This window comes from Flavobacterium sp. DSR3-2, from assembly GCF_049896525.1.
GTDB lineage: Bacteria > Bacteroidota > Bacteroidia > Flavobacteriales > Flavobacteriaceae > Flavobacterium.
The window spans coordinates 1-115,343 of the sequence record NZ_JAFCUM010000006.1 but is presented as its reverse complement, the minus strand read 5'-3'; the positions used below and the strand labels follow the sequence as shown (position 1 = coordinate 115,343).

Annotated in this window: 102 protein-coding genes (1 of these 102 running past the window's edge); 50 read left to right on the top strand and 52 right to left on the bottom strand. The window is 33.8% G+C overall.

All coding sequences use genetic code 11. The features are described from left to right. On the top strand, positions 1-589 hold the 3' portion of the coding sequence (locus tag ACP7AV_RS09425; protein ID WP_426063203.1) for an NlpC/P60 family protein. Its footprint begins 173 nt before the window's first position; 589 of the gene's 762 nt are visible here — the last part of the coding sequence; its start codon lies beyond the left edge, outside the window; the stop codon is at positions 587-589. A gap of 52 nt (positions 590-641) precedes the next feature. Here ACP7AV_RS09425 and ACP7AV_RS09420 read toward each other — a convergent pair whose 3' ends face one another. Then, the gene (locus tag ACP7AV_RS09420) at positions 642-1,910 is read right to left on the bottom strand and encodes a tetratricopeptide repeat protein (protein WP_426091740.1); all 1,269 of its coding nucleotides are present in this window, start codon (positions 1,908-1,910) and stop codon (positions 642-644) included. A gap of 46 nt (positions 1,911-1,956) precedes the next feature. Further along, positions 1,957-4,605 (bottom strand): DNA gyrase subunit A, encoded by a 2,649-nt coding sequence (gene gyrA, locus ACP7AV_RS09415; protein WP_426091739.1) that lies wholly within the window; start codon positions 4,603-4,605, stop codon positions 1,957-1,959. A gap of 256 nt (positions 4,606-4,861) precedes the next feature. On the opposite strand from gyrA, the gene ACP7AV_RS09410 reads away from it, so the two are divergent. From ACP7AV_RS09410 to ACP7AV_RS09395, 4 genes are all read left to right on the top strand, one after another. Continuing rightward, positions 4,862-7,408, top strand: coding sequence for an ATP-dependent Clp protease ATP-binding subunit (locus ACP7AV_RS09410; protein WP_426063206.1), 2,547 nt, complete (start codon positions 4,862-4,864; stop codon positions 7,406-7,408). Positions 7,409-7,545: 137 nt separating this feature from the next. Continuing rightward, entirely contained in the window at positions 7,546-8,928 is a 1,383-nt protein-coding gene (gene rimK, locus ACP7AV_RS09405; protein ID WP_426063207.1) for a 30S ribosomal protein S6--L-glutamate ligase, read from the top strand. Between the two features lie 84 nt (positions 8,929-9,012). Next, complete coding sequence (locus tag ACP7AV_RS09400) at positions 9,013-9,528, top strand: DUF421 domain-containing protein (RefSeq protein ID WP_426063208.1); 516 nt, start codon at positions 9,013-9,015, stop codon at positions 9,526-9,528. A 43-nt stretch (positions 9,529-9,571) separates the two neighbouring features. Beyond that, entirely contained in the window at positions 9,572-9,853 is a 282-nt protein-coding gene (locus tag ACP7AV_RS09395; RefSeq protein ID WP_426063209.1) for a GNAT family N-acetyltransferase, read from the top strand. A gap of 69 nt (positions 9,854-9,922) precedes the next feature. On the opposite strand, the gene ACP7AV_RS09390 is transcribed toward ACP7AV_RS09395, so the two are convergent. Genes ACP7AV_RS09390 through hutH form a run of 3 tightly spaced genes read right to left on the bottom strand, consistent with a single transcriptional unit; the run spans position 9,923 to position 13,445 of the window. Next, positions 9,923-11,206, bottom strand: coding sequence for an anion permease (locus ACP7AV_RS09390; protein ID WP_426091738.1), 1,284 nt, complete (start codon positions 11,204-11,206; stop codon positions 9,923-9,925). Positions 11,207-11,236: 30 nt separating this feature from the next. Further along, positions 11,237-11,881 (bottom strand): DUF47 domain-containing protein, encoded by a 645-nt coding sequence (locus ACP7AV_RS09385; protein ID WP_426063211.1) that lies wholly within the window; start codon positions 11,879-11,881, stop codon positions 11,237-11,239. Positions 11,882-11,930: 49 nt separating this feature from the next. Next, positions 11,931-13,445, bottom strand: a complete 1,515-nt coding sequence (hutH, locus tag ACP7AV_RS09380) for a histidine ammonia-lyase (RefSeq protein WP_426091737.1) — start codon at positions 13,443-13,445, stop codon at positions 11,931-11,933. Between the two features lie 727 nt (positions 13,446-14,172). On the opposite strand from hutH, the gene thrA reads away from it, so the two are divergent. The 4 genes from thrA to ACP7AV_RS09360 all read left to right on the top strand — a co-directional run bounded on the left by thrA (position 14,173) and on the right by ACP7AV_RS09360 (position 20,947). Continuing rightward, positions 14,173-16,620 carry a bifunctional aspartate kinase/homoserine dehydrogenase I gene (gene thrA / locus ACP7AV_RS09375; protein WP_426091736.1) on the top strand — a complete coding sequence of 816 codons (2,448 nt, stop codon included), beginning with the start codon at positions 14,173-14,175 and terminating at the stop codon, positions 16,618-16,620. A gap of 107 nt (positions 16,621-16,727) precedes the next feature. Beyond that, complete coding sequence (locus ACP7AV_RS09370) at positions 16,728-17,654, top strand: homoserine kinase (RefSeq protein WP_426091735.1); 927 nt, start codon at positions 16,728-16,730, stop codon at positions 17,652-17,654. 128 nt (positions 17,655-17,782) lie between these two features. Next, positions 17,783-19,072, top strand: coding sequence for a threonine synthase (thrC, locus tag ACP7AV_RS09365; RefSeq protein ID WP_426091734.1), 1,290 nt, complete (start codon positions 17,783-17,785; stop codon positions 19,070-19,072). 465 nt (positions 19,073-19,537) lie between these two features. Further along, entirely contained in the window at positions 19,538-20,947 is a 1,410-nt protein-coding gene (locus tag ACP7AV_RS09360) for a hypothetical protein (protein WP_426091733.1), read from the top strand. A 110-nt stretch (positions 20,948-21,057) separates the two neighbouring features. Here ACP7AV_RS09360 and ACP7AV_RS09355 read toward each other — a convergent pair whose 3' ends face one another. Further along, positions 21,058-21,966: an SH3 domain-containing protein gene (locus ACP7AV_RS09355; RefSeq protein WP_426091732.1), complete on the bottom strand. Its 909-nt coding sequence runs from the start codon at positions 21,964-21,966 to the stop codon at positions 21,058-21,060. Positions 21,967-22,433: 467 nt separating this feature from the next. Here ACP7AV_RS09355 and ACP7AV_RS09350 point away from each other — a divergent pair, with 467 nt between their 5' ends. From ACP7AV_RS09350 to ACP7AV_RS09340, 3 genes are all read left to right on the top strand, one after another. Next, the gene (locus ACP7AV_RS09350) at positions 22,434-23,111 is read left to right on the top strand and encodes a potassium channel family protein (RefSeq protein WP_426091731.1); all 678 of its coding nucleotides are present in this window, start codon (positions 22,434-22,436) and stop codon (positions 23,109-23,111) included. A 207-nt stretch (positions 23,112-23,318) separates the two neighbouring features. Continuing rightward, positions 23,319-23,723, top strand: coding sequence for a hypothetical protein (locus ACP7AV_RS09345; RefSeq protein ID WP_426091730.1), 405 nt, complete (start codon positions 23,319-23,321; stop codon positions 23,721-23,723). A 167-nt stretch (positions 23,724-23,890) separates the two neighbouring features. Then, positions 23,891-24,376, top strand: a complete 486-nt coding sequence (locus tag ACP7AV_RS09340) for a hypothetical protein (RefSeq protein ID WP_426091729.1) — start codon at positions 23,891-23,893, stop codon at positions 24,374-24,376. Between the two features lie 58 nt (positions 24,377-24,434). Here the strand turns inward: ACP7AV_RS09340 and ACP7AV_RS09335 are convergent, their stop codons facing one another. Beyond that, entirely contained in the window at positions 24,435-24,974 is a 540-nt protein-coding gene (locus ACP7AV_RS09335) for a YSC84-related protein (protein ID WP_426091728.1), read from the bottom strand. A gap of 223 nt (positions 24,975-25,197) precedes the next feature. Between ACP7AV_RS09335 and ACP7AV_RS09330 the strand changes: the two genes are divergently transcribed. From ACP7AV_RS09330 to ACP7AV_RS09320, 3 genes are all read left to right on the top strand, one after another. Then, positions 25,198-25,707, top strand: coding sequence for a GNAT family N-acetyltransferase (locus ACP7AV_RS09330; RefSeq protein WP_426091727.1), 510 nt, complete (start codon positions 25,198-25,200; stop codon positions 25,705-25,707). A 1,205-nt stretch (positions 25,708-26,912) separates the two neighbouring features. Next, positions 26,913-27,800 carry a carbon-nitrogen hydrolase gene (locus tag ACP7AV_RS09325; RefSeq protein WP_426091726.1) on the top strand — a complete coding sequence of 296 codons (888 nt, stop codon included), beginning with the start codon at positions 26,913-26,915 and terminating at the stop codon, positions 27,798-27,800. Next, complete coding sequence (locus ACP7AV_RS09320) at positions 27,800-28,846, top strand: agmatine deiminase family protein (protein ID WP_426091725.1); 1,047 nt, start codon at positions 27,800-27,802, stop codon at positions 28,844-28,846. The genes ACP7AV_RS09325 and ACP7AV_RS09320 overlap by 1 nt, the downstream gene beginning before the upstream one ends. 77 nt (positions 28,847-28,923) lie before the next feature. Here ACP7AV_RS09320 and ACP7AV_RS09315 read toward each other — a convergent pair whose 3' ends face one another. Beyond that, positions 28,924-31,191: a M1 family metallopeptidase gene (locus tag ACP7AV_RS09315; protein WP_426091724.1), complete on the bottom strand. Its 2,268-nt coding sequence runs from the start codon at positions 31,189-31,191 to the stop codon at positions 28,924-28,926. 171 nt (positions 31,192-31,362) lie between these two features. Between ACP7AV_RS09315 and ACP7AV_RS09310 the strand changes: the two genes are divergently transcribed. From ACP7AV_RS09310 to ACP7AV_RS09300, 3 genes are all read left to right on the top strand, one after another. Then, positions 31,363-32,214, top strand: coding sequence for an aldose 1-epimerase family protein (locus ACP7AV_RS09310; protein ID WP_426091723.1), 852 nt, complete (start codon positions 31,363-31,365; stop codon positions 32,212-32,214). A gap of 10 nt (positions 32,215-32,224) precedes the next feature. Then, positions 32,225-32,773, top strand: coding sequence for a GNAT family N-acetyltransferase (locus ACP7AV_RS09305; protein WP_426091722.1), 549 nt, complete (start codon positions 32,225-32,227; stop codon positions 32,771-32,773). A 133-nt stretch (positions 32,774-32,906) separates the two neighbouring features. Further along, entirely contained in the window at positions 32,907-33,455 is a 549-nt protein-coding gene (locus ACP7AV_RS09300; RefSeq protein ID WP_426091721.1) for a DUF3575 domain-containing protein, read from the top strand. A gap of 7 nt (positions 33,456-33,462) precedes the next feature. On the opposite strand, the gene ACP7AV_RS09295 is transcribed toward ACP7AV_RS09300, so the two are convergent. Beyond that, positions 33,463-33,693, bottom strand: coding sequence for a VF530 family DNA-binding protein (locus tag ACP7AV_RS09295; protein WP_426091720.1), 231 nt, complete (start codon positions 33,691-33,693; stop codon positions 33,463-33,465). 49 nt (positions 33,694-33,742) lie between these two features. Here ACP7AV_RS09295 and ACP7AV_RS09290 point away from each other — a divergent pair, with 49 nt between their 5' ends. Next, positions 33,743-34,228 (top strand): SixA phosphatase family protein, encoded by a 486-nt coding sequence (locus ACP7AV_RS09290; protein WP_426091719.1) that lies wholly within the window; start codon positions 33,743-33,745, stop codon positions 34,226-34,228. A gap of 105 nt (positions 34,229-34,333) precedes the next feature. On the opposite strand, the gene ACP7AV_RS09285 is transcribed toward ACP7AV_RS09290, so the two are convergent. After that, positions 34,334-34,879, bottom strand: coding sequence for an OmpW/AlkL family protein (locus ACP7AV_RS09285; RefSeq protein ID WP_426091718.1), 546 nt, complete (start codon positions 34,877-34,879; stop codon positions 34,334-34,336). 275 nt (positions 34,880-35,154) lie between these two features. On the opposite strand from ACP7AV_RS09285, the gene smpB reads away from it, so the two are divergent. Further along, positions 35,155-35,607, top strand: a complete 453-nt coding sequence (gene smpB, locus ACP7AV_RS09280; protein ID WP_426091717.1) for an SsrA-binding protein SmpB — start codon at positions 35,155-35,157, stop codon at positions 35,605-35,607. 81 nt (positions 35,608-35,688) lie between these two features. Next, positions 35,689-36,738, top strand: a complete 1,050-nt coding sequence (locus ACP7AV_RS09275) for a Fic family protein (RefSeq protein ID WP_426091716.1) — start codon at positions 35,689-35,691, stop codon at positions 36,736-36,738. 39 nt (positions 36,739-36,777) lie between these two features. On the opposite strand, the gene ACP7AV_RS09270 is transcribed toward ACP7AV_RS09275, so the two are convergent. Beyond that, positions 36,778-37,419: a protein-L-isoaspartate(D-aspartate) O-methyltransferase gene (locus ACP7AV_RS09270; RefSeq protein WP_426091715.1), complete on the bottom strand. Its 642-nt coding sequence runs from the start codon at positions 37,417-37,419 to the stop codon at positions 36,778-36,780. A gap of 144 nt (positions 37,420-37,563) precedes the next feature. Between ACP7AV_RS09270 and ACP7AV_RS09265 the strand changes: the two genes are divergently transcribed. The 7 genes from ACP7AV_RS09265 to ACP7AV_RS09235 all read left to right on the top strand — a co-directional run bounded on the left by ACP7AV_RS09265 (position 37,564) and on the right by ACP7AV_RS09235 (position 44,655). Continuing rightward, a complete protein-coding gene (locus ACP7AV_RS09265) occupies positions 37,564-38,529 on the top strand; it encodes a Gfo/Idh/MocA family protein (RefSeq protein WP_426091714.1) in 966 nt (321 codons plus the stop codon). 42 nt (positions 38,530-38,571) lie between these two features. Beyond that, entirely contained in the window at positions 38,572-39,459 is an 888-nt protein-coding gene (locus ACP7AV_RS09260) for a 3-hydroxyacyl-CoA dehydrogenase family protein (RefSeq protein WP_426091713.1), read from the top strand. Between the two features lie 78 nt (positions 39,460-39,537). Then, the gene (locus ACP7AV_RS09255) at positions 39,538-40,758 is read left to right on the top strand and encodes a DUF1015 domain-containing protein (protein ID WP_426091712.1); all 1,221 of its coding nucleotides are present in this window, start codon (positions 39,538-39,540) and stop codon (positions 40,756-40,758) included. A gap of 33 nt (positions 40,759-40,791) precedes the next feature. Beyond that, positions 40,792-41,445 (top strand): YggS family pyridoxal phosphate-dependent enzyme, encoded by a 654-nt coding sequence (locus ACP7AV_RS09250; RefSeq protein ID WP_426091711.1) that lies wholly within the window; start codon positions 40,792-40,794, stop codon positions 41,443-41,445. Positions 41,446-41,563: 118 nt separating this feature from the next. Then, positions 41,564-42,925, top strand: a complete 1,362-nt coding sequence (locus ACP7AV_RS09245) for an exonuclease domain-containing protein (RefSeq protein ID WP_426091710.1) — start codon at positions 41,564-41,566, stop codon at positions 42,923-42,925. A 26-nt stretch (positions 42,926-42,951) separates the two neighbouring features. Further along, a complete protein-coding gene (gene miaA, locus ACP7AV_RS09240; RefSeq protein WP_426091709.1) occupies positions 42,952-43,869 on the top strand; it encodes a tRNA (adenosine(37)-N6)-dimethylallyltransferase MiaA in 918 nt (305 codons plus the stop codon). Positions 43,870-43,914: 45 nt separating this feature from the next. Continuing rightward, positions 43,915-44,655, top strand: coding sequence for an acyl-[acyl-carrier-protein] thioesterase (locus ACP7AV_RS09235; RefSeq protein WP_426091708.1), 741 nt, complete (start codon positions 43,915-43,917; stop codon positions 44,653-44,655). A gap of 54 nt (positions 44,656-44,709) precedes the next feature. Here ACP7AV_RS09235 and ACP7AV_RS09230 read toward each other — a convergent pair whose 3' ends face one another. The 12 genes from ACP7AV_RS09230 to ACP7AV_RS09175 all read right to left on the bottom strand — a co-directional run bounded on the left by ACP7AV_RS09230 (position 44,710) and on the right by ACP7AV_RS09175 (position 56,656). Beyond that, a complete protein-coding gene (locus ACP7AV_RS09230; RefSeq protein ID WP_091204557.1) occupies positions 44,710-45,426 on the bottom strand; it encodes a response regulator transcription factor in 717 nt (238 codons plus the stop codon). 3 nt (positions 45,427-45,429) lie between these two features. Next, complete coding sequence (locus ACP7AV_RS09225) at positions 45,430-47,013, bottom strand: sensor histidine kinase (protein WP_426091707.1); 1,584 nt, start codon at positions 47,011-47,013, stop codon at positions 45,430-45,432. A 59-nt stretch (positions 47,014-47,072) separates the two neighbouring features. Then, on the bottom strand, positions 47,073-47,669 hold the full coding sequence (gene coaE, locus ACP7AV_RS09220) for a dephospho-CoA kinase (RefSeq protein WP_426091706.1): 597 nt from the start codon (positions 47,667-47,669) through the stop codon (positions 47,073-47,075). A gap of 1 nt (position 47,670) precedes the next feature. Continuing rightward, positions 47,671-48,672, bottom strand: a complete 1,002-nt coding sequence (locus ACP7AV_RS09215) for a glycosyltransferase (protein ID WP_426091705.1) — start codon at positions 48,670-48,672, stop codon at positions 47,671-47,673. A gap of 114 nt (positions 48,673-48,786) precedes the next feature. Further along, positions 48,787-49,977 carry an enoyl-ACP reductase FabV gene (fabV, locus tag ACP7AV_RS09210; protein ID WP_426091704.1) on the bottom strand — a complete coding sequence of 397 codons (1,191 nt, stop codon included), beginning with the start codon at positions 49,975-49,977 and terminating at the stop codon, positions 48,787-48,789. 89 nt (positions 49,978-50,066) lie between these two features. Then, positions 50,067-51,719: a DNA repair protein RecN gene (gene recN / locus ACP7AV_RS09205; RefSeq protein ID WP_426091703.1), complete on the bottom strand. Its 1,653-nt coding sequence runs from the start codon at positions 51,717-51,719 to the stop codon at positions 50,067-50,069. A gap of 52 nt (positions 51,720-51,771) precedes the next feature. Further along, complete coding sequence (locus tag ACP7AV_RS09200; protein ID WP_426091702.1) at positions 51,772-52,656, bottom strand: DUF4835 family protein; 885 nt, start codon at positions 52,654-52,656, stop codon at positions 51,772-51,774. 66 nt (positions 52,657-52,722) lie between these two features. Further along, the gene (gene coaBC / locus ACP7AV_RS09195) at positions 52,723-53,940 is read right to left on the bottom strand and encodes a bifunctional phosphopantothenoylcysteine decarboxylase/phosphopantothenate--cysteine ligase CoaBC (RefSeq protein WP_426091701.1); all 1,218 of its coding nucleotides are present in this window, start codon (positions 53,938-53,940) and stop codon (positions 52,723-52,725) included. A gap of 7 nt (positions 53,941-53,947) precedes the next feature. Then, the gene (locus ACP7AV_RS09190; protein ID WP_035671643.1) at positions 53,948-54,265 is read right to left on the bottom strand and encodes a DNA-directed RNA polymerase subunit omega; all 318 of its coding nucleotides are present in this window, start codon (positions 54,263-54,265) and stop codon (positions 53,948-53,950) included. A gap of 8 nt (positions 54,266-54,273) precedes the next feature. Beyond that, positions 54,274-55,074: an outer membrane protein assembly factor BamD gene (locus ACP7AV_RS09185; protein ID WP_426091700.1), complete on the bottom strand. Its 801-nt coding sequence runs from the start codon at positions 55,072-55,074 to the stop codon at positions 54,274-54,276. A gap of 168 nt (positions 55,075-55,242) precedes the next feature. Then, on the bottom strand, positions 55,243-56,130 hold the full coding sequence (gene dapA / locus ACP7AV_RS09180; RefSeq protein WP_426091699.1) for a 4-hydroxy-tetrahydrodipicolinate synthase: 888 nt from the start codon (positions 56,128-56,130) through the stop codon (positions 55,243-55,245). A gap of 7 nt (positions 56,131-56,137) precedes the next feature. Then, positions 56,138-56,656 (bottom strand): DUF6913 domain-containing protein, encoded by a 519-nt coding sequence (locus ACP7AV_RS09175; protein ID WP_426091698.1) that lies wholly within the window; start codon positions 56,654-56,656, stop codon positions 56,138-56,140. A 47-nt stretch (positions 56,657-56,703) separates the two neighbouring features. On the opposite strand from ACP7AV_RS09175, the gene ACP7AV_RS09170 reads away from it, so the two are divergent. Together ACP7AV_RS09170 and ACP7AV_RS09165 are read left to right on the top strand one after the other, a co-directional pair. Further along, positions 56,704-57,480 carry a 5'-nucleotidase C-terminal domain-containing protein gene (locus tag ACP7AV_RS09170; RefSeq protein WP_426091697.1) on the top strand — a complete coding sequence of 259 codons (777 nt, stop codon included), beginning with the start codon at positions 56,704-56,706 and terminating at the stop codon, positions 57,478-57,480. Between the two features lie 152 nt (positions 57,481-57,632). Next, positions 57,633-58,544, top strand: a complete 912-nt coding sequence (locus tag ACP7AV_RS09165; RefSeq protein ID WP_426091696.1) for a bifunctional metallophosphatase/5'-nucleotidase — start codon at positions 57,633-57,635, stop codon at positions 58,542-58,544. A gap of 15 nt (positions 58,545-58,559) precedes the next feature. Here ACP7AV_RS09165 and ACP7AV_RS09160 read toward each other — a convergent pair whose 3' ends face one another. The 6 genes from ACP7AV_RS09160 to rpsF all read right to left on the bottom strand — a co-directional run bounded on the left by ACP7AV_RS09160 (position 58,560) and on the right by rpsF (position 63,140). After that, a complete protein-coding gene (locus tag ACP7AV_RS09160; protein WP_426091695.1) occupies positions 58,560-59,300 on the bottom strand; it encodes a hypothetical protein in 741 nt (246 codons plus the stop codon). Next, positions 59,275-61,302 carry an NAD-dependent DNA ligase LigA gene (gene ligA, locus ACP7AV_RS09155; RefSeq protein WP_426091694.1) on the bottom strand — a complete coding sequence of 676 codons (2,028 nt, stop codon included), beginning with the start codon at positions 61,300-61,302 and terminating at the stop codon, positions 59,275-59,277. The genes ACP7AV_RS09160 and ligA overlap by 26 nt, the downstream gene beginning before the upstream one ends. A 75-nt stretch (positions 61,303-61,377) precedes the next feature. Further along, positions 61,378-61,851, bottom strand: a complete 474-nt coding sequence (locus ACP7AV_RS09150; RefSeq protein WP_426063259.1) for a DUF6495 family protein — start codon at positions 61,849-61,851, stop codon at positions 61,378-61,380. A gap of 136 nt (positions 61,852-61,987) precedes the next feature. Further along, on the bottom strand, positions 61,988-62,431 hold the full coding sequence (rplI, locus tag ACP7AV_RS09145) for a 50S ribosomal protein L9 (protein ID WP_091204520.1): 444 nt from the start codon (positions 62,429-62,431) through the stop codon (positions 61,988-61,990). A 65-nt stretch (positions 62,432-62,496) separates the two neighbouring features. Beyond that, positions 62,497-62,793, bottom strand: a complete 297-nt coding sequence (gene rpsR / locus ACP7AV_RS09140) for a 30S ribosomal protein S18 (protein ID WP_086454224.1) — start codon at positions 62,791-62,793, stop codon at positions 62,497-62,499. Positions 62,794-62,798: 5 nt separating this feature from the next. Beyond that, the gene (gene rpsF, locus ACP7AV_RS09135) at positions 62,799-63,140 is read right to left on the bottom strand and encodes a 30S ribosomal protein S6 (protein WP_035671622.1); all 342 of its coding nucleotides are present in this window, start codon (positions 63,138-63,140) and stop codon (positions 62,799-62,801) included. A 164-nt stretch (positions 63,141-63,304) separates the two neighbouring features. On the opposite strand from rpsF, the gene ACP7AV_RS09130 reads away from it, so the two are divergent. Continuing rightward, the gene (locus ACP7AV_RS09130) at positions 63,305-64,000 is read left to right on the top strand and encodes a LytR/AlgR family response regulator transcription factor (protein WP_426091693.1); all 696 of its coding nucleotides are present in this window, start codon (positions 63,305-63,307) and stop codon (positions 63,998-64,000) included. 10 nt (positions 64,001-64,010) lie between these two features. Here ACP7AV_RS09130 and priA read toward each other — a convergent pair whose 3' ends face one another. The 4 genes from priA to nadC all read right to left on the bottom strand — a co-directional run bounded on the left by priA (position 64,011) and on the right by nadC (position 68,866). Continuing rightward, entirely contained in the window at positions 64,011-66,476 is a 2,466-nt protein-coding gene (priA, locus tag ACP7AV_RS09125; RefSeq protein ID WP_426091692.1) for a replication restart helicase PriA, read from the bottom strand. Positions 66,477-66,552: 76 nt separating this feature from the next. Further along, complete coding sequence (locus tag ACP7AV_RS09120) at positions 66,553-66,981, bottom strand: DUF2147 domain-containing protein (RefSeq protein WP_426091691.1); 429 nt, start codon at positions 66,979-66,981, stop codon at positions 66,553-66,555. Between the two features lie 122 nt (positions 66,982-67,103). Then, positions 67,104-68,012 carry a YihY/virulence factor BrkB family protein gene (locus ACP7AV_RS09115; protein ID WP_426091690.1) on the bottom strand — a complete coding sequence of 303 codons (909 nt, stop codon included), beginning with the start codon at positions 68,010-68,012 and terminating at the stop codon, positions 67,104-67,106. Continuing rightward, positions 68,009-68,866 (bottom strand): carboxylating nicotinate-nucleotide diphosphorylase, encoded by an 858-nt coding sequence (gene nadC / locus ACP7AV_RS09110; RefSeq protein ID WP_426091689.1) that lies wholly within the window; start codon positions 68,864-68,866, stop codon positions 68,009-68,011. Before nadC ends, ACP7AV_RS09115 begins: the two co-directional genes overlap by 4 nt. Positions 68,867-69,225: 359 nt before the next feature. Here nadC and ACP7AV_RS09105 point away from each other — a divergent pair, with 359 nt between their 5' ends. From ACP7AV_RS09105 to rlmH, 3 genes are all read left to right on the top strand, one after another. Further along, positions 69,226-69,660 carry a hypothetical protein gene (locus tag ACP7AV_RS09105; RefSeq protein ID WP_426091688.1) on the top strand — a complete coding sequence of 145 codons (435 nt, stop codon included), beginning with the start codon at positions 69,226-69,228 and terminating at the stop codon, positions 69,658-69,660. A 109-nt stretch (positions 69,661-69,769) separates the two neighbouring features. Next, on the top strand, positions 69,770-70,261 hold the full coding sequence (locus ACP7AV_RS09100; RefSeq protein ID WP_426091687.1) for a CIA30 family protein: 492 nt from the start codon (positions 69,770-69,772) through the stop codon (positions 70,259-70,261). 116 nt (positions 70,262-70,377) lie between these two features. Continuing rightward, a complete protein-coding gene (gene rlmH / locus ACP7AV_RS09095) occupies positions 70,378-70,851 on the top strand; it encodes a 23S rRNA (pseudouridine(1915)-N(3))-methyltransferase RlmH (RefSeq protein ID WP_426091686.1) in 474 nt (157 codons plus the stop codon). A 43-nt stretch (positions 70,852-70,894) separates the two neighbouring features. Here rlmH and ACP7AV_RS09090 read toward each other — a convergent pair whose 3' ends face one another. Both ACP7AV_RS09090 and folP read right to left on the bottom strand, forming a co-directional pair. Continuing rightward, entirely contained in the window at positions 70,895-71,527 is a 633-nt protein-coding gene (locus ACP7AV_RS09090) for a hypothetical protein (RefSeq protein WP_426091685.1), read from the bottom strand. Between the two features lie 2 nt (positions 71,528-71,529). Beyond that, on the bottom strand, positions 71,530-72,354 hold the full coding sequence (gene folP, locus ACP7AV_RS09085; protein WP_426091684.1) for a dihydropteroate synthase: 825 nt from the start codon (positions 72,352-72,354) through the stop codon (positions 71,530-71,532). 88 nt (positions 72,355-72,442) lie between these two features. Between folP and ACP7AV_RS09080 the strand changes: the two genes are divergently transcribed. The 4 genes from ACP7AV_RS09080 to tpiA all read left to right on the top strand — a co-directional run bounded on the left by ACP7AV_RS09080 (position 72,443) and on the right by tpiA (position 75,623). Continuing rightward, entirely contained in the window at positions 72,443-72,988 is a 546-nt protein-coding gene (locus ACP7AV_RS09080; RefSeq protein ID WP_426091683.1) for a DUF1599 domain-containing protein, read from the top strand. 19 nt (positions 72,989-73,007) lie between these two features. Beyond that, positions 73,008-74,108 carry a BT_3928 family protein gene (locus tag ACP7AV_RS09075; RefSeq protein ID WP_426091682.1) on the top strand — a complete coding sequence of 367 codons (1,101 nt, stop codon included), beginning with the start codon at positions 73,008-73,010 and terminating at the stop codon, positions 74,106-74,108. A 199-nt stretch (positions 74,109-74,307) separates the two neighbouring features. Beyond that, positions 74,308-74,805, top strand: coding sequence for a TlpA family protein disulfide reductase (locus ACP7AV_RS09070; protein ID WP_426091681.1), 498 nt, complete (start codon positions 74,308-74,310; stop codon positions 74,803-74,805). Positions 74,806-74,870: 65 nt separating this feature from the next. Further along, positions 74,871-75,623, top strand: a complete 753-nt coding sequence (gene tpiA, locus ACP7AV_RS09065; protein ID WP_426091680.1) for a triose-phosphate isomerase — start codon at positions 74,871-74,873, stop codon at positions 75,621-75,623. 53 nt (positions 75,624-75,676) lie between these two features. Here tpiA and ACP7AV_RS09060 read toward each other — a convergent pair whose 3' ends face one another. Then, a complete protein-coding gene (locus ACP7AV_RS09060) occupies positions 75,677-76,900 on the bottom strand; it encodes a porin (RefSeq protein ID WP_426091679.1) in 1,224 nt (407 codons plus the stop codon). A gap of 95 nt (positions 76,901-76,995) precedes the next feature. Here ACP7AV_RS09060 and prmA point away from each other — a divergent pair, with 95 nt between their 5' ends. From prmA to ACP7AV_RS09040, 4 genes are all read left to right on the top strand, one after another. Further along, a complete protein-coding gene (gene prmA / locus ACP7AV_RS09055) occupies positions 76,996-77,829 on the top strand; it encodes a 50S ribosomal protein L11 methyltransferase (protein ID WP_426091678.1) in 834 nt (277 codons plus the stop codon). Positions 77,830-77,874: 45 nt separating this feature from the next. Beyond that, positions 77,875-78,150 (top strand): ATP-dependent Clp protease adaptor ClpS, encoded by a 276-nt coding sequence (locus ACP7AV_RS09050; RefSeq protein ID WP_426063275.1) that lies wholly within the window; start codon positions 77,875-77,877, stop codon positions 78,148-78,150. Between the two features lie 94 nt (positions 78,151-78,244). Further along, positions 78,245-79,516, top strand: a complete 1,272-nt coding sequence (locus tag ACP7AV_RS09045; protein WP_426091677.1) for a sterol desaturase family protein — start codon at positions 78,245-78,247, stop codon at positions 79,514-79,516. Positions 79,517-79,525: 9 nt separating this feature from the next. After that, positions 79,526-80,197, top strand: a complete 672-nt coding sequence (locus ACP7AV_RS09040; RefSeq protein WP_426091676.1) for a lysoplasmalogenase — start codon at positions 79,526-79,528, stop codon at positions 80,195-80,197. Positions 80,198-80,241: 44 nt separating this feature from the next. On the opposite strand, the gene ACP7AV_RS09035 is transcribed toward ACP7AV_RS09040, so the two are convergent. Then, positions 80,242-80,658 (bottom strand): DUF6691 family protein, encoded by a 417-nt coding sequence (locus ACP7AV_RS09035; protein WP_426091675.1) that lies wholly within the window; start codon positions 80,656-80,658, stop codon positions 80,242-80,244. A gap of 44 nt (positions 80,659-80,702) precedes the next feature. Beyond that, on the bottom strand, positions 80,703-81,263 hold the full coding sequence (locus ACP7AV_RS09030; protein WP_426091794.1) for a YeeE/YedE family protein: 561 nt from the start codon (positions 81,261-81,263) through the stop codon (positions 80,703-80,705). Positions 81,264-81,457: 194 nt separating this feature from the next. On the opposite strand from ACP7AV_RS09030, the gene ACP7AV_RS09025 reads away from it, so the two are divergent. The 4 genes from ACP7AV_RS09025 (at position 81,458) to ACP7AV_RS09010 (ending at position 85,093) form a co-directional block, all read left to right on the top strand. Next, positions 81,458-81,907, top strand: coding sequence for a 2-dehydro-3-deoxyphosphooctonate aldolase (locus ACP7AV_RS09025; RefSeq protein ID WP_426091674.1), 450 nt, complete (start codon positions 81,458-81,460; stop codon positions 81,905-81,907). A 200-nt stretch (positions 81,908-82,107) separates the two neighbouring features. Beyond that, positions 82,108-82,926, top strand: a complete 819-nt coding sequence (kdsA, locus tag ACP7AV_RS09020; RefSeq protein ID WP_426091673.1) for a 3-deoxy-8-phosphooctulonate synthase — start codon at positions 82,108-82,110, stop codon at positions 82,924-82,926. 18 nt (positions 82,927-82,944) lie between these two features. Further along, entirely contained in the window at positions 82,945-83,790 is an 846-nt protein-coding gene (locus tag ACP7AV_RS09015; protein ID WP_426091672.1) for a hypothetical protein, read from the top strand. A 208-nt stretch (positions 83,791-83,998) separates the two neighbouring features. Next, the gene (locus tag ACP7AV_RS09010; RefSeq protein ID WP_426091671.1) at positions 83,999-85,093 is read left to right on the top strand and encodes a PAS domain-containing sensor histidine kinase; all 1,095 of its coding nucleotides are present in this window, start codon (positions 83,999-84,001) and stop codon (positions 85,091-85,093) included. A 42-nt stretch (positions 85,094-85,135) separates the two neighbouring features. Here ACP7AV_RS09010 and ACP7AV_RS09005 read toward each other — a convergent pair whose 3' ends face one another. The 12 genes from ACP7AV_RS09005 to corA form a co-directional block, all read right to left on the bottom strand. Then, a complete protein-coding gene (locus tag ACP7AV_RS09005) occupies positions 85,136-86,515 on the bottom strand; it encodes a M28 family peptidase (protein WP_426091670.1) in 1,380 nt (459 codons plus the stop codon). A 140-nt stretch (positions 86,516-86,655) separates the two neighbouring features. Next, positions 86,656-88,752, bottom strand: coding sequence for a glycoside hydrolase family 97 protein (locus tag ACP7AV_RS09000; protein WP_426063284.1), 2,097 nt, complete (start codon positions 88,750-88,752; stop codon positions 86,656-86,658). Between the two features lie 142 nt (positions 88,753-88,894). Continuing rightward, on the bottom strand, positions 88,895-91,195 hold the full coding sequence (gene bglX / locus ACP7AV_RS08995; RefSeq protein WP_426091669.1) for a beta-glucosidase BglX: 2,301 nt from the start codon (positions 91,193-91,195) through the stop codon (positions 88,895-88,897). A gap of 244 nt (positions 91,196-91,439) precedes the next feature. Then, the gene (locus ACP7AV_RS08990) at positions 91,440-92,144 is read right to left on the bottom strand and encodes a prolyl oligopeptidase family serine peptidase (RefSeq protein WP_426091668.1); all 705 of its coding nucleotides are present in this window, start codon (positions 92,142-92,144) and stop codon (positions 91,440-91,442) included. Between the two features lie 6 nt (positions 92,145-92,150). Beyond that, positions 92,151-93,539 (bottom strand): glucoamylase family protein, encoded by a 1,389-nt coding sequence (locus ACP7AV_RS08985; protein WP_426091667.1) that lies wholly within the window; start codon positions 93,537-93,539, stop codon positions 92,151-92,153. 74 nt (positions 93,540-93,613) lie between these two features. Next, positions 93,614-94,591 (bottom strand): LamG-like jellyroll fold domain-containing protein, encoded by a 978-nt coding sequence (locus ACP7AV_RS08980; RefSeq protein WP_426091666.1) that lies wholly within the window; start codon positions 94,589-94,591, stop codon positions 93,614-93,616. Positions 94,592-94,608: 17 nt separating this feature from the next. Then, complete coding sequence (locus tag ACP7AV_RS08975; protein WP_426091665.1) at positions 94,609-96,069, bottom strand: RagB/SusD family nutrient uptake outer membrane protein; 1,461 nt, start codon at positions 96,067-96,069, stop codon at positions 94,609-94,611. A 4-nt stretch (positions 96,070-96,073) separates the two neighbouring features. Beyond that, positions 96,074-99,082 (bottom strand): SusC/RagA family TonB-linked outer membrane protein, encoded by a 3,009-nt coding sequence (locus tag ACP7AV_RS08970; RefSeq protein ID WP_426091664.1) that lies wholly within the window; start codon positions 99,080-99,082, stop codon positions 96,074-96,076. A gap of 242 nt (positions 99,083-99,324) precedes the next feature. Next, positions 99,325-102,069: a histidine kinase gene (locus ACP7AV_RS08965; RefSeq protein ID WP_426091663.1), complete on the bottom strand. Its 2,745-nt coding sequence runs from the start codon at positions 102,067-102,069 to the stop codon at positions 99,325-99,327. Positions 102,070-102,167: 98 nt separating this feature from the next. Continuing rightward, positions 102,168-103,367 (bottom strand): acetate/propionate family kinase, encoded by a 1,200-nt coding sequence (locus ACP7AV_RS08960; protein WP_426091662.1) that lies wholly within the window; start codon positions 103,365-103,367, stop codon positions 102,168-102,170. A gap of 1 nt (position 103,368) precedes the next feature. After that, a complete protein-coding gene (gene pta / locus ACP7AV_RS08955) occupies positions 103,369-105,462 on the bottom strand; it encodes a phosphate acetyltransferase (protein ID WP_426091661.1) in 2,094 nt (697 codons plus the stop codon). 52 nt (positions 105,463-105,514) lie between these two features. Continuing rightward, on the bottom strand, positions 105,515-106,585 hold the full coding sequence (gene corA / locus ACP7AV_RS08950; RefSeq protein ID WP_426091660.1) for a magnesium/cobalt transporter CorA: 1,071 nt from the start codon (positions 106,583-106,585) through the stop codon (positions 105,515-105,517). A gap of 341 nt (positions 106,586-106,926) precedes the next feature. Between corA and ACP7AV_RS08945 the strand changes: the two genes are divergently transcribed. Beyond that, positions 106,927-109,488: a zinc-dependent metalloprotease gene (locus ACP7AV_RS08945; RefSeq protein WP_426091659.1), complete on the top strand. Its 2,562-nt coding sequence runs from the start codon at positions 106,927-106,929 to the stop codon at positions 109,486-109,488. 263 nt (positions 109,489-109,751) lie between these two features. Here ACP7AV_RS08945 and ACP7AV_RS08940 read toward each other — a convergent pair whose 3' ends face one another. Then, positions 109,752-110,477, bottom strand: a complete 726-nt coding sequence (locus tag ACP7AV_RS08940; protein ID WP_426091658.1) for a bacteriorhodopsin-like — start codon at positions 110,475-110,477, stop codon at positions 109,752-109,754. A 111-nt stretch (positions 110,478-110,588) separates the two neighbouring features. Here ACP7AV_RS08940 and ACP7AV_RS08935 point away from each other — a divergent pair, with 111 nt between their 5' ends. Further along, a complete protein-coding gene (locus ACP7AV_RS08935) occupies positions 110,589-111,491 on the top strand; it encodes a Brp/Blh family beta-carotene 15,15'-dioxygenase (RefSeq protein WP_426091657.1) in 903 nt (300 codons plus the stop codon). A gap of 87 nt (positions 111,492-111,578) precedes the next feature. On the opposite strand, the gene dnaK is transcribed toward ACP7AV_RS08935, so the two are convergent. Next, positions 111,579-113,468 (bottom strand): molecular chaperone DnaK, encoded by a 1,890-nt coding sequence (gene dnaK / locus ACP7AV_RS08930; RefSeq protein ID WP_426063298.1) that lies wholly within the window; start codon positions 113,466-113,468, stop codon positions 111,579-111,581. Positions 113,469-114,471: 1,003 nt separating this feature from the next. Between dnaK and ACP7AV_RS08925 the strand changes: the two genes are divergently transcribed. After that, positions 114,472-114,756, top strand: a complete 285-nt coding sequence (locus ACP7AV_RS08925) for a hypothetical protein (RefSeq protein ID WP_426091656.1) — start codon at positions 114,472-114,474, stop codon at positions 114,754-114,756. A gap of 2 nt (positions 114,757-114,758) precedes the next feature. After that, positions 114,759-115,178 (top strand): hypothetical protein, encoded by a 420-nt coding sequence (locus tag ACP7AV_RS08920; protein WP_426091655.1) that lies wholly within the window; start codon positions 114,759-114,761, stop codon positions 115,176-115,178. Positions 115,179-115,343 lie beyond the last annotated feature (165 nt).

Below are 115,343 nucleotides of genomic sequence, written 5' to 3'. Positions count from 1 at the left end.
ACAATTACAACTGATTTCCGAAGCCAATTTTAATCAATTATCGAACGAGGCCATAATTTTAAATGCCGATTTAATAGAATATATCACGACACCAAATAGTTTGTTGATACCGATTCCGCTTGGTTCTTCGATATCGTTTATAAATCACAATGAGATAAATATTTCAAATTTTGACTTTGAAGGAACTAAAACCAGCGGCGAGAAAACTAAAGAAAGCCTACTAAATACAGCCTTTATGTATTTGAATGCTCCTTATCTTTGGGGAGGAAAAACTCCTTTTGGTATAGATTGTTCCGGATTTACTCAAATGGTATACAAACTCAATGGCTACAAATTGCTGAGAGATGCTTCGCAACAATCAACGCAAGGAGAAGCCTTAAGTTTTATTGAAGAGAGCGAACCTGGAGATTTAGCTTTTTTTGATAATGAAGAAGGCAACATCATTCATGTTGGAATTATAATGGCCGACAATTATATCATTCACGCCAGTGGAAAAGTTCGGATAGACCGCTTGGATCATTTAGGAATATTTAATGCTGAAACAAACAAGCATACACACAAATTGAGAGTCATTAAAAAAATAGTATAAAAAAACCTGTCTAAATATAGACAGGTTTTTTTGTACATTTCAAAAGCAAATTTTACATTTTTGCTTTTAATGCTTTGTATTGCGCAGTCATTTCTAACGCGCTGTAAACGCCTAAAAGAGTTTTAGAAACATCTACGTTTTTAGGATCTAATTCAACCGCTTTTTCAAGATAAGGAATTGTTGCTTTAAAAAGCTCTTCTCTTTTCTTTTTCAATTCATCGTAACGTTTCATATCCTTTGCAGAAGTCCCCAATTTGTTCATTTCGTCAATAATTGCTTTTTCATTCTCTAACTTCATTGCAGCAAGATTGATGTAACCATTGATATATTTTGGATTAATTTCAATAACTCTTTTGTAATATTTTTCAGCATCTGCTACATTTTTTGCATTTGCACTTAATACTCCCAAGTTAAAAATCAAATCCGCATCATTTGGATTTTTTTGCAAAACTTCAGCGATTAATTTTTTATACATTTCATAATCTTTCGTTTCTAAATAAAGATTAGCTTCTGTCAAAGTCAAAGATGTGTCTTCCGGATTTGCCAATCTCGCTTCAGAGATTGCTTTTTTAGCTTCCTCCGTTTTACCTTTTTCAACTAAAATTAAAGCCATATTTTTATAAATTTCTCCTCTTTTAGATGGCACAACTTCAGTTCTTGGCTTTTCATGCGTTCCAAGTTTCACCATTCTGTCTCTTTCTTGAGCAGTAGTAAAAAAATCTTCTTGAGTAGTTAATTTATTAACAGCAAAATAACTCGTCCCTTTGCCGGAATAGTTCAGCGTTTTTAAATTATCATACAATTCAAGCGCTTTGTCATATTCTTTTGCATTAACATAAGTAGAAGCTGCGTAATACAAATTGATTGTGTCTTTCTTATCTAGCAAATAAGCGTCAGATAATTTTTTAGCACTATCTGAATGCTTGTCCAATTTTGAATCAGCAATTGCACCGTTAATCAATTTAAATTTAATATCAGTAATTGAAGCAGCTGCCTGTGTTGAAAATTTAGCTTTTCCAGAAGTTTTTTCGGCAGCAATTAAATCTTGATAAGCTTTTGCTGCAAGCGAAAGATTCGTGTTTGCATCAACATTTTTGTTTGCCAAATCTAATAAGGCATTTCCTTTTAAAAAGAAAAATTGAGCTTTCTCAGCATCTGTCGCATTAGATAGTAACGACTCTGCTTCCATCAAGATGGTTGCTGCTTCCTGCGATTTACCTCCTTTTAATAATTTTTCAGCAGCTTTTATTTGATCTTTTTGAGCAAAAGTAGCTACTGATATCAATAACGCTGATGCTAGTAATACATATTTACTTTTCATAATATTCTAAGTTTGTTTTATAATTATTCTTGTTATCTATTTTTATTTATGCTTGATCATCTTCGTCGTCACCTTCAGCCTCGTCATCAACTTCCTCTTGTTCAGAATCATCTTCTTCATCATCTTCATCTGCACCTTCATCTTCAAGAACTTCTAAAATAGGCTTCACTCTTTCGATAGCTTCTGTTTCTATGACATTACCTTCTTCGTCAACGACCACTTCTGCAACATCGTCTTTCATTACTTTAGTTACTGCAGCAATCGAATCTTTACCTTTTAGATTTATCAATTTAACTCCTTGGGTTGCTCGTCCCATTACACGCAAATCTTCAATAGCCATTCTGATTGTTAATCCAGATTTATTGATAATCATCAAATCATCAGCATCAGTAACTGCATTAATCGAAATAAGTTTTCCGGTTTTTTCTGTAATGTTAAGTGTTTTCACACCCTTTCCTCCTCGATTAGTAATTCTATAAACATCTTCACCATCTTCATCGACTAATTTGGTACGTTTACCATATCCATTTTCAGTTACAACTAAAATTTGTGAATCGTTAATATTTTCCTTATCAACAGTAACCATGCCAATAACTTCGTCTGTTTCATCTTTAAGAGTAATTCCACGTACTCCAGAAGCTGTTCTTCCCATAGGACGGGTTTTTGTTTCTTCAAAACGAACTAATTTCCCAGATTTAAGTGCCAAGATAATTTGACTTTCACCATTAGTTAATTTCGCTTCCAATAATTCATCGCCTTCTTTTATAGTAATTGCAGCAACACCATTAACTCTCGGTTTAGAATATTTCTCTAAAGAAGTTTTCTTAACCTGACCTTTTTTAGTTACCATAATAAGGTTGTGACTTTTGATGTAATCTTGATCTTTTAAATCTTGGGTACAAATAAATGCTTTTACTTTATCGTCGCTTTCAATATTAACTAAGTTCTGAATCGCTCTACCTTTAGCCGTTTTACTTCCTTCTGGTATTTCATAAACGCGCATCCAGAAACATTTTCCTTTTTGGGTAAAGAACATCATGTATTGGTGATTCGTTGCCACAAACATGTGCTCCAAGAAATCCTGATCTCTTGTACCAGCGCTTTTTTGTCCAACTCCTCCTCTATTCTGAGTTTTGTACTCTGTAAGGTTCGTACGCTTAATATATCCTGCATGAGAAATCGTGATAACTACATTTTCATCGGCAATTAAATCTTCAATACTTACATCTCCTCCTGAATATTCAATAACAGAACGACGTTCATCGCCATATTTATCACGAATTTCCGTTAGTTCTTCTTTAATCAAGGCTATTCTTAAGTTTACATCTGCTAATAAAGCTTTTAAATGCTCGATTAACTTCATGATTTCCTCGTATTCTGTTCTTAACTTATCTTGTTCAAGACCTGTTAATTGACGCAAACGCATTTCAACAATTGCACGAGATTGAATATCGGATAAATTGAACCTTTCGATTAATTTTTCTCTTGCTTCTTCGGTACTTTTTGAAGCTTTGATTAAAGCAATTACTTCGTCAATATTATCCGAAGCGATAATCAAACCTTCTAATATATGTGCTCTAGCTTCCGCTTTTTTCAATTCAAATTGCGTTCTGCGAGTCACCACATCATGACGGTGCTCTATAAAATAATGAATCAGATCTTTCAGATTCAACATTTGCGGACGCCCTTTTACAATTGCAATATTGTTTACACTGAAAGAAGACTGTAATTGTGTAAATTTATAAAGTGTATTTAAAACTACGTTTGGCGTAGCATCACGTTTTAAAATATAAACGATACGCATCCCGTTTCTATCCGATTCATCTCGGATATTCGCAATTCCATCAATTTTTTTATCATTAACCAAATCAGCCGTACGCTTAATCATATCGGCCTTATTAACTTGATAAGGAATTTCGGTAACAATAATACATTCTCTTCCGTCCACTTCTTCAAAACCTACTTTGGCACGCATTACAATACGTCCTCTACCTGTTTTGAATGCTTCACGAACGCCTTCATATCCATATATAATACCACCTGTAGGAAAATCGGGGGCTTTGATATGCGTCATCAACTCATCAATCTCAATATCATTATTATCCATGAAGGCTAACGTACCGTTGATTACCTCGGTTAAGTTGTGAGGAGGCATATTTGTAGCCATACCCACTGCAATTCCTGTTGCCCCATTTATTAATAAGGTAGGAACACGCGTTGGCATAACTGTTGGCTCTTCTAAAGTATCATCAAAATTTAATTTAAAATCAACAGTTTCTTTATCTATATCCGCCAAGATTTCTTCCGAAATTTTACGCATTCTAGCCTCCGTATAACGCATTGCTGCAGGACTATCCCCATCCACGGAACCAAAATTACCTTGACCGTCAATCAATAAATAACGCATACTCCATTCTTGTGCCATACGAACCATGGCATCATAAACAGAGGTATCACCGTGTGGGTGATATTTTCCAAGAACTTCCCCGACAATTCTTGCGGACTTTTTATGGGCAGATCTGGAGTTTACTCCTAAATCATGCATTCCATAAAGTACTCTTCGATGTACTGGTTTCAAGCCATCTCTGACATCTGGAAGTGCTCTTGATACAATTACTGACATCGAATAATCAATGTAAGCTGTTTTCATTTCATCTTCAATGTTAATAGGAATTAACTTTTCTCCTTCAGACATAGGTTGTTATATTAAATAATTATATTAGTTTCAAAACGTGCCAATATACGCTTTTTTGAAATTTTTAAACTAATTTTAAAATACTTATTTCAATGATTTATTAACAAATTAAACTTCGTTTTTAGTTAATAATTTAAGGGAAAATTAACTATTATATTATGATTATTTTTGTCTCTTAGCTGACATGACTTCTTATGGGAATGGTTTTTGTTCCTCTATCATTAATTCACTAAATTTACGATATCAAATATATATTATGGATGATAATTTTTCACCAAGAGTAAAAGACGTTATTACTTACAGCAAAGAAGAAGCCTTGCGATTAGGGCATGACTTTATAGGCACGGAACACTTAATGTTAGGCATTTTAAGAGACGGAAACGGAAAAGCAATTCAAATATTGAACAACCTGGATGTTGATTTAGATTACTTACGTCGAAAAGTGGAAATCCTGAGCCCAGCGAGTCCAAGCTTGGAAGTAAATGTTGAAAAGAAAAACTTACACTTAACACGACAAGCAGAACGAGCATTGAAAACCACTTTCCTAGAAGCTAAAGTATTTCAAAGTTCGTCCATTAGCACCGCGCATTTATTATTGTGCATATTAAGAAACGAAAACGATCCAACAACCAAGCTACTGAATAAACTGAAAATCGATTATGACGTTGCTAAAGAACAATATTTAAACATGACTCCAAACGAAGAAAATTTTATAGAAAATTTGCCCCGAAACGAATCATACAATGACGATTCAGGACAAGATGACAGTCTAAAAGAAGGAACTTTCAATAATCCAGCCAATAAATCCAATAAAAAATCGAAGACTCCTGTTTTAGATAATTTTGGAAGAGATTTAACAGAAATGGCCGAAGAAGGAAAACTTGACCCTGTAGTAGGACGCGAGAAAGAAATTGAACGTGTTTCTCAAATTTTGAGCCGTCGAAAAAAGAACAATCCATTACTTATTGGGGAACCAGGAGTGGGGAAATCAGCTATCGCCGAAGGTTTAGCCTTACGTATAATCCAGAAAAAGGTATCACGTACTTTATTTAATAAACGTGTGGTTACTTTAGATTTAGCCAGTCTTGTTGCAGGTACTAAATACCGTGGACAGTTTGAAGAGCGCATGAAAGCGGTGATGAACGAATTGGAAAAAAATGACGATATCATTCTTTTCATAGATGAAATTCACACGATTGTGGGTGCCGGTGGCGCAACAGGCTCACTTGATGCTTCTAATATGTTTAAACCTGCGTTAGCTCGCGGAGAGATTCAATGTATTGGTGCCACAACATTAGATGAATACAGACAATACATAGAAAAAGATGGTGCATTAGAAAGACGTTTTCAAAAGATAATTGTGGAACCTACATCAGTTTCCGAAACAATAACTATTTTGAACAACATCAAAAACAAATACGAAGACCATCACAATGTTACCTACTCACAAGAAGCAATAGAGGCTTGTGTTAAACTAACGGACAGATATATGTCTGAACGTTTCTTGCCAGACAAAGCGATTGATGCATTAGACGAAGCAGGTTCTAGAGTTCACATTACCAATATTGAAGTTCCAAAACAAATTTTAGATCTCGAACGTCAATTAGAAGACGTACGTGAATTGAAGAATGTTGTGGTGAAAAAACAAAAATACGAAGAGGCCGCAAAACTTCGTGACGATGAAAAACGCATTGAAAAAGATTTAGCTGTTGCTCAGGAACAATGGGAAGAAGATGCTAAAAATAATCGAATAGAAGTTACAGAAGACAATGTAGCCGATGTAGTTTCTATGATGAGCGGGATTCCCGTAAATCGTATTGCTCAAACAGAAAGTAACAAACTAGCTAAACTTCCAGAACTAATTGAAGGGAAGGTTATTGGACAAAAAGAAGCAGTAATGAAAATTGCTCGTTCGATACAAAGAAATCGTGCGGGATTAAAAGATCCGAATCGTCCAATTGGTTCTTTCATCTTCTTGGGACAAACCGGTGTTGGTAAAACCCAATTAGCAAAAGTTCTGGCGAAGGAATTATTTGATTCTGAAGACGCCTTAATTCGTATTGACATGAGTGAATACATGGAAAAATTTGCAATTTCTCGTTTAGTTGGAGCGCCTCCAGGATATGTAGGATATGAAGAAGGTGGACAGCTAACGGAAAAAGTTCGCAGAAAACCATATTGCGTTGTATTGTTAGATGAGATAGAAAAAGCGCATCCTGATGTTTTCAACATGTTGTTGCAAGTTTTGGATGATGGTTATTTAACAGACAGTTTAGGTAGAAAAATTGATTTCAAAAACACTATAATTATCATGACTTCAAATGTTGGAGCCAGACAATTAAAAGACTTTGGACAAGGTGTTGGTTTTGGCACTGCTGCCAAAGTGGCTCAGGCAGATGATAATTCAAAAAGTATCATTGAAAATGCATTGAAAAAAACTTTTGCGCCAGAATTCTTAAATAGAATTGACGATGTAATTGTGTTCAATGCTTTAGAAAAACATGATATTGATTTGATTATTGAAATTGAATTGAAAAAACTATATGCTCGAGTAGCAGAATTAGGCTATCAATTGAATCTTTCTGACAAAGCCAAAGCTTTTATTGCGGATAAAGGTTTCGATAGGCAATTTGGCGCAAGGCCATTAAAAAGAGCCATTCAGAAATATGTTGAAGACACGCTGGCTGAGGAAATTATTACTTCAAAAATTACAATTGGAGATGAGATTTTCATGGATATAGAAGATGGTGCACAAGAATTAACAGTTAAGGTTCACAAAGCCGGAGAGCCTACCAACCTTTAAATTCTGGTAGGAATATATAATGTAAACCCGTTACGTTTTTATAACATAGCGGGTTTATTCTTTACGATTAACACACTTTTTTTGAAAACAAATATTTACATTTGGTCTTTATAAAAAAGGTTAATTAAAATTGTTTTATGTCAGATAATAAAGTTATTCTAGGTAGTGAAGAATGGTGTTCTTTTCCTGAATTAGGAATTCCCACGATAAAAGCCCGAGTGGATTCGGGTGCAAAAACATCAGCTTTACACGCTATCAACATCGCTCCATTTATAAAAAATGAGAGCAACTGGGTAAAATTTGACATTAATCCGATACAAAATAATCAAAAAACGGTAATTCATTGTGAAGCAGCTTTAATTGATAAACGTATTGTGAAAAGTTCCAGTGGTTTTAGAGAGCAACGCTATGTTATTCAAACAAATCTACAAATTGGAAATTCACAGTGGCCAATAGAAATGACACTGACTAATCGAGATTCTATGGGTTTCAGAATGCTTTTGGGTCGTGAAGCAATGAGTGGAAGAGTTTTAGTGGATCCGGAACAAAAATATCTTTTAGGACAACCTACAACAGATACTTTAAAAGAATTATATAAAAATTCTGAAAAAGCGACATCCGGTTTACGCATAGGGCTTCTAGCCAGTAATCCTGAATTGTACAGCAACAAGCGAATCATGGAAGCTGGAGAAATGCGAGGCCATGAAATGCATTTCTTAAACATCAAGGAATGTTATATGAAACTGGATGCAAAAACACCTGAAATCCATTATCGTGGAGGTAAGATATTAAATCAATTTGACGCCATCATTCCTAGAATCAGACCAAGTATTACCTTTTACGGTTGCGCTTTGACGAGACAATTTGAAGCCTTAAAAGTATATTGTTTAAATTCATCGAACGCCATTACGCAATCACGCGATAAATTATATTCTTTGCAATTACTGCTAAATCACGGTGTAGAAATTCCTACGACTGGTTTTGCTAATTCGCCTTTGGATACCGATGATTTAATAAAAATGGTAGGTGGTTCTCCTTTAATCGTAAAATTATTGGAAGGAACTCAAGGAAAGGGTGTCGTTTTAGCCGAAACAAAAAAAGCCGCAGAAAGCGTTATCAATGCTTTCAAAAGTTTAAATGCCAATATATTAGTTCAGGAATTCATCAAGGAAGCCAACGGAAAAGATATTCGTTGTTTTGTAATTGACGGAAAAGTAGTGGCTGCCATTCAGCGCGAAGCGATGCCAGGCGAATTTAGAGCCAACATCCATCTTGGAGGAACGGCATCTGTCATAAAAGTTACTGCAGAGGAAAAACGGATTGCGATCAAAGCAACGAAAGCAATGGACTTGAAAGTAGCTGGCGTTGATATTATTCGTTCCGCTAAAGGACCATTATTGCTGGAAGTAAATTCATCACCGGGATTAGAAGGAATTGAAGGAGCTACAAATAAAGACATAGCCGGAGAAATGATCAAAGCAATTGAAAAAAATTTCAAACAAAAAACTGAGTTGAAATAACCAATAATTCTGCATCACTATAAATACAATATATTGAATTATTGTCCTTGTAGTACTTTTTAAAAATATATTAAACCTAAAAAAATGAACGAGTATTTAGTGATAATTCTCCGTAGTAGTGCCGTTTATTTTTTTATGGTTATTGCATTACGTCTTTTTGGCAAGAAAGAATTGTCACAGCTGAACACCGCTGATGTAATATTGATTCTGCTCATCAGCAACGCCGTTCAAAATGCAATGGTTGGAAACAACACCAGTTTATGGGGAGGTTTGGCCGCAGCTTCAGTCCTATTTATCACTAATTTTATTTTAAAGAAATTGATGTTTAAGTACCCCAAATTCAGTGATTTCATGCAAGAAAAACCAGAAATCTTAATCCATGACGGAAATTTGGATTTTAAAACATTAAGTAAATTAAACATTTCTTCTGATGAATTGAAAGAAGCCATGCGCGAACATGGAATCGAATATTTTAAAGATGTAAAACTCGCAATGCTTGAAATAGATGGCAACATCAGCATTATCTCCGGCAATCAAAATTTAAAACAAACCTATCACAAACGAAAACACATTCACAAAAGTTTAAGTGGAATAAATTAATCATACCTCCCTTTGAAATAGTAACAAATTAAATTATAAATTTATGACAATTGAACATTTAAACGAAACTAAAAATGGCCATTTTAAAGCGGTTGTCAATCAAGTAGAAGTCGGAAGAATGACATATACTTGGTCGGGAACCGATAAATTTATCATTGACCACACCGAAGTAAATCCTGATTTTTCGGGACAAAATGTGGGCAAAAAACTGGTATTACAAGCCGCACAATACGCTCGAGAAAACAATTTTAAAATTGTGCCCACATGTTCATTTGCGAAAAGCATATTTGATAAAACAAAAGAAATTCAAGATCTCCAGTTTTAGCCAACTTAATTTTAGTGCATAAAAAAACCATTCCTGAAGAATGGTTTTTTTATGGATGGTATTCACATATTAAATAAAAATACTGAAAGTATAATAAATGATTGCAGCTAATATTGCTGAAATTGGAATGGTCAAAACCCATGCCCACAATAAGCTTACCGTCATTCCCCAGCGTACTGCAGAAACTCTTTTAGTAAGTCCTACTCCAATGATAGATCCGGTAATCGTATGTGTTGTACTTACAGGCACTTTAAAATGCTCCGTAAAATATAAGGTCAGTGCGCCGGCAGTTTCTGCGGCAACACCTTCAAAAGAAGTTACTTTTGTGATTTTTGAACCCATCGTCTTTACGATTTTCCAGCCACCACTTAATGTTCCAGCTGCAATTGCAGAATAACACGCTAGCGGAATCCAAGTCGGCATTTTGAAGGCACCTTCATCATTTGGCAACACCACATCTAACCAACTAGGCAATGCTTCTTGGGCAACACCACTTGTATTAATATAAACAGCAACCGCTGCGGCGATGATACCCATCACTTTTTGGGAGTCATTTCCACCGTGTCCTAAACTAAAAGCTGCAGAAGATAGCAATTGCATTTTTTTCAGCCATGCCGTTGCTTGATTTAAATTTAAACTACTAAATATCAAACAGAATGTGCTGATGGAAAGAACAATAAATGCAACTAAAAACCATTTTATATTATGTGCTTCTAACGCGACACTCCAAAAATGGGAGTCGAAACGTGGTTTTGTGATTTGATCGTAATATATCATCTGGCTTTCTACAAACCAGATTGTCAAAATCATTAAAGAAGCTGTGAAAATCTTTGGATAAATGCTCTTTTTAGAAGCATTAAGCAACCAAATCGAGATTAAATAAGAAATTAAAGCTCCTAACAAGGGTGCTAAAATAATAAAAGCAACAATGATTAAAACTCCTGAAGGCATGCCACCATCTTTTCCTTCTTTGTACCAAGAAACAACACCAAAACCTGCATGAGCAATTGCTGCTCCGGCAAATCCGCCTATTAAAGTATGGGACGAACTTGAAGGAATTCCCTGCCACCAAGTAAATAAATTCCAAATAATTGCAGCAATAACACCTGCTAGAATCACAACTAAATTGATATCCATCGTGTTAGCTGTTTTCGCAACAGTATCCGCTACTCCAAAACCGAAAACCCAATAAGCCAAAAAATTAAAAAAAGCTGCCCACACAACTGCCTGAAAAGGACTTAATACTTTTGTGGCAACGACCGTTGCTATAGCATTGGCAGCATCATGAAAACCATTAATGTAATCAAAGATCAATGCCAGAACTATAATAACTATAAGTAGAGTAAATTCCATAATTATAATTTCAGAAGAAAAGTGATTGAATTAAGAATGTTTTACAGAAATTGATTCTAAAACACTCGCTACACTTTTACATTTATCCGTTGCAGTTTCTAAAACTGACAATACTTCTTTGTATTTGATAATGTTTTTAGCATCAGTTTCATTTTCGAATAAATCAAGAACTGCTTTATCATAAACGTTATCTGATTTATTTTCCAACTTATTAATTCGAAGACAAGCATCAGTGATGTTCTTCATTTTTTTCAAATCTCTCAATTCTCTTATCGCGACATCAATGTTCTGACAAGCTTCAAGATTAATTTCGGTCAGTTTTCTGATAGATTTTGTAATTTTATCCACTTGGTACAATCGCATTCTACTGGCTGCACCATGAAGATTACCGGCAACGTTGTCTATCGAACTTATTAATGAGTAAATATCTTCTCTGTCAAATGGAGTAATAAAATTTCTACTCAACTCAAGGTTGGTTTGACGCGTTATATCCTCCCCTTTTTGCTCTAAAACATCAATTTTCTGAAAAAGAACTTCACGTTCTTTTAAAGGAAGGTTTACAGCTTCATGCAAATTTGTAGCAATTTCAATTAAATTACTTGACGCTTCTTCAAAAAGTGGAAAGAACTTTTTGTCTTTAGGAACCAAAAATTGGAAAAAATTATTTATGTTCATTTCATTAAAATTTAGTTTTGCAAAATTACTTCATTATTACCTGCTAATGTTAAGCTATTGTTAACAAATTATTTTCTATTTGAAAAGTGTTCAAAAAAGAAACTGTCTTTTCGATATCATAATGCAAAATTCGGTCTTCTTTAATCAAAGGTACTTCTTCGCGATACGCTTGTAAAAACATTTCAATAAAATCACTTGATAGCAATGGTCTTCGATATTCAATGGCTTGCGAAGCATTCATTAACTCGATCGCTAAAATGCGTTCCAGATTATCCAAAACACGTAATGCTTTCGTAGCGGCATTTGCGCCCATACTGACGTGATCTTCCTGTCCGTTGCTGGAAACAATGCTATCGACACTGGCGGGAGTTGCCAGTTGCTTGTTTTGGCTGGCAATGCTGGCGGCAGTGTATTGTGGAATCATCAAACCAGAATTCAAACCGGGATTATCCACCAAAAATGCCGGAAGATTTCGATTTCCTGAAATCAATTGATAGGTTCTTCGCTCAGAAATACTTCCTAATTCGGCCAAAGCGATTGCCATAAAATCTAAAGCCAAAGCCAATGGTTGCCCATGAAAATTCCCTCCGGAAATAATTTGGTCGCTTTCTGTAAAAATATTAGGATTATCTGTTACTGAATTGATTTCTGTTTTGAATACTTTTTTGACATAATCAATCGCATCTTTAGAAGCGCCATGAACTTGCGGCATGCATCGGAACGAATACGGATCCTGCACATGATTTTTGGGCTGTTCAATAATTTGACTTCCTTCCAAAAATCCTTTTATGCGATTGGCTGTTACAATTTGTCCTTTGTGAGGTCTGATAAAATGAATCAATTCGTTGTAAGGTTCAATTCTCCCATCAAAACCTTCAAGTGAAATTGTTCCTATCAAATCAGCCAAATAAGAAAATTTGCTCACTTTCATCAAAATATGCACGCCATAAGCAGTCATAAATTGCGTTCCATTCAACAAAGCCAATCCTTCTTTTGACTGCAAAACAATCGGTTCCCAATCAAAATGTTTCAAAACTTCGCTGGAATGGACTTTTTTCCCTCCAAAATAAACATCGCCTTCTCCCAATAACGGTAGTGATAAATGTGCTAAAGGCGCTAAATCTCCCGAAGCTCCCAATGAACCTTGTGTATAAATTACCGGCAGAATATTATTATTATAAAATGCAATCAATCGCTCGACCGTTTGCAATTGAATTCCCGAATGTCCATAACTCAGCGACTGGATTTTGAGCAACAACATCAATTTTACAATTTCGGTTGGCACTTCCTCCCCCGTTCCGCAAGAATGTGATTTTACTAAATTTTCCTGTAGTTTTGATAAATTCTCCTTGGATATTTTCACATTACAAAGCGATCCAAAACCTGTATTGATCCCATAAATAGGATCCGAATGCGAAGCCATTTTTTTGTCTAAATAATCGCGACATTTTTGAATATTTATTTTCGCCTCATCTGACAAAGCCAGTAATTTATGATGCGAAACAATTTCAGTCAATGTTTCCAGGCTAAGCAATTGATTACTAATATAATGCGTATTGTCCATTTTGAAGGTGTTTGAAAGGTAAAATTGAATAAATCTTTATAATTACACAACATTTATTGCCAATAATTTAAACTTACAGTTAAACAAAACCAAAAATTTGATTTTATGCAAATATTTTTATGCGACTTACAATGCAGCATTTTATAATTGTCACATAATCCTCCCTTTATGACGAAAAGTGAACTTTTTTTCAACAAGAGAAAAGTAAATTTGATCACTTTAAAAAAACAAGGGCCGATTTGCATTCATAATCTCTAATAAAATTATGCGGTAACCGTGAACATTATTCGAAAAATCTGAAGATTTATACGAATAACTCCATTACCGCCTTCGCAAATCATACAATATTTAACAATCCTCGAATAGCATCTATTATTTTCAAATATTCGCAAAAACATGATTGAATGATTTGTCTTTTATAAAAATTCGTATTTTTGAAATATCAAAATGGTAAACAACAAAGCTACATATCACTCCTCTATAACAACTCAAATCTGGGTTAGCGCTAATGTTACGTTTACTACAACAACTACAATCACCCCTTTGGGGTAAACATTTTACATATAATCCTATTTTATTATATTTTTTTTCGAAAGAAAGGCAGTCTTTGGATGTATAATAAGCATTACCTTTTTCATAAAAAATAACACACACCAATACATCGCCCACATTCTATTAATCACGAAAATGGCGATTCACAGGTGCATAAAAAATAAATAACTTCGTTATGAAAGTATTAAAATTTGGCGGAACTTCGGTTGCCAATGCACAAAATATAAAACTGGTTTTAACCCTTGTTAGTAATAAAGCTAGAGAGGAAAAATTAATCGTTGTGGTTTCTGCTTTTAGCAAAGTTACTGATTTGCTTCAACTTGCTTCCCAAAACGCGGCTGCAGGTGACGAAAGCTTCAAAAATATTCTTGCCGATATTGAGAAAAAACATCTAGATGCTCTAAAAGAACTTATTCCCGTTAGCGAACAAAGCAGTCTTTTGAGCCACATCAAAAGAATCATCAATCATCTGGAAACCTTACTGGACGGATGTTACCTTTTAGGCGAATTATCTCCCAGAACTTCAGATACTATTTTGAGTTTTGGCGAATTATTGTCTTCTTACATTGTAGCAGAAGCTTTAAAACAAAATCTAAAAAATAGCGGTTATAAAGACAGTCGCGAATTGATAAAAACCGATAATCATTTCGGAAAAGCAACCGTAAATTTTGAAGTTTCGAACCAATTAATTGCTGATTTCTTTGCTTCGAATGAAAATCAGGTGGTAGTTATTCCGGGATTTATAGCCGCTTCACTTGACGGCATAAACACTACTTTAGGTCGCGGAGGATCGGATTATACAGCTGCTATTCTTGCCGGAGCTCTCGATGCAAATGACTTAGAAATCTGGACTGATGTAAACGGAATGTACACTGCAAATCCAAAAATTGTAAAACAAGCACAATCTATTGCTTTCATTTCTTATCAGGAAGCAATGGAGTTGTCGCATTTTGGTGCCAAAGTTTTATACCCGCCAACCATTCAACCGGTATTAAGAAAGAATATTCCAATTCTCATTAAAAATACTTTCGAACCGGAAGCCGAAGGAACTTATATTTCAAATCAGGAAATGGCTCACACTAACCCTGTAAAAGGAATTAGTCATATCGATAATATAACTTTGATTACACTTGAAGGATCAGGAATGATTGGTGTTACAGGTTCATCTAAAAGACTTTTTGAAGTATTATCACATAAAAATATTAATGTTATTTTTATTACTCAGGCTTCATCGGAACATTCAATTTGCATTGGAATTTTAAATTCGGATGCTGATGTGGCTGAAGATGCCATCAACAAAGCTTTCGAAGTAGAGATTTTACAAAATAAAATTGATCCCTGTATTGTTGAAAAAAACCTGTGCATCATTGCTTTGGTTGGCGAAAACATGAAAAATCATCAAGGTTTAAGCGGAAGAATGTTTAGCACTTTGGGTAAAAATAACGTCAACATCAGAGCGATTGCTCAAGGTGCATCCGAAAGAAATATTTCGGCGGTTATCAATGAAAGAGACGTTAAGAAAGCACTAAATACTTTACACGAAAACTTTTTTGAAGAAAATACGAAACAGTTAAACCTATTTGTGATGGGCGTTGGAAATGTGGGAGAGAAATTCATCGAGCAAATTCACCAACAAAAAAAATTCCTTAAACACAATCTGAAAATAAACCTACGCGTTATTGCTTTGTCCAATTCCAGAAAAATGTATTTTGATGAGGATGGAATCGCTTTAAAAGAGTGGCAATTTTTACTAGAAACCGGAGAACCAGCTGATAAAGAAAAGTTCATTGCAAATGTAAAAGAACTCAATTTACGAAACAGCATTTTCGTTGATATTACGGCGAATGAAAGTGTATCCAAAACCTACGAACAGTATTTAAAACGCAATATTGCCGTAGTAACTTGTAACAAAATTGCTTGTGCTTCGGAGTACGATAATTATAAAAAATTAAAAAAATTATCCAGACAATTTAACGCTCCGTTCCTGTTTGAAACCAACGTTGGTGCTGGATTACCAATTATTGATACCGTAAAAAATCTGATTGCCTCAGGTGATAAAGTGAATAAAATTCAAGCTGTTTTATCAGGAAGTTTGAATTTTATCTTTAATAATTTTGACGAAAACAATACTTTTTATGATGTCGTAAAAGAAGCAGGAGTACAAGGATTTACAGAACCGGATCCTAAGATTGATTTAAGCGGAATTGACGTTGCCAGAAAGATATTGATCCTGATCAGAGAAAGTGGATACAAAATGGAAATCGATGAAATTGTCAATGAATCTTTTATGCCGGCAGAATGTCTAGATACTACTTCAAATGAAGCTTTCTTCGAATCACTGAAAAAACATGCAACACATTTTGAAACTATCTATAAAGAAGCGTTAAGCAAAGAATCCAGACTAAAATACGTCGCGCAATTCGAAAACGGAAAAGCAAATGTTGGTTTAAGATTTATTCCGAAAGACCATCCTTTTTATAATCTGGAAGGAAAAGACAATATTGTACTATTCTTTACGGACCGTTATGTGGACCAACCTTTATTAATAAAAGGCGCTGGTGCGGGAGCTGCAGTAACGGCTTCAGGAATATTTGCTGATGTAATCAGAATTGGAAACCTATAAATATGTCGTAAGGTCAAATGTCGTAAAGTTTGAAAGATAGCAACTTGATTTTATTTTCATTTCTACGACTTTACCACTTTATGACTTTAGACTTTAAGACTACTATTATGAATGAAATAAAAATATTTTGTCCTGCTACGATAGCCAATCTTTCCTGCGGATTTGATGTCCTCGGACTGTGTTTAGAAACTGCAGGTGACGAAATGATTATTCGAAAATCAAATATTAAAGGGATTCGTATCACTAAAATTGTGGGTACCGACTTGCCTTTGGAAACCGAAAAAAATGTAGCTGGTGTATCTGCTTTAGCGATGTTGGAAGCCATTGAAACGGAATTTGGTTTTGAAATCGAAATCTACAAACACATCAAAGCCGGAAGTGGAATTGGCAGTAGTGCTGCCAGTTCAGCTGGAGCTGTTTTTGGAATCAATGAATTATTGGGACGTCCATTTACAAGAAAAGAATTGGTGCAATTTGCCATGCAAGGCGAAAAGCTAGCCAGTGGAAACGCCCATGCCGATAACGTCGCTCCTGCTCTTTTGGGTGGATTTACTTTAGTAAGAAGTTATAATCCATTAGATATTATAAAAATTGAAAGCCCATCTGAATTGTATGCCACCGTGGTTCATCCGCAAATTGAATTGAAAACTTCGGATGCGCGTTCGGTATTGAAGCAAACGGTTTCCTTGAAAAGTGCTATTATACAATGGGGAAATGTGGGCGGACTGATTGCCGGATTGTACACCAAAGATTATGACTTAATCGGGCGTTCTCTGCATGACGAAATCGTGGAACCACTGCGAAGTGTTTTGATTCCCGGATTTGATCTAATCAAGCAAACTGCTTTAGAAAACGGAGCTTTGGGTTCTGGGATTTCGGGTTCAGGTCCCTCTATTTTTGCTTTAAGCAAAGGAAAGGAAACTGCTGATAAAATCGCAAAAGCCATGAGTGCCGTGTACGACGAAATGAATTTACCGTATGAAATTCACGTTTCTAAGGTGAATGATGAAGGAATGAAAATAATAGCCCCCTAACCCCCGAAAAGGGAATAAAAGAAAAAACACAGCGATTTTAAAATTACAATAAATACATTCTAAATCCAGTTTCGTTTCCCTTCCCTGTGGAGAGGGTTGGGATGCGGATTCTACAATTACTACTCACAATGAAATATTACAGTTTAAACCATAACGCACCTAAAGTTTCTTTTAAAGAAGCCGTATTACAAGGATTGGCAACCGATAAAGGATTGTATTTTCCGGAAACGATAATACCTTTACCTCCTGCTTTTTTTGAAACTATAGAAAATATGAGCAATGAAGAAATTGCTTTTGAAGCGATTCAACAATTTGTGGGCGACGAAATTCCGAAAACAACTTTAAAACAAATCATTGCCGAAACGTTGTGTTTTGATTTCCCGATGGTTGAAGTGGAAAAAGGTGTTTATTCCCTTGAATTGTTTCACGGCCCGACGATGGCTTTCAAAGATGTAGGCGCTAGATTCATGTCGCGTTGTTTGGGTTATTTCAATAAAGACAACAAAGACAGCAAAAACACGGTTCTTGTAGCGACTTCGGGCGATACTGGCGGTGCTGTGGCCAGTGGTTTTCTTGGCGTAAAAGGTGTAGAAGTGATTATACTTTATCCATCTGGAAAAGTGAGCAATATTCAGGAACGACAATTGACCACTTTAGGACAGAATATAAAAGCGCTTGAAGTGGATGGTGTTTTTGATGATTGTCAGGAGATGGTCAAAAAAGCGTTCATGGACGAAAGTCTAAAGCATAAAAACCTGACTTCGGCAAATTCGATAAATATTACGCGTTGGTTGCCACAAATGTTTTACTTCTTTTTTGCGTATAAAGAATTGAAGAAACAAAACAAACCGATAGTTTTCTCATGCCCAAGTGGGAATTTCGGAAATATTTGCGCGGGTATTATTGCAAAAAAGATGGGATTGCCAATTGAACATTTTGTTGCGGCTACGAACGTAAATGATACGGTCCCCCGATTTCTAGAAAACGGAATTTATGATCCAAAACCTTCCAAAGCTACAATTTCGAATGCGATGGATGTGGGGAATCCAAGTAATTTTATCCGAATTCAGGAAATGTACCAAAATGATTTGGAACAACTCAAAAAAGATTTTTCTTCGTTTACGTTCTCTGATGCAGAAACGATTGAAGCCATGAAAACCATTTACAATACCGACGGTTACATCACAGAACCGCACGGAGCAGTTGGTTATTTGGGATTGAAAAAAGAATTACAAAACCACCCAAATGCGATTGGTATTTTCTTAGAAACTGCTCACCCAATTAAGTTTTTAGACACCGTCGAACCAACATTAAAGGTAAAACTGCCGATTCCTACACAAATTGAAAGCGTATTGGGAAAAGAAAAAGTGAGCGTAAAAATTAAAACGTATGAGGAATTGAAAGCTTTTTTAGGATAAAAATACCTGTTTTAACAAATAGAAAACGACTAAAAATCCAATATTAGTCGTTTTTTTTTGTGTCTAAATAAGTCTAGTTATAAAGTGGTCGTAAACTTTTATTTTGGAACAAAAAAACAATTTTACGACCACTTTACACTTCCCTTTTAAATGTATAATTATGAGTATTTTACAGTGAAGCAAAACAATACTTTCTACCACAAAAAAATAAAATTCCAGATTTGAAAAAATAGCTTGAATATGATTTAAATTAAACGTAAATTTGCAAAAAAATTGAGTTGTCTCTATCAGGTCTTTTACAAGCGAAAAAATAAACCTGAACCGCATCAAAAAAACAACTAAGTATTTGAGAAGCTGTTTGAATCTTAACTTAAAATCAGCAGATTAAAAATACTTCAAAAAAACTACCTGATAAAGTAGCATCCCATATCAACATAATTTATTAAAAGAAGGAGAAAAAAGTTTATGACGGATCATAGCATGAATGCTGTTAGTTTTGAAATTGAATTATTGGATAAGCACAAAGATTACAGGAATCAATATAAGTCAAATGATTTGTATTGGGGCGTGGGAATCGAAAATGAATGTTATTTAGAGTTTGAAAACCACCGTGTCGTGGACAAAGATTTTTTACTGACTAAAGGACTTCATGAAAAGTATAGTGTTAATCACTTTAAGAATTACAAAGAAAACATTTACCAGAATTCATTACTAAAAATATTATCCGATAAAGAATATTATTTACCCGTACTGATGAACTCCCATTCGTTTACAAAAACGGACATCAACAACCAGCATAAGACTTTTGATCCCATAGATAATGAACCAAATCCTGAATATTTAGGGGAAAGTATCTTTGAAATATTACAAAAAAACAATCCTTATTTTATAGACGAGCTTCAAAAAGAATTTATTTTTGACGGTGACACAGTTGAATTTGTTACGCAAAAATTTTACAAAACAGATATTGACTCGGCCATTGCTGAACTGGCAACAATAAAGCAAGGTTTCATAAACAACTTACAAAGCGCCTTTGATAAAGATAAAATATTTGCGGAATATGGCGCCATAAAAATATGTTCTACAAACCATCCTTTTGCGATATTTATTTCAAACAACACTAATTATTCTGTTTTTAATAATATGACCTATCACTTCAATTTAACTATTCCTACTGAGTTAAATAAAGATGGTGAAATTAAAGACAAAATAGGTTTTATAAAAAAACACCAGAGAGCAATTCGATTATTCCAATGGTTGAGTCCATTATTTATGATAAAATTCGGTTCTTCTGATTATTTATCGCACAATGACAGCAGCGTTAATTTAACAAAAGCATCACAACGATGTGCCATGTCGAGATACATTGGGGTAGGAACTTATGACACCAATGTGATGAAAACAGGGAAAATCGTCCAGATGAATTTTGACGAACATCCGATGCATGATAATCCGCTGTGGTGGGTAAATCGTTATTCTGAAATATCGGATTATGAAAAAATTGATAAAATTGGGCTAGACATCAATTTTCACAAGCACAAAAATCATGGCATTGAATTTCGAATATTTGATTATTTCGATGAAAAGCACTTACAAGAGGTTTTGAATTTTCTTGTTTTTATTATGGATCATGCCTTGTTAAACGAAATCGAAAATCCTATTTGCGATTTGGAATGGAATAACTTTGTCTACGAATCTATTATCCACGGCAAAGAAACGCATGTACCATCAAAATTCATCGGCCTTTTAGAAAACATATTGTCTATTACGATAGAATCGAATGATCCTTTAGAAATTTACGATCAAATATTCAGCAGTTTACACACTACCTATTATGAAAAAGGCTTTTGTAGTTCTTTACTAATTAAAAAATAAGCATGCATCACAAATGCAAGTTATCTTTTAGAATAAGCTCTATATAACTACCTTTCTTGCTGACAATCAGCCCGCAAGAAGGGTATTTATTTATACGTTTTTTTTTAAAGCTAATCATGATAATAAAAGATAGCAGCCGCATATCCTTTTTCCGGATCTTTATTGTCCCACCAATCTTTTCTGATTTCTGAAAAATAATTGTAATTATCCGCTCCTGCTTGCGATTGCAACGGATAAATGACTTTGCCGTCTTTCCTAAAGGCTTTATCAGTATCCGTTTCCGGAACAACCACTACAATATGTCCTGATTTATTCAGGATAAATCTTTTGGCACAGATGATTCCTACTCCTCCATTAGCATTTACTTTCTTTTGAAGTTCATCAACATCATCGATTCTTTCCCAACCAAACTCACTTCCCGATTGCAAAAACCAATCGTAGATATAATTGGAATAAAAAGGCCTTACCGTTTCATCAAAAACCAATGATACTTCGTTTCCTTTCTCCAGTTGCTCGATTGCTTTATCAGTCCATCTCAATCTGGGGATATAGACCCTGGCAAAAAAACAATAATCAAAAGTATAAATATTACAATAGGTATCAGATGCGTCTTTCTGATACCGGAAACTTTTTGAAACATTTAGCGCAGTAATTATCTTACGAATTGATGTCAGTTTAGAGTCCAGACTTGTTAAATCTCTAAACGGAATTGAAGGATCACCAATAGGTTTGTATGTTTCCTCTTTACTGTCCAGACTTGCTTTAGCATCCGGTTCAAAATTGGGTACTTCGATATCCATACTTTTTTGATTCGTTTCATCGACAAGCTCGATGTCTTTTGAAAATACAAAACCCTCTTTTTCAGTGTTTAAAAGTTTTACTTTCCACCAATCTGAAGCTGTTTTTTCAATTAATTTAACGGTATGTCTAAAAGGTATTTGTAGTAAAATTTTGGAATTATCCTGCGTTGCCGGAAAATCTCTTAGATTTAATGACGGAGTAGCGACTCTATATTTCATACTAATCAGTTAATTATAAATGATTTTACTGCCAAAATACTAAAAACAACCAAGAAAGCACCACAGGAAACCATTATTTTTTAGATTTTTTTTGAACTAATTCTAAAAAACAACAGCACCAAACAGCAATAAGGAGTACTATTTAGCCTGAAGAAAAAGGGAGTTTACACATTAAGATTTAGAAAGAAGAGAAAGTGTTTTTGATGATGGATTTTAGGATTTATTCTAAAAAACAAAAACAGCTAAGAAGTGATTTTTTAGGTTATTGTTATGAAAATAATTTGAAGCAATTTAAAATTGAGCGCAGTCGAGATTCTTTGTATTCTAAATTAGTTTTCTGTAAGTAAAATCATTAATTTTGCTGATCGTAAAAAAACAAATTGTAGTGCAAATTAAACCAAATATTAGTGTATTTAGAATATTTTACAAAGAATATATACAAGTAACCAATTACCACAATCGATAAAATGACAAACGAAACACCCAAAAGCTTAGAGAAACTTTCATTTTTAAATTTGATTGTGTTGATTTTATCAATTTACGTTTTAGGTGCATTAATTGTCGATTCTTTATGTATTCTCCCTACAGAAACTTCTCTCTTATTAAATTATATTGACTATTCAATTTGCATATTTTTCTTTGTTGAATTTTGTATTCGTTTTAGAAAAGCAGAAAACAAAATAAAGTTCATGCGTTGGGGGTGGATTGATTTAATTTCATGTATTCCAATGATTGAAGCTGTACGTCCAGGACGTTTGTTACGACTTATTCGATTATTACGAATTGTAAGAGCATTCAAAACAACAAAAAATGTTGTTGATCATATTTTTGTAAATAAAGCTCAAGGTGCATTTATTTCCGTTTCTGTTACTGCAATATTATTGGTAATCTTTTCAGCAATCGGAATTCTACAAGTTGAAAACGACCCAAACAGTAATATTAAAACTGCTGAGGATGCAATTTGGTGGGCTTATGTTACAATTACAACTGTCGGCTACGGAGATAAATTTCCAGTTACAACCGAAGGTAGGATAATTGCAACTATTTTAATGACTGCAGGTGTTGGGCTATTTATTACATTTACTGCTTTCGTTGCTTCTTTGTTTGTAATTGATAACAGACAAAATATAGAATCTGAAAAATAATTAAGTTAGTGGCTGGTATCAATTATTTTGCTTGATTATTGGGTTTGTTTTGCGTTTTAAATTCTCTAAACTTTATGAAAGAATTGTATACTTGTGCGATTTTCTGGTAAATTTTTATAATCCCGCAAAACTTAAAAATGTTGTACACAATGCCCAAAAAAAAAGAATAGCATAAACAAGAAACATAAATTATTTAAAATAACTATTATGAAAAAACTATTACTCGTTTTGTTGTATTTCCTATTTACTTCATGTGTTACAAATTATTATTTTGTAAATATTGAGGAAGACACCCCAATTTATGAAAATACTAATAGTGGTAGCGAATCGATTGTTGTAATTCCAAAAGGCAATAGTGCATATATATCTTCTGGGACAAAAAAACACAGAAAAGTCAAATGGAAAAAATATAAAGGTTGGGCAATAAATCCTATATATAGTAGTCCAACAAATTCTAATTATTCTAGTAAGTCTAATTCATCAAGTACAAATTACAATAATCCTTCAACAAGAAGTTCTTCTGGTGGAACAGTCCACGTAAAAGGATATACAAGAAAAGATGGAACTTATGTTAGACCTCATACCAGAAGTGCTCCTAAAAGAAAACACTAACCTAATAGCTTGGAATAACATAATTCCTATCGATTAAATGGTGAGGAAATTTTTTCCGTGCCCATAACGATGAGACAATGAGATAAAAATCAAAATAAGCTACTGCCTCAAAAGGATGTAGCTTTTTTTATACCTTGGCTCTACAATAAAAACCTAATAGAAAAACTATGAACACAATAGAGCAAGTATCACAACAGCAAAAGCCATTCAAGTTCAGTATCAAAAACATTTTTGTTCCGGACTACGAAAACTACGAAGGGGTTCGCAGAATCAATATTTATGTGATGCGGCTGTTTTTCGCCTTAATGTTTGTTTTTGTTGCCACAGATTCCTGGACGTTTATTCTTACCCATGAAGGTGCATGGGACCCCATAAAAGCTGTTGCTTGGTGTACTTGGGCTGCTTATTCAACATTGGCACTTTTAGGAGTATTCCATACTTTGCGAATGTTACCAATTATGCTTTTTATGATTTTCTACAAAGGACTTTGGCTTATTGTTGTCGCATATCCTTTATGGTCCGCAGGCACGCTAAAAGGTTTACCAGCCGAAGAAATGGCGTATATGTTCTCTGGAATTATCATACCGATACTCTTCATGCCTTGGAAATATGTCTTCAAAAAGTACATTGTATTAGAGAAGAAAAAGAAATGATATACTCACTAAAAAACCAAAACGGCTGAGAAAATTTTTTCAGCCGTTTTGGTTTTTATCACATTTTATTAAACTTAAATTTTTGTCCGCCAACTGATGCCTCGTACATGAGTCCTCCCTTTTGCATGGTAAAGACCATCACTCCATTGGTGTATTTTACATTTGCGGAAGCGCCTTCAGTTGCCGCAACTGCTGAGGCTTGTGCCGAAAACTCGAATCGGCTTTCTTTAAAACGGTCCATTTCGTTTTTGGACTCAAAAAATATCACTTCCCGATACGCTTGTCCGCCCGCTTGAAATCCTATGCTCACTTGCGACAGCTTGGCCATACCCGCTCGCTTGTTCTGTTCATAAACGACACCGTTGCCCGCTGCTCCTCCAATACCAAATCCTCCTTTGCCCACATTAGGAAAAATAACATAACCGTATGCTTTTTCAAAAAGTGCTTTCATCAACGGATCACTTTTGATAAATTCTGTCTTTGCGCTCTCGCTATCAGCAATAATTTTATTCTTTTTCGTGGTCGTTTGCCCAAATATTAATGCTGTGTTTAAAACACAAACCATTATTATTAACCAAATACTATTTAGATTTTTCATAATTATAACTTTTAAATTGGTTGCTCCGTTTCTTTACTCAAAGATAAAAAAAAATCTTTACTTAAAAATACAAAATATTGATTATCAATATTTTAATGTTGATATTTTGCAAATTAATTGTAGCGTAAAAAAACTTGTACAAAAAAGAGAATCCACAGCGCGATGCAATTGTGTAAACCTTTTTTCTACCTTTGAAAAATTCAAAAACACAAGACTACTACGGATGATCACAAAAGCAACACCAGAGAACGTTTCGCAATTAAATAAATTAATCAATTCAGCGTACCGCGGGGAATCCTCTAAAAAAGGATGGACAACTGAAGCAAATATTTTGGAAGGACTCAGAACTACTGAAGAAGAACTGAATGAGACGATTCAAGACCATAAAAATACGATTCTAAAATTTACGGAAAATAACCAGATTATAGGTTGTGTTTTATTAGTCGAAAAAGAGCAGGAATTGTATTTAGGGATGCTGACAGTTTCACCCGAATTACAAAACAGTGGCGTTGGAAAAAAATTACTGCAGCAGGCAGAAATTCATGCTTTGGAATTAGGATTGCACAAAATTGTAATGACTGTAATTTCCGTTCGAGAGGAACTAATTGCTTGGTACAAACGCAACGGTTATAAGGATACGGGCGCAAAAGAACCGTTCCCGGCAAGTGATGTTCATATTCCAATTACGGAAGAACCTTTGGAATTTATTGTTATGGAAAAAAGGATTGGATAATTATTACAGATTAATTTTTTATTTGAATTAAGGATTGGAATGTGCCCAGAAGCACCAAATATCGACAGCAATTAGATATGAAATTTGTTACTGTGCCGAACGTGCGCAACATTCATCTTTTCGTAGCGTTCCCACGGCACACTAAAATCATTCTACATCATTTTTTCTATTAAGATATAGTGCTTTACAGCAAAAAGAAGGCTTGTAATAGTTAATCCAATTGGTACATGAATCAAATATTTTTTCGGGAAGAAATAAATTAACTTTTATTGTTCATTTTTCAATCCGAATGACAAGTAATAAATTCTGAATCAATCCATTAGAAGTATTCTTCTTAAATCAAAATAAAATGGCGACTATTCCCAAAAAACGCGTTGTAAAAGATTTAAAAGAAAAATCAATTCTAATTTCCAGAACATTTAGCGCCCCGCTTAAAAAAGTTTGTCGTGCCTGAACCGAAGGCGAATTGTTAGAAAAATGATAAGAACCAAAACCTTGGAAAACCGAAATCACAACGATTCACTTTTCTGTTGGCGCTCAGTGGTTATGCGTTATTACAGGACTTGAAAATAAAAATTGGGTAAGCATGGGCTACACAGCGATTACGCCGCATTTGAGTTTTAAAATTAAAGATAGTTTTGGTGATGAAGAAGGATACGTTGATTCTTCGTTGCCGGTTTAACAATGAATTATTGTTTTTACTGCCACAGCATCGGGTATTTCAGTAGAATTCAAAATGTTTTTTTTCAAATAAAAAGAAATAGCAACCGTGATTGAAATGGGCTTTGTACAAGGCAATACCGCTTGTCTTTAGCAACTTAAAATGTTATTTCCAGAAAATACAAATTTAAAAATCTTTAATGAGGAGATGAAAATATCTAAGTTTTTTCGGGTCGCTAAATAAAGGGATTGCGGCGACATCCTAAATTTTTTCTCTAAAAAATAAATATAAAGCCTTAAAATCGACTCCAATGTAATTAACTTAAAAAATTATATGATTGATTTAAAGTTACTTATTTCTATTAAGTAAGAGATATTTTATAATAAGATAATAAACAGCAGTAGACTGAATAATGGAAATTATAACCCATAAAAATTTAGTTTGTACCTGAACAACTGTATATTCACATACTTTTTGAAAAACACAGAATCCCTATTTTCTACTCTTTATAAAATTCACTATTTTTGCAGTCTAAATTTTAGTCATGCCAAACAAGAAATACAAAATAGCGGTCATTCAATTAAACCTTAATGATATTGCCGAAAACAACCTGATAAAATGTTTAAGTTGGGTTCGTGATGCCGCAAACCTTGGTGCCGAGGTGATTTCATTACCGGAATTATACAGCAGTCATTATTTTTGTCAAAGCGAAGATGTAGATAATTTTGCTTTGGCAGAACCATTGTACAGTACTTCGTTTATTGCTTTTAGCGCTTTGGCAAAAGAATTAGGCGTGGTTATTATTGTTCCCTTCTTCGAAAAAAGAATGGCAGGAATTTACCACAACAGTGCGTACATCATTGACACAGACGGTACAGAGGCAGGATTGTATCGCAAAATGCACATTCCAGATGACCCTCATTTTTATGAAAAATTTTATTTTACCCCCGGTGATTTGGGCTTTAAAACGATTCCAACGAAAAAAGGAAAAGTTGGAACGCTGATTTGTTGGGATCAATGGTATCCGGAAGCCGCTCGATTAACTGCTTTGCAAGGGGCAGAAGTGTTATTTTACCCCACAGCAATTGGCTGGCACCCAGGTGAAAAAGAGGAATATGGAGTAAACCAACATGGTGCTTGGATGAGTGTAATGAAAGGTCACGCCGTTGCAAATGGTGTTTACGTGGCAGCAGCAAACAGGATTGGTTTAGAACAATACTTGCCTGATACGGCGGGAATTCAGTTTTGGGGATCATCGTTTATTGCGGGACCACAAGGCGAAATTTTGGCGCAAGCCTCACACGATAAAGAAGAAATTCTTATTGCCGAAGTAAATTTAGACTTACAAGAAAACGTGCGTCAGAACTGGCCTTTCTTCAGAGACAGAAGAATAGACGCTTTTGGTGATATCACAAAAAGAGCAATTGACTAATGATGAAAACGAGTAACAACAGAAGATTCCCTGCGGAGTGGGAAAAACAACAAGGAATTTTACTTTGTTTTCCGCACAACGGCAAGGATTGGCCAGGAAAATATGAAGCGGTTCAATGGGCTTTTGTAGAATTCATTAAAAAAGTGGCTACTTTCGAACAAGTCTTTTTGGTAGTTGCGGATGAAAACCAAAAAGAAAAAGTCAATACGATGCTGGAAACAGCTCATGTTGAAGTAACAAATGTTTCGTACATCATTCATAAAACAAATAGAAGTTGGATGCGTGATTCGGGTCCAATTATTGTAAAAAACGGAACTGAGAGAGAAGCTTTAAACTTTAATTTCAATGGCTGGGCTAAGTATAAAAACATTCAGCTGGACAAATTTGTTCCTGCGAAAGTGGGCGAATTTCTCCATATTCCTGTGACTCAAGTGATGTATAAAGGAAAACCAGTAATTGTTGAAGGTGGTGCGATTGACACTAATGGCCGTGGTACTTTACTGACTTCAGAAGAATGCTTAATGCACCCCGATATTCAGGTTCGGAATCCAAATTTCACCAAAGCCGATTACGAAGCCGTTTTCAAAGAATATCTTGGAATTACAAATGTGATTTGGTTAGGTGACGGAATTGAAGGCGATGATACGCACGGACACATTGATGATTTATGCCGTTTTGTCAATGAAGATACGATTGTGACTATTGTGGAAACAGATCCAACCGATACTAACTACAAACCGTTACAAGAGAACTTAAAGCGATTGCAAAACGCCAAACTGGAAAATGGAAAACCACCTGTAATTGTGGTTTTACCAATGCCAAAACGTTTGGAATTTGATGGCTTAAGATTACCCGCCAGTTATGCTAATTTCCTAATTTTGAACAATTGTGTTCTTGTTCCAACTTTTAACGACAGTAATGATAGAAAAGCGCTGAATATCCTTTCAGAATGTTTTCCTGATAGAGAAATCATCGGAATTAGTGCAACTGATTTTATATGGGGTTTTGGAACGTTGCACTGCTTGAGTCAGCAAATTCCGGAATAGATTTAAAATAAAGAAAATAAAAAAGACTTGTAGATCTAATTCCTACAAGTCTTTTTTATTTTTAACAAACCAAAATACTATTTGTCTCTGGTAAACGGTATTTTTTGTCCTTCGGGAACAATCATTTCAAATCCGTTCAGATTGTCATCAAATTGAAATTTAAGTCCCGCTTGCTTCGATTCGAAACTATTTTTCCCTGTAGGTTCCACTGTGAAACTTGGATAATTCGGTATCAAAACATTTAACGCACCATTTTTTTCTGAAAAAGTAATTTTTAAAGGTGCCATTTTAGTAGAATATGTTCCTAAATAACCATCCAGAATTACATCTTTTTCAATCAAACCTGTAGCTGCTGTCCAAATGTTATTTCCTTCATTACTGTCTGGTAAAACATGATCCGGATCTAGCGTGATACTCTCAATTTCCTCCGTCGAATTATGTTTGAATGACCACGCTTTGTTTTTTTGCCACACTTCAACCGGTAATTTAACACGAGTTATTTTTCCGCTTTTCGATTTCACGTCTAAACTTACTGGCATTGCCATTTTTTCAAAATTTTCAATAGAAATTATAACGCCTTTTTTAGGATCATTTTTTACATATTTTATCGAATTAATTCCTTGGTCTAAACGCCAATTGTATCGGAACCAACCTCTCCAAAACCAACTTAAATCTTCTCCTGCAACATTTTCAATTGTTCTGAAAAAATCGTCTGGTTGCGGATGCTTGTATGCCCAACGCTCAACATAAGTTTTCAATGCTAAATCAAAACGTTCCGGTCCCAATACTTGTTCGCGCAAAATCACTAATCCCGAGCTTGGTTTTGAATAAGCTAAAAGACCAATATTGCTTTCTTTCATATTATCCGGAGAACTCATTATGGTTTCAAGATTCGGACTTGTATACGCTTCAGCTCTTTGATGCATATCGGCTGGCTTGTCTTTGTATTCGCCATTATTAAAATCTATGGAGCTCAATGAATTAATAAAAGTATTAAAACCTTCATCCATCCAAGCAAACATTCTTTCATTTGACCCAACAATCATAGGAAACCAAATGTGTCCAAATTCATGATCTGTAACACCCCATAAATCAGCTCCTTTTGACTCCCAACTACAAAAAACAATTCCTGGATATTCCATTCCGCCTTCATTACCGGCAACGTTGGTAGCTGCAGGATATGGATATTCCAACCATCTTTTAGAATAATTTTCAATTGTAGCTTTCGTATATTCTGTTGAACGTCCCCATGCTGCTTCACCGGCACTTTCGATAGGATAAACTGAGATTGCCAATGATTTTTTACCACTTGGCAAATTTATCTTTGCCGCGTCTAAAATAAATGCCGCGGACGAAGACCAAGAAAAATCTCGGGCATTTTTAATTTTATAATTCCACGTTTTAGTAGTTTCTGTAACCATTTTCGATGAATTTTCAACTTCAGCCGCAGTACGGATAAAAACTGTTTTATCACTTTGTTTTGCTTGTGCTAATCTGCTTTGCTCCACAGTAGAATAAACTGTTGTAGAATTTAACAATTCGCCGGAAGCAACCACAATATGATTTGCTGGCGCTGTAATACTGACATCAAAATCACCATATTCTAAATAAAATTCCGAAGCTCCCAAATACGGATTTGTATTCCAACCGCGCACATCGTCATACACACACATGCGTGGATACCATTGCGCGATGGTGAAAATTTTACCGTTTTTAGTTTCCAAAATTCCCATTCTATCCGAGCCTTCAAAAGGCGCGATAAAGGAAAAGTCGATTTTGATTTTAACAGCACCGCCTTTAGCATTTAATCCTTGTGGCAGAAAAACCTGCATTCTTGTATCCGTAATGACGTACTTCGCATCTTTTTCAGTAGAAACTCCTTTTAAAGTAGTTATTACTTTCACCGATTTTATTTTATGACCGCCATCGAAAATTTGGCCTTGAGCCCCATTTCGGCTTCCTCTCACAGGTACAACTGCATTTCCACGAGAATCAGCTTTGAATAAATTTTGGTCTAAGTTCATCCAAACAAAAGCCATTTTATCCGGACTATTATTTGTGTAGGTAATAATTCCTGTTCCGGAAATTTCATTGTTTTTTTCGTCCAGTTTTGCCGTTAATTTATAATCGGCACTATTTTGCCAATATTCAGCTCCGGGCTGACCACTTGCAGATCGTGTACTTGTTCCATTTTTTGAGTAAAAAAACGGAGCAAAAGCATCATGGTAATCGTACTTAGAAACAGCGCTACCAATTGTACTTGCTGGAGTTTGTTGCGCCCAAATGGACGTAACTCCCAATAATAAAGTCAAATGTAATATGACTCCGAAACGAATGTTTTTCATATTCTTGTATTTTATATCACAAATTAAGGAAAAAAAAGAGAATTTTAAGCTATTTGGAAAGAAATGATTCCATTTTAAATATATAAAATCAACCTTAAATTGAATTAGAATTAAAAATTATAAAATACATTTACCATAGAAAATCAATTTTTAAATCAAAGACGAACAATTTTGAAAACCATAATAAAAAATTCAATTCTCACAGCTGAAATCAAACATTTTGGTGCCGAATTAATTTCCTTAAAAACAAATCTGAATAAAGAATACATTTGGGAAGGAAATCCAGAATTTTGGGGCAAGCACTCTCCTGTTTTGTTTCCAATTGTTGGTACATTAAAAAATAATTCCTTTCATCATAATGAAATAGAATATCATTTATCGCGACACGGTTTTGCCAGAGACATGGAGTTTGAATTAATTGATGCTACCGAAAATAGCGCTACTTTCTCCCTACAATCCTCTGCAGAAACAGTAAAAGTGTATCCTTTTGAATTTGAATTACAAATCATTTACACATTACGAGAAAATAATTTATCAATAATTTATAAAGTAACAAATAAAGGAAAAACTGCGATGCCGTTTTCCATTGGAGCACATCCTGCTTTTACTTTGCCAAATCAATTTGAAAATTATGTTATTGCTTTTGAAAAAGATGAATCGTTCAAATATTATCTTTTACAGAATGATTTAATTTCAAATAAAACCAAGAAATTAGAAGTTCACGATAAAAAGATTCCTCTGAATTATGAATTATTTGAAGACGACGCATTAATTTTTAAAACAATCAAATCCAAATCGCTGACGATTTTAGAAAATGAAAATCCAATTTTAAGAGTACATTTTGAGGATTTTCCGAGTTTAGGAATTTGGACCAAAAAAAATGCTCCTTTTATTTGTGTTGAACCTTGGTTTGGTTATGCGGATACCACTGAAAATTCCGGAAATCTATTTGAAAAGGAAGGCATACAAATTTTAGAATCAAATGCAACTTTCCATTCAAAATTCAGTATTGAAATCGTTTAATTCCTAAAATATGTTAACTATAAACTTCAGTCCATTTCCAAATTTAGAAACCGAACGCTTACTTTTAAGAAGAGTAGATTCTAATGATATAAAGGAGATTTTTGCATTGCGATCTAATCCCGAAACCATGAAATATATTCCAAGACCTTTAGTAAAAACGGATGAAGATGCCTTGGAACACATTGCTATGATTGACAGTAAAATAGATAGTAATAAAGGTATTAATTGGGCTATTACGCTGAAAGGCAACCCCAAACTTGTTGGAATTATTGGACACCACAGAATAAAATCGGAAAATTATCGCGCCGAGATTGGGTACATGTTATTGCCTGAATTTCATGGAAAAGGAATTATTTCTGAAGCAGTAAAAGAAGCCGTAAACTATGGATTTACTGTTATGAAATTGCATTCGTTAGAGGCTGTAATTGACCCTGATAATCATGCTTCTGCAAAAGTTTTAGAAAAAAACGGTTTTATTAAGGAAGCGCATTTAAAAGAAAATAAATTTTATGAAGGGCGATTTTTGGATACAGTAATTTATTCTACGTGGAATAGATAGCATTTGTGTGGTAAGACTAAAATAACTTAGGGCGTTAAATTAATTTCAACAAGAAAATTTGAATTATTAATACTACATTTGTAATTCTCAGAATTCGAATTTAATTGGTTTTATGTGTTAGAAAACTCTTTTTATGAAAAAATTATTTATTGTTTTTTTCGTGCTCTTCTCAATCTTACTGCAAGCGCAAACGTATGTAAAAGTTAATGCTTTTACTACATTGTTGACAATTCCAAACGTGGGTATTGAAACCAGTATCGGAAAAAAATCGACATTACACTTTGATGCTCTTGCCTCTTTTTGGAAATCAATAAACGGCAAACCCAGAGAATTTTATACTTTCACACCCGAATACAGATATCATTTTCAAGAAAAATACAATGGATTTTATGCAGGCGCGCACATTGGCGCGAGTATCTTTAATTTTCAAAAATGGAATTATTTAAATACTAATCTGTATGAAAAAGGAGTGGGTTATTTTATAGGCGCAACCATCGGTTACCAAGTTAAAATCAATGATAAATTCATGTTAGACTGTTTCTTAGGTGGCGGCTGGCACCAAGGATTTTACAAAGGTTATGATCTAACTACCGGAGAACGATACGACAAAGCAAAGAAATATAACAAAAGCGGCGAATGGTTCCCATATAGAGGTGGCGTAATGGTTTCTTACAAATTATAACTACCTTTTATTTTGCAAATTTACTGACTGATTTTAAGTATAAATCTTCCACTTGTTTTCTTGCCCAATCTGTTTTTCGTAAAAAAGTCAGAGTGGATTTAACACTGGCATTGTCCGTAAAACATTTTATTTTAATCAGTTCTCCCAAAGTATCAAATCCATAATGAGCTACTAATTGTTCAACTATCGTTTGAAGTGTGATCCCGTGAAGCGGATCTTTCGATTTTAAATTTTCCATTTAGCAAATATATAAAATCGTGAAATACTTATTTTTTAAATTCATTCAAATGAAAAAAATTCTAATAATACTTGCACTATTATTTTTAAATATCAGTTTTGGACAACAAAGCACAACTACTTATTACTTCATTCGACATGCTGAAAAAGTCGATAATTCTCAAAATCCTGATCTATCTGAAAAAGGGTTGAAAAGAGCGGAACTTTGGAACAAAATATTTTCAGAAATTAGTTTTGATAAAATATATTCAACGGATTATAAAAGAACTACACAAACCGCAAGTCCTATCGCCACAGCGAAGAAGATTCAAATAAAATTGTATAATCCTAAAACCCTAAACATTGAATCATTCAAAAAAGAAACTTTAGGAAAAAAAGTTTTAATCGTAGGACATAGCAATACCACACCAACATTTGTCAATCAGATGATTAATCAAAAAATATATGTAGATATCGAGGATGGAACTTTTGGGAATCTATATATGGTAACCGTAGTAGATAATATAATTTCTTATCAATTATTAAAATTTGACTAAAACACTCCCTAAAGATAAAGTGAAAATAAAAAAAAGTCACTTTCGAATGATAGTTACTTTTTATATTATCGTGCTTTTTTAACAGTTTTTTTTTAAAAATTTCATTCATACTCCCATTCCTAAAATCAATGGATTTATAGTTACTTCATTAGGAATACTAAGTCCTGTTGCTAAATTTGAAGCATCTACAGTTACGTCGGTTTTTAGAAATAATTTTTTAGCATCAACATTGATAAAAAAAGTTTCGTTCAACATTAGATCAAAACCAACTTGGAAATCATAAGCGACATTGTTTTTATAACTAACATTTTTAACTGTGTTTCCATCCTCTACATTGTAATAAATAGTATAGTTGACACCAGCACCAATGTAAGGTTTAAATACTTTTTCTTCAAAAGGTGTAAAATGGTATTGCAATGTTAATGTTGGAGGCAATAACCAAACATTTCCTAAATCTATGTTGACATTAGTTGGTCCTCCAATAGCCGAAATATCGGAGCCGACAGTATTAAGATCGTACTTGGTAGTTCCTAAAATTAGTTCGGCTGCAAAATGCTTTGTGAAAAAATAAGTAAAGTCCAGTTCCGGAACAAATGTGTTTGAGAGAGAAAGAGACATCACCTCCAATAATTCCGATTTTGGCACTTTCATATAGTATAACCGCAATTCCTCTAATTCGAGCCTGCCATTTTTTAAAATCCTGAGTATTATTTTGTTCTTGGACTTGTGCATTTAATGTCAAAAAAGACACCGCCATAAAGGCTAAGATAATTTTTTTCATTTTAACTTTAGTTTAAATTGTTAAGCAAATTTAAGTTTGAGCCTTTCATTTTAAACTGATATAAATCATCGTTTGAAAATTATTTACACTTATTTTAGAGCTTATTACTGGATAAATTTTCAATTTTATTATACATTTGCATTCTATGCTAAAAACAATAAACATATTCAACAAGAGAGCCAGATTCGACTATGAAATAATCGAAACATTTAATGCTGGAATTGTTTTGGCTGGTACCGAAATCAAATCGATTCGACTAGGAAAAGCAAACATCACAGAGAGTTTTTGTGAATTTAGTAACAATGAGCTTTTTGCCATAAATACCTACGTTGAAGAATACACTTTTGGAAATCAATTCAACCACAAAGCCAGAAGCGAAAGGAAATTACTTTTGAAGAAAAAGGAATTAAAAGGTTTGTTAAAAAGTGTTCAAGCAAAAGGATTAACAATAGTTCCTTTGAAGCTTTTTACCAATGATAAAGGATTGGCTAAACTACAAATAGGGCTTTGTAAAGGTAAAAAAACTTATGACAAGCGCGAATCTCTTAAAGAACAGGATACCAAACGAGATCTAGACCGAATCAAAAAATCATTTTAAATTAAAAGAAAATTGAAATGGTTTTTTTAGCTTTAAAAAATGACTTAATTTGTCAAGACAATTTAAAACATTTACTTTAAAATGAAAACATTACTTAAAAATGCAAGAGAACTGAAAGGGCTTAAAACCAGAGAGGTGGCGCAACTTTTAGGAATTGATCAAGCCTTAATAAGTAAATTTGAAAGCGGGACCAGAAAACCAACAAGAGAACAGGTTGTAAAACTAGCATCATTATTGGAAATCGATTTAGAAACCATTATGGTCACATGGCTTAAAGAAAAAATTCTCTATGAAATTGGTCATGACGAGTTTGCTTTTAAAGCATTGCTCGTGGCTGAAAAAGAGATAAGATATCAAAGTAAACCCGCAAAGAAAAAATTATCTAATACACTGCAGAAAGTATTAGACGAAGTAGATGCTTTGAAGACAAAACTAGATGGGCTTCGTCAATTTGACAGTTATCGCATTGCACAAGCTTTAGAGCTGGAATATACTTTTGAAAGTAACCGTATCGAGGGAAACACGATGACGCTTCGAGAAACTGATTTGGTTATCAATGAAGGTTTAACTATTTCCGGAAAAAGCATGCGAGAACATCTTGAAGTAATTAATCATCATGAAGCAATTGCATACATCAAAGATTTGATGCAAAGAAATACTTCCATAAATGAACGCGAAATACTGTCTATTCATAATCTTATTTTGAGGGGAATTCATTTGGAAGATGCGGGTCGCTGCAGGAAGGTTCAGGTGATGACTCAAGGAAGCAGTCATGTGCCGTCACAATCTTTTCTGAATGCCAAAGAAATGGAAAACTTTTTTATTTGGTATGAAACCAATAAATTAATCCTTCATCCTCTAGTTTTGGCTGGCGAAATTCACGAACGATTAGTCACTATCCATTCATTTATTGATGGAAATGGCAGAACTTCCCGCTTGGTTATGAACTTGGTATTGTTACAACATGGCTATATTATCGCTAATATAAAAGGTGATTATGATAGTAGAACGCAATATTATCAGACATTAGAAACGGCTCAAACTAAAAACAATAAAGAAGATTTTTTATTGTTTATCGCTCAAATGGAAAAAGAAAGCTTAGAACGGTATTTAAATATTATTGGTCAGTAAAAAACACGTTTCGCTATTTAAGCGCGACGTGATTATTATTTAATTTTTATCTTCTAATAAAGGAACGAATCGAAATTCTCCAAATTCATGCTTTTCGAATTGAGTTTCATTTTTCCTGATTAGCAAAGTCATTATTTGCACCTCTTCGCCTAATGGAATAACGAGCCTTCCTCCTATTTTTAGCTGTGCCATCAGAGGTTGGGGAATAAATGGAGCGCCTGCCGTTACAATTATGCTATCAAAAGGAGCGTAGCTTGGCAATCCTTTATAACCATCTCCAAAAGAAAGATGTTTGGGACGAATATTCAATTTTGGAAACAGAGCAGATGTTTTTTTGAATAACTCGTTTTGCCTTTCAACACTATATACTTTTGCTCCCATAGTACACAAAACAGCCGTTTGATATCCGGAGCCGGTTCCTATTTCTAAAATTTTATGTTCTTTTTTTACTTCTAATAATTGAGATTGAAAAGCTACAGTGTACGGTTGTGATATCGTTTGGCCAGCTCCGATAGGAAATGCTTTATCTTGATACGCAAAGTCTTCAAAACTGGAATTCAAAAATAAATGTCTCGGAATCTTTTTTATCGCATCCAAAACATTTTTATCTGTAATTCCTTTTTGCTCTAAAACGCTTACTAATTGATTTCTAAGTCCTTGATGCTTGGCTTTGTCTTGCAAAATTTACTATTTTATTTTGGTAAAAATAGAAAACAATTTTTGAAATCAAATGTTGGATTTTAAAATTTAAATTAACTGAAGAATTGTCCTGCATCAATAATAGATTAATCATTTTATTCTTATTTTTGTAAAAATTACATCATTATGCTGAAAATTGGAGTATTAGGTGCTGGTCATCTGGGAAAAATACATTTGCGACTATTACAACAATCTGATAAATATGAATTAGTCGGTTTTTATGACCCAAATCAAGAGAATGCCGAAAAGCTTTCCAAAGAATTTGGGTATAAACATTTTAGCACAATTGCAACTCTTATTCATGCAGTTGATGTAATTGACATTGTTACCCCAACTCTTTCTCATTACAAATGTGCCAAAGTAGCCATCAAATCCGGCAAGCATGTTTTTATAGAAAAACCCATTTCAAATACGGTGGAAGAAGCCGAAGAAATTATTGCCTTAGCAAAAGAATATAATGTCAAAGGTCAAGTTGGGCATGTGGAACGTTTCAATCCTGCATTCATAGCTACCAAAAACATGATTGAAAATCCTATGTTTATTGAAACCCATCGTCTTGCTGAATTCAATCCTCGTGGAACCGATGTTCCTGTAGTATTAGATTTGATGATTCATGATATTGATGCTATTTTAAGTGTTGTAAAATCTAAAGTAAAAAATATAAAGGCCAGTGGCGTTTCAGTTATCAGTGATACACCGGATATTGCTAATGCGAGAATCGAATTCGAAAATGGTTGTGTTGCCAATTTGACGGCGAGCAGAATTTCGATGAAAAACATGCGTAAATCTCGTTTTTTCCAAAAAGACGCTTACATCTCGGTTGATTTCTTAGAAAAGAAATGTGAAGTGGTAAAAATGAAAGATGCTCCGGAAATTCCTGGCGATTTTGATATCATTTTACAAAATGCCGAAGGCGTAAAAAAACAAATCTATTTCTCAAATCCAGATGTAGATCAAAACAACGCAATTCTTGATGAATTTAAATCATTTGCAGATGCCATAAATAACAACACTACTCCTATCGTAACGTTGGAACAAGCAACTGAAGCGTTAAGAGTAGCGTACCAAATTATTGATTGTTTCAAAAAATAATCTTTAAATCCTAAAATTAAAATATTTTAATCCAAAATAAGAATGAAAACAATAGCTGTAATCGGAGCAGGAACAATGGGGAATGGAATCGCCCATACTTTTGCACAAAGTGGTTTTACCGTAAAATTAATAGATGTTTCTGAAAAATCATTAGATAAAGGAATGGCAACAATTGCCGCTAATCTAGACCGAATGATTGCAAAAGGAAGTACTACCCAAGAAGACAAAGCTAATACGATTACCAATATTATAACTTACACGGATATCAAAGATGGTGTTGTAGGTGTAGATTTAGTGGTTGAAGCGGCAACTGAAAATGTAGAATTGAAACTAAATATCTTCAAGCAATTAAACGAAGCTTGTTCTCATAATACGATTTTGGCAACCAATACTTCTTCTATTTCTATTACTCAAATTGGAGCAGTCGTAGCACATCCTGAACGTGTTATCGGAATGCATTTTATGAATCCAGTACCAATTATGAAACTCGTAGAAATTATTCGTGGTTACAATACTTCGGACGAAGTAACTAAAATCATCATGAATCTCTCGGAAAAACTAGGAAAAACACCTGTTGAAGTCAACGATTATCCTGGTTTTGTTGCCAATAGAATTTTGATGCCCATGATTAATGAAGCTATCGAAACCTTGTATAATAAAGTGGCCGGTGTTTATGAAATTGATACTGTTATGAAACTTGGAATGGGTCACCCAATGGGACCTTTACAACTTGCTGATTTTATTGGTCTTGATGTATGTTTAGCAATTTTAAATGTAATGTATGACGGCTTCAAAAATCCAAAATATGCGCCTTGCCCATTATTAGTAAATATGGTTCGTGCAGGGAAAATGGGTGTAAAGTCTGGTGAAGGTTTCTACGATTATTCTGAAAGCAAAAAAGCTGAGAAAATTTCTAAACAATTTATATAAAAAGTCACCCTTTTCGGTCGCTGTTTTCAGATTGTACGATCACCTGAAAACTGCGACTGTGACTATAAACTAAATCAGATGGCTAAAATAGTTCCTTTTAAAGCAGTTCGTCCCACTCGTGATAAGGTTTGTCTTGTCACTTGTCGTTCTTATGAAGAATATGTAAATGCTGAATTAGCAGCACAATTAGATTTTAATCCGTTGTCCTTTTTACATATTCTAAAGCCTGCATATACCAATCCTGAAACTGTTTCTTTTGAAAAAAGATACCGACAAGTACATCAAAAATACGAGGATTTCAAAAATGAACTTATTTTAATAAAAGACAATAAACCAGCAATTTATATTCATAAAATTGTAACCAAAACACACGCTTTTACCGGAATTATCGTAGGCACAAGTGTCGTAGACTATTGCAACAATATCATTAAAAAACACGAAGATATTATTGCGTTCAGAGTTCGATTATTAAAAGAATATATGAAATATTCAGAGTTCAATACCGAACCTGTTTTAATGACCTATCCTGATAATAAAACGATTGAAAATTGGATATTTAATTGTACCCAAAAATTAGCCGATTTTGAATTTTCAACGACTAAAAAAGAAATTCATTATCTGTGGAAAATTCAAGACGCATTAGAAATCGATTGGTTGCAAAATATATTTGAAAAGACCGATAATCTTTACATAGCTGACGGTCACCATCGCACCGAAGCGCTGAAATTATTATCTGAGGAAAATGATGATCCAGAAAACACAGCAAAAAATCACATCCTGAGCTATTTAATTTCCGAAAATAATGTCAAAATATACGAATTCAATCGGTTAGTAAAAGATTTAAACGGGTTCTCGAAAGAAGATTTTATCACAGAATTAGAAAAGGATTTTATTCTTGAAAATAAATTTCAGCAACCTTTTCACCCTTCTCAAAAGCATCATTTCGGAATGTATCTGGACAATGAGTTTTATAGTTTAATTTTACGAAAAGAAAATGAAGTTTTCTTAACTGCTTTGGACAGCTTAGACACACAAATTTTATACAAAAAAGTGTTGCTGCCGATACTTGCCATTGAAGATTTACGAAACGACGAACGAATCGAATATCTTTCAGGAAAACAATCCGTTTTAGAAATAAAAAATAAAATAGATCAAGGAGAATTTGAAATCGGTTTTATATTATTTCCTTCGAACATTGGAGAAATAAAAGCATTAGCTGATGCCAATTTAATTATGCCTCCAAAAAGCACGTACATTGAACCTAAATTCCGAAGTGGATTGGTTATATATGAACTTTAGATTTCAATAACCTTTTAAAATCATACTATTAAAATGGCAATAGCAACAAATTTAATCCAAATAAAATCCACTTTACAAGAACATGTAACCTTAGTTGCAGTTTCAAAAACCAAACCTGTTTCGAATTTAATGGAAGGGTATGAAGTTGGTCAACGCATTTTTGGAGAAAACAAAATCCAAGAAATGGCCGAGAAATGGGAACAAATGCCAAAAGACATTCAATGGCACATGATAGGTCACGTTCAGACAAATAAAGTCAAATTTATGGCGCCGTTTGTTAGTTTGATCCACGGTGTGGATAGTTTCAAATTATTAGAGGAAATCAATAAACAAGCTAAGAAAAACAACAGAATTATTGATTGTTTATTACAAATTCACATTGCTGAAGAGGAAACTAAATTTGGTCTTAACGAGGAAGAACTCGTTTTACTCCTATCTTCGAATGACTTTCAGCAACAAAAAAATATCCGAATCGTTGGACTAATGGGAATGGCAACTTTCACAGATGATAAAGAACAAGTCAAAAAAGAATTTAATCAATTAAAATCTATTTTTGATCAGTCCAAAATGAATAATTCACAATTCACCATTCTTTCGATGGGAATGTCCGGCGATTATCAACTCGCAATTGAATGCGGAAGCACAATGGTTCGAATAGGAAGTAGTATCTTTGGGGAACGAAATTGATTTTTGATTTGAGATTAACGAATATTGACCCGAACGGTAGCGAACTGGCGAAGCATTTCAGATTTAAAAATCTCTACTTCAAAACTGAATACTAAAAACTGAACACTGAATACTTATTTTGTACGCAATACTAGACATAGAAACCACCGGAGGACAATTTAACGAAGAGGGAATCACTGAAATCGCCATCTACAAATTTGATGGTCATGAAGTAGTAGATCAATTCATCAGTTTAGTAAATCCGGAAATCCCAATTCAGCCATTTGTTGTAAAACTGACCGGAATCAACAATGCCATGTTGCAATCTGCTCCCAAGTTTTTCGAAGTAGCTAAACGCATCATCGAAATGACAAATGATTGTGTCATTGTGGCTCATAATGCATCTTTTGACTACAGAATCTTAAGAACTGAATTCCGACGATTAGGGTATGATTTTGAAGCCAAAACAATTTGCACAGTCGAATTATCAAAAAAATTATTACCGGAACAGCCATCTCATAGTTTAGGGAAACTCGTTCGTGCTCTTGGAATCCCAATGGCAGATCGCCACAGAGCAAGCGGTGATGCTTTGGCGACTGTGAAATTATTTAAAATCCTTTTGGAAAAAGATTTAGAAAAAGAAATTGTAAAGGATTTTATAAAACTGGAAATAGAAAGAGGAATCACTCCAAAATTACTAGATATTGTTGCTGGATTACCTGCCAAAACAGGTGTTTATTACATTCATAATGAAAAAGGAAACCTGGTCTACATTGGCAAAAGCCGAAATATAAAAAAACGCATCAACCAGCATTTTACAGGAACTTCCACTAAATGTAAAAAGATTCAAGCCGAAGTTTTTACGGTAACGTATGATGAAACCGGAAGTGAATTGATTGCATTATTGAAAGAAAGTGAAGAAATAAAAATCAATAAACCCATCTACAACAGAGCACAGCGAAAAAGTATCTTTCAATTAGCTTTGTACGCGGAAAAAGATGAAAAGGGATACATTAATTTAAAACTTCAAAAAGCAGATGGCCGAAAAAAAGAAATCACCTCTTTTACTTCCATTCAAGAAGGAAAAAATGCGTTGTTCAGAATCACTTCCCATTACAATTTATGTCAAAAACTTAGCGGCTTGTATCATTCCAAAACAAACTGTTTTCAATACAGTATAAAAGAGTGTGACGGTGCTTGTATTGGCGAGGTTTCTCCCGAAGAATATAATGCAAGAGTACAAAATTTTATAGATAAAAATACATTCCAAAATCAAAATATGGTTTTGATTGATAAAGGAAGAACCATCAGCGAACGTTCAGCAGTTTTGATAGAAAACGGGATTTACAAAGGCTACGCTTTTTATGATTTAAACTATCAAATTAACAATATCGAAATATTGAGGAACATCATTATTCCGATGCAAAATAATCGTGACACCCGCAATATTATTCAAAGTCATGTTAGAAGAAGTACCACTTTAAAAGTGATTAAATTTTAAAGCTATTCGAGTTATTTATAAAAAACATGAAATACCTAATCACTATCATCGGACCTACAGCTATAGGAAAAACTTCCTTAAGCATTGTTTTAGCAAATTACTTCAATTGTGAAATCATTTCCTGTGACAGCCGACAGTTTTTTAAGGAAATGACTATTGGAACAGCAGTTCCAAGTAAATCTGAATTAGCTACAACAAAACACCATTTTATCCAAAACAAATCTATATTTGAAAATTACACAGTTGGGGATTTCGAAAAAGAAGCGATTGTAAAACTGGACAAACTATTTTTGACCAATGATTACGTGATTCTGGTGGGTGGTTCCGGATTATACGTAGATGCAATTCTAAAAGGTTTTGATGAATTTCCCGAAATAGATTCTGGAATACGTGCAGACATAAACAAGAACTATGAGAAACTGGGAATTGGATATTTGCAACAAAAACTCGAAGTTTTAGATCCCTATTATTACAAAACTTTGACTGCTGAAAATCCTCAAACATTGCAAAACCCGCAACGAATGATGCGTTTTGCAGAAGTATGCCTGGGTTCTGGAAAACCGTATTCATCTTTTTTAAACCAGAAAAAAAATAATCGAAACTTCACTCCTATTTTAATTGGTCTGGAAGCCGACAGAAAGATAATTTATAGCCGAATCAATCAACGCGTTGACATCATGATGAATGAAGGACTTCTGGCTGAAGCCAAAACGTTGTTTCCAAACAAAGAACTCAATGCGCTACAAACCGTGGGTTACCGGGAGTTATTCAGTTATTTTGACAGAGAAATTTCATTGGAATTTGCCATTGAAGAAATAAAGAAAAACACAAGACGATTTTCAAAACGCCAATTGACTTGGTTCAAAAGAAATGAAAATACAAAATGGTTTGATTTCGAAACTCCGTATGAAACTATTGTGGATTACATCAATTCGAAAAAATAAAACTAAAGAATCCAAATTAATAATTTATAATCCATAATTCTCTCCATGCCTATCTCTCCCAACTTCACATCTGTTTTAAGCAAAGACTGGGAAATTAATTTCACCCAATGTGCACCAAATGGATTTTTAAAATATACTGATTTGTGCAATATTTTGCAATTAACAGCAGCTGCACATTCCGAAGTTGGCGGAATCAGTTTTACAGACATGCAAGAATTTAACCAAGCTTGGGTATTAAGCCGAATGAGAGTTGAAATCACTAAATTACCAAAATGGGGAGATACAGTAACTGTGAAAACATGGATCAATTCCCTAGAAAATTCTCGTTCCGTTCGTGCGTTGGAAATGCATGTAAATGGAGAAAAAATTGTGGGTTCTGAGACTTTTTGGGCTGTTTTTAATACTAAAAAGCGTCGGCCGGAAGGATTGAAATTGCCATTCGAACATTTTGAATTATATCCCGAAAAAAGAGCTACTAAAGATGGTTTCTCCAAAATAAATTTCAATAATGAGAAAGAAATTGTTTTCGAAAAAAACGTCTTTTTATCCGATTTAGATATTGTAAATCATGTCAATAATGTCAAATATCTGGAATGGTGTTTGGATTTTGTCGATGAAAAATTAATCCTAAATCAAAAAATTGAAAGTTTTGAGATGAATTTTTTAAAAGAATTATCCCTAAATGATAAGGTTATCATTCACGAAAGTATTGCAGAGAATGAAACTGTTTTTAGTATCACAAAAGAGGACAAAACGAGTTTTGCTCTACAATTGAACTGGAAATAAAATACGTCTTTTTGTTCTAAAAAAAAGCCTCAATTTCTTGAGGCTTGCTTCTATTTATTCTGCTACTTTATTTTTAACCACTAATCTAAATCCTTCTCCGTGGATGTTTAAAATTTCCACATCTTCATCCAGTTTCAAATATTTTCGAAGCTTAGCGATGTACACGTCCATACTTCTTGAAGTAAAATAGTTATCATCTCTCCAGATTTTTGTCAAGGCTAATTCCCTTGGCATCAAATCATTTTCATAAAGAATTAACATTTTCAATAATTCATTCTCTTTTGGAGACAGTTTTATTGGTTCTTCATTATTAAAAGTTAAAAAACGAAGTTTTGAATTCAAATGAAATTTACCAATATTAAATTCAAATTGTACTTGCTCTGCTTTCGTATCAGATGATTTTCTTTGAATTATGGCTTTTATTTTCATCAATAATACTTCCGAATCAAAAGGTTTATTCAAGTAATCATCAGCACCTGCTTTATAACCTTTCAACACATCTTCTTTCATCGATTTTGCTGTCAAGAAAATGATTGGCACTTCATTGTTTTTTTCTCTGATTTCTTTGGCTAATGTATATCCATCTTTATATGGCATCATCACATCAAGAATACATAAATCAAAAGTATCTTTCTTGAATTTTTCAAATCCTTCCATTCCATTTTTCGCTAAAGTGACATCAAAATCATTTAGCATTAAATAATCTTTTAAAACTGCACCAAAATTAAGGTCATCTTCGACTAGAAGTATTTTTTTATTTACATTTTCCATATTCTAATTTATTAATGGTAATTTTATTATGAAGGTACTACCTTTTCCCTTTTCACTTTCTACATAAACTTGACCGTTATGGTCGTCAACAATTCTTTTTACATACGCTAAACCTAAACCATGTCCTTTGACATTGTGAATATCGCCAGTATGTTCTCTGTAAAATTTTTCAAAAATTCTTTTTTGGGCAATTTTACTCATTCCCAATCCTTTATCTTTTACTTTGATAATAATCATGTCCTTGATATTTTCAGTAAAAATCTCAATTTCAGGAACGTTTGGAGAATATTTTATAGCATTCTCCAGAATATTTACAATTACATTGGTAAAATGAACATCATTAATCAAAACTGTGGTTCTTACAGCATCAAAATGACTTTTAATTGTACCTTCTCTATCTTCCAGAATCAAATTCACGTGCTCAATCGCGTCGTTTATTATATCATGGATATTATGTGATTCTTTGATGATATTTAATTCCTTCTTTTCTAATTTAGAGATGCGCAGTACATTTTCTACTTGTGCATGCATCCGCTTGTTTTCATCTTTTATCATCTGCAGATATCGCAATACCTTTTCTCTATCATCTATTATTTTTGGATTTCTGATGGCATCCAAAGCTAAGTTTATCGTGGCAATAGGAGTTTTGAACTCGTGTGTCATGTTATTGATAAAATCATTCTTGATTTCAGAAATCTGACGTTGGCGAATTAATTGATTTAACGCGCTCGAATACGCAATTAAAATAATTAATGTGAAAATTATTGAAAGAACGGTTATACTTACCAATTCAGATAATAAAAATTTCTTTTTGTGGGGAAATGTAACTAACAATTGATATTTACTGTTCCCTTCATTATCAGTAAATATTGGAGTGGAGTACGTTGCTTCTTTGTTATATTTAAATTCGTTCGATTTTACATTAGTGGCCAAATTATTATTGTAAATACTAAATTCAAATTTCGTATTTACACCAGATTCCTCTAATTCTTTTTTGATGAGTTTATTCAACGTCTCTTTTGAAACTCTTTCCTGAATTGGTAAAACAGAAGCAAAATCTTTATAAAATATTTCAAATGAAGCATTATCTAAAACATCTAAATTACCAGTTTTTTCAATCCTGATATCTGGTATTAAACTTTGTGTTACGTTAGATTTATCAATAGAATTATTGTTATAAACTTCTGTAACACGTTTAGAATTAAAGCTCTTAAACTTTTCACTATCAAATTTTTTATCAAAGAACGTAGGTGAAATATTGTAATCTTCAGAAATTATACTGTTTGAATATATAATTGTTTTATTGGTTCTTGGATTTTTTTGAACGTAATAAAATTCCAATATATCATCCTTTTTTGGTACTTTTCCTGTACTGTCACGATAGTGATTTATTTTATCATAAAAGTTATACGCTTCCTGTTTTTGAATCTTATCAGCCACACTGCCAATAACTTGCTTAACATGAAATTTAAATTGCTCGTCATTATTTTTAAATGAGGTATTAAACCAATACACCTGAACTAGAATAATCCCAATTAGGGACAAGCTCATTAATAAAACAAGTACTTTAAAAAAAAGTTTATTCATCAAAACAAATTTAGTATTTTAACAATATATTAAATAATAGATTAACCAAACATTAACACCTATGAATGTTTTTGTTTAATCTTTAAAATTTTAAGAATTCGATATACTTCCAGTTTTGCATTTTCAAGTGAAATATTTTCGATAACAAAATCACTTTTAGAGATTCGTTTTTCATCTGTCCACTGTGCATTTATCCTTTTTAAAACAAGTTCACGAGTGGTTTTATCACGTTCGATAACCCGTTGAATCCTTGTATCTGTTGGAGCTGTGACAGTTATAATAAAATCGCAGTTTTTATAACCTCCACTTTCAAATAAAATAGCCGCTTCATAAATTACATAAGGAATTTTTTTATACTGCAAAAGCCAGTGTTCAAAATGCTTTTTTACGGCAGGGTGAACAATATTGTTAAGTAATTCTAATTTTTCCGGTTTATTAAATACGATGTTGGCCAGTTTCTCTCTATTCAATGTTCCGTGTTCAAAAATTGCTTCGCCAAATGTATTTTTTATCGCAGCAATAATTTCCGAAGATTGCATAATGTTTTTAGCTTCATCATCAGCAATATAAACTGGAATCCCAAAGGATTGAAAATACTTTGCAATAGTAGTTTTTCCGCTTCCGATACCGCCAGTTAAACCAATAATTTTTGTCATGTTACACTTTAAAAAATAATTCGGGAAAAGCTTCTTGCGGTTTTTGATTTAAAATAATTACCTTATAATACGATTTTATAAAGCCTAAACCGTATCCATAAAACTGTTTCCAAACCGCTATTATTGATAAGTAGCCTATTTTAACACTTCTATTCTGGTAAGAAGACACCAAAAACAGTACGAAAAAGTAAAAAAAATACAACTGAAGTAGGTAATCAAAATTAAAAATGAACAACAATACAATGGAAGTAAAAAATCCAATGATGAAAACGGAAGGAAAGAAAAAAGTCAGTTTATTATATTTTGGATACCAACTGTTGAGAATAGGCCTTGCTTTTCCAAATTTATTCACCTGAATTGAAAACTTTTTCCAATCAATTCTTCTCTTATGATACACGTAAGCGTTAGGAAACAGTTTGGTTTCAAAACCTAAATTCCACAAACGAATTGACAAATCAGGATCTTCCCCCGGATGGATATTTCCAAAACCTTTCGATGCTTCAAAAGCTTTTCTGGATAATCCCATATTAAAACTTCTGGGTTGAAATTTATCAATTTTTTCCGAACCGCCTCTAATTCCTCCTGTAGTCAAAAACGAAGTCATTGCAAAATTAATCGCTTTTTGAATATCCGAAAAACTATCTAAGGCTTTATCAGGTCCTCCAAAACAATCCACATAATTTTGTTTTAAAGCTTTACCAACTTCCGATAAATATTGTGTTGGAATAATACAATCCGAATCGAAAATGATAAAATAATCTCCTCTGGCTTTCTGCATTCCGTAATTTCTGGAATCACCAGGTCCTGTATTTTTCTTATAATAATAAGAAATATTCAATCTGTCACCATATTTTTGAGCAACATCTTTACAAACTAAAGTAGACCCATCTTCTACTAAAACAATTTCAAATATTTCAGGATACGTTGCATGCGATAAACTTTCTAAAAGCTCATCAACTTCGTCAGGACGATTATAAACAGGTATAATTAGGGAAAAAAACATAAATATAATGTGTATTTTTAGACTTAAAAAATTTTAACAAATGTAATCTTTATCGATAAAAAAACCATCAACTAATAATTGATGGTTTTATAAATTTTAAATTCATTAATTTGATTAGCCAATACTTTCGATGTTTACCACTTCGTTTGCATCTGTTTTATAATCTACTCCTGCTACGTCAAAGCCAAATAGATTGTAGAAATCTTTTCTATATCCTTCTAAATCTCCAATTTCAGCTAAATTTTCAGTTACAGCTTCAATCCATAATTTAGCTACTTTTTCCTGAACATCCGGGCGCATTTCTAAATCGTCAATACGGATTCTTCCTTTCTCATCAACCGGAACTTCATTTCCGGTATACAATCTTTCTTGATACAAACGTTGAATTTGTTCGATACAACCTTCATGAATTCCTTCTTCTTTCATTATTTTATACAATAAAGAAATATACAATGGAATAACCGGAATGGCGGAACTTGCTTGTGTAACCAATGCTTTATTTACTGAAACATATGCTTTTCCATCAATAGCAGCTAAACTATCCGTGATAGCGAAGGCTGTCGCTTCAAGATGATCTTTGGCACGACCAATAGTTCCTTTTCTATACACTGCTTCTGTCAATGACGGTCCAATATAAGAATAAGCAACCGTTGTAGCTCCTTGAGCAAGAAGATTTTCTGCTTTTAAAGCATCAATCCACATCGCCCAATCTTCACCGCCCATAACGGCAACTGTGTTTTCAATATCGTCTCCACTGCATGGCTCGATTGAGATTTCAGAAACTTTACCTGAGTGAAAATCAACCGTTTTATTGGTATACGTTCCACCGATAGGTTTCAATACAGAACGATGCAAAACACCGGTAATCGGATGCATACGAACCGGAGAAGCTAAACTATAGATAACTAAGTCTACTTGCCCTAAATCAGCTTTTATAAGACCTAATGTTTGTTGTTTTATTTCATTTGAAAACGCATCACCATTAACACTTTTTGCATATAAACCTGCTTTATGTGCCTCAGTTTCAAAAGCAGCAGAGTTGTACCAACCTGGAGAAGCTGTTTTTCCTTCAGAAGGAGCTTTTTCAAAAAACACACCAATAGTTGCTGCATCAGAGCCAAAAGCACTTGTAATTCTGGAAGCCAATCCAAAACCGGTTGAAGCTCCAATTACTAATACTTTTTTAGCACCGTCAATTGCGCCTTTTGATTGTATGTATTCTATTTGATTTTTAACATTTTGCTCGCATCCTTTTGGGTGTGATGTCGTACAAATAAATCCTCTCATTCTTGGTTCAATAATCATAACTTTGGTTATTCGTTTATTTATTCTTCAAATACTCTTTTTCTCAAGCAATTTCATAAGCTTAAAAATGACAAATATAATTTAAAATATTAGTTCAGCAAGGCTTTAGCATGATTTAAGGCCGAATCAGAGACAACCGTTCCTGATAACATTTGCGCGATTTCAACAATCCTTTCATCGTCACTCAAAAGCTTCAATTCCGATTGCGTATCCTCGCCAACAGTCGATTTAAATACTTTAAAATGTGCATTCCCTTTTGCCGCAATTTGGGGTAAATGAGTAATTGCAAAAATTTGCATTTTTTGGCTCATTTCTTTCATAATTTCGCCCATCCTGATAGCGATTTCTCCGGAAACACCTGTATCAATTTCATCAAAAATCAATGTCGGTAATTTTGAATATTGTGCCAATATCGCCTTTACCGCAAGCATAATTCTTGACATTTCCCCGCCGGAAGCTACTTTTTTCAACAAACCGAAATCAGTTCCTTTATTGGCAGAAAACAAAAACTGAAGCTCATCTTTTCCGTTTTGAAAATAGGTTTCCGTCGTATTAATATCAATATTGAAACGAACATTTGGCATTCCCAACGTTTCTAAAATAGTAATCAATTTTTGAGATAAAACTGGAATCGAAACCAATCTATTATTATGAATTGTTGTCGAAAAAGCATCCAATTCAACCGTTTTTTGTTTGATAGAAAGCGACAGTGCAGCAATCTCCTCTTCCATACTACATAGCTCCAAAACTGAATTTTCCAAATTTGCTTGAATTTGAAGTAATTCATCCACAGATGAAACCTGATGTTTCTTTTGCAAAGTAAAGATTACCTGAAGCTTCTGACTTATCAAATCCAGTTGTTGCGGATCATTTATCAGTTTTTCAGAACAACGGTTCATTTCATCCGAAATATCATCAAACTCAATTGTCAAGCTTGTAATCCTCTCAAGCAAAGTATGATATTCAGTTGAAAAAGAGGCTATTTTTTGTAATGAAACCTTAATTTCATTCAAATTATGCAGTACACCAATTTGTTCTTCATTGGCAACAGCCAAAGATCTATCGATAGATTCTTTTATAATCTCAACATTATTCAATTTTTCAAAATCAGCCTCAAGAGATTCTTGTTGACCTGATTTTAATTGTGCTGCTATTAATTCATCCAATAAAAAAGTATTGTATTCTTGCTCTTTTTTAGATTCGCTTTGTCTTTTCAGCAGAGAATTTAATTTGGATTTATCCGATTTATAGCTTTTTAAAAGCGATTGATATTCCAAAATTGTTTCTTTATTATTGGCAATTGCATCAATAATTTCGAACTGCACATTCTCATCCGAAAGTTCTTGGGTTTGCTGCTGCGAATGAATATCAATCAAGAACAAGCTCAGTTCCTGTAATTCCTGCAGATTTACGGGACTATCATTGATAAAAGCTCTTGATTTTCCGGAAGGAAGAATTTCACGTCTAATTATAGTATCATTTTCATAATCTAAATCATTGGCCTCAAAAAAAGGAAGCAAACTATACTTAGAAATTTCAAAATGAGCTTCAATTATACACTTTTCTTCTTTATTTTTTAAAGAAGTCAAGTCGGCTCTTTTTCCTAAAACCAATCCTAATGCTCCTAAAATTATTGATTTACCCGCACCGGTTTCTCCGGTAATTGTTGAAAAACCTTTTGAAAAATCGATAGTCAATTTTTCTATTAAAGCATAGTTTTTTATCGAAAGTGACGTTATCATTTAATATATTGTTTTTTAGGGAGAAGTAAAATAAAAGTAAATTGAAGACCAATTAATATTTAATTGCTACCCATTTGCTTGAGTTTAACGGAGAAATTTTGTTCAGATTATCAACTAAATCTGATATGGTAATACTGGGTCCACCAGAAAATATAGAAACAACTTCATCTGATTTAGCATCAAAAAAGACACGTGTTAAAAAGGCATTCGGTCTTGAAAGGTTTAATTTTGCTAAATTAACCAATGATGCTTTTATTTTTTCTTTCGAAACTTTTAAATCCTGACTCATTAAATCTAATCCACTATGATAATCATACATGGTTTGTCTGACTGGTTTAAAAGTTGGAGATAAAATATCATTTATCAAAAAGTAACGATTTTGGTTTCCATCAGCTTGACTCCAACCTTTGGAACCGCCTAATTGCGCCACATTTGAAATATTTTGAGCAATCTCAAAATTAGGCGTTCCAGATTCAGCCACAAATGTATCGGCATCCATTGCTAAAATTACATAACTGTAAAAAGCTAGCACCGAAACTAAATTAGAATCGAACGTAGTGGGATTGAATACTAGATTTTCAAACTCTGTGTATCTAAAATTAAAGTCTTTGTCGTTGTAATTTAATACAGGTGAAGAATAAAAAGAATTAAATACTGGTCTGGAAGATTGTACTTGAATTGTTGCTGTAAATTGATCCGAACTGTTGCTAGAAACAGTAATATACATTGAACAATTAATTTTTTCACTTTGCTTTAGAGCTTGACCCGTCCAATCTGTTTTATTTAAAAACTCGCTTATAGATGTTTCTAAGGTTTTAAAAACTTGCTGATTGGTGACGCTCAACCTTTTTGAATCTACGGTAACCACACAATTTAGTTGTTGCGCTTGGGCAAAACCAACAATAAAAAGCAGCAAAAAAGTAACTATTTTATTCATCTGTAGATTTCTATTATTTTGCTTTTGTCCAAATCAAAACTATTGTAAGCCAGAACGTATTGTTCGCTATCGTTGAATTCCTAAGTGCGTTATTACCTTGTTTAGGATATCATCTGCCACTGCTTCTTTTGATTTTAATTCCATCGGTTCAATATTGAAATATTTATCAATAAAAGTTACTTTATTCGTTGGCTTACCAAAACCTGCACCTTGATCTTGTAATGAATTTAAAACTATCAAATCTAAGTTTTTTTTCTGAATTTTCAGCTTTGCATTTTCAATTTCATTTTCTGTTTCTAAAGCAAAACCTATCAGAAACTGATTTTTCTTTTGAGCACCCAAAGAAGCTAAAATATCTTTCGTTTTTTCGAGTTCAATTGTAAAGTTATCCGCTACTTTTTTGATTTTTTGTTGAGCAACATTCTTAGGTTTATAATCAGCTACGGCTGCCGCTGCAATTGCAACATCTACGTCAGCAAAGAACTGATGACAAACATTGTACATTTCTTCGGCAGAAACTACTGAAATAACATCGATCAAAGGATTTGAAACTTTACAATTTGTAGGTCCCGAAACCAAAATCACAGAAGCACCTAAATTCGCAGCGCTTGAGGCAATATCAAAACCCATTTTACCCGAAGAATGATTTCCTATGAAGCGTACCGGATCTATTGCTTCATAAGTGGGGCCAGCAGTAATTAATATTTTTTTTCCTTTAAGTGGCAATTTGCTGTTTAAATCGGCTTCAATAAAAGCTACAATATTTTCAGGTTCCGCCATTCTTCCTTCACCGGATAATCCACTTGCTAATTCACCGCTTTCAGCAGGAATTATAACATTGCCAAATCGAGACAAAGAAGAGAAATTAGCTATCGTTGAGGGATGTTTGTACATGTCTAAATCCATTGCAGGAGCAAAATACACCGGACATTTTGCCGATAAATAAGCTGCGATCAAAAGATTATCGCAAGTCCCATTTGTCATTTTTGACAAAGTATTTGCTGTTGCGGGCGCAATAACCATCAAATCAGCCCAAAGTGCTAATTCAACATGATTGTTCCATTTTTCATTCTCGTCGTCTTGATTGTAAAAACTGGAATGAACAGGATTTTTTGATAACGTGGATAAAGTAAGAGGAGTTACAAAATCCTTAGAAGCAGGTGTCATTATCACTTGGACATGTGCACCTGCTTTTATGAAAAGTCGTACTAATGATGCTGTTTTATAGGCTGCAATTCCACCAGAAACTCCAAGTAGAATTTTCTTACCGCTTAAAACTGACATCGTACTATTATTTATTTGAATCTCTGTGGTAGATTTTACCGTCTAACCATTCTTGAACTGCTAAAGCGTGTGGCTTAGGTAGTTTTTCGTAAAATTTTGAAACCTCAATTTGTTCTTTGTTTTCAAAAACTTCTTCAAGACTGTCATTATATGTAGCAAATTCTTCCAATTTCTCTGTCAATTCTTTTTTAATTTCAGAGTTGATTTGGTTTGCTCTTTTAGCCATAATGGTTATCGCTTCATACACATTACCAGTAGGTTCTTCAATAACATTTTTGTTGTATGTTATTGTATTTACTGGAGCATTCGTCTTTTTTAAATCCATGACTTTATTTATTTAGTAAATTTTTGTAAATCTTTTTCTATTCGAGCTAACATTTCGTTAGCTACTTTTTTGTATTTCGTTTCTGCATTAAATTTTATCAAATTTGATTGTGAAACTTTGGCAACATTTAATCGTTCTTCCATTTTTGCAGGAACACTATTGATGGCCAATTGATATGCAGAATCTAACTTATAATATAATGCATCTTCTTTGTAAGGCGTTCCAGGATAATCAGCAACAAAATTATCTAAAGCCACAATAGCCGATTTAAAATCTGAAATTGTATTGTATCCTTTAGCATTTTCAAATACTTTTTTCTCAATTTTCTCACTTAATACTTTCACAGCAGTATTTGCTTCAGTAATGTATTGTGAGTTTGGATAATTGTCTATAAAAGATTGCAGTTTATCCAGTGCTTTATTAGTTTCAGTTTGATCTAAACTGTAAACTGGTGACAACATTGAATAACTTTTTGCACCTAAATAAGCAGCTTCTTCTAATTTTTCACTTTTAGGATAACCAGAAACGAAACTTTCAAATTGATATCCGGCTAAATAATATTGTTTTGTTTTGTAATACGATTGCGAGAACATATAAAAAAGTTTTTCCGCTTGAGGTTTTCCTCTGTAAGCCGGAGCAATTTGTTCAAAAATACGAATCGCTTTCGAATATTTTCCTGCATCATATAACTGAGTCGCCATTTCGAACTTGACAGCAACATCTTCGGTTTTTAATGCTTTTTGGTACTCGTTACAAGAACTGAAAACAGCAACAAGAAGCAATAGAGATATTATTTTTTTACTCAACATTTAATATTGTTTTTTAGATTTCGTGAATCTTTGATTTCATTTTTTTCCTTTTATCATGATTTGCAAGTTGAAACAACCCACAAAACCATACCGAAGTTTCGGTGGCAAATTTAGTTATTAATTCAGCGACTTCAAAATATATTTTTTATTAATAAAAAGACCGATTTTTTAACCTTTTCTATTTACTTTTTTGACAAATTTATCAATTCTGTTTGCTAACGTATCATCAACATTTACCAATGGCAAACGCACTGTGTTTTCAGAAATTCCCAGTGATAGAAATATTTGTTTGATTCCAGCTGGATTTCCTTGCTCAAAAATCATATCGATACACTCGGCTAAAAGGTAATGCGTTTTGAATGCTTCATCTACTTTGCGATTTAAGCCCAACCGAATCATTTCAGAAAATTCTTTCGGAAAACCTTGACCAATTACTGATATTACGCCTGATCCACCTGCTAAAACCATCGGTAAAGCAATCATATCATCACCGGAGATTACCAGAAAATTTTTCGGTTTGTCTTTTAATAATTGCATCGCCTGAACAATATCTCCTGCCGCTTCTTTTATAGCTACAACATTTTCGAAATCATTAGCCAAACGCAAAACAGTTGAAGGCAGCATATTACTTGCTGTTCTTCCTGGAACATTATATAAAATTACCGGGATTGAAGAAGCTTCAGCAACGGCTTTGAAATGTTGATAAATCCCTTCCTGCGTTGGTTTATTGTAATATGGAGAAACAGAAAGTATAGCCGAAAATACTGACAAGTCTCTGGTTTTTAACTCATCAACAACTTTTGCTGTATTATTTCCTCCCACTCCCAAAACTAATGGCAAAGCGCCATTATTTGCTTCGATTACGGTACGTATAACTAATTCTTTTTCGTCTTGAGACAAAGTTGCATTTTCTGCCGTGGTTCCCAAAACGACAAGATACTCAATTCCTCCATCGATAGAAAAATTCACAATTCTTTTTAATGCTTCAGTATCAATTGAAAAATCTTGTTTAAACGGAGTTACAAGAGCAACTCCAGTTCCTATTAATGATTGCATATTATATCTATATTTTGTTTAGTAATTTTAAATATTTAAATAACTCACTTACAAAAACGGCGTCACTATTGATTTCCGTTTTGATTATAAAATGATTTAATCTTTTGTCTATTGATGAAAAGCCAACTTTAAATTGCGCTTTAGAATCATGCGTAATTTGCATTAAAATTGCTTTCTCGATGTCATAAAAACTGATTAACAAATCAAACTTTTCATTGCTGAACTCATTAATCTCATGACCTCTAATTTCTCCATTCCATTTTAGCTGCGCTACGCTAAATATGGGATATTTCGATACTTTTTTTTTCTTAACAGCATCAAAATAAAAGATTGTTTTTATATTTTTCTCTAAAATTCCGTTTGCTACTAACTCTGCAATCAATAATTCGGTTGCCGAAAAATTAGTTACATCTACCAATAAACCAACTGTTTGTACAATACCTGAGGAGTGATTCATTTTTGAATCTTGCAAGCTATTTTTTAATGTTTTTTTTACTAAAAAATTCTTTATATAATTCAAAAACATATTACTTTTACTTGGTTACAAAATTAATTAATTAAGTCGCATTTAAAATGGTAAATCTAAAAAAGTATAACGACGTTTCTAAACTTTTTGTTATATTCTTAACATTTTTATTTGTTGCCTCTTGCAGCAAACAAAATTACGTCACTAAAATAGAAGGAAAAAGAATTCCTATTACTGAAAAGGAGAATCAAGTTCCTGCAATTGAAAATTTTATAAAACCGTATCGGGAACACATTAACAAAGATTTAGACAGCGTGTTAGCTTATTGTCCGGAAACATTGGATAAAAGCAGTGGTAAATGGCAAACTACAATCGGTAATTTGATGGCTGATGTTACCTTAATGAGAGGAAATGTCGTATTTCAAGCTAGAGAAAAAAAGAATATTGATATTTGTTTGCTTAACAGCGGAGGGATTCGTTCGATACTTCCAAAAGGAAATGTAACATCAAGAACAGCTTTTGAAATCATGCCGTTTGAAAACAGTTTGGTTGTGATTGCATTAAAAGGAGAGCAAATACTTGAAATGGTCGACTTTTTTATCGCTGAAAAGAAACCACATCCATTATCTGGAGTAACTTTTACAATTGATAAAAATAATGTTGGCAAAAATATTTTAGTTCAAGGGAATCCTATTCAAAAAGAGACCATTTATTATGTGGGAACCAATGATTATTTGTCTAATGGTGGAGACAACATGAATTTCTTTAAAAAAGGTGTTCAGAAATTTGATTTAGAATACAAATTACGAAATATCCTTATTGATTATTTTAAAGAAGTTGACACTATTCCTGTGATAAAAGATGTTAGAATTACGGTAGAATAAAAATAAGTATTAAGAGTTCAGACGCATTATTTAGTTTTAAACAACTGAAAGTAATTTTGAAAATATAAAGTCATAGCCCCGATTGAAGCGGCATCCCACGCTTTTTAGCGTGGATATAGCGTAAAGCGGGAAATAGCTCCAAAAAACATAAAATGAAAAGAAGAGAATTTATAGAGAAAACAGCTGCTGGTTCAGCTTTATTGAGTTTAGGTGTGTCATTAAGCAGTTTTGATATCTCTAAAACCAGACAATTGACGGTTTTACACACTAATGATGTTCACAGTTATATTGATCCATTTCCTGCGGATCACCCTAGAAATGCAAATATGGGTGGCGTGGCACGAAGAGCAGCTTTGATTGAAACGATCAGAAAAGAAAATCCAAATGTATTGTTGCTCGATGCAGGTGATATTTTCCAGGGAACGCCTTATTTTAATTATTACGGTGGAGAATTAGAGTTTAAATTGATGAGTATGATGCAATATGATGCGTCTACAATAGGAAATCATGATTTTGATAATGGTGTTGAAGGTTTACATGCGCAGATGCCCCACGCTAAATTTGAATTTCTGTCCGCCAATTATGATTTTAAAAATACTGTAATGGATGGTTTTGTAAAGCCTTATAAAATATTTAATAAAAACGGAATAAAAGTGGGTGTTTTTGGGCTTGGAATCGAGCTTGCAGGCTTGGTTGACAAAGGAATGTACAAGGAAACCGTGTACAATAATCCTGTCGAGACTGCTCAAGATATGGTTCGGATTTTAAAGAAAGAAAAGCAATGTGATATCGTGATTTGTTTGTCGCATTTAGGATACAAATATAGAGACGAGCCAAATAAGATTTGTGATTTAAAATTAGCCGAGCTGACCCAGGATATTGACTTAATCATTGGTGGTCATACTCATACTTTTCTGGACAAACCTACGGTTGCAAAGAATCTTGTGGGCAAAGAAGTTTTGGTAAATCAGGTAGGTTGCTACGGTATTAACTTAGGAAGAATAGATTTTTATGTAGATAATAATAAATCAAAAGCTTTTGAAGGAAAATCGATTGTAGTGTAGCTATAACCGATTTTATTATTTGAAATAAACTTTAGTAGTTTGTTTGTTATCTTCATTTACATCTGCATTGAATCTTTCGGTATCAATGACAAATTTATAAAAAGCATAATAACTCGTTACATACAAAACCATTCCCAATGGTCTAAAGTACGTTGGAGGTAAGTTAGACAAAAAACATTTCTCAATAAATACAGTAAAATACAGCGCTATAGATAATACTCCAAAGATTGACAGCCAAGGTGTATTTTTAGTTTCATTCATAAAATAATTAGACAAAACAACTGCTCCAAGAATAGACACCAAAATATTTTGGATTACTAAAGGATAATAACTCTCCTTTGGAATTTCATCAGAAATAGAAAGCAAATAAGAAAAAATAAAAATAAAAGGAATTACTGCTATTAGTATTGGTACAAAATCGCTGACCTTATTCAACTTTATAATATATAGTATGAGTAAAATTCGATGGATTACAATTCCGGCTAATCCTAACATTAAAAAAAGTAATGATTCTGAAAGAATTAAAATACTAGTCAGCAGCAAAAAAAACCAGCTTACAAAAAAAAGCATGCTCTTTTCCTCAGAAGTAAGCCAATAAAGACAGAGTATTAATAACACCGTCAAAGGTCGAAATGCAAACAAAATTACTTTGAATGAAAATAATTCTGCCAAAACTTCGATAATTGCAAAAGAAAAAATTAAACCAACGATTGCGTTTCCTTGTGTAAAATTATAATTTTTTGTCAGTAGCTGCATTACTTTTATTAATTAAAGTGATAAAATCATCTTCCGAAATTATTGAAACATTTAATTTATTGGCTTTGTCTAATTTAGCGGGTCCCATATTATCACCAGCTATAACATAATCCGTTTTTGCCGAAATGGAACTTCCCACTTTTCCTCCATTATCTTCAATTGCTTTTTTCAAATCGTCTCTGGAAAATTTCTCAAATACTCCTGAAACAACAAACGTTTTGCCCGAAAGTTTTTCGGTAGCATTTGGATTTACCTTTTCAATAATTTCAAATTGTATTCCATATTTTTTAAGTCTTTCAATGATAATACTATTTTCCTGATTATCAAAAAAATCTAGTACACTTTGTGCAATTCGCTCACCAATTTCATCCACTAAAATCAAATCCATCAAAGTAGCCTGACGCAATGCATCGATACTTTTATAATGTTTAGCTAATTTTTTCGCTACTGTTTCACCAACGAAGCGTATTCCAAGTGCAAATAAAACCCGTTCAAAAGGAATATTCTTTGAATTCGCTACACCATTCACCAAATTTTCTGCAGATTTTTGAGCCATTCGCTCCAAAGGGCGAATTTGCTCAACTGTTAATTCATACAAATCGGCATAATTATGAACCAACCCGTTATTGAATAATAAGGTTACCGTTTCACCGCCAAGACCTTCAATATCCATTGCTTTCCTTGAAATAAAATGTTGGATTCTCCCAATAATTTGCGGTGGGCAGCCATAAAAATTAGGACAATAATGATTGGCTTCTCCTTCGCTTCTTACCAATTCAGCATTGCATTCCGGACAATGGGTGATGTATTTTGTAGTCTCTGAAGTATCAAGACGCTTAGTCAAATCAACAGCAATAATTTTAGGAATAATCTCCCCTCCTTTTTCTACAAAAACGGTATCTCCAACACGAATATCCAATTTTTCGATTTGATCCGCATTATGCAAAGAAGCACGTTTAACAATAGTTCCGGCTAATTGCACAGGATTTAAATTTGCCACTGGAGTTATAGAACCTGTTCGTCCTACCTGATACGAAATAGAATTTAATTTTGTCGAAGCCTGTTCTGATTTAAATTTATAGGCAATTGCCCAACGAGGTGATTTTGCAGTAAAACCCAATTCATCCTGATAGTGAAAAGAATTTACTTTTACTACTACACCATCGGTTTCATAAGGAAGATTATGCCTGTGAGTGTCCCAATAATCAATGAATTGAAAAACTTCATCCAAATTATGCGCCAGTTTAGCTTCTTTAGGAGCTTTAAATCCCCATTTTCTGGCCGTTTCTAAGCCTTCAAATTGCGATTTAAAAGGCAAATTATTGCCAATTAAAAAATACAACAAACAATCCAATGGTCGTTTTGCAACTTCGGCGCTATCCTGTAATTTTAAACTTCCAGAAGCAGTATTTCTCGGATTTGAGTAAGGTGTTTCACCTATTTCAATTAATTCCTGGTTCATCTTTTCGAAACCTGCAAATGGCAGAATTATTTCGCCACGAATATCAAATTTAGAAGGGAAATTCCCTTTTAATTTCAACGGAATTGATTTTATAGTTTTAATATTATTTGTTACGTCGTCTCCCTGAAAACCGTCTCCACGCGTAACAGCACGTTTGAGAATTCCGTTTTCATAGGTAATGCTAATTGAAGCACCATCGTACTTTAATTCACAGGTATACTCTAGCAGGACATCGCCTAAGACCTTCTGAACTCGTTTTTCCCATTCGATTAATTCTTCCTTAGAATACGAATTATCAAGAGAATACATACGGTGTTCATGCGTTACAGTCTGGAAGTTTTTCGTTATGGTTCCTCCTACACGTTGAGATGGTGAACTTTCGTCAAAATATTCCGGATACTGACTTTCAAGTTCTTGAAGTTGCTTTAATTTAAAATCAAATTCAAAATCAGAAATTATAGGTCTATCTAACACATAGTAATTATAATTGTGTTGATTTAATTCCTCCCTTAATTTTTGAATCGTATTTTGAATATCCATAGAAAATAAAAATTGGCTATTTTAGTTTTGAAAAAGTGTACTAAAATAACCAATTTAAAAGAAATAACAATGCAATTATGATGCTATAATTGTATTTATTTGCTGGAATAAAAGTCCATCACTCAAAAACGAACCTTGTTGTATTAATTCAAAAATTGAAGTATTACGCTCTTCCGTAAATTCTTTTTTACCCACTTTCATTTCAATAGTATCCGTAAACATATTATCGCTAAGCCATTGCAATCCTTCTTTGGTCAAAAAATCAACTTCAGGCACCAATGATTTCAAAACAATCGATTGAACATGGGTATCAAAACAATGAAAGAGGAAAATATGATTTTTAGAAAAATGTTCTAAATAGGTTGCTTTCGAAAGAACACCTTCCCAAATTAAATCAGAAAAAACGTCTAACTCTTGTTCGGCAACTTCTGGTTTTGAAGCTTTAATTGTATCCCACTCTGCTCTATCAATTGCTTGAGTTGCTAAAAAAGTACTGAATTCCTGATTCAATTCTTCAAATTGCTCTTTTGTTAATCTTGAGTATTTCATTTATGCTAAATTTATTTCATCATCTTAATTATTTAAGATGCTCTTTATTTATGAATTAAAGAATCTGAAACAAGTTCAGACTAAACAAAAAAAATCCCGACTTCCATCGAGATTTAATTATATAAATTTAAAAAATTTATGCTTTTTCAGCAACAACTTCATAATCTAATTCAACAATAACATCTCTGTGTAAACGAACGCTGGCAGTATATTTACCAGTACGTTTAACAATTCCGCTTGTGATGAATTTTCTTTCGATTTGTTGTCCTCCTTTAGCTAAAGCTTCAGCGATATCAATATTGGTGATTGAACCAAATAATTTTTCACCACCTGCTTTCGCAAAGATCTTAATTTCGATAGCTTTCAAAGCTTCCGCCAATGCCTTTGCATCTGCTACCACTTTAGCTTCTTTGTGTGCTCTTTGTTTTAGGTTTTCAGCTAATACTTTCTTTGCAGAAGAAGTTGCTAAATGCGCGTGACCTTGTGGGATCAAAAAGTTACGACCGTAACCATTTTTTACCGTTACAATATCATCTTTAAATCCTAAATTTTGAACGTCTTGTCTTAATATAAGTTCCATGTTGTTGTCCTTTGTTATAGAAGTTAGGTTTCTTATTTCAGAAAACCAACAACTGAGTTATTTTATTATTTTAGTAAATCAGCCACGTATGGCATTAAAGCAATGTGACGTGCTCTTTTCACTGCAACTGACACTTTTCTTTGGTATTTCAATGAAGTTCCAGTCAAACGACGAGGAAGAATTTTTCCTTGCTCATTAACGAATTTCAATAAGAAATCAGCATCTTTATAATCAATATATTTGATACCTGATTTTTTGAAACGACAATACTTTTTAGTTTTGTTAGTTTCTATGTTCAAAGGCGTAAGATATCTGATATCTCCGTCTTTTTTTCCTGAAGCCGATTGTTGTAATGTTGCCATGATAATTAAGCTTTTGTAGATTTTAATTTAGTTCTTCTTCTTTCAGCCCAAGAAATAGCATGTTTGTCAAGACTTACAGTCAAGAAACGCATTACTCTTTCATCACGTCTAAATTCAGTTTCAAAAGCAATAAGAACTTCTCCAGCTACTTTGAATTCGAATAAATGGTAAAAACCACTTTTTTTGTTTTGAATTTCGTAAGCCATTTTTTTAAGGCCCCAGTCTTCTTTCGACACCATTTCTGCTCCTCTACTAGTAAGAAAATCTTCAAATTTGCTTACTGTTTCCTTTACCTGAACTTCAGATAAAACGGGATTTAAAATGAAAACAGTTTCATAATGATTCATAAATATATATTTATTTGTTATTTTGGGTGCAAAAGTAACCATTAATTCTTAATAAACAAGTCTTCTTTCGTTTTATTCGATGTGTAGTAAAAAAATCGGCTCTATTAATTTTTTTTTAATAAAAAAGTATTACGTTTACGTAGCCAAATCTAAAATACAAAATTATGAAATTAAACTGTGTCGTGGTGGATGATAGTTCTATCCAGAGAATGATTATCGCTAAGTTAGTTAATAATCATCAGAATTTACATTTAATAGGTGATTTTTCTAATGCAATCGAAGCAAGAAGTTGTATGTCTATTCATAATGTGGATTTGATTTTTCTTGATATAGAGATGCCAGTAATTAACGGTTTTGATTTTCTAGATGGCTTAAAAGTAAAACCACAAATTATTTTTATCACTTCAAAGGCTGAATATGCAATGAAAGCTTTTGATTATGATGCCACTGATTACCTTCAGAAACCAATTGCAGTCGATAGATTCAATGCTTCGGTCAAAAGAGCTATCGATTTTTATTTACTTAAAAAGGAAAATAAAGAAGAAGAAGGAGAGCATATTTTCATTAAAAGTAATTTAAAAAAACTAAAAATATTTACTTCTAAAATAAAATGGATTGAGGCGTTTGGTGATTATGTTAGAGTTGTCACCGAAGAAGACAGCAATTTAGTACTTTCTACCATGAAATCTTTTGAGAATGATTTATCAAAAGAAAAGTTTGTCAGGGTACACAAGTCCTATATCATCAATATTGATAAAGTGGAACGTTTCAACAGCAAATACGCTGAAATTGGAATGACAAAAATTCCTTTGAGTCGCCATAAAAAAGAAGATTTAGTTCGAGCCCTTTCCTTTTCTTAATATCTTGTCATTAATAAAAATCTACATTCAACGTAACTTTAATCGCTCTGTACTGAGCTACAGCCTCAAAACTATTTAACATTTTCTGAATAGTTTTTTTTGTGTTTCCAATAGATGTATTTTGAGGAATTTTGATAATTATTGTTCGAATGTATTCATTTCTAATTCTACTGATAGCCGGTTCCTCCGGACCTAATACCGGCATATTCAGGTTTTGGCTCATCACCTGATACAACCATATAGAACCTTCTTTTAATTTATCAAAATCACGCTGTTTCAAAGTCAGTTTTATAATTCTGAAATACGGCGGGTATTTATAAATTTGCCGGTCATACAATTGCTCTTTATACATTCCCAAATAATCATTGTTAGTTACTTGTTGTATCGTATTATGATTGGGATTATAAGTTTGTATGATTACTTTTCCTTGTTTTTCAGAACGTCCAGCTCTTCCTGCAACTTGCGTCATCATCTGGAAACTTCTTTCGAAAGCTCTAAAGTCAGGATGAAATAACATATTATCTGCGTTCATGATTCCCACTAAACTTACGTTATCAAAATCCAATCCTTTAGCCAGCATTTGAGTTCCAACTAAGATATCTATTTCCCTATTTTTGAAACTATCAATGATTTTCTCAAAACCAAATTTTCCGCGTGTAGTATCCTGATCCATCCTACCTATTTTTGAATTTGGAAAAATAGAAATCAATTCTTGTTCGATCTGTTCGGTTCCAAAGCCTTTTGTAGTCAAATCAACACTGGAGCACGCGTGACAATGCGTAGGCTTAGCCATGCTATATCCGCAATAATGGCAGCGCAATTGATTTTTATTTTTATGGTACGTCAAACTCACATCGCATTGTAAACAGTGAGGCACATGACCGCAAGTGATGCATTCAATGATGGGAGAATAACCTCTTCTGTTTTGAAATAAAATTACTTGTTCTCCTAATGACAATGCGTTTGTAATTTCTTCAACTAAAACATCACTAAAATGTCCCGTCATTTTTTTACGAAAGTACTTGTCCTTCAAATCCACCAATTCGATGTTGGGCATCATCACGTTTCCAAAGCGCTTGAAAATTTCCACTAAACCAAATTTATCTGATGTGGCATTAAAATACGTTTCTATACTTGGCGTCGCTGAACCCAAAAGTACTTTTGCTTTATGCGAATGTGCCAACACTATGGCCGCATCGCGCGCATGATATCGCGGAGCCGGATCTACTTGTTTGAAGGTTTGTTCATGCTCTTCATCTACAATTATGAATCCCAAATCATGAAATGGCAAAAACAGAGCAGACCTTGCTCCTATTACCACTTGTGCTTTCTCAGATTTTTGCAAGACTTGATTCCAAACTTCAATTCGCTCATTATTGTTGTATTTCGAATGAAAAACAGCCACCTTATTTCCAAAATACGCTCTTAAACGTCCCACTAATTGAGTCGTCAAAGCGATTTCGGGCAATAAATAAAGGATTTGTTTTCCCGTTGCCAAATATCCTTCGATGAGTTTAATATAAATCTCAGTTTTTCCGCTGGAAGTTACCCCGTGCAACAAACACACTTCTTTATGAGTGAAACTTTCTTTAATTTCCTCGAAAGCCGTCTGTTGTGTTGCACTTAATCGTAATTCATCTTCTTTTATTTTCCCGTTGAAATTTACTCGGTCTTCTTGTAGAAAATAATCCTCAAAAATTTCTTTTTCGATTAACGCTTTTACAATCGCAGCAGAAGAATTAGCTTCCTCAATTAATTTTTTTACGGTAATGGGCTTTGCTTTACCTTGTGTCTTTTCAGTTGCGCACAATTGGAAATAACGCATTACGATTTCCTTTTGTTTATTGGCATTTTTCAATGTTTCCAATAACTCGCTTAAGCCTTGATTGGATTCATATTTAGGATGTAAACGTACGTATCGAACTAATTTAGGTTTATAGCTTTCTTGAATTTCCTCCTGAAGCACTAAAATATTCTTATCAACCAGTTTTTGAATAACAGGAAAAATATTTTTTTTGTTTAAAATCGCAATAATATCTTGCACTTTTAATGAATTTTGCTGTTGCAAAGCTTCATAAACCAGAAACTCATCATCTGAAAGTAGGCTGGTATCTATAAACGAATCGGTTTTTTGAGAAATAAGGGTTTCGCTTTCCAGTAAAAGTGCACTTGGCATGGCGCCACGATACACATCCCCAATGGCACACATATAATAAGAAGCAATCCATTGCCAATGCGCAATTTGGATTTCGGTTACAATGGGTCTTTCATCGAGAATTTGATGAATTTCCTTGGCTTCGTATAATGCGGGTTTATTTTGATGAATTTCAATAACTAAAGCCGTATAAATTTTACTTTTTCCAAAAGGAACCGCAACCCGCATTCCTTTTTTGATGTAATGAAACTCCGCTTCGGAAACACAATAGGTAAAGGTTTTAGCTAGAGAAAGTGGTAAAATTACTTCGACGAAATGCATTTGATAGTAATTAAGAGTTATGAGTTGTGAGTTATGCGTAGTTTTTTACTTTGAACTCATAACTCTTAATTTATAATTATTTTACTCTATTCCAGGTTTGTGTTCTTCCAAATAAGGCTACACCAATATATCCTCGAACTTTTAATTTATCATTTCCTTCCAAAGCTAAAAAGCATTTGTATTGTTTCCCCGTAGTTGGGTCAAGAATTTTTCCTGAATTGTACTCTTTGCCATCTTTTTTTAGTCCTTTGATAATAACAAGGCCCATAACCGGTTTATTTTTCTCCGCTCCAGTACATTCCGTACACAAGCTTTTTTTCTTTTCGACATCAATTATATCAACGATTTTACCGTAAATTTTACCGGAACGTTCGTAGATTTCAACAATAGATTTTGCTTTACCGGTTTCGTCGTCAATGGTTTTCCATTTTCCTAGAACAGTTTGATTTTGACCATAAAAAGCCATTGAAGCAAATAATGCCAGAATTGTGATAATTTTTTTCATTTTTTCTTTTTTTAGCCCTGATAGCAGTGGAAATCCTTTTCTTTTTTTCTTTAAAAAAGAAAAGATTAAAACGAATAGCAGGAAATAGCTCCTAATTTTAAACCTATTTTTAATTTAATACTTTACTCTTTTTTTGCTTTTAGTTTATTTACTGTGGCATTCAATTCAAATCCCAACAGCAATATCATACAGTTGATCCAAATATAAAACATCAAAATCAATAATGTTCCTATTGAGCCATATAATTCATTGTATTGTGAAAATTTAGTGACCCATATCCCAAAAAAATACGAATCTAAAATAATTAAAATCGTTGTAAACACTGAACCTATCGAGATAAATGCACGGTTTTTGTCGTGTTTTGTACCAAATTTGAAAAGTATCGAAGTGGTCATTAAAATCATCAAAATAACAAAAGCGTAACGGCCAATTACGATTAATTGAATTTGATCACTAAAGACTGTTTTTTGAATAAAAACTTCAAAAACTACAATTATTGCCACTGTGACTAATAACAGTAAGGATAGTAATAATGACATTCCCAATGCAACTAAATACTGACGAACAAAACCTCTTTTGATAAGCACATGACGAGAGGTTTCAAAACCTCCTAAAATTCCGTTTAATCCATTTGCCATCAAGAAAATCGACAATATAAATCCCGAAGATAACAATCCGGAATCACTATTATTCAGAATATCGCTAATGATTTTGTAAATAGCATCATAAGTATTTGGTGGCACTCCGTCCTTAACAAACATCAAAAAATCTTCTTGGAAACCTTCAATAGGTATAAATGGAATTAAATTTAAAATAAATAATGCAAAAGGAAATAATGCCATGAAAAAACTAAACGCAATGGCACTGGCGTGATAAGTTAAAGCGCTTTCAATGATTCCAAGGCCATATATTTCGATCAAATCATACAAAGACAAACCTTCTAACCAAGGTAGTTTTATCTTTTTTAAACCAAACATAAGATTCCGTAAAATTGGAATTCTTCGTAGTTTCAATTCAATTTCTTTGCTCATAATGCTTTCAAACTCAAATCCATGTTAAAAACAGAATGCGTCAATGCGCCAGACGAAATATAATCTACGCCGCATTCCGCATAGTTCCGAATCGTATTTTCGTTAATATTTCCGGAGGATTCTGTCAAACATTTTGTACCTATTAAAGCTACTGCTTTTTTAGTATCCTCAAAATTAAAATTATCTATTAAAATCCTGTAAACTCCGTCGCTCTCCAGAATTTCTTTAATTTCATCCAGATTTCTGGCTTCCACAATTATTTTTAAATCCAGGTTGTTTTCTTTGAGATATGCTTTGGTTTTGGCTATCGCCAAAGTAATTCCGCCCGCAAAATCATTGTGATTGTCCTTAAGCATTATCATGTCATACAACGCAAAACGATGGTTTTCGCCTCCTCCAATTTTGACTGCCCATTTCTCACATGCTCTAAAACCTGGTGTTGTTTTACGAGTATCGAGAATTTTTGTATTTGTTCCTTCTAACAAACGAACATATTCTTTGGTTTTAGTAGCAATTGCTGACATTCTTTGCATTGAATTCAAAACTATACGTTCTGATTTCAAAATAGATTGCGAACTCCCAGAAACATGAAAAACAATATCTCCTTTTTTTACTGTAGTTCCGTCATCTATAAAAGTTTCAATCTGAAGATTAGCGTCTACATGCTTAAAAACCATTTTTGCAAAAGCTACACCAGCAATAATGCCGTCTTCTTTCACAAGTAGTTTTGCCTTTCCTGTTGCTGATGCCGGAATGCAAGCCAATGAACTGTAATCCCCTGGTCCAACATCTTCCCGAATGGCATTTTGTATCAATATCTCTAACTCGTTTTTGAACTGTATATCGCTAATCATTTTTATAGGAAATTTATAGAATGCTAAAGTAATGCATATTTTGTGGAATTGAAAATTTACGAACTGGCATCTTTAGAAAAAGTAGCAAACGGATCTATTTTATTTACTAAACTACAACCCAAAATCAGAATCTGTGGCTTCATTCCGTTAGTAAACAAGGCTATAAAACAAATAATATTTTCTGATTTTTAGACAGGAAAAAACCACCATCAATTTTATCTCAAATTCGTGGATTTCAAGCTAAAAAGTAACGATTTGGCAGATTTAATCCAAACAAGTTTACACGAAATCAATAATTTTTATTTAGGCATTTATTATTTAAAATCTTATATTTGAAAATAGTAATCAAATCAATATTTATGAAATCTTTTTTAAGCCTTTTTTTTGTAACAGCATTACTTTTCACTTCTTGTAAAAAAGAAGTAGAAACATCAAATACCACTCCAACAAATGTAGTTCCTTTTACTGAGGTTGGCAGACAAATGCAAAGTCAGTCTCAAACTGCCACCCAACAACAACAAAATACAAATACGCAGCCAACAACCGTAGCAGCAGGAATGAATCCGGCGCATGGACAAGCGGGTCATCGTTGCGATATAGCTGTCGGCGCACCATTAAGCGCTCCGGCTACTACAAATGCTTCAGCAACTCCACAACAAAACACAGCTGTTCCTGCTAACACAGTAACTACAACTCAACCGGAAACAACGCCTACCGCTGAAGGCATGAATCCGCCACACGGACAAACGAATCATCGCTGTGATATTGCTGTTGGTGCTCCGTTGCCAAAATAATTAGGTATAAATCCTAAAAAGTTGACGCTACTTTTTGTTTTTAAATCTTAAATATTGCATTTAATAAAAACATTAATTAGCACTAAATAATTTCCTATACCCATTAATTATGGAACCAATTTTAATTTTTGATTTTAATTTAAAAAGTGACTTAAACAATTGGAAAATTGTAAACGACACTGTGATGGGCGGAAAATCTCAAAGTAAATTCTATCTGAATTCCGATGGATTTGGAACTTTTGAAGGCAGCGTTTCGTTAGAAAATAATGGCGGATTTTGTTCCGTAAAATATGTTTGTGAACCAATTGATTTGACAGATGCTAAACACATTTCTATCCGTCTTAAAGGTGATGGTAAACAATACCAATTCAGAGTTAAGCCCCATCAAACTGATTCCCATTCGTATGTATTTCCTTTTCAAACTACTACAGATTGGCAAACTATAGAAATTCCAATTAGCGAATTATATCCTGCTTTCAGAGGACAAAAACTAGATCTACCTAATTATGACGGTTCTAATTTAGAGGAAATTGCTTTCCTGATAGGTAATAAACAAAAGGAAACATTTCATTTACTAATTGATAGCATCGAGGTGAAATAAATATCATCTTAATTTTCTTGTACAAACTTAAAGTCAGATTATCAATTTCCTTCAAAGAGAATATGCTTTGAAACTGTTAATTTTTCTATCTTCGCGCCTCTGAAATTCAACAAAAAATGAACATTAAATTGATTGCTATCGGTAAAACTGATAACAAAGCCTTACAATCTTTAATAGACGATTATATGAAGCGGTTGTCTTTTTACATTAAGTTCGACTTAGATATTATTCCTGATATCAAGAACGTAAAAAACTTATCCGAAAGTCAACAAAAAGAGAAAGAAGGCGAGCTGATTTTGGCGAAAATTACACCAACGGACCAACTTGTTTTGTTGGACGAAAACGGAAAAAATTTTTCCAGTGTAGGATTTTCAGAGGAATTACAGAAGAAAATGAATTCCGGAGTAAAGACTTTGGTTTTCGTAATTGGTGGTCCTTATGGATTTTCAGATGCCGTTTACGCGAAAGCACAAGGCAAAATATCACTGTCTTTAATGACTTTTTCGCATCAAATGGTGCGGTTATTCTTTATTGAGCAATTGTACCGCGGCTTCACGATTTTAAGAAACGAACCTTATCATCACCAGTAAAATTGAGTGTTTAATAATTAATCTCAGTTCTCAGTTGATTTGATTAAAAAATAAACTCTTCCTGTTTTATATTAAATTCCGATGAAGGCAACTTTAAACTATTTATGAAAATTTTATCTTGAATGTAACTTCCAAAATTCAAGTTTTTATCAAAGCAAAAAATGTATTGGATGGATTTGTTATGTGGTGCTTTATTCAAATAGGCTTGCAATTCTTCTTGTTTTACCACAATATCATCTACTAAAATTTCATTGTTTTTGGTAAAAAAGACAACAACTTCTGACTTTGGTTTTTCCATTTTGTAATACACATTGGTAAAAGGAATAAAGGCGAGATTTTTACCAATCGTATCGGCGTAAGAATAATAATTTTCGGCCTTTTCATTCTTGTGTGCTTTTTCTTCACGCTTTTTTTGTTGCAATTTCATGATTTCCGGAATTGTAAGTCGCAACGGCAAACGTTTGTCTACATTTAGAATCCAATTGGTAGAAATAATACTGTTTTTTCGGTTTACTTCTGCCAGCGTATCTTTGCCTTTTGTCCTAAAAAAAATATAGATTGGCGAAAGATCTACAACATCTTTGACAATCGTTGTGTTAGCTTTTGGCAATAAAACAGCCTCTTTGTTTCCACAAGAGAATACAGTAAATAGAACAATCAGAGTAAAATATTTCATCGTTATAAATTGATTTTATTGAATAATGTGACGCATTCCACAGCTTCTTTTACATCGTGAACACGCAGGATTTTTGCTCCTTTAGTCAATGCCAGAGTATTCAAAACCGTAGTTCCGTTTAGCGCATTTTCTATTGTAGTGTCAATCGTTTTATAAATCATGGATTTTCTTGAAATCCCAACAAGAAATGGCAACTCCAGCATGTTAAACAATTCCATTTTTTTAAATACTTCGTAATTTTGAGCTATTGTTTTAGCAAAGCCATAGCCCGGATCGATGATTAAATCATTAATTCCAAAACTTCTGGCCAGCGCTATTTTTTCAGAAAAATAGAACAACATTTCTTTTACAATATCATCGTAATCAGTGAGTGTTTGCATCGTTTGCTGGTTTCCACGCATGTGCATCATAATATACGGAACATTGTATTTTGCTATTGTCTCCATCATTTTATCATCCAGATTTCCGGCTGCAATATCGTTGATGATAGCTGCACCGCTTTCAATTGAAGCTCTGGCCACTTCACTTCTAAACGTGTCAATCGAGATTTTTGTTTCTGGAAAATGTTTTAGAATCAAATCTACAACAGGTACAATTCTCGAAATTTCTTGTTGTTCTGAAACAAATTCTGCATTTGGCTTGCTGGAATAAGCACCAATATCTATAAAAGTTGCGCCATCAAACAGCATTTTTTCAACGTGAGAAAGTATTTCGGTTTCATTCTTATATTTTCCACCATCAAAAAAAGAGTTGGGCGTCACATTCAAAATCCCCATTACTTTGGGAGTTGATAAGTCAACAAGTAATCCTTTGCAGTTAATAGTCATTCGTTTACAGTTTTAAAGACTTCAAAATTCTACATTCAAAAAAATTATCTTATTTTTGAAAAAATTTGAATACAAATATACACCAATAATGAAGAATACTTCAAATGAATATGATACTGTAATTGCGACTTGTCGAGCGCTGTTTATCAACAAAATGAAAGATTACGGATGTGCTTGGCGCATTTTAAGATTACCTTCATTGACAGACCAAATCTACATTAAAGCCCAAAGAATTAGAAGCTTACAAGAGAACGAAGTTCGCAAAATTGATGAAGATGAAACGGGCGAATTTATCGGGATTATCAACTATTCTATCATGGCGTTGATTCAATTGGAATTAGGAGTTGCGGACCAACCTGATTTAGAAGTTGCAAAAGCGACTGAATTGTACGATGCTAAAATCAAATTCACCAAAAATTTAATGGAAGATAAAAATCATGATTATGGAGAAGCTTGGCGAGAAATGCGTGTGAGTTCACTGACAGATTTGATTTTGCAAAAACTACTTCGTGTCAAACAAATTGAAGACAATAAAGGAAAAACATTAGTTTCTGAAGGAATCGATGCTAACTATCAGGATATGATAAATTATTCGGTTTTTGCCTTGATTCTAATGGGTTTTGGAAATAATTAATTAAAAGCAATAACAAAACATGAAAAATATAATTACTCAATTTTCTAGAATTTTCGTTGGAATTCTATTTATTATCTCTGGATTAATCAAGCTGAATGACCCAATTGGGTTCTCTTATAAATTAGCGGAATATTTCAGTGAACCCGTTTTCAACATGCCTTTCTTCATTCCATTTGCTTTGGGAATTGCTTTATTTTTAGTAATTCTAGAAGTAGTTTTGGGAATTATGTTGCTCATTGGTTACAAGACAAAATTTACTGTTTGGAGTTTATTAATCTTGATTGTATTATTTACTTTCCTGACTTTTTATTCTGCTTATTTTAATGTGGTAAAAGATTGTGGTTGTTTTGGAGACGCATTGAAATTGACACCTTGGCAATCGTTCACTAAAGATATCGTTTTACTTTTCTTTATTCTGATATTATTTTTTAATCAAAAATTAGTAAAACCGTTGTTTAGTAATAGCGTACAAAACATAGTTATTTACGCTAGTATCGTTTTATCCTCGCTTACGGGAGTTTGGGTATTGAACCATTTACCTTTAATCGATTTCCGACCTTATAAAGTAGGGAACAATATTCAAAAAGGAATGCGAATTCCCGACGGAGCTGAGAAATCGGTAGTGGAAATGGTATTTATTTACAAAGTTGGCGGTGTAAACAAAGAATTTACTGAAAAAGAGTTAATGGCAATTCCTGAAGGTGCTGTATTTGTTGACCGAAAAGACAAAGTCATCACGGAAGGGTACGTTCCTCCTATTCATGATTTTACAATGGAAAAAGACGGCTCCGATTATAAAGAGGAATTTTTAGCAGAACCAAAATTGATGTTAATAACCGCTTATGATTTGGTTAAAGCAGACCACAATGGAATGGTAAAAATGGAAAAGTTAAATCAAGAAGCTAAAGCAAAAGGTTATAAAGTAGTTGGTATGACTGCATCTTCAGCAGAAGAAATAGCTGCTGCAAAAAAACAATTTAAATTGACATTTGACTTCTATTTTTGTGATGCTATTACCGTAAAAACGATTGAAAGAGCCAATCCAAGTATTATTTTGATTGAAAAAGGAACGATACAACAAAAGGTACATCACAATGATATTGATGATTTAAAATTTTAAAAAAATTATATTGTTTAAAGTCGTGAAGCCCGAATGTACACCTTTACGACTTTGGACTTAAAAGAAATGATAAATGCTTTCGATTATTTTTAGACTATAACGTTATTGCTTTGTGATTTTCGGAAAATGCTTTCAAAATTACTTCTTGCTAACAACGCATTCAAATTGTTTGTTTAACTTTGTTAAAAACAAATTGAAAATGAAAAGAATAATAGCATTACTGATTGCGTTTGCAACATTCTCTTGCACCTCTAGTACAGAAAAAACTGAATTCTCCAAAGAAGCTTTATCAGAAACCCTTTTGGCCACTGACGGGAGCCAAGTCGCTTTTAAGGATATCCTAAAAAAATATAAAGGAAAAACATTGGTAATAGAAGTTTGGGCTTCATGGTGTGGAGATTGTGTAAAAGCAATGCCCAAACTAAAAGAATTACAAGCTAATAATCCTGAAGTCGCCTACTTATTTATTTCGATGGATAAAACCGCCGATAAATGGAAAGCCGGAATTAAAAAACACCAATTAAAAGGAGGTCATTTTATGGCAAATGACCAAATGAAAGGTGTATTTGCTAAAGCCGTAGACGTAGACTGGATTCCAAGATACATCATTGTGGATAAAAATGGCAATATTGTTTTATACCGCGCCATAGAAACCGATTTTGATAAAATCAATAAGACCCTTAAAGATTTAAAATAATACATTCAATTGTTCAATTACAATTTTAAATAACATAGCCAAAAACTAAATATAACCCAATTAAAATGAGAAAGAAGATTGTTGCCGGAAACTGGAAAATGCATAAAAATGCAGAGCAAACAGAGGATTTATTAAATGAATTGATAGCGAAAATTCCAACAGACACAGCTGTTCAAATTATTGTAGCTCCTACTTTTATAAATTTGGCTTCCGCTGTTGATCATTTAGAATTTACTAATATTGATGTAGCTGCACAGAACGTTCATGAAGCAGAAGGTGGCGCTTTTACAGGCGAAATTTCAGCTGATATGCTTAAAAGCGTTGGTGTAGATATTGTAATTCTGGGACATTCAGAACGCAGAGCAATCTTTCATGAAACAGATGCTTTGATTGCTAACAAAGTAAATACAGCTTTGGAACATGACATGAGAGTTATTTTTTGTTTTGGAGAAGAGTTAAAAGACCGACAATCAAAAAATCATTTTAACGTAGTAGAAAACCAGTTGAGAGACGGTTTATTTCATATTGAAGCAAAAGACTGGGATGATATTGTTTTAGCCTACGAACCAGTTTGGGCAATAGGAACCGGAGAAACAGCTTCACCAGAACAAGCTCAGGAAATGCATGAATTTATCAGAGAAACAGTTCGTAAAGCTTATGGAAGCGAGATTGCAGAAAATGTATCTATTCTTTATGGCGGAAGTGTAAAACCAGATAATGCAAAAGAAATATTCTCAAAACCTGATGTAGACGGTGGTCTTATTGGCGGTGCTGCGCTTAAAGCTGATGATTTTGTTGCGATTGTCAATGCTATCTAAATATCATTTTTAAACTTTATAAAGAAAGCGATGATTTATTTCATCGCTTTTTTTTAAATTCCTATTTCCACCTGAAAACGTACATACCAATTATTTTTTGTGCTTCCGTCAAAATAATTTAAAGCATCAAAAGTCAATTCACTTTGCAACTTAAAAGTATGTTCCCAAACATATTTGGTTAAACCAATAGTGTATTGTTTAGAATTTGGAGCTAAAGTCCGGATATCCGCTCCTACTTTTTGAGTGGAATATCTGCCGATAATTTCATAATTGGAAGGAAAATTATAACTCAATTGATGATCAAATCCGTTACCAACAAAAGCAAAATTAGATTGTGAAATATCATATGGATTTATCGTAACGGCATTTCTTGAAGTAGTTCTCGACATATAACTTGACATGGCGGCCCAACCGTTGTATTTAACCAAAACATCCAGCATCAATGATTTCATAGTACGAGATTCGAATAAATCATTCCCTAATTGACCTTGAGTTCTTTTGGCGTGATTATTTTGCTGAAAAGCTCCTGAAAGCATTAATTTTGGCTTTTTTTCTCTTACAATATCCCCTTCAAAATAGGTTCCGTCTCTTGAAAACGCTCCAAACGGTAACAACTCTACCTTACCAGTTAAGGCAACACCTGCATCTGTATTCCCCGTAATATTTCGACCTTCTCCTGTTGAAATAGCTGTTTTAAAATTATAGGAAAATTTCTCTTGAAATTCGTTCATATTGTGAACTTGAAAACCAAAATCCCTATCAATTGTAAATTTGGCATTGTTAATCGATCGGTCCGTTAACTGTAATCCGCCTGAAGAATTCACACGCTGGCGATTTCCTGGTAATTTTGTTTGTCCAAAACTGATATTCCAGTGTCTGTTAGGTCTGTAAAAAACAACTGCATCTCTGATAATATTTATGTTCTCACCTTCTCTAATTTCACCAACATCGCCCGGAGCAAATGACAATTGAACTGCATATAAAAATTTTGGACTTCCCACATACCCGTCTAATCGCAAACGTAATCTTCGGATTTGTCCATCGTAAGCGCCTTTTTCATCCTCATTTTCATAATAAGTTAATCTGTTTTGCATTCGAAAACGAATATTTAATTGGTAGAGACTGTCAGGTGAAGTTATTCCAATTCCTTTACCAAAACTATAATAAGGAAGTGCCGATAATTTTAAATCATTATCCTGTTTGTTTTGTTTTATATTAACTTGAGCAATACAGGTAAAACTGGATAGAAAAATAAAAAATAAAATGATTTTTTTCATTGTAAAGTTGTGTGTTAACGGTGCAAATGTAAAATAAAATTTGATTTACAAATGCGGTTTAAATAGTGATTGTTACCTTTGCAAAAAAAATAAGCATGTCAAACATTTATATTGGGTATCATTTTACTGTTACTCCAAAAGAATTAGGCTCTGAAATACTAATTGCAGAGTTGGGCGAAAAAGCCTTCGAAAGTTTCACAGAAACTGAAACAGGGATTTCGGCTTTTGTTCAAAAGGATTTATGGGATGAAACTATTTTAGAAGATATTCACATTTTACAATCCAAAGAGTTTACGATTGATTATACTTTTGAAGAAATTGACCAAGTAAACTGGAATGAAGAATGGGAAAAGAATTTTGAAGCCATTGATGTAGAGGGAAATTGTCACGTACGTGCTCCTTTTCACCCAAAAACGAATGCCGAATTTGATATCGTTATCGAGCCAAAAATGAGTTTTGGAACAGGTCATCATGAGACTACACACATGATGATTCAGCATTTGCTGGAAATGGATGTTACCGGAATGAAAACCCTTGATATGGGATGCGGAACTGCCATTTTAGCAATTCTTGCAGAGATGAAAGGTGCCCAACCAATTGATGCTATTGACATTGATAATTGGTGTTATTTAAACTCCATTGAAAATGCCGAACGCAATAATTGCAAACATATTACAGTTTATGAAGGTGAAGCTGGATTACTAGAAGGCAAAAAATACGATTTAATTATAGCCAACATTAACAGGAATATTTTGTTGAACGACATGCAAAATTACGTAGACAGTTTAAATTCTAATGGAACACTACTTCTAAGCGGGTTTTATCACGAAGATATACCATTTATAGACGCTTCGTGCACCGAAAAAGGCCTTACGTATGTTAAAAAATTTGAAAGAAACAATTGGGTATCTTTAAAATTCGTAAATTAGTGGTATTATTTTTTTATTAATTACGAAAGTACAAAAACGTACAAAATGAGTACTAAAGAAAAAGTAAGAGAGAGAGTCAGTGTAAAAGAGTCCGCGAGTTTAAACAACGAAATCATTGTTTATAATGATGATGAAAATACTTTTGATCATGTCATTGAAACTTTAATTCGCGTTTGTAATCACACTCCGGAACAAGCCGAACAATGTTCATTAATTGTGCATTATAATGGTAAATGTACCGTCAAAACGGGTCCTTACGACAAATTGAAACCACAATGCACCCAATTATTAGAAGCAGGATTGAATGCAGAAATAATTTAAGAAGAATAAGAACTTCCCATTGAGAAATAAATTACTGTGAATAATTCAAAAACATTCTCTTTTATTCTATATTTGAGTAATATAAAGTGTTTTTATGGAAGAATATGGTAAAATTTTAGTTTTTGTGATGCCCGTCTTTTTGATATTGATTATCATCGAGAAAATTTATGGGCATTACAAAGGGGAAGATACGTCACCTAACATGGATTCTGTTTCCAGCGTGAGCTCTGGAATGGTGAACTCGATGAAAGATGTTTTGGGACTTAGCATTACTTTGGTTTCCTACAATTGGATTGTCTCTAAAATAGCATTATTCGATCTTGAAGCTACCATTTTCACCTATTTTATTGGATTTATTGCTATAGATTTTTATGGCTATTGGAGTCATCGTTGGTCTCATCAAATTAATTTTTTATGGAACAAACATGCTATTCATCATAGTAGTGAGGAATTCAATCTGGCCTGTGCCCTACGCCAACCTATTTCCAGTTTTGTCAATCTATTTACCTTTTTATTAATTCCGGCTGCTCTTTTAGGAGTTCCCTCCAAAGTAATTGCAATAACGTTGCCGATTCATTTATTCCTCCAATTCTGGTATCACACCAAGCACATAAAGAAAATTGGTTTTCTGGAAAACATACTGGTTTCGCCATCACATCACAGGGTTCATCATGCCATTAACCCAGAATATATGGACAAGAATCATTCACAGATATTCATCATTTGGGATAAATTGTTTGGTACTTTTCAAGCGGAATTAGAAACTGTTCCACCAGTTTTTGGAATCACGAGACCAGCGAGAACCTGGAATCCCATTAGGATTAATTTTCAGCATTTATGGTTGCTGATTACAGATGCTTGGCGTGCGGAAAACTGGAAAGACAAGTTTACCATTTGGTTTAAACCAACAGGTTGGCGTCCAGAAAATTTTGAAGAGAAATATCCCGTAACCAAAATCACCAATGTTTATGATTTTGAAAAATATGGAGTTCAACATTCTAAAAAACTGATGTACTGGTCCTTATTTCAAGCTATCATTACGTTGTCACTTGTAAGTTACATGTATAATTCCATTGCCAAAATAGGTTTGCCAAATGTATTTATTTACGGCGCATTCATCTTCCTGACCGTTTACAGTTACACAGAACTGATGGACACCCGTAAAATTTCTGTATTCTGGGAAAGTATTCGTTTTGCATTCGGAATTGGACTAATCTTCTATTTTGGAGGTTGGTTTGGCATGGACCAACTATTTCCTTTTGCGAGTTATGTTGTTGCAGTTTATCTGATCTTGTCATTGATTGTAACTATATATTTTGTCACTATTAATTTCGAAAAAGAAAAAATGATTGTAACTCAATCTTAAAAACAACACATGAAAAGCAACGTAATATTAAATAGTTTTATCGGATTTAGTCTCGTTTATATTTCGTTTATATTTTTTGAGAATGAAAATATAGCTTGGTTTTTAAAACCCTTTTTATTGCCATTTTTACTTTTAGCTGTCTATTTTCAAGAAAGGTTCTCCACTAAGAAAATTCTTTTAACCGCTTTGACTTTGTCATGGGTAGGTGATATTATTTTGATGTTCGCTGACAAAGGAGAATTGTATTTTATCGCAGGATTGATTGCGTTTCTACTTTCGCATATTTCCTACATAATACTATTCAGCAAACAATTGAAAATTTATTTAAAGAAAAGTAAAATCATTTTTTGGGTTGGAGTTACCGCAATTGCCTTCTATTTAATAGTAATAATGCTGATTTTACTGCCAAGTCTGGGTGATTTAAAAATTCCTGTTTTTGTTTATGCGCTGACAATTTCAATCATGTTATTATTTGCTCTCAAAGGATTCTTAAACTGGCAAAAACCTGCCAATAGCTATATTTTAATTGGCGCTATCGTTTTTGTAGCTTCTGATAGTCTTTTGGCCTTTGATAAATTCTATGCGCCGTTGCAATACAGTTCCTTACTGATTATGGCTACCTATTTGCTTGCGCAATATTTGATTGTCATTGGGATTTTAAAATTAAACAAAAAAAAGTAGCATCTTCATACGAAAACGCTACTTTGATTTAAGCTATTTTTCGCTTAATGAGGTAATTTATTTTTTAATAATCCATATAAATAAGTTCCCAAAAGTGCGCCAAAAAGTACTATTGAAACAGTCCAAAAACCGGCTCCCAACAAGATAAATATAGGACCTGGGCAAGAACCGACCAAAGCCCATCCCAATCCAAAAAACAATCCACCAATCCAGTATCGTGCAGATCCTTTTTCTTTATCCGGAATTTCAATCGATTCTCCTTTAATGTCTTTTATGTTATTTCTTTTTATGATTTGAATACCAATAATTCCTGTCAAAATAGCCACAGAAATAATTCCGAACATGTGAAACGACTGAAATTGAAACATTTCATAAATGCGATACCAAGAAACAGCTTCAGATTTGGTTAGAACAATTCCAAAAATAAATCCAACCAATATATATTTTAGTATATTTTTCATGCTTTATATTTTAAATTTTTAAATAATTAGACCTTATCTATTTTCTACTTTACAATTAATGGCAATAAAAAATGTACCATTATCAACCCACCGATAAAAAATCCGATAACTGCTTTTAAAGAAGGAATTTGTAAATTACTCAAACCTGAAATTGCATGTCCAGAAGTACAACCACCGGCATAACGAGAACCAAAACCTATCAAAACACCACCAATGAGCAGTATGAAAATACTTTTTGGTGATTGTAAAATTGCTGTTCCAAAAAGAGCATCCGGCAATAATTTTCCGTTTGGAGCTTCAATACCAAGTTGTGCTAATTGTGCAATTGTCTTTGGATTAATAGCCACATTTGAAGCATCACTCATAAAATGAACGGCAACAAAACCACCTAACATAGCTCCTAGAACGACAACTAAATTCCACCGTTGTGCTTTCCAATCAAAATCAAAAAAGGCTACTCGTTTTCCTAAACCAGCCATTGAACACAATGAACGCAAGTTAGAAGACATCCCGAACGACTTTCCAAAATAAATCAAAGAAAGCATAATCATACCAATCAAAAACCCGGAAAAATACCAGGACCATGTTTGAAAAATAATATCCATATTGTTTTTTTGTGTAAAGATAAGAAGCATTTTACGAAATTTTGGAAGAAATAGTTCTGACGGTTAAAAAGTGCGAATTCAAATTATTACGGGAACACGCTGTAAGGTTTAAAGTTCTGTTTATATTTGTATTATTTAAATTACATGGTATTGTAATTGCTATTTTAAACTTTACCTGTAAAATTATTTTAAATATGAAAAAATCAATCCTTTTTATTGCATTACTAATTGGAATAACATCTTGCTCCAGTACACAATCTACTTTAAAAAACACAGATGATAAAGCGCCAAATCTTACTCTTTCGAAAGACGATACTTTTGTGATTACCGAATACAGTAAAGACAAAAAATATGGCTTCGATAAAGATTACCCAATCAATATTTTCTTTAACAACACCGAAAACGAAACAATAAATCAAGGTCGGTTTTTGAATGCGTTAGCGGGTCCCAAAGGTGAAAATATCACATTTTCTAAACTGGAAAGCTGCTGCCCGTTTCCAACAAAAAGAAGCGAATTGGGTGCCGGATTTTTGGATGTTTATGAATTAAAATGGGTGGGCCAGAAAAAACCAGTTTTACTATATTTAAACATCTATGAAAAAGGAGTTTTGATGGTTCCAGTCGGACTTTCATTGAAAAAATAATATAATTTAAATTACCCGAACATCTTTGTAAATCAAATCCGTAGCCCTGATGGAAGGGAAAATCCTCCCGTTTTTTCGGGAGATTGTAACGGACAGCAGGAAACAGCTCCTAAAAAAAAGTTAATGCGGGAAATTATTTGGAAATCGTAAATCGTAAATCGCAAATCATAACTACCTTTGCACCTTTAAAAAATCATATTATGAACCTACAACATATTCCACAAATCAAATATACTGACAGTGGCAACTTCTTCCTACTTGCAGGGCCTTGCGCCATTGAAGGAGAAGAAATGGCGATGCGAATTGCCGAAAAACTAGTTGGTATTACTGAAAATTTACAAATCCCTTTCGTTTTTAAGGGTTCTTTTAAGAAAGCGAACCGTTCTAGAATTGACAGTTTTTCAGGAATTGGAGACGAGAAAGCATTAAAAATCCTCAGAAAAGTTTCGGAAACTTTTAAAGTTCCCACTGTTACGGATATTCATACAAATGAAGATGCGGATATGGCGGCCCAATATGTTGATGTTTTGCAAATTCCAGCTTTTTTAGTGCGTCAGACGGATTTAGTTATGGCTGCTGCCAATACAGGAAAAGTAGTCAACTTGAAAAAAGGACAATTCATGAGCCCTGAAAGCATGAAACATGCTGTTCAAAAAGTATTGGATTGTCACAATGAAAACGTGATGGTTACAGATAGAGGAACGATGTTTGGCTACCAAGACATGATTGTTGATTTTAGAGGAATTCCTACGATGCAACAATACGCTACCACTGTTCTTGATGTTACGCACTCCTTGCAACAACCCAACCAAACGGCTGGTATAACTGGGGGAAGGCCTGATATGATTGAAACTATTGCCAAAGCTGGTATTGCGGTAGGCGTGGATGGAATCTTTATAGAAACCCATTTTGATCCTGCTAACGCAAAAAGCGATGGTGCTAATATGTTGCATTTGGATTATTTTGAATCCTTAATGACCAAATTAGTCGCAATTAGAAAAACAATAAATACATTTTAAATTTAGGCCCCAAATTCATTGAAACATTTTTTATTATATTCCGCATTCCTTACTATTATATTTACCAATAACACAATTGCACAGGAAACTACAGAAATTCGAGGTAAATATTCAACTCATAACAAAGGGAAATTTTTTATTTCATGGGGAGGAAACAGAGACAGTTACTCCAAATCAGACATAACTTTTCAAGGTAAAGATTACGATTTTACCCTAGAAAATGTTCAAGCACACGACAAACCAAAAGGCTGGCATGTAGACTACATCAATCCAGCCCGTATGACCATACCGCAGACTAATTTTAGAATGGGGTATTTCATGAACGATCATTACAGTATTGCTATAGGCGTAGATCACATGAAATATGTGATGTCACAAAATAAGGCCGTTGACATCAATGGGTATTATCCAAATCCGGGATCTTATGATGAGTTATTGGGCAATAATCAAGTGCTTCTGACTGAAGAATTTCTTAAGTACGAACACACTGATGGTTTAAATTATGTAAATACTGAGTTATCAAGACATGATGATATTTCGTCTATTTTCAAAATTGGAAATACCGACAAAATTCAAGTTAATTTAACAGAGGGTGTTGGTCTTGGATTATTATACCCAAAAACAAACACAACTTTGTTAGGAAAAGAACGTCACGATGACTTTCATGTTTCAGGTTATGGAACTTCATTGAAAGCAGGTTTAAATGTTACTTTTTTCAAACACTTTTACATTCAAGGAGAGCTGAAAGGTGGCTATATTAATATGCAGGACATACGAACTACCGAAAATGCCGAAGACAGTGCCTCACAAGATTTTTTCTTTTTTCAGAGAATCATTGCCGCGGGAGGAATTTTTAGAATTTAATTCATTGTTAAAAATCATTAAAGCTGTCATTTATGATGGCTTTTTTTATGAATTTCACTTAAAATAAATCAAAAAGTATAAAATTAACACGCGTTGAATTGTTTGATTTTTTTTCTTTATTTAAATTTTAATTAGTTAAATTTAACCATCGAATTTGTTTATTTCAAGTTGAATAATGTTAACACGAAAAAGTTCTTTAAAATTATAAATGACCAAAAATAACACCATTATATCTTCTTTAAAAACGGACTATCACTTTGATAATTTCTTTAATATCTCAGCTGATTTTATCTGCATTGCAGGATTTGATGGCTATTTCAAAAGAATAAATCCTGCTGTTTCAAAATTATTAGGCTTTACGGAAGAAGAATTATATTCCAGACCAATCAGCAGTTTTATTTACACCGCCGACCTCCAAATTACCATAAAAACAAGGGAAGAAGTATACAAAAATAAACCTCTTTTGAATTTCGAAAACCGTTATTTAACTAAAAGCGGGGAGATTGTCTGGTTGTCATGGACATCAATGCCTGTGGAATCCGAGAAATTAGTGTACGCCATTGCCAAGAACATCACGCATAAAAAAAGAGTTGAAGAAGAACGGAATTTACTTCTTACAAACCTTACACAAATCAATAAGGAACTTACGCTTTTGTCTCATAAAACTTCACATGATTTAAAGTCTCCCATAAATAATATGCTTTCTGTTTTCAGCCTTATTGATGTTTCAAAAATTAATGATTCAGAAACGTTAGAGTTAATAGAAATTCTTAAATTAACCAGTGAAAACTTAAAAAAAACTTTAAATGATTCTATCGATAAATTAGTTAAAAATGAGAGTATCAATACTCAAATAGAAGAAATAAATTTAAATGAATCCCTTCACGAAGTCCTTGCCTCTATAAATTCTTTGGTAAGAGATTCAAGAGCAATTATTAATATTGACTTTTCAGCTTTTGAACAAGTTATTTTTAACAAAGCATACATCAAAAGTATTTTTTTAAATTTACTCACTAATTCCATTAAATATACAAAACCGCATGAAGCACCCGTTATTACAATCCAATCCAGAAAAGTCAACGGAGTGAACCAATTAATTTTTTCTGATAATGGACTTGGTTTTGATATGGAAAAAGTTAAAGATAAGATTTTTGGATTGTACGAAAAATTTCATAGCAATGTTGATAGTAACGGTATAGGATTGTATCTGGTTTACAATCATATTACTAGATTAGGTGGCAAAATTGCAGTGGAGAGTAAAATAAATGAAGGTGCTACCTTCACTATTTCTTTCAAATATTGAAAAAAAAAAAAATGATTTTAGCACCTTCAAATTAGAGTTTTTTTATTTTGCTATACCATTTTGATCCATCAGATAAAGTAAGGAAGCCATAGCCGCTGCTCCAAGTTCCAACTCTCTTTTGTTGACAGCATCGAAAGTGTCATTTGAAGCATGATGGTAATCAAAATAACGTTGTGAATCCGGTTGCAATCCCACTTTTACGATATGATTGGATTGTAAAGGACCAATATCAACACCGGAATGTCCTTTTACAAATTTGTGAATTAAATATGGTTCGAATAACGTGGCCCAACTACTGATTTTATTGAAATTAGCTTCATCAGAATCAATTGAAAATCCTCTTGGTGAGAACCCGCCCGAATCACTTTCTAAAGCAAAAATATGATTCTCATTGTTTTTATTAGATAGTGTTTCATATTCTTTACCGCCTCTAACACCGTTTTCTTCGTTCATAAACAACACCACACGCAACGTATTTTTAGGCTTATACCCAATATTTTTGAAGATATTCAGTACTTCCATACTTTGCACACATCCAGCGCCATCATCGTGAGATCCGTCTCCTAAATCCCAGGAATCAAGATGCCCGCCAACGACCATTATTCTTTCAGGATGTTCAGAACCTTTCATCTCTCCTACCACATTATACGATAAAACATCGTCAAAGGTCTGACAGGATTGTTTGAAATAAAATGCTGCGTTCGGATTTTGTTTTAAACTTTTGCTTAAAAGTTCGGCTCCATTTGTACTAATAGCAGCAGCCGGAATTCGTTGTCCTTTGGCGATTTCACCATAATTAGTTGCTCCGGTATGCGGTAAATCATCCAAGCGCAAATTCATCGATCTGACAATTACGGCTACTGCACCCAGTTTCCCAGCTTCTCTGGCTCCTGATGATCTTTGGTCGACACAACTTCCGTATGCTTTAAAAGTTTCGATAAATTCAGGATTCATCGCTCTGTTGAAGAAAATGATTTTTCCTTTTACTTTTTCTTCCCCTAATGCGGTTAATTCTTCTAAACTCTTTACTTCCAGCACAGCTGCTTGTATTCCTTTTTTAGGAGTGGCAACGGAGCCACCAAGCGCACATATTGGAAAAGTTATTTTTTGTTTTCCCACTTGTAAATAAGCGATTTCTTTTTGGCCCCTCACCCATTTTGGCACCATTACTTCCTGAAGATACACTTTATCTAATCCCAGTGTTTCCAACTGTGCTTTGGCATACAAAACCGCTTTCTCTGCTCCAGTTGAACCTGATAATCGGGATCCAATGGTATTGGATAAATGGTCCAGCCAAGGATAGCATTTAGCATCGGTCAAGGATAATTTGTATATTTCCTTTAAAGTTTGCTCGTCTTTGGTTTGCGCAAAAGCAGTAATTCCACCAAACAAAAGTGCGGCTAAAACAATTGATTTTTTCATAATAAATTCAGGTCTTTTTTGGTATTTTTCTTTACAATTTTGGTTTTGGTTGTTGTGGCAATTTCGTAAATCTTAACGAATATCTAAGGTAAGATTCAAAAAAAATCATGCAAGTTTTAAATTCTTGCAGGATTTAACTATTATTGGATTGGTTCAAAACTGATTGCTGTTCCTCCACCTGGAGCCAAATTCAAATTAATTTTTGATTTGTTGGTCACCACAATTGTTTTGATTTGGTACGCAATCGGATTGTTTTTCCAATCGGCATCTTTCGCATCTTGATAAATAATGGCTTTGTATTTTTTACCTTTGGTCAGAAAGTCTAATTTGATCTCTGATTTTCTGGCATTCTCATCAGTAATTGCGCCAAGAAACCAAGTTTCCTTTCCTTTTGTTTTTCGGGCAACAGTAATATAATCGCCCGGTTCCGCTTCTAAATACTTGCTTTCGTCCCAATCCGTTTCAACGTCTTTAATAAACTGAAAAGCATCCGGGTATTTCTCGTAATTTTCTAATAAATCGGCTGCCATTTGCAATGGAGAATACATCGTTACGTACAAAGCCAGTTGTTTGGCTAAAGTCGTATGAACCTGCTCGGTTTTATTTTTATCATAATAACTCATTTTAATTTCAAAGATTCCCGGCGTATAATCCATTGGTCCGCCCAGTTGTCTGGTAAATGGCAAAATAGTTTCGTGCATAGGCGGATTTCCGACACTCCATGCATTGAATTCATTCCCACGAGCAGCTTCGGCAGCGATGTAATTAGGATACGTTCTTCCATAACCGGTTGGTCTTGAAGATTCATGAGAATTAATCATTATCTTATAATCCGCAGCACGTTTTACAACAAAATTAAAATGGTTTACCATGGATTGTCCGTCATGAAATTCGCCACGTGGAATAATTTTACCCACATAACCTGATTTTACAGCCGGATACTCGTATTTTTTCATCAAATCAAAAGCGCGATCCAAGTGTCTTTCGTAATTACTAACAGAACCAGATGTTTCATGATGCATAATCATTTTAACCTTTTTTTCTTTGGCGTAAGCTGAAAGAGCCGCAATATCGAAATCCGGATAAGGCGTTGTAAAATCAAAAACTTCTTCTTTCCAATTCCCGTTCCAATCTTCCCAACCTACATTCCATCCTTCAACAAGCACACCGTCAAAACCGTTTTTAGCGGCAAAATCAATGTATCTTTTAGTATTCTCAGTAGTAGCGCCGTGTTTTCCAGACGCTTTTGGTGCATCTGCAAAATTAGTGGCATTTTGAGAGCCTGCATAATCCCAAGTGGATTTCCCTACGTGCATTTCCCACCAAATCCCAACATATTTCATAGGTTTAATCCAAGAAGTATCTTCTAATTTTGACGGTTCGTTTAGGTTGAGAATCATTTTAGAAGCCACAATATCTCTGGCATCATCGTTAATCATTATTGTTCTCCACGGCGATACACAGGGTGTTTGCAAATAGGCTTTATCACCAATGGCATTAGGAACCAACTCGGCTTTCAATTTGTAATTCGTCACATCAGCATTCAGGTGCATCACCGGATAATTGACCAATGCCGCTTCAAAAATATTAAGATACAATCCTGATGGCGCTTTCATCATTAATGGCGTTTGAACCATATATTTACCAGGAATTGATTTTACTCCAATTCCGTTGTTCATATTGATTTTGCTATTATCAATGTCTGAAAATTTAGTTTCATTGTATTCGTATTCATTGCTGTCGAAATCTCCTGGAATCCAGAATACTTTATTGTTTTCGGTTAAGTTGAATTGCGTAACCTCATCAGCAATGATAAAATAATTCAGCTCCGCTTGTTTTGGAAAATCGTATCTGAAAGCTACTCCTTCATCAAAAATTCTAAAAATAATATTCATTTTTACTTTAGATTCTTTGCTGATTAAAGAAATTATAAGTTCATTATAATGATTTACGATGCTTGATTGTTCCCCTAAAACTGGCTTCCAAGATTCGTTAAAACTAGAAGTTTTTGAAGTCAGGATTTCAAAATCAGCATCTAAAGCTGGTTTTCCCTTTAATTTTATGCCTAAAGCACTTTCTAAAATGACCGCTTTGTTTTTATAATTTACAGCGTATGAAGGTTGTCCATTAACCGTTAATTTGAAATTTAAAGCTATTTTTCCCGATGGGGATTGAACGCTTTGGGCATTCCCAAAATTGAACAGAAAAAGTAGAAAAAGAAAGAATAAATATTTCATTTTGAATGATTTTTTTGAATTGATAAAAGTAAATAAAATAGCCGTTTTTCAAAGTGTAACTTATAACAAATACCATTTTTTTGTTAAAAAAAACCCTTCAGTAAAAATACTGAAGGGCCGATCATAAATAAACAAACCAAATCTATTTAATTAAATCAAAACTAACTTTCATGTCGGTGTTCGAATTTGTACCAACAAAAACCTGAAAAGTACCAGGTTCTGCTATAAACTGTAAATTCGAATTGTAAAATTTTAATTCTTCAACAGAAATTTCAAAAGTAACTGTTTGTTTTTCTCCTTTTTTAACAGCAATTTTTTGGAATCCTTTCAATTCTTTTAGTGGCCTTGTAACTGAACCCACTAAATCTCGTATATACAATTGAACCACTTCTTTACCATCAAAATTACCGGTATTAGTTACATCTACAGTAACTTTTACTTTTTCGTTGAAATTCATTTTATCAGATGAAATTTTCAAGTTAGAATATCCAAAAGTCGTGTAACTCAATCCAAAACCAAAAGGAAATAAAGGTTCATTTCTTTCGTCAATATAATTCGATCTGAATTTTTCGAACTTACCCTCTTTGTTTCCTAATGGTCTTCCCGTATTTTTTTGGTTGTAATAAATAGGCACCTGACCAACGCTTCTTGGGAACGTAGTTGTCAATTTTCCGGAAGGATTTTCATCTCCAAACAAAACATCCGCGATGGACGCGCCTGCTTCACTTCCTGCGAACCAAGTATTCAATATTGCAGGAACCGTTTCATTTTCCTGAACCAACACCAATGGACGACCTGTGAATAAAACCAAAACAACTGGTTTTCCTGTTTTTAACAAGGCTTGCAATAGGTCTTTTTGAGCTTGTGGAATCTCTAAATTGGTGCGGCTGCTGCTTTCTCCACTCATTTCTGCAGATTCGCCAAGGGCAGCAACAATTATATCCGATTGATTCGCTATTTTCAAAGCCTCTGCCAATAATTCTTCCGTAGTTCTACTGTCTCGGTGCAAGGTTTTCCCGAACATAGTCGCTTTTTCCTCGAAAGCAGCATCATAATCCAGATTGCTTCCCTTGGCGTAAAGCACTTTGGTTCCATTCCCCGCTACTTCTTTTATTCCTGCCAATAGTGAAATAGATTTTTCCATATTGGTGGCCACACTCCAAGTACCCGCCATATTTTCTTTGGCATCAGCCAATGGTCCGATTAAAGCAATAGTTCCTGCCTTTTTTAAAGGAAGCAACTGGTTTTGATTCTTTAATAAAACTAATGATTGTGCTGAAATAGTTCTTGCTTCAGCTCTGTGGCTTTTTGTAAAAACTTCGGTTTTAGCTCTATTTTCATCACAATATTTATAGGGATCATGGAACAATCCCAAATCATATTTGGCATTCAAAATAAGACGAGTTGCATTATCTATTTGTTCGATAGTTACTTTTCCTTCTTCCAATGATTTCTTTAAAGTCGTCAGAAAACCTTCACCGACCATATCCATTTCAATTCCGGCATTTAATGCCAAAGCAGATACGGTTTGCAAATCGCCCATTCCGTGTTCTATCATTTCAGGAATTCCTGTAAAATCAGTAACCACAAAACCTTTAAAACCCCATTGTTTTCGTAACACATCAGTCATCAACCATTTGTTTCCGGTTGCTGGAATTCCATCAATTTCATTGAAAGACGCCATCACCGAACCGACGCCGGCATCAATAGCGGCTTTATAAGGAGGGAAATAATCATTGTACATTTTTATTCTACTCATATCGACCGTGTTATAATCACGACCCCCATCGGGCGCGCCATACAAAGCAAAATGTTTCACACAGGATAAAATGGTATTATTTTTCGACAAATCATCTCCTTGGTATCCATGCACCATTGCTTTGGCTATCTGACTTCCCAAAAACGGATCTTCACCCGAACCTTCAGAAACTCTGCCCCAACGCGGATCGCGAGAAATATCAACCATAGGCGAAAATGTCCAGTTAATTCCATCAGCACCAGCTTCCTTCGCTGCAATTTGAGCGGAGCGTTCAATCAATTTCATGTCCCAAGTACAAGACAATCCAAGCGGAATAGGAAAGGTCGTTTCATAGCCGTGAATAACGTCCATTCCAAAAAGTAACGGAATTTTCAATCGGCTTTTTTCGACAGCAATTTTCTGTACTTCTCTAATTTTTTGAACGGACTTGATATTGAATAAACCGCCTACTTTTCCATCTTCGATATTTTTAGCTACATTAGAACTATTGGCAGCTCCAGTTGTAATATCTCCCGAAGTGGGTAAATTTAATTGCCCAATTTTTTCTTCCAAAGTCATTTTCGATATTAATTCGGCAACAAATTCTGTTTTCGGTTTAATTTTAACGTTCTTTTTAGTTTGCTTTTTTTGGCTGTAGCCAAAGAGAGAAATTCCAAAAAGTAGTATAATAAGTTTGATTTTCATTTTTGTCTGTTTGTTATTAGATCAAACGCATTAAAATAAATTAAGTTTAAACCACATAGAAACATAGTGTTTATTTCTTTAAAAATAAATTTTTGGCGATAATAGGAGTTCACGATAGAAAAAAAAGGTTTGGCTTTTTTTCTAGGTCACCTATATTTAGACTGTTCGGAACAGATTTAAATCAAAAATTAAATTAAATTCTATGTTTCTATGTGGTTCAATTTTTAATGCGTTGGACCTGTGTTTATTGTTTGTTTTTTGTTTGTTTAAACATCCAATCATAAATTTCTTGGTTGTCATATACACGGGACCAACTGTCGTGATTTGCGTTATCAAAAATGGTTAATTCCACATTGGCGTTGCAACTTTTTAATTTTTTATACATCGAAATGGAATACTCCACATTGACAACATCATCTAATAATCCGTGAAAAATCCGAATAGGTATAGCTTCGATTTTACAATTTTCTACCATTAAAATTCTATCTACATATCCTGCAATGGGCACTAAAGCCGCAAAAGTTTCAGGATGTGCAAAAGCTAGATTCCAAGCACCCCAAGCCCCCATACTAAGACCTGTGAGATAAATTCTGCTATGATCAATATTGTATTCTTTCTGGATTTTTAAAATCAATCGATACAATACTTCTTCATCCCAATATTCATTCTCCGGACATTGTGGAGCTAGAACATAGGCGTCTAGGTCGTTGCTTTTTAAATACTTGAACGGTCCGTGCACTTTTACTTTTTCAATTTCCATTCCTTTTTCTCCAGAACCGTGCAGAAAAATAATCAGTGGTTTTTTTTCTTTGGCATTTTTTGGAATATGTAAAGCATACTTTAACTCGTGTTTTTTGACCACTTCCGTTTTAATTTTCCCGACAATATCGGTTTGAGAAAACGAATTCCACGAAACTAAAAAAGCGGTTGCTATAATTACATACTTCATCAATTCTTAAAAATTATATTTTGTAGAATTAAATCCCAATTTTGCCAAACCCGGTTTTATTTCTGGAGCATTCATGAATAGTTTCCATAATAAACCCGTACGGTGATTTTCAATCATGGGCGCAATTGTACCTTGATCAATGGCTAAATATCGTGGCGTTACCCAATTATAATGTGGTGAAAAAGCATCATAAGGCCCTGCTATGCCAACATAATCTGCTCTTTTTTCATCGTATAAATAATGAAGAAACTTCATGGATTCTACCGGTGTAAAAGGAAAAGAAGAAAGTGCTGCCGTAGGTGTTATTACCCCTAAATCATTATTGGGTTGGTGTGCTGAATATCCTGTCGAGCCATCGCTGTTGCGGGAATAACTAGCTGTTAACCCCCAACATTTATCAGAATACCCTGTCCATTGTTTTGGATTAGCAATGCAATATTGGTTGATGATTTTAGAATGATTTTGGGTTAATGTCCAATAATCTGCATACTGATCTTTCAAAGTAGTAGGATCTAAACCTAAATAGGAATATTGCGCCCAGAACAAAGGCCCTACATTTCCTGAAGCTCCATTGTAGTTTAAAACCACCGGAATTCCGTATTGTGATCCTCCATTTTTAATGGCACCATTTCTGGCCCACGCTTGATGATAAGCTTGTGCCGAAATAGGATGTGTAGGCGAAGCAGCCCCCAAAACATAGGTAATCAAACATTCATTATAGCCTTCTAACTTAAAGTTCATGTCCCAACCGTATTGGGGCGACCAGTGCCAGTAAAGTGCGTTTTCTCCTTTGGTATACCAATCCCATTCTACTCCTTTCCAAAGTGCATCGGCTTTTGCAGCTAATTCTTTTTCAGAGGCAGAACCGTTTTTAAAATATTCTCTAACGCTCAATAATCCTTGACAAAGGAAAGCAGTTTCAACTAAATCTCCGCCATTATCTTTTGTTCCAAAGGGAATTACTTTGCCCGTTGAACCGTCCATCCAATGGGGCCAAGCGCCGTGAAAACGATCGGCTTTTTCGAGGAAATTCATGGCCGTTGTAAGTCTTGAAACCGCTTCTGATTTATTTACAAAACCCCGTTCAATACCTACAATAATTGACATTAATCCAAAACCGGAACCTCCAGTGGTGACAATATTAGCTTCAAAACTAGGATCATTGGTATAATACCGTTCTCTGGCCAGTTTAGAATTGGGTTCGGCATAATTCCAAAAATACTTGATGGCATCTTTTTGAACCTGATCCATAGCCTCAATATCCGTCAAAGGAACTGTTGGAGTTACGGGACTTGTTGGCAACGGAGTACCAGTGCCGCCTGTACTCTCGGGAGTGGATGAAGAGCAGGAAATAAAAAAACTAATACAAAATAGTATGCTTAAGGAAATCTTCATTTTAATAAAAATAATAGGATTAATAATTTTAAAAGAAACCCCTAGTTTTAGGAAATTTAGGGGTTTATACTCTTTTATCTGTTGTCTTTTTCTAATTTATTAAGTGCCGCTATTTCGTTTATAGAAAGAGCCACGTTATAAATTCTAAATTCATCCAACAGGCCCGCGTAGCCCGTTGCCCAATCTTGTTGAGAACCATTATTTAAAGGTGGACTTGTTTCAAATTGATGTGTTCCAAAAACAACTTTACCATTAGTACCTGTCATTTCAAAAGCACCGTATTTTGCAGCCTTACTGATGTTATTTATATCTCCCGGATTATCTGCAAACAAAGGAGCAATACCTGCTGCCCCAGCAGCTGGAGCATAAGGAAAACCGCCTAAATTTGCACATAATGCTCCGTTGACATAAGCAGATAGAATACTCGCACTTGCATCATAAGTAAAAACGACATGAATCCATTGGTTCAAGCTATTATCTAAATTCATTATTGCTCCTTGTCCTCTCCAAGCCACACCAGATCTTCCGTTTTCTATGCCTAGTTTTAATCTCAATCTGTTCGGAAAATTACTGTCTGGATTTTCTAAAAACACATTCAATCCTCCCCAGAACTCCATTGGTCTTACTATCGAAAAAATACCTTGGGCACCTTTTCCTATTCCTGGAGTTGCTGGATCAACAGTATTAGCCGAATTCATCCAAAAAGAAACTGTAAAATTGTTTAAAGAAGTAATTGCCGCTGTAGCATTTGCAACAGCATATCGAGCTTCTGAACTAGATCCTAAATAAGCATTTCCTTTTATTCCAGTTCCATAAGCCACATTCGTTCCTACAGAACCTGTGATATTATTTTTACTGTCAGTAAAATTATTTTCAAAACTCAATTTAGTAACTAAATTACCCGCAGCTATAGCGTCTGAACTTTCAAAACCTCCAATTGCTTCATAAGGAATCGGACTGTTTACGGTATCGATACTATCCTCGTTACAGCTCACAAAAAATTGTGAAACCAGAGCAGAAGCAAACAAGAAAATATATTTATTTTTTTTCATTTTTACTGTTTTAAGAATTAATAATTCGGATTTTGGATTGACAATCCAGCGGCTTCGTTAATAAAGTTTTGTGGCAATGGAAATACTTCATGTTTACCTGCTACAAATGTTTTACCATGAATGGCAAAAGCAGCTATCGCTTGCGTCGTTCCTGTTCGAACTAAATCAAAAAATCTATCGTGTTCGAAGGCCATTTCGACTCTTCTTTCCTTCCAAATTGCAGTTCTTATATCCGCTTGTGAAGTAAATGTTGTATTGGCTAATCCAGCTCTCTTTCTAATTTGGTTTAACAAAGGAATGGCAGCAGGAGTTTGATTCAATTCGTTCAATGCTTCTGCTTTCATTAAGATCACTTCGGCATAACGCAAATACTTGATATTGGTATCTGAATTATCCTGACCAGAAAAAGCAGAAGAATAGGCTTTGTAATTGTACCTTGGATTATCTGCATCTGCGGGTACTACTCTGCCATCGTACAAAGTTGCTCCTCTAAACATGATCGTTGCATTTTTTCTAACATCATTGGCTTCATAAACATTTAGTAAACTCTGAGAAGGCGTATTAAAACCCCATCCCCATCCACCTGAACCACGAGCTCCTTGAGTTTGAGAATATTGTTTAATTCCTTGCGCAGGAACAGAGCCCACGCCCTGAATTTCAAAAATAGATTCTGCATCATTTTCTCCTGCCAGTCTATACATAGAAGCATAATCAGAAACGAGAGAATAACCGGTAACTAAATTACAATTGTCGATCACTTTCTGCCAATTTTTTTGATATAAACTCACTTTTGCCAATAAGGCATAAGCAGCTCCTTGAGAAGCTCTTCCTTTTTCGGAAGCAGCATAAGCAGCTTTATTCGGCAATGCTGCAATAGCATCGTTCAAATCACTTTCGATAAAAGCATAAACTTCTGCGCTTGATTTACGCGTTAATTGCATAATTCTATCTTCATTGGAAGAAGGATTCGGCAAATGATCAACAATGGGAACACCGCCGTAGGTTTTGACCAAAGTAAAATACATAAAAGCGCGTAAAAATTTCGCTTCACCAATTAATCTGCTTCGCAAAGCAGGATTAGCCTGATCCAATAGCGGAATAATGCTTAATGCCTGATTGCATCTATTAATTCCTTCGTAATTAGCTGCAAAAATTTCAGTAGTTGACGGACTTGACGCATTATAAGTCAGGGCATCTAATAAATCTTTATCAGAACCAGAATCACTAGGTGAAGAGCCTTTATCTGCATCATCAGAAGCAATACTAGTCACTCCATTCCAAGAAAAGGAAGACATATTCCAATCTAAAAATTTATTGTAAATTGCAGTAACAAAAGTTGCTGCGCCGGCATCATTGTTAAACAATGCGATATCATTGGTAGAAATAGATTCGGTTTGATCTACGTCTAAATAATCGTTTGAACACCCCGAAAAAAAGTAGGTGGATAGAACAAAAACGGATATATATATTTTTTTCATAATATTAAAATTTTAAATTAGCCCCAATAACAAATGACCTTAAGGTAGGATAAGCATCTAACTCAATTCCTTGTGTTCCATAAGGATCTCCATTCCCATTCAATTCAGGTGAAAAACCAGAGAATTTTTGAGTGATTAATGGATTTATCGCATTAACATATATTCTGCAAGAATTTATAAATCCTCCTTTTAAAGGAATTTTATATCCTAACGTAATGTTGTTGATTCTTAAGAAGTCCCCTGATTCTAAATAATAAGTAGAAGCAACCGGAACTTGATTAAAAGGTGCTGGATTTGAAGCCGTCGTATTGTTTAAGGTCCAAAAATCAGTGGCCAAAGATTCTTCAATGTTTTCACCTCCAAAACGTTGTGCTTTTTTACCATTGTACACTTTAGCTCCTGAAGTTCCATACCCATCAACTGAGAAATCAAAGTTTTTATAATTCACTCCAAATGTAACCCCATACGTGGAGGTAGGCAAAATAGAGCCTACATATTTTTTATCTGCATTGGCCAGAACACCTTGTGTCACTTTTTCACCTGTTACATTGTAGTACAACATAGCCCCATTAGCAGGATCAAAACCGGCATATTCGTAGATAAAGAAACTACCTAACGGCTGACCAACGGAAGTATTATCTAATATTTTAGTATCCTGTCCGTTTCCTAAACTTCCACCAATAAGTGGTGCCAGAGTTGCATCTTTTAGACCTGAAAGTTTATTTTGGTTATTTGAAAAATTACCTCCAACCCAATAACTCAAATTATCCGTCAATTGATCATCCCAACGCAATGCAATTTCATATCCTTTGTTTGATACCTCACCAACATGTGCCGGAGAGGAATTACTTATTCCAGAAGTCAGATAAGGTTTTGTATTTAAAATAACATTCGTTGTTGTTTTATCATAGACATCAAATGATCCTTTTAATCTGCTGTTTAAAAATTCAAAATCTACACCCGCGGATGCTTCTTCAGTAATTTCCCAAGATAAGCTGGGATCAATCTGAGAATTAATAGTCGTCCCTTCGTTTAAAATAGAACCTCCTAAATAATAACTCAATCCTGATGCATACGCTTGATTATTAAGGGGTACGTTTTGGTTTCCTAATTTACCCCAACCTCCTCTTAATTTCAGTAAATTAACTCCTTTAACATCCGCCATAAAACCTTCTTTGGTGATAATCCAACCTAAACCAAAAGCAGGAAACGTTCCCCAACGATAATCTGTCCCAAAATTAGAAGAGCCATCACGTCTTAGTGTTCCCGTAATTAAGTAACGATCCATTAATTTATATTGGAAACGTCCAAAATAAGAAGCCAACTTAGTTTCATTAGAAACTACATCGCTATAATTCATTATATTACCGGAATAATCAACGTCGTTTAAAGCCCAATAATTAGCATCTGCATTAACATTTTTTCTGGTAACACTCAAGGTTTCTCTAGATCCTCTAATAGAAGTTTCAATTCCTCCCGTAAGTTCAACATCATGAATCTCCCCAAAAACTTTATTGTAGGTAAAGTAATTCGTTAAATTCCAATTGAAATATTGTGATCTACCTTTAGTCAATAAATTTAAAGGAACTCCTTGATTAGCTGCTTTATAATCCGCTGGACTTGTATCGGGGTTTTGCGCCATCCAGATTCCTTGTGAATCAGAGAAGTTATAATTTTTCCAAGAATAATACTCCCCATTAAATTGGGAAGTAAATTTTAAAGACTCTAAAATATCATAATCTAATTTCAAACCACCTTGCAACGTTAAACTTCTTTGCTCTTCATCAAAAAAGTCTAATTGCGCTAAAGGATTACCCACATTGTTAAATAAATTACCAGATGTACCTGCAAAACCATTTGCTCCTACAAGTGGAACCCCATATTGACCATCAGGAAAAAAGACAGGAACTATTGGTGATTGTTTATAAGCAGTAGTAAAAGCGCCCAAAGGTTTTGGAGATGAGTTAGTCGAACCAAAACTAAAGTTTTGATTTAAAGTTAGCTTATCAGAAATCTTGTATTCATTGTTATTCCTAAAAGTGGTACGACTGTAATCTAATCCATTGAGAATTCCTTTTTCTTCGTAGTTACCAACACTGAAAAAATATTTAATTTTTTCAGTTGATCCGGAAACCGAAACGTTATTTTGAGTATATGATCCTGTCCTAGTAATAGCATCAAACCAATCTGTATTTACTGGTTGATCTTGTGAAAAAGTAGTGGATTGCAGTGCAGCATTCGAATAATGCGAAAACTTGTTACTTCCTGCCATTTTCACTTTTTTTAAAGGCTGTCTAAAACCTGCAAAAGTTTCAAATTCTACTGAAACTTTGTCTCCTTTTCCCTTTTTAGTGGTAATTATGATAACACCATTAGCAGCTCTGGTACCATAAATAGCGAGAGAGGATGCATCTTTCAAAATTTCATAAGACGTAATATCGTTAGTATTAATATTATTAATGTTATCTGTCGGCATCCCATCAACCACAAATAATGGTGTACGTCCGCCAATTGCAGTACCTAAACCCCTAATAACTACCGTAGGTGAACTACCCGGTAAATCAGATGAAATTACTTGAACTCCCGCGGCTTTTCCTTGTATGGCTTGTGAAGCATTCAAAACTTTAGTTTTAGAAATTTCCTCTGCTTTTAACGAAGTAACGGAGGACGTATTATCAATTATTTTTCGAGTTCCATACCCAATAACGATGACTTCATCTAATTGCATTTCTTGATCTTCCTGAAGAACAATACGCATCAGGTTTGCAGTAGCGACTGCGGTATTCGATTGAAAACCTAACATCGAAATTTGTAAAATTTCACCTTCTGACGCCTTAATTTCAAAATTTCCGTCAAAGTCACTGTTTGCATTTGTTTTTGAATCAACAGCAACTATGATTGCACCTGGAATGCCGATGCCGTTTTTATCTGATACCTTTCCCTTAATTACTTGGCCAGACATGTATGCTGGAAGTAGAATGAGTACTAAAAAGCTAATAATAAAATTTCTCATATATTAATAATTTGTTAAAGTTAGTAAAGCCAAATTAGATAATTACAACGTTATAGTTGACAAAACGGAATTACTACATGAATACATCAAAATACTGATTTAGCACACAAAATCACTATTTTACTATAGCTACGAAAGGTAAAAACACATTATACTGCATCTAAATGATGTAGTAATGATGTACTATAATTCCACAATTAAAGAGGTTAATTAATATAATATCTATAAAAAGAACTCTTTTTTTATATTGATAATAAAAATTTGGAAAGGTTTTCGTCCTGAACTAAGTTTAATTTTTTCCTTAAACGATAACGATGTAGTTCTACGCCCCTAAAAGAAATATTGATTAGAGGTGCAATTTCTTTCGACGAAAGATTCATTTTTAAGTAAATGCAAAGCTTAATATCCTTCGAAGTTAAGTTAGGATATTTTTTAGAAAGGTTAATTATAAATTCATTGTGAAGATGATTCAAATTTGTTTCAAACGTTTCCCATTCATGCTTATTTACGGCATTAATTTTTATGACTTTTTTAATTTCACTTTTCAGTTTATTAAAATCCACATCGGAATCCAAGATATTTTGAATGTTTTCAATCATTTCACCTTGTTTCGCAATTGAAAGTGATTTGCCGGTAACCTCAGATGATTTAGTTTGTAATTCCAGTTCTAAGATGTGCTTTTCATACTCCTGAATATTCAGTTCGTTTTCGGCTTTCAATTCCATCTCCAGAATTTTCTTTTGATGTTTTAATTCCTCGTCACGCAATTCCAGTTTCTGTATGTATCGCATTTTATTCCATTTGTAATACAAATACAGTATTCCTCCAACTACAACAAAGTACAATAAAATCATCCAAATAGAAAAATACCACGGTTTAGCGACAACAAATTGAAAATTGGAAATTTTATCATAATTCAGTCCATCATGAAGATAAACGGTAATCTCATTAGAACCACTATTCAAGTTATTCAAGACAATCAGACCTTCATTTACAGGTATATATTCTTTAGTTCCATTAATTTTGTAAAATAAATTCGGCCTTGCTGCACCAAAAGCACCTGAGATTACATCTACACGAAGTTCCGAATTGTATGGTATTGTTGCTTTATTGCTGACCAAATTATCATTAACAAATGCTTCTATTTTTATATTTGATTCTATTTTATTCGTGTACTTTAATTGCAACGAGATAAAACCGTCATCGAGATTTAACAGATAATTATCTTTGTTTTTAAAAACTTTTAAATTATCATTAATAATTTTCCCCTTGTAATATTTCTCTTGAATAACAGTACGGACAAATTTATTGCCATTGGCATAAACATGGTACAAAAGGCCTTCTTGAAGTATCAGAAAGTAATTTTCATCAATAGAAACAATATTTGATACATTTTTAAAATTAGTATTAAATAATTCATTTTCTTCCAGTTGATTGGTGATTGAATTGTAAGTATACCAGGATTTATTTATCAAAAAAAGTATGTCGTTTCTAAATTCAAATATTTTTACACCAAAATCATTACTAATTTTGCTACGTTGGGTAACATTTTCAATCGCAGTAGTTTCATAGGCATCATTATACAGAATGCGATACAAACCTCTATTGTTATCGGCAGCCCATATTTCATTTTTCCTATTTTGAGCTACATATTTAATTGGTTTAATTAATCTTTTAATACTTATCTTTTGATTCAAATCATCAATATCATTATAAATAATTACGCCGCTATATGTTGCTTGCAAATACGAATTATTGATACTGCTTTTTGCTACATTCCAACCTCCATGTATAGCACTTAATTTATAGAGCAATCCTTTATCGTAAACAAAAGTGCCTTCGTTGTGACCTATCAGGTATTTGTTATTTATTTTACTGATATTCCATGCCTGGCCTTCGGTATTGGGAACTAAAGTAAATTGATTGCCTTCTAATTTAAAAATACCATGATTGGACGCCATCAAATAACCTTTATCAATAGTAGCGACAGAATACACAGAGCCTAAAACGCCCGAGTTATCATAGAAAATAGATATTGGCGAATTGACCTCAATATGTGCAATTCCATTATCCAGACCAAGCCATAAATCATTTTCTTTGTCCAGACCCACACTCAAAATAGAATTGTTCATCAAGACATTATTTCTATTGATGTTTTTATAGGAATTTGTGTTTAAATCAAAAACAAAAACACCTTTACTTGCTGTACCAATGATTAATTTATTGTTTTTAATAAATTTAGCCACATTGATGTTAGCCATTTTTAAAATATCGTTTAAAGGATTTTTCCAAGGACTTAAAACACCATTATTGTCAACATAAACTCCATTTTTTTTGGTAAAAACATACGTTTGGTTCTGAAATTTTTCAATAGCATGAATAACATTATTTTCTAAAACATCCCAACCTTTTACTTTTTCAAACTTGGAATTATTCATCTTGTAAATTCCTTTTTCTACTGAAGCAACTAATAATTCATTACCAACAGGAAAACAATAGGAAACCAAAAAATCAAACTTATTTTTTTTGATTATTTTTCCATTATACAGAAAAATTCCATTAAAAGATTGAAAGTAAATTTTATCTTTAAATTTAAAAATTTTCCAAATCTCCTCATTATCACTCTCATCAAAAATCGTTGTTTTATCAGAAATAGAAACATAAAACATCTTTCCGTTTTTTCGGTACCAATAACCAAATTCCTTGTAAGAACCGGAATAAATTCTATCTCCATCCACCATTATGGAACGGATTATCGTTTTGTTGGGTAACGAATATTTCTCCCATTTTACGCCATCATACCGCAATAAATAATAATTATTGGCAAAATACATAGCATTATCATTTCCTTGTGCTACATTCCAAATTTGGTTATCCCCATGATAATCAGATTTGTTGTAATTTTCAACAAAAGGAAGCAACTCTTGAGAATAAAGTTGAAACGAAAAAAAATATAACAGGATCAATACTGTAATTCTTGCTTTCAAAATGTGGCGTTTTATATCCAAATATAATTAGATTTCTCAAATAAAAGCCATAAAAAAAGCCTCTGTTTACAGAAGCTTTTTTCAAGTTGATTAATTTCTTAATTCGTCAATAATTTAAATACCTGATTGGCTATTTCGATTTCCTCATTAGTAGGAATGACCAATATTTTTGTTTTCGAGTCGGGTGTATTGATTTCCCGAATTTCATTTGAACGAATTTCATTCTTAGAATCGTCTAATTCTATTCCGAAATAATCCATATCTGTACATACCAATTTTCGAATATAAGAGGAATTCTCTCCTATTCCTGCCGTAAAAACAATAGCATCAAGTCCATTTAAAACTGCCGTATACGAACCAATATGTTTTTTAATTCGATAGGCATTCATATCTAAAGCCAACTGGCAATCAACATTCCCTATCGCTGCATTCGCTTCAATATCCCTCAAATCGCTGTAGCCTGTAAGCCCAAGCATTCCACTTTGTTTCTGCAACATCGTATTGACATCATCAAGCGTATATCCCAAAGAGTTAACCAGATAAAAAATCACGGATTGATCTACATCTCCGCTTCGGGTTCCCATTATTAAACCATTCATAGGACCAAAACCAAGCGTATGGTCAATGCTTTTTCCGTCCTTTATGGCTGTCATGCTACATCCATTTCCTAAATGTATGGTAATAATTTTCGAAACTTTATTTATAGATTTCTGTTTCAAATAATGAATCGCCTTTTCTGAAACATACTTATGACTCGTTCCATGAAAACCATATACGCGTATTTTATTGTCTGTCAAAAGGGAATTCGGCAATGCATATTTGTGCGCCACAACTGGAATCGTTTGATGGAAAGCAGTATCAAAAACAGCCACTTGTATTGCCGAATTGAAAATTTCCTCGGCCACATTTATTCCTTCCAAATTCGCTGGATTATGTAAGGGTGCTAAATCAAAAAGTTCTCTGATTTTGTCTTTTACCTCACTGGTAATAATTACGGTATTCGAAAAAGCGCTTCCGCCATGCACCACACGATGACCGACAGCTTCTATTTCATCCGTACTTTTGATTACTCCTATTGTTTCATCCATCAGTAATTTGGCAATTTTCTCCAAACCTATTTTATGGTTTGCAATAGGCAACGTTTCCTCTAATTTAGTACTATTTGTAACATATGTTAGATTCGAAGTTTCCAATCCTATTCTGTCAATCATCCCCGAACAAATTACTTCATTTGCCGGCATAATGATTAATTGGTATTTTATGGAAGAACTTCCTGAGTTTATAATTACTATTTTCATTTTATAATCCTTGAGCTTGAATCGCAGTAATCACGACTGTATTTATAATATCATCAACTGTACAACCGCGGCTTAAATCATTGACAGGTTTGTTCAGTCCCTGTAACATCGGTCCAATGGCTAATGCGCCAGTTTCTCTTTGAACTGCTTTATACGTATTGTTTCCCGTGTTTAAATCAGGAAAAATTAGAACGCTGGCTTGTCCTGCCACTTCCGAATTTGGCATTTTACTTTTTCCCACTTCCATATCTACGGCGGCATCATATTGAATAGGCCCTTCAATTTTTAAGTCGGGGCGTTTTTTTCTGACTATTTCAGTTGCTGTTCGCACTTTATCCACTTCATCTCCTTTTCCTGAAGAACCGGATGAGTAAGAAAGCATGGCGATTTTTGGATCGATTCCAAAAGCCAAACTGGAATCGGCAGATGAAATGGCAATTTCAGCCAATTGCTCCGCAGTAGGATTTGGATTAATGGCACAATCTCCAAAAACAGAAACTCTGTCCTCTAAACACATAAAAAATATCGATGAAACGACAGAGGAATTGGGTTTTGTTTTAATGAATTGCAACGCCGGTAAAATAGTATGTTGCGTGGTATGTGCAGCACCGGAAACCATTCCGTCAGCATGTCCTTTGTAGACCATCATCGTACCAAAATACGAAACATCTTCCATCAAATCTTTCGCCATTCCTACAGTTACGTTTTTTGCTTTTCGCAACTCAAAATACGTGTTTACATAATCATCATAATGCTCGGATTCTATCGGATTAATGATTTGCACTTTAGAAAAATCAAAAAACAAACCCAATTCTGAAACTTTGTTTTCTATTTGTTTCTTGTTGCCTATGATAGAAATATCCACCACATCCATTTCTAATAAACGGGAAGCCGCCATAATAATTCGATCATCATTTCCTTCCGGCAGTACAATGTGTTTCCTGTGTTTTCTGGCTCTTTTTACCAAATTATACTGGAACATTTTTGGCGTCATTCCTTCTGCTTCAAAAGTGATCAGCTTTTCAGCCAAGTTGTCTAAGTCTACATATTTTTCGAAAGTAGTAATAGAAATTTCAATCTTCTGCTTGTTGTTTGCGTAGATTTTAGATTTTATAGATCCTATTTTATTAGTGATAAAATAAGTCCCTTCTTCAACGGCAATAATTGGAACAACCGGCGAAAGTCCTTCTATCAATTTCAAAATACTGATTTCCGGCAAAATATTTCCTGTCAACACAATCCCGGAAATTGTGGGATAATTAAGGGATTCATTGGCTTGTAAAGCGCCCAAAATAATGTCGGCACGATCTCCGGGAGTAATTACCAGGCTATTCTCTTTTAAATGCAGCAAATAATTACACAATTGCATAGCGCCAACGCTAAAGTTTCCCGTTTGATTGTTCAAATTAGCGGCACCAAATAAAACTTTGGCATCCAACTCATTGACGATTTCCTGTACTGTTGGGTTGTTTAAATTATGGACTAATGGAATCGCATTTACCATTACACTTTCAGGCAAAGCTTTTCGTAATCCATTCGTTACTATTTCTATATTCTCCTGCTGCACCTTATTGGCAATTACGGCCAAAACCTCCACATCCTTAACTTTGAATGAATCATAAGCGAGATACAAACTGTCCAATAACTCTTCCAGCGTTTTGCCCACTCCTGAACCTACAATAATGGTTGGGATTCCAAGATTTTTAGCAATCAAAACATTCATATCTAATTCTATCACCGTTCCTTCGCCACTAAATCCGGTTCCTTCGACCAAAACAAAATCAAAACGTTCCTCTAATTTCTTATATTTTTCAATAATCAAATCGAGAACCTCCCCTATTTTTCCTTTATTTTTTTTCTTGATTAGTTTACTTTTTGTGATGGCAAATGCATCTTCAAACTCGATATCCAAACCAAAATGACTTAACACCGTTTCGATATGATTGTCAAATCCTCCTTCTTCAGTATCCTCAATTATTGGTCTGAAATAACCAACCTTGGCAGTTTTACCAATTAGCATGCTCATTAGTCCCAGTGTGACGATAGACTTACCGCTATTTTGCTCGCTTGTCGCTATATAAATGGCCTTATTCATTTTTTGTTTTTAAATTAATTCCAAAAAAATTAGAGATATTGTATTTTACGTATTAAAACCATCGGCGTTTTTTAAAATAGATTATCATTCCCATCACAATCAAAAACATGATTCCCATCACAATATGATAACCATATTGATATTTTAGTTCAGGCAAATTTTCAAAATTCATACCATAAACTCCCACAATAAAAGTAAGCGGAATAAATATTGCCGAAACGATGGTGAGCGTTTTCATAATCTCATTCATCTTATGGGTTTGCGCCGAAAAAAAGAAATTTGAAGCACTTTCTAATGATCCCATATCCGATTCAATTTGTTCTAAAAGTTCTAAACTCTTTTGGTGCAATCGAGAAAAAAAGCTGAAAGTATCTGATTCCATAGCATTAAAAATATTGTCGTCCTTGACGCTTTTAATATCATATAAAGAATCGCGCAGCGGAATGATGGATCGTTTTAAGAAATTAAAATTATCCCTGTGTTTCTCAATCTTTTCTAAAATTATTGGATCTACACTTTTCTTGGTAAGATTGATCAACTCTTCTACTTTGTCTTCTTCATTTTCTAACGTGATGTAGAAATTTTCCATAATAGCGTCCAGCAGGATATACAACAAATAATCCGCTTTTTTCTCTCTCACTAAGCCCGAATGTGTGCGAATCCGCTCCCGAATATGAGTAAAAAAATCACTTCTTTTTTCTTGAAAAGAAATTAAAACACCATCCTTTATCAAAAAACTTATTTGTTCAACACTAATATTATCTGAATGTTCTGCAGGCAAAAGTGATTTGATATTAAAGAATAAAAATTCGTGTGATTCTTCAAGTTTAGTTCTTCTTGTTGTATTTAAAATATCGGCTAACATGAAATTATCTATTTTAAAATAATTTCCAATAGATTTTAGCCATTCCACATTATTTAGACCGTGAATATTTACCCAATTCGTTTTTTGTTTTTCTATATAGTTGTCTAAATTAGAAACCTTAAAATCCTCATATTCTGCTAAATTCAAATCATCGTAAACAAATAATTGCATCTCTGAATCTTTGGTTTTGTGAATCCCTGTATATTCCAGATTGTAAGGTTGCAATTTCTTTCCTTTCTTGTATTTAATTTTTCTCATTCAAAAATCATTTATAAAGTAATAATACAATAAAAAATCAAAAGTACGGCTACTTCCGCCTTTTGGCATTGCCAAAATCAAAAGTTATACCTAACTATTTACTAATTTTAAAGCGAAAATACACAGAAACAACCATCTCTTCTATGAGAAAAATCATGTAAGCATAGTAAATAATTACATATTCCACGAATGTTAATTTATGTTAATTATTCAAAATTGCATTTTCAAAATATATATTTTTAAAAATATATCAATAGATTTGAAGATTAATGCCGAATAAATAGCAAATTCTCCTATTTACGCACTGAAAACTAATTATTAACTATTTTATGTTGAACCAAATGCTTAAAAAAAAATTAACCTTATTTATTGTATTTCTGCTGATTTTTTCAGCTCCAGAGACATTCGCTCAAAGTCGAAAAAAAAGAAAAGCAGATAAAAATGCTGTTGCCAAAGTGGATACCAAAGTTTCTGATGCCAAGAAAGAACCTAAACTGTACAAAAAAGTAATTGATTCAAGTGCAGTTACGCAAAGAGGACTTATTGATGTTCATAAAGTAGACAACAAATACCTTTTTGAAATTCCAGATTCTATTTTAGGAAGCGAAATGATGACCATTACCCGATATTCTAAAACTCCGGCCGGTGGCGGAATTTTTGGTGGAGAAGAAATCAACAGACAGGTGGTTCGATGGGAAAAAGGATTAAATAACAACATCCTGCTCCGATCAATTACTTACGTTATTATGACACCGGATGAAGATAAACCAATGGCTCAGGCGGTTAAAAATTCAACTTCTGACCCAATCATTGGAAATTATGATGTTCTGGCGTACAAAAAAGATGAAACTGGAAAGATTACTGGTTATGTAGTAGATTTAGCAACAACTTTCGATGCTGATGTTCAAACTTTTTCTTTGGATCCAATCAAGAAACAATTATTAAACATCCAAACGTTTCAAAAAGACAGATCGTTTATCTCCAAAGTAAGTAGTTTTCCAATAAACACTGAAATTAGAAGTGTAAAAACCTTCACAACAACACCCCCAAAAATCAATACGACACCAACACCAAAAATTGGAGTTGATTTACCATCCGCTTTAGATGCGGGAGTAGTTACTGTAGAAATGAATACTTCTATGATTTTATTGCCAAAAAATCCGATGCGCAAAAGAGAATTTGATGCTCGTGTAGGCTATTTTGCAAACCAATATGGTGTGTTTGAAGAAGAATCTCAAAAATCAGACACCAAAGTATTTGCTGTGAGATGGCGTTTAGAGCCTAAGTCACCTGAAGATGCACAAAAACAAAAAAAGGGTGAATTAATTGAACCTTTGAAACCGATTGTGTATTACATTGACCCGGCGACTCCGGAAAAATGGAAAAAATTCATCAAACAAGGTATTGACGATTGGCAAATCGCTTTTGAAGGAGCTGGTTGGAAGAATGCTATTCGAGGAGAATATTGGCCAGAAAATGATCCAACAATGAGCTTGGAAGATGCTCGTTTTTCTGTTTTAAGATACTTCGCAGCTGAAATTCAAAATGCTTATGGTCCAAACGTTCACGATCCAAGAAGCGGTGAAATTTTAGAAAGCCACATTGGTTGGTACCACAATATCATGAGTCTTTTAAGAAACTGGTATTTGATTCAAACTGCCGCTGTTGATCCGGCTGCAAGATCAAAAAAGTTTGATGATAAGTTAATGGGAGAGTTAATCCGTTTTGTTTCCTCTCATGAAGTAGGACATACTTTAGGGTTGCGTCACAATATGGGAGCAAGTTCAGCCACTCCGGTTGAAAAACTTAGAGATAAAGATTACCAAGCGAAAAACGGTCATACTTCTTCTATCATGGATTATGCACGTTTTAATTATGTTGCACAGCCTGAAGATAACGTTACAACTTTATTTCCTAGAATTGGAGATTATGACAAATGGGCTATCAAATGGGGATATTCTTATTTTGAAGACACTAAAAATGAAGCGCAAGAGAAAGCTTTCTTAAACGAAATGACTAAGGAGGCGTACAAAAACAATCGCTTATGGTTTGGTTCTGAAACAAGTCCTTACGATCCAAGATACCAAACAGAAGATATTGGTGATAATGCAATGAGAGCTTCTGAATATGGAATAAAAAACCTGAAAAGGATTCTTCCTAATTTATTAGAATGGACAAAAGAAGATGGTGAAAGTTATGCTGAATTAGATGAGCTTTATGGCGCACTTACAGGACAATTCAGAAGATACATGGGACACGTTACTAAAAACGTGGGTGGAATTTATGACTCTCCAAAAACCTATGACATGTCTGGCAATCAATTTCAAGTAGTGCCAAAAAGTATCCAAAAAGATGCTGTGGCATTCTTAAATACGCAATTGTTCACCACTCCAAAATGGTTACTAGATCAAAACGTTCTTTCAAAAATAAACCCGGAAAGTGGTGTTGAAGCTATTAAAGGAATGCAGGATGCAACATTAACTAGCTTGTTAGCCGGTGACAGAATGGTTCGCCTTTTAGAAACCTCAACGGCGAGTAAAGACAATTATTCAGTAGACGAATTAATTACTGATTTGAATAAAGGAATTTTTTCTGAATTGAAAAGCAACAGTTCTATCGATATGTATCGCAGAAACATTCAAAAATTATACGTAGACAAAATGATTGGCTTACTCAAGCCTGGCAATGCAGAAGTAAGGTCGGTACCAGTTGGTGTAACGTACGGGTTCAATACCAAAAGAGTGAATTTGGCCCAAACAGATTTACCTTCTATTGCCAGAGGTCAATTGAATTCACTTAAAAATGATTTAAAAATGTCTTCCGCTAGAATGTCAGACCGAATTAGTAAATACCATGTACTTGATTTAATATCTAGAATTGGCGAAGCTTTAGATCCTAAATAATAAATTAAAAAGGGAAAATGTTCAAACAATATTTTCCCTTTTTTTGTTAAATGTGACTTTAATGTAATGTTTCTTGTAGAAATGTACGTTAAAGAAACGCACTTCAGTGCGTCTCTGCGTGATAAATAACAATAATGATAGAATTAAAATACCCGACTTATTTAAAAAATAGGTCGGGTATTTTATTTCATGTAATACCACAAAAAAACCGAACTATTTCTAGTCCGGTTTTAACAAATAAATAGTAAATATAAAGAACGTTATTAATCTCTTGAAGATTTTACGGCTAAACTATAAATTACTAAACCAAAACCGATTTTATTGATCGCATCAGCAATGTTATAAACCACGTCAATATTACCCGCTGGTATAAATCCGTTGTACCATCCTGTTGTTCCCATCATATATCCTAATGGATAAATAGACCAACCAACAAGTACAAACCAACATAAAATTTTGTGTGCTTTCTGTACTTCGCCTCCAGCTACTGCCGCTAATTTTGCAGCTTCGCCTAACCAAATCTCGTACACGATCGCAAAGTAAGCTAATCCGGAAATGAATCCCCAAAGCGCAGCACTATCCGTGAATACCACTTCACCAAAGTAACCTGTTACTAACATGATCACCGAGTAAATAATCATTTTCCATAATAATGATTGTTTTGCTCCTGCCACTTTTAGTATTAGGTAGAATTCTAAACACATTAACGGTACGGTAAGTACCCAGTCTACATAACGAAAAAATGTTGGCGATTCACCAAATGAAGCCCAATAATCTCTCATGTAGAAATAATGTACAGCAGCAATAAAAGTAATTAATCCTGACACTAATACTGAAGTTCGCCACTTTTTATCAAACTGGCTTAAGGATAAAAAGAAAAATGCTGAAGCGGCCATCATTGCCATACAGCCCACAAAAAATGTAAAACCTACGTAATCGGTTGGGGATAATTTTCCGACTAATCCTGAAATAAACATAAAATTTGTCATAAATAAATAATTTTAATGGTTTTTGTTTACTCAAATGTAGTAAAAGTTAAACAATAAAAAATGATTTTTGTTTAATATTTTTTGACTAATTTTAAACGATAATTAAAATTTATGAAAAATTATTCAAATATTGCAATTGTAGCCAGTTTTTTTGGGTTGTGGATGGACTCTTTTTTAACAGATAAGCTTCAGATAATATTGGGTTTCCTCCTAATTTTTACTTTTGGTATTTTGCATGGTGCAAATGATCTACTTTTAATTGAAAATATCGATACCACAAAACAATCCAATTCAAGACTAAAAACATTAGGGTATTATATTGCTGTAGTTTTAACAGGTATACTTTTGTTTTATACAATACCTTATGTGGCGCTTCTATTATTCATTATTGTGAGTGCGTACCATTTTGGAGAACAGCAATGGCAAACTTTTATTCAGCATAAATTTCCACAATGGCTCGTAATACTGTTCCAATTTTTATACGGATTTGTAATTTTATTGTTATTGTTTAATTTTCACTCTGGTGAAGTGCAAAATATCATCTTGAACATCGCAAATATTAGTATACCAAGCCAGTCTTTATTTTTACTACTGCAAATTTCAGGCATCGTTTTTATCGGTTTAAGTGCTTATTTGTTTTGGAAATCAGAAAAAATCAGAAGTAAACTGCTTTTGGAATTCTTCTATTTGGTTCTGTTTGCAATCCTTTTTAAATCTTCCAGTCTAATATGGGGATTCGCTATATATTTTGTCTTGTGGCACAGTATTCCTTCTATAATTGACCAAATTAAATTTTTGAATGGCTCTTTTTCCATGAAATATTTTATTGCCTATTGTAGAGCAGCAGGAATTTATTGGTTCATTTCAATATTAGGAATCACATTAATCTACTATTTGTGCAAAGGAGAACAGCTCTTTAATGCTTTATTTTTCTCTTTTTTAGCTGCTATAACATTTCCCCATGTAGCAGTAATTACAGAAATGTTTCGAGGTAAAAAACAAACTAAAAAATAAAACGCATAAAAAAACCGTTTACCAAAGGCAAACGGTTTTCTAAATCAACAGTAACGATGCACCGCAGTGTATCTTTACGGGAAATTATTATTTTACTTCTTCAAATTCAACGTCTTCAACATTGTCACCTTGAGTAGCAGCATCCCCTTGCGGTTGTGCTTCTCCTTGACCTTGTTCTCCTTGAGCATACATCGCCTCAGTTGCTTTTTTCCAAGCAGCGTTGATGTTGTCAAGAGCCGTTTGAATTGCAGGGATGTCTTGAGATTGGTGTGCCATTCTCAATTCAGTTAATGCATATTCTACAGCAACTTTGTTTTCATCAGATAATTTAGAACCTAATTCTTTTAATTGAGTTTCAGTTTGGAAAATCATTCCGTCTGCTTCATTCAATTTTTCTGCTCTTTCTCTTAAAAGTTTGTCAGAGTCAGCATTAGCTTCTGCATCTTTTTTCATTCTTTCAATTTCTTCAGAAGTCAATCCAGAAGAAGCTTCAATACGAATATCGTGAGATTTTCCAGTTCCTTTATCAGTAGCCGAAACTTTGATGATACCATTAGCATCAATATCAAAAGTTACTTCAATTTGTGGAACACCTCTTGGAGCTGGTGGAATACCATCTAAATGGAAACGACCGATAGTTTTGTTGTCAACTGCCATGGCTCTGTCTCCTTGCAAAACGTGGATTTCAACTGTTGGTTGAGAATCTGCAGCTGTAGAGAAAACTTGAGATTTTTTAGTTGGAATAGTTGTGTTAGACTCAATTAATTTAGTCAAAACACCACCCATAGTTTCGATACCTAAAGATAAAGGTGTAACGTCAAGTAACAATACATCTTTTACATCTCCAGAAAGAACTCCACCTTGAATAGCTGCTCCAATTGCAACAACCTCATCAGGGTTTACTCCTTTTGACGCTTTTTTACCAAAGAATTTTTCAACCTCTTCAGCAATTCTTGGCATACGAGTAGAACCTCCAACCAAAATAACTTCGTCAATATCTGAAACAGTTAAACCTGCATCTTTCAACGCTTTAGCAACTGGTGCCATAGAACGTTTCACTAATGAATCAGTTAATTTTTCAAATTGAGCTCTAGTTAATTTTTTAACTAAGTGTTTTGGTCCTGAAGCCGTAGCAGTTACATATGGCAAGTTGATTTCAGTTTCAGCAGAAGAAGACAATTCAATTTTTGCTTTCTCAGCAGCTTCTTTCAAACGTTGCAATGACATTGGATCAAGACGTAAGTCAATACCTTCTTCAGCTTTAAATTCGTCAGCTAACCAGTCAATAATTTCGTGGTCAAAATCATCTCCACCTAAGTGAGTATCACCATTAGTAGACAATACTTCAAAAACTCCGTCTCCTAATTCAAGAACAGAAATATCAAATGTACCTCCACCTAAATCGTAAACAGCAATTTTTTGATCTTTACCTTTTTTATCTAAACCGTAAGCAAGTGCAGCAGCTGTAGGTTCGTTGATAATACGCATTACTTTAAGACCTGCAATTTCACCCGCTTCTTTTGTAGCTTGACGTTGTGCATCATTAAAGTATGCTGGAACAGTAATAACTGCTTCGGTAACAGTTTGACCTAAATAGTCTTCAGCTGTTTTTTTCATTTTTTGAAGTGTCATAGCTGACAATTCTTGAGCAGTGTATAAACGACCATCAATATCCACACGTGGTGTGTTGTTGTCCCCTTTTACTACTGAATAAGAAACTCTTTTTGCTTCAGCTGTAATTTCTGAAAAAGAATGACCCATAAAACGTTTGATAGAAGCAATAGTCTTTGTTGGATTAGTTACCGCTTGTCTTTTAGCAGGATCTCCTACTTTAATTTCTCCACCTTCAACAAAAGCGATGATAGATGGTGTTGTTCTTTTTCCCTCTGCATTAGGAATAACAACTGCTTCATTACCTTCCATTACAGAAACACAAGAGTTGGTCGTACCTAAATCAATTCCGATTATTTTACCCATTTTTAATATATTTAATTTTTTGTATACATGTTTTAATGACTCGGAATCGATAAGTCAATCTTTGTGCCAATACAAAACGGCCTATTGAATTGTCAGTTTGTGTTAAAATTGGCGTAAAAAAATCTGACAAGATGACATTTCATTGGGTTTTTCATTTTGGCGGAAGTCGGAATTAGGAGCTGATTCCCGCTATTCGCTATATCTTTTCTTTTTTAAGAAAAAAAGAAAAGGATGCCGCTGCTATCGGGGCTAGGAAATCTGATTCCTAAGTTCATTTATTTTTATTCGATTACTTTAAAATTTCAATATCAATAATTCGTAATATATTAATTACATTAGCGGAAAGATAGAAAAGCTATTTGTAGCGCAAAGCATACCGATTTTGGGTGTATATGCGCTAGTTTGTAGCGAGAATATACAAGTTATGGGGCAGTTGTGCCGAAATTACGCAGGTAATTTCGATTTGGAAATAACGTTCACAGCTCGCAGAAACTTAAAAAACAGAAGGGTAAAAATCGGAATCGCCATCAGAAGGCGGAAAGTTAGAATCTGACAATAAATAGACGAAAAACTGAAGCGTGAAAGTTGGAACTTGCCAACAGAAGCGTGAAAATTGGAATCTGAAAAGCAGAAACGTAAAAGTCAGAATCTGCTAACTAAAACTTAAAAAAGAGAAACTTGAAAAGTTTTGCGCAAAAATTAAAAAGTGAATAATTGAAAATAATACGCCGAAATTACGAGCAGAAAAACGGAAACGTGAAAATTGGATTTTGCCAACAGAAACGTGAAAACTTTGTGTGATAATCGTAATTTCGACAAAAAAACCGCCCCATAACACACGCTACAAGCAATTTGGGGATTTGGCTTAATGGAAAAAATTGGTTTGTATTTGGAAGATTTGGTAAATCCGAAAGATAACGCTGATTTAATCCCAAACTGCTTGTAGCGCGAGAACGTTAGCCGTCAGTTTCGAGCGACCGAAAACCGAAATAAAAAAAGTGAAATGGGAGTTAGAATTATAGTTCACAAACCAGAAAATTGGAAATATGGAAATATATTTGGCGATATTTTGTCTGAAAGAAATGGGGATAAATTGATCGTCAAAATGATAAAATCCATAAAAGGAGAAAATATTGAAAGTAAATTTATAGAATTGAAACCGCAAAATGAAACCGAAACGTTTAAACCTTTATTCAGAAACTCAACAGTAATGGTAAACGGAAATATATTTGATGAGAATAACGAAATTTCTGAATATGTGATTTCAGGAAGTGTAACATTTGACTAAAAGTGGATAAAATAGAATTAGAAACCATAATTGAAAAATTAGAGCAAAATGTTTCAAAAGAAAATGGAACAATTGGTTTGTATTATCATGATGGAGAAGATGAATGTCATCTTAAAGCTAACAAAGATGGATTTAAATTGTTTGCAATTGAACTTTTGAAAGCTTCAATAAATACTGAAACTATAATTGAGAATAAAGAAAAAGATTTTATTCCTTTTGGTTTTAATCAAAAGTGGTTTGAAGGAGAAGTTATGATTGCATATATTAAACCTATTTTGGAAAAAAGAGGAGAAATAATTGCAGAAAAAGCCTATATTCCTAGTATTAAAGATGATTTATTAAAATTTGGTTGTTTTGCAATTATTGGAATATTAGCATTAAGCTTAATAATTGGAATTTATACAGTTATTACTTGGTTTTGAAACAATTGAAAATGGAATAAATAAAAAACCGAACGGCTAACAGCTACTCCTATGTAAAGCATCATAAAGTTATTCACAACTTTTAAGAGGGTTATATGTTGGTTATTTTTCGAGTACAAAATTCCGTTCCAACGGCTTGTTGAAAAAGTTGGGAACAACTTTTTG

Coding starts and splice junctions, on each gene's coding strand:
- ACP7AV_RS09420 (WP_426091740.1), bottom strand. CDS start 1,910: ATGAAAAGTAAATATGTATTACTAGCATCAGCGTTATTGATATCAGTA.
- gyrA (WP_426091739.1), bottom strand. CDS start 4,605: ATGTCTGAAGGAGAAAAGTTAATTCCTATTAACATTGAAGATGAAATG.
- ACP7AV_RS09410 (WP_426063206.1), top strand. CDS start 4,862: ATGGATGATAATTTTTCACCAAGAGTAAAAGACGTTATTACTTACAGC.
- rimK (WP_426063207.1), top strand. CDS start 7,546: ATGTCAGATAATAAAGTTATTCTAGGTAGTGAAGAATGGTGTTCTTTT.
- ACP7AV_RS09400 (WP_426063208.1), top strand. CDS start 9,013: ATGAACGAGTATTTAGTGATAATTCTCCGTAGTAGTGCCGTTTATTTT.
- ACP7AV_RS09395 (WP_426063209.1), top strand. CDS start 9,572: ATGACAATTGAACATTTAAACGAAACTAAAAATGGCCATTTTAAAGCG.
- ACP7AV_RS09390 (WP_426091738.1), bottom strand. CDS start 11,206: ATGGAATTTACTCTACTTATAGTTATTATAGTTCTGGCATTGATCTTT.
- ACP7AV_RS09385 (WP_426063211.1), bottom strand. CDS start 11,881: ATGAACATAAATAATTTTTTCCAATTTTTGGTTCCTAAAGACAAAAAG.
- hutH (WP_426091737.1), bottom strand. CDS start 13,445: ATGGACAATACGCATTATATTAGTAATCAATTGCTTAGCCTGGAAACA.
- thrA (WP_426091736.1), top strand. CDS start 14,173: ATGAAAGTATTAAAATTTGGCGGAACTTCGGTTGCCAATGCACAAAAT.
- ACP7AV_RS09370 (WP_426091735.1), top strand. CDS start 16,728: ATGAATGAAATAAAAATATTTTGTCCTGCTACGATAGCCAATCTTTCC.
- thrC (WP_426091734.1), top strand. CDS start 17,783: ATGAAATATTACAGTTTAAACCATAACGCACCTAAAGTTTCTTTTAAA.
- ACP7AV_RS09360 (WP_426091733.1), top strand. CDS start 19,538: ATGACGGATCATAGCATGAATGCTGTTAGTTTTGAAATTGAATTATTG.
- ACP7AV_RS09355 (WP_426091732.1), bottom strand. CDS start 21,966: ATGAAATATAGAGTCGCTACTCCGTCATTAAATCTAAGAGATTTTCCG.
- ACP7AV_RS09350 (WP_426091731.1), top strand. CDS start 22,434: ATGACAAACGAAACACCCAAAAGCTTAGAGAAACTTTCATTTTTAAAT.
- ACP7AV_RS09345 (WP_426091730.1), top strand. CDS start 23,319: ATGAAAAAACTATTACTCGTTTTGTTGTATTTCCTATTTACTTCATGT.
- ACP7AV_RS09340 (WP_426091729.1), top strand. CDS start 23,891: ATGAACACAATAGAGCAAGTATCACAACAGCAAAAGCCATTCAAGTTC.
- ACP7AV_RS09335 (WP_426091728.1), bottom strand. CDS start 24,974: ATGAAAAATCTAAATAGTATTTGGTTAATAATAATGGTTTGTGTTTTA.
- ACP7AV_RS09330 (WP_426091727.1), top strand. CDS start 25,198: ATGATCACAAAAGCAACACCAGAGAACGTTTCGCAATTAAATAAATTA.
- ACP7AV_RS09325 (WP_426091726.1), top strand. CDS start 26,913: ATGCCAAACAAGAAATACAAAATAGCGGTCATTCAATTAAACCTTAAT.
- ACP7AV_RS09320 (WP_426091725.1), top strand. CDS start 27,800: ATGATGAAAACGAGTAACAACAGAAGATTCCCTGCGGAGTGGGAAAAA.
- ACP7AV_RS09315 (WP_426091724.1), bottom strand. CDS start 31,191: ATGAAAAACATTCGTTTCGGAGTCATATTACATTTGACTTTATTATTG.
- ACP7AV_RS09305 (WP_426091722.1), top strand. CDS start 32,225: ATGTTAACTATAAACTTCAGTCCATTTCCAAATTTAGAAACCGAACGC.
- ACP7AV_RS09300 (WP_426091721.1), top strand. CDS start 32,907: ATGAAAAAATTATTTATTGTTTTTTTCGTGCTCTTCTCAATCTTACTG.
- ACP7AV_RS09295 (WP_426091720.1), bottom strand. CDS start 33,693: ATGGAAAATTTAAAATCGAAAGATCCGCTTCACGGGATCACACTTCAA.
- ACP7AV_RS09290 (WP_426091719.1), top strand. CDS start 33,743: ATGAAAAAAATTCTAATAATACTTGCACTATTATTTTTAAATATCAGT.
- ACP7AV_RS09285 (WP_426091718.1), bottom strand. CDS start 34,879: ATGAAAGTGCCAAAATCGGAATTATTGGAGGTGATGTCTCTTTCTCTC.
- smpB (WP_426091717.1), top strand. CDS start 35,155: ATGCTAAAAACAATAAACATATTCAACAAGAGAGCCAGATTCGACTAT.
- ACP7AV_RS09275 (WP_426091716.1), top strand. CDS start 35,689: ATGAAAACATTACTTAAAAATGCAAGAGAACTGAAAGGGCTTAAAACC.
- ACP7AV_RS09265 (WP_426091714.1), top strand. CDS start 37,564: ATGCTGAAAATTGGAGTATTAGGTGCTGGTCATCTGGGAAAAATACAT.
- ACP7AV_RS09260 (WP_426091713.1), top strand. CDS start 38,572: ATGAAAACAATAGCTGTAATCGGAGCAGGAACAATGGGGAATGGAATC.
- ACP7AV_RS09255 (WP_426091712.1), top strand. CDS start 39,538: ATGGCTAAAATAGTTCCTTTTAAAGCAGTTCGTCCCACTCGTGATAAG.
- ACP7AV_RS09250 (WP_426091711.1), top strand. CDS start 40,792: ATGGCAATAGCAACAAATTTAATCCAAATAAAATCCACTTTACAAGAA.
- miaA (WP_426091709.1), top strand. CDS start 42,952: ATGAAATACCTAATCACTATCATCGGACCTACAGCTATAGGAAAAACT.
- ACP7AV_RS09235 (WP_426091708.1), top strand. CDS start 43,915: ATGCCTATCTCTCCCAACTTCACATCTGTTTTAAGCAAAGACTGGGAA.
- ACP7AV_RS09230 (WP_091204557.1), bottom strand. CDS start 45,426: ATGGAAAATGTAAATAAAAAAATACTTCTAGTCGAAGATGACCTTAAT.
- ACP7AV_RS09225 (WP_426091707.1), bottom strand. CDS start 47,013: ATGAATAAACTTTTTTTTAAAGTACTTGTTTTATTAATGAGCTTGTCC.
- coaE (WP_426091706.1), bottom strand. CDS start 47,669: ATGACAAAAATTATTGGTTTAACTGGCGGTATCGGAAGCGGAAAAACT.
- ACP7AV_RS09215 (WP_426091705.1), bottom strand. CDS start 48,672: ATGTTTTTTTCCCTAATTATACCTGTTTATAATCGTCCTGACGAAGTT.
- fabV (WP_426091704.1), bottom strand. CDS start 49,977: ATGATTATTGAACCAAGAATGAGAGGATTTATTTGTACGACATCACAC.
- recN (WP_426091703.1), bottom strand. CDS start 51,719: ATGATAACGTCACTTTCGATAAAAAACTATGCTTTAATAGAAAAATTG.
- ACP7AV_RS09200 (WP_426091702.1), bottom strand. CDS start 52,656: ATGAATAAAATAGTTACTTTTTTGCTGCTTTTTATTGTTGGTTTTGCC.
- coaBC (WP_426091701.1), bottom strand. CDS start 53,940: ATGTCAGTTTTAAGCGGTAAGAAAATTCTACTTGGAGTTTCTGGTGGA.
- ACP7AV_RS09190 (WP_035671643.1), bottom strand. CDS start 54,265: ATGGATTTAAAAAAGACGAATGCTCCAGTAAATACAATAACATACAAC.
- ACP7AV_RS09185 (WP_426091700.1), bottom strand. CDS start 55,074: ATGTTGAGTAAAAAAATAATATCTCTATTGCTTCTTGTTGCTGTTTTC.
- dapA (WP_426091699.1), bottom strand. CDS start 56,130: ATGCAATCATTAATAGGAACTGGAGTTGCTCTTGTAACTCCGTTTAAA.
- ACP7AV_RS09175 (WP_426091698.1), bottom strand. CDS start 56,656: ATGTTTTTGAATTATATAAAGAATTTTTTAGTAAAAAAAACATTAAAA.
- ACP7AV_RS09170 (WP_426091697.1), top strand. CDS start 56,704: ATGGTAAATCTAAAAAAGTATAACGACGTTTCTAAACTTTTTGTTATA.
- ACP7AV_RS09165 (WP_426091696.1), top strand. CDS start 57,633: ATGAAAAGAAGAGAATTTATAGAGAAAACAGCTGCTGGTTCAGCTTTA.
- ACP7AV_RS09160 (WP_426091695.1), bottom strand. CDS start 59,300: ATGCAGCTACTGACAAAAAATTATAATTTTACACAAGGAAACGCAATC.
- ligA (WP_426091694.1), bottom strand. CDS start 61,302: ATGGATATTCAAAATACGATTCAAAAATTAAGGGAGGAATTAAATCAA.
- ACP7AV_RS09150 (WP_426063259.1), bottom strand. CDS start 61,851: ATGAAATACTCAAGATTAACAAAAGAGCAATTTGAAGAATTGAATCAG.
- rplI (WP_091204520.1), bottom strand. CDS start 62,431: ATGGAACTTATATTAAGACAAGACGTTCAAAATTTAGGATTTAAAGAT.
- rpsR (WP_086454224.1), bottom strand. CDS start 62,793: ATGGCAACATTACAACAATCGGCTTCAGGAAAAAAAGACGGAGATATC.
- rpsF (WP_035671622.1), bottom strand. CDS start 63,140: ATGAATCATTATGAAACTGTTTTCATTTTAAATCCCGTTTTATCTGAA.
- ACP7AV_RS09130 (WP_426091693.1), top strand. CDS start 63,305: ATGAAATTAAACTGTGTCGTGGTGGATGATAGTTCTATCCAGAGAATG.
- priA (WP_426091692.1), bottom strand. CDS start 66,476: ATGCATTTCGTCGAAGTAATTTTACCACTTTCTCTAGCTAAAACCTTT.
- ACP7AV_RS09120 (WP_426091691.1), bottom strand. CDS start 66,981: ATGAAAAAAATTATCACAATTCTGGCATTATTTGCTTCAATGGCTTTT.
- ACP7AV_RS09115 (WP_426091690.1), bottom strand. CDS start 68,012: ATGAGCAAAGAAATTGAATTGAAACTACGAAGAATTCCAATTTTACGG.
- nadC (WP_426091689.1), bottom strand. CDS start 68,866: ATGATTAGCGATATACAGTTCAAAAACGAGTTAGAGATATTGATACAA.
- ACP7AV_RS09105 (WP_426091688.1), top strand. CDS start 69,226: ATGAAATCTTTTTTAAGCCTTTTTTTTGTAACAGCATTACTTTTCACT.
- ACP7AV_RS09100 (WP_426091687.1), top strand. CDS start 69,770: ATGGAACCAATTTTAATTTTTGATTTTAATTTAAAAAGTGACTTAAAC.
- rlmH (WP_426091686.1), top strand. CDS start 70,378: ATGAACATTAAATTGATTGCTATCGGTAAAACTGATAACAAAGCCTTA.
- ACP7AV_RS09090 (WP_426091685.1), bottom strand. CDS start 71,527: ATGAAATATTTTACTCTGATTGTTCTATTTACTGTATTCTCTTGTGGA.
- folP (WP_426091684.1), bottom strand. CDS start 72,354: ATGACTATTAACTGCAAAGGATTACTTGTTGACTTATCAACTCCCAAA.
- ACP7AV_RS09080 (WP_426091683.1), top strand. CDS start 72,443: ATGAAGAATACTTCAAATGAATATGATACTGTAATTGCGACTTGTCGA.
- ACP7AV_RS09075 (WP_426091682.1), top strand. CDS start 73,008: ATGAAAAATATAATTACTCAATTTTCTAGAATTTTCGTTGGAATTCTA.
- ACP7AV_RS09070 (WP_426091681.1), top strand. CDS start 74,308: ATGAAAAGAATAATAGCATTACTGATTGCGTTTGCAACATTCTCTTGC.
- tpiA (WP_426091680.1), top strand. CDS start 74,871: ATGAGAAAGAAGATTGTTGCCGGAAACTGGAAAATGCATAAAAATGCA.
- ACP7AV_RS09060 (WP_426091679.1), bottom strand. CDS start 76,900: ATGAAAAAAATCATTTTATTTTTTATTTTTCTATCCAGTTTTACCTGT.
- prmA (WP_426091678.1), top strand. CDS start 76,996: ATGTCAAACATTTATATTGGGTATCATTTTACTGTTACTCCAAAAGAA.
- ACP7AV_RS09050 (WP_426063275.1), top strand. CDS start 77,875: ATGAGTACTAAAGAAAAAGTAAGAGAGAGAGTCAGTGTAAAAGAGTCC.
- ACP7AV_RS09045 (WP_426091677.1), top strand. CDS start 78,245: ATGGAAGAATATGGTAAAATTTTAGTTTTTGTGATGCCCGTCTTTTTG.
- ACP7AV_RS09040 (WP_426091676.1), top strand. CDS start 79,526: ATGAAAAGCAACGTAATATTAAATAGTTTTATCGGATTTAGTCTCGTT.
- ACP7AV_RS09035 (WP_426091675.1), bottom strand. CDS start 80,658: ATGAAAAATATACTAAAATATATATTGGTTGGATTTATTTTTGGAATT.
- ACP7AV_RS09030 (WP_426091794.1), bottom strand. CDS start 81,263: ATGGATATTATTTTTCAAACATGGTCCTGGTATTTTTCCGGGTTTTTG.
- ACP7AV_RS09025 (WP_426091674.1), top strand. CDS start 81,458: ATGAAAAAATCAATCCTTTTTATTGCATTACTAATTGGAATAACATCT.
- kdsA (WP_426091673.1), top strand. CDS start 82,108: ATGAACCTACAACATATTCCACAAATCAAATATACTGACAGTGGCAAC.
- ACP7AV_RS09010 (WP_426091671.1), top strand. CDS start 83,999: ATGACCAAAAATAACACCATTATATCTTCTTTAAAAACGGACTATCAC.
- ACP7AV_RS09005 (WP_426091670.1), bottom strand. CDS start 86,515: ATGAAAAAATCAATTGTTTTAGCCGCACTTTTGTTTGGTGGAATTACT.
- ACP7AV_RS09000 (WP_426063284.1), bottom strand. CDS start 88,752: ATGAAATATTTATTCTTTCTTTTTCTACTTTTTCTGTTCAATTTTGGG.
- bglX (WP_426091669.1), bottom strand. CDS start 91,195: ATGAAAATCAAACTTATTATACTACTTTTTGGAATTTCTCTCTTTGGC.
- ACP7AV_RS08990 (WP_426091668.1), bottom strand. CDS start 92,144: ATGAAGTATGTAATTATAGCAACCGCTTTTTTAGTTTCGTGGAATTCG.
- ACP7AV_RS08985 (WP_426091667.1), bottom strand. CDS start 93,539: ATGAAGATTTCCTTAAGCATACTATTTTGTATTAGTTTTTTTATTTCC.
- ACP7AV_RS08980 (WP_426091666.1), bottom strand. CDS start 94,591: ATGAAAAAAAATAAATATATTTTCTTGTTTGCTTCTGCTCTGGTTTCA.
- ACP7AV_RS08975 (WP_426091665.1), bottom strand. CDS start 96,069: ATGAAAAAAATATATATATCCGTTTTTGTTCTATCCACCTACTTTTTT.
- ACP7AV_RS08970 (WP_426091664.1), bottom strand. CDS start 99,082: ATGAGAAATTTTATTATTAGCTTTTTAGTACTCATTCTACTTCCAGCA.
- ACP7AV_RS08960 (WP_426091662.1), bottom strand. CDS start 103,367: ATGAAAATAGTAATTATAAACTCAGGAAGTTCTTCCATAAAATACCAA.
- pta (WP_426091661.1), bottom strand. CDS start 105,462: ATGAATAAGGCCATTTATATAGCGACAAGCGAGCAAAATAGCGGTAAG.
- corA (WP_426091660.1), bottom strand. CDS start 106,585: ATGAGAAAAATTAAATACAAGAAAGGAAAGAAATTGCAACCTTACAAT.
- ACP7AV_RS08945 (WP_426091659.1), top strand. CDS start 106,927: ATGCTTAAAAAAAAATTAACCTTATTTATTGTATTTCTGCTGATTTTT.
- ACP7AV_RS08940 (WP_426091658.1), bottom strand. CDS start 110,477: ATGACAAATTTTATGTTTATTTCAGGATTAGTCGGAAAATTATCCCCA.
- ACP7AV_RS08935 (WP_426091657.1), top strand. CDS start 110,589: ATGAAAAATTATTCAAATATTGCAATTGTAGCCAGTTTTTTTGGGTTG.
- dnaK (WP_426063298.1), bottom strand. CDS start 113,468: ATGGGTAAAATAATCGGAATTGATTTAGGTACGACCAACTCTTGTGTT.
- ACP7AV_RS08925 (WP_426091656.1), top strand. CDS start 114,472: ATGGGAGTTAGAATTATAGTTCACAAACCAGAAAATTGGAAATATGGA.